The 115,343-nt window shown below is 50.8% G+C and carries 88 protein-coding genes, 2 tRNA genes, 1 rRNA gene and 1 pseudogene (1 of these 92 running past the window's edge); 49 read left to right on the forward strand and 43 right to left on the reverse strand.

Translation table 11 applies throughout. From position 1 onward, the window contains the following. Positions 1-138: ribosomal RNA gene (locus tag BLU47_RS06695) — 16S ribosomal RNA — on the reverse strand; the annotation flags it as partial. A 447-nt stretch (positions 139-585) separates the two neighbouring features. On the opposite strand from BLU47_RS06695, the gene BLU47_RS06700 reads away from it, so the two are divergent. The 13 genes and pseudogenes from BLU47_RS06700 (at position 586) to BLU47_RS06760 (ending at position 13,123) form a co-directional block, all read left to right on the forward strand. Then, positions 586-975: a GtrA family protein gene (locus BLU47_RS06700; RefSeq protein ID WP_091960197.1), complete on the forward strand. Its 390-nt coding sequence runs from the start codon at positions 586-588 to the stop codon at positions 973-975. A gap of 86 nt (positions 976-1,061) precedes the next feature. Continuing rightward, a complete protein-coding gene (gene argR / locus BLU47_RS06705) occupies positions 1,062-1,538 on the forward strand; it encodes an arginine repressor (RefSeq protein WP_091960200.1) in 477 nt (158 codons plus the stop codon). 49 nt (positions 1,539-1,587) lie between these two features. Then, on the forward strand, positions 1,588-2,190 hold the full coding sequence (locus BLU47_RS06710; protein WP_091960201.1) for a GNAT family N-acetyltransferase: 603 nt from the start codon (positions 1,588-1,590) through the stop codon (positions 2,188-2,190). Positions 2,191-2,202: 12 nt separating this feature from the next. Beyond that, positions 2,203-3,408, forward strand: coding sequence for an argininosuccinate synthase (locus tag BLU47_RS06715; protein ID WP_091960204.1), 1,206 nt, complete (start codon positions 2,203-2,205; stop codon positions 3,406-3,408). A 133-nt stretch (positions 3,409-3,541) separates the two neighbouring features. Next, entirely contained in the window at positions 3,542-4,504 is a 963-nt protein-coding gene (gene argC / locus BLU47_RS06720) for an N-acetyl-gamma-glutamyl-phosphate reductase (protein WP_091960584.1), read from the forward strand. Positions 4,505-4,527: 23 nt separating this feature from the next. Continuing rightward, positions 4,528-5,664, forward strand: a complete 1,137-nt coding sequence (locus BLU47_RS06725; RefSeq protein ID WP_091960206.1) for an aspartate aminotransferase family protein — start codon at positions 4,528-4,530, stop codon at positions 5,662-5,664. Next, positions 5,661-6,449, forward strand: a complete 789-nt coding sequence (locus tag BLU47_RS06730; protein ID WP_091960209.1) for a pyrroline-5-carboxylate reductase family protein — start codon at positions 5,661-5,663, stop codon at positions 6,447-6,449. Before BLU47_RS06725 ends, BLU47_RS06730 begins: the two co-directional genes overlap by 4 nt. 3 nt (positions 6,450-6,452) lie before the next feature. Further along, positions 6,453-7,010 (forward strand): helix-turn-helix domain-containing protein, encoded by a 558-nt coding sequence (locus tag BLU47_RS06735; protein WP_091960212.1) that lies wholly within the window; start codon positions 6,453-6,455, stop codon positions 7,008-7,010. A gap of 65 nt (positions 7,011-7,075) precedes the next feature. After that, positions 7,076-8,830 carry an AMP-binding protein gene (locus tag BLU47_RS06740; protein ID WP_255402110.1) on the forward strand — a complete coding sequence of 585 codons (1,755 nt, stop codon included), beginning with the start codon at positions 7,076-7,078 and terminating at the stop codon, positions 8,828-8,830. A gap of 39 nt (positions 8,831-8,869) precedes the next feature. Then, positions 8,870-9,697 (forward strand): annotated as a pseudogene (proB, locus tag BLU47_RS06745) (glutamate 5-kinase); the annotation flags it as partial. Positions 9,698-9,764: 67 nt separating this feature from the next. Beyond that, positions 9,765-11,006: a glutamate-5-semialdehyde dehydrogenase gene (locus tag BLU47_RS06750; RefSeq protein ID WP_091960216.1), complete on the forward strand. Its 1,242-nt coding sequence runs from the start codon at positions 9,765-9,767 to the stop codon at positions 11,004-11,006. Between the two features lie 129 nt (positions 11,007-11,135). After that, on the forward strand, positions 11,136-12,101 hold the full coding sequence (locus BLU47_RS06755; RefSeq protein WP_091960218.1) for a Rossmann-fold NAD(P)-binding domain-containing protein: 966 nt from the start codon (positions 11,136-11,138) through the stop codon (positions 12,099-12,101). Further along, positions 12,098-13,123, forward strand: coding sequence for a threonine aldolase family protein (locus tag BLU47_RS06760; protein ID WP_091960220.1), 1,026 nt, complete (start codon positions 12,098-12,100; stop codon positions 13,121-13,123). The genes BLU47_RS06755 and BLU47_RS06760 overlap by 4 nt, the downstream gene beginning before the upstream one ends. Here BLU47_RS06760 and BLU47_RS06765 read toward each other — a convergent pair. Both BLU47_RS06765 and BLU47_RS06770 read right to left on the reverse strand, forming a co-directional pair. Then, on the reverse strand, positions 13,115-14,203 hold the full coding sequence (locus BLU47_RS06765) for a pectinesterase family protein (RefSeq protein WP_091960222.1): 1,089 nt from the start codon (positions 14,201-14,203) through the stop codon (positions 13,115-13,117). The genes BLU47_RS06760 and BLU47_RS06765 overlap by 9 nt on opposite strands. 1 nt (position 14,204) lies before the next feature. Further along, positions 14,205-15,269 (reverse strand): pectinesterase family protein, encoded by a 1,065-nt coding sequence (locus BLU47_RS06770; protein WP_091960224.1) that lies wholly within the window; start codon positions 15,267-15,269, stop codon positions 14,205-14,207. Positions 15,270-15,392: 123 nt separating this feature from the next. Between BLU47_RS06770 and BLU47_RS06775 the strand changes: the two genes are divergently transcribed. Then, positions 15,393-15,465: transfer RNA gene (locus BLU47_RS06775), tRNA-Pro, on the forward strand. A 254-nt stretch (positions 15,466-15,719) separates the two neighbouring features. After that, the gene (locus tag BLU47_RS06780; protein WP_091960227.1) at positions 15,720-18,086 is read left to right on the forward strand and encodes a C10 family peptidase; all 2,367 of its coding nucleotides are present in this window, start codon (positions 15,720-15,722) and stop codon (positions 18,084-18,086) included. A 1-nt stretch (position 18,087) separates the two neighbouring features. On the opposite strand, the gene BLU47_RS06785 is transcribed toward BLU47_RS06780, so the two are convergent. Further along, the gene (locus BLU47_RS06785) at positions 18,088-18,576 is read right to left on the reverse strand and encodes a C-GCAxxG-C-C family protein (RefSeq protein WP_091960230.1); all 489 of its coding nucleotides are present in this window, start codon (positions 18,574-18,576) and stop codon (positions 18,088-18,090) included. Positions 18,577-18,763: 187 nt separating this feature from the next. On the opposite strand from BLU47_RS06785, the gene BLU47_RS06790 reads away from it, so the two are divergent. Together BLU47_RS06790 and BLU47_RS06795 are read left to right on the forward strand one after the other, a co-directional pair. Next, the gene (locus tag BLU47_RS06790) at positions 18,764-19,465 is read left to right on the forward strand and encodes an iron-sulfur cluster assembly scaffold protein (protein ID WP_091960232.1); all 702 of its coding nucleotides are present in this window, start codon (positions 18,764-18,766) and stop codon (positions 19,463-19,465) included. Between the two features lie 13 nt (positions 19,466-19,478). Next, the gene (locus BLU47_RS06795) at positions 19,479-20,492 is read left to right on the forward strand and encodes a GGGtGRT protein (protein WP_091960234.1); all 1,014 of its coding nucleotides are present in this window, start codon (positions 19,479-19,481) and stop codon (positions 20,490-20,492) included. A gap of 691 nt (positions 20,493-21,183) precedes the next feature. Here BLU47_RS06795 and BLU47_RS06805 read toward each other — a convergent pair. The 5 genes from BLU47_RS06805 to BLU47_RS06825 form a co-directional block, all read right to left on the reverse strand. Continuing rightward, the gene (locus BLU47_RS06805; protein ID WP_143025495.1) at positions 21,184-21,987 is read right to left on the reverse strand and encodes a hypothetical protein; all 804 of its coding nucleotides are present in this window, start codon (positions 21,985-21,987) and stop codon (positions 21,184-21,186) included. Between the two features lie 415 nt (positions 21,988-22,402). Then, complete coding sequence (locus tag BLU47_RS06810; protein ID WP_091960243.1) at positions 22,403-23,968, reverse strand: NAD(P)/FAD-dependent oxidoreductase; 1,566 nt, start codon at positions 23,966-23,968, stop codon at positions 22,403-22,405. Positions 23,969-23,974: 6 nt separating this feature from the next. Beyond that, positions 23,975-24,394 (reverse strand): GtrA family protein, encoded by a 420-nt coding sequence (locus BLU47_RS06815; protein ID WP_091960246.1) that lies wholly within the window; start codon positions 24,392-24,394, stop codon positions 23,975-23,977. An 898-nt stretch (positions 24,395-25,292) separates the two neighbouring features. Further along, a complete protein-coding gene (locus BLU47_RS06820; RefSeq protein WP_091960249.1) occupies positions 25,293-25,598 on the reverse strand; it encodes a Dabb family protein in 306 nt (101 codons plus the stop codon). Positions 25,599-25,622: 24 nt separating this feature from the next. Beyond that, positions 25,623-27,032, reverse strand: coding sequence for an RluA family pseudouridine synthase (locus tag BLU47_RS06825; protein ID WP_091960252.1), 1,410 nt, complete (start codon positions 27,030-27,032; stop codon positions 25,623-25,625). 120 nt (positions 27,033-27,152) lie between these two features. On the opposite strand from BLU47_RS06825, the gene BLU47_RS06830 reads away from it, so the two are divergent. Together BLU47_RS06830 and BLU47_RS06835 are read left to right on the forward strand one after the other, a co-directional pair. Further along, the gene (locus BLU47_RS06830; RefSeq protein WP_091960255.1) at positions 27,153-27,791 is read left to right on the forward strand and encodes a cytidylate kinase-like family protein; all 639 of its coding nucleotides are present in this window, start codon (positions 27,153-27,155) and stop codon (positions 27,789-27,791) included. Between the two features lie 3 nt (positions 27,792-27,794). Beyond that, on the forward strand, positions 27,795-29,696 hold the full coding sequence (locus BLU47_RS06835; RefSeq protein WP_091960258.1) for an AAA domain-containing protein: 1,902 nt from the start codon (positions 27,795-27,797) through the stop codon (positions 29,694-29,696). Here the strand turns inward: BLU47_RS06835 and BLU47_RS06840 are convergent. From BLU47_RS06840 to BLU47_RS06850, 3 genes are read right to left on the reverse strand one after another with little or no spacing between them, the layout of a single operon-like run. Next, complete coding sequence (locus BLU47_RS06840) at positions 29,679-30,605, reverse strand: DMT family transporter (RefSeq protein WP_091960261.1); 927 nt, start codon at positions 30,603-30,605, stop codon at positions 29,679-29,681. The two genes, BLU47_RS06835 and BLU47_RS06840, sit on opposite strands and share 18 nt — an antisense overlap. Continuing rightward, positions 30,605-32,200 (reverse strand): pectate lyase, encoded by a 1,596-nt coding sequence (locus tag BLU47_RS06845; RefSeq protein ID WP_091960264.1) that lies wholly within the window; start codon positions 32,198-32,200, stop codon positions 30,605-30,607. The genes BLU47_RS06840 and BLU47_RS06845 overlap by 1 nt, the downstream gene beginning before the upstream one ends. 17 nt (positions 32,201-32,217) lie before the next feature. Next, on the reverse strand, positions 32,218-32,598 hold the full coding sequence (locus tag BLU47_RS06850; protein WP_091960590.1) for a cupin domain-containing protein: 381 nt from the start codon (positions 32,596-32,598) through the stop codon (positions 32,218-32,220). Positions 32,599-32,870: 272 nt separating this feature from the next. Between BLU47_RS06850 and BLU47_RS06855 the strand changes: the two genes are divergently transcribed. Beyond that, complete coding sequence (locus tag BLU47_RS06855) at positions 32,871-34,007, forward strand: GNAT family protein (RefSeq protein ID WP_091960266.1); 1,137 nt, start codon at positions 32,871-32,873, stop codon at positions 34,005-34,007. A 22-nt stretch (positions 34,008-34,029) separates the two neighbouring features. Here the strand turns inward: BLU47_RS06855 and ispG are convergent, their stop codons facing one another. From ispG to BLU47_RS06880, 5 genes are all read right to left on the reverse strand, one after another. Next, positions 34,030-35,445: a (E)-4-hydroxy-3-methylbut-2-enyl-diphosphate synthase gene (gene ispG, locus BLU47_RS06860; protein WP_091960269.1), complete on the reverse strand. Its 1,416-nt coding sequence runs from the start codon at positions 35,443-35,445 to the stop codon at positions 34,030-34,032. Between the two features lie 4 nt (positions 35,446-35,449). Next, on the reverse strand, positions 35,450-35,956 hold the full coding sequence (gene purE / locus BLU47_RS06865) for a 5-(carboxyamino)imidazole ribonucleotide mutase (protein ID WP_091960272.1): 507 nt from the start codon (positions 35,954-35,956) through the stop codon (positions 35,450-35,452). Between the two features lie 27 nt (positions 35,957-35,983). Further along, complete coding sequence (locus BLU47_RS06870; RefSeq protein ID WP_091960592.1) at positions 35,984-36,604, reverse strand: phosphatase PAP2 family protein; 621 nt, start codon at positions 36,602-36,604, stop codon at positions 35,984-35,986. A 20-nt stretch (positions 36,605-36,624) separates the two neighbouring features. After that, positions 36,625-38,112 carry an RNA polymerase factor sigma-54 gene (gene rpoN / locus BLU47_RS06875; protein ID WP_091960275.1) on the reverse strand — a complete coding sequence of 496 codons (1,488 nt, stop codon included), beginning with the start codon at positions 38,110-38,112 and terminating at the stop codon, positions 36,625-36,627. Positions 38,113-38,179: 67 nt separating this feature from the next. Further along, the gene (locus BLU47_RS06880) at positions 38,180-38,827 is read right to left on the reverse strand and encodes a hypothetical protein (protein WP_091960277.1); all 648 of its coding nucleotides are present in this window, start codon (positions 38,825-38,827) and stop codon (positions 38,180-38,182) included. An 80-nt stretch (positions 38,828-38,907) separates the two neighbouring features. Between BLU47_RS06880 and BLU47_RS06885 the strand changes: the two genes are divergently transcribed. Together BLU47_RS06885 and BLU47_RS06890 are read left to right on the forward strand one after the other, a co-directional pair. Continuing rightward, positions 38,908-39,633: a hypothetical protein gene (locus BLU47_RS06885; RefSeq protein WP_091960280.1), complete on the forward strand. Its 726-nt coding sequence runs from the start codon at positions 38,908-38,910 to the stop codon at positions 39,631-39,633. Further along, positions 39,630-40,934: a histidine-type phosphatase gene (locus BLU47_RS06890; RefSeq protein ID WP_091960283.1), complete on the forward strand. Its 1,305-nt coding sequence runs from the start codon at positions 39,630-39,632 to the stop codon at positions 40,932-40,934. Before BLU47_RS06885 ends, BLU47_RS06890 begins: the two co-directional genes overlap by 4 nt. On the opposite strand, the gene BLU47_RS06895 is transcribed toward BLU47_RS06890, so the two are convergent. After that, entirely contained in the window at positions 40,931-41,356 is a 426-nt protein-coding gene (locus BLU47_RS06895; protein ID WP_091960285.1) for a SufE family protein, read from the reverse strand. The genes BLU47_RS06890 and BLU47_RS06895 overlap by 4 nt on opposite strands. Before the next feature lie 27 nt (positions 41,357-41,383). Continuing rightward, positions 41,384-42,625: a U32 family peptidase gene (locus BLU47_RS06900; protein ID WP_091960288.1), complete on the reverse strand. Its 1,242-nt coding sequence runs from the start codon at positions 42,623-42,625 to the stop codon at positions 41,384-41,386. 96 nt (positions 42,626-42,721) lie between these two features. Here BLU47_RS06900 and BLU47_RS06905 point away from each other — a divergent pair, with 96 nt between their 5' ends. Genes BLU47_RS06905 through BLU47_RS06920 form a run of 4 tightly spaced genes read left to right on the forward strand, consistent with a single transcriptional unit; the run spans position 42,722 to position 46,502 of the window. Next, the gene (locus tag BLU47_RS06905) at positions 42,722-43,075 is read left to right on the forward strand and encodes a hypothetical protein (RefSeq protein ID WP_091960291.1); all 354 of its coding nucleotides are present in this window, start codon (positions 42,722-42,724) and stop codon (positions 43,073-43,075) included. Positions 43,076-43,090: 15 nt separating this feature from the next. After that, positions 43,091-45,331, forward strand: a complete 2,241-nt coding sequence (locus BLU47_RS06910; RefSeq protein WP_091960293.1) for a pectate lyase family protein — start codon at positions 43,091-43,093, stop codon at positions 45,329-45,331. Continuing rightward, entirely contained in the window at positions 45,328-46,125 is a 798-nt protein-coding gene (locus tag BLU47_RS06915; RefSeq protein ID WP_091960296.1) for a C1 family peptidase, read from the forward strand. Before BLU47_RS06910 ends, BLU47_RS06915 begins: the two co-directional genes overlap by 4 nt. Continuing rightward, positions 46,122-46,502: an L-rhamnose mutarotase gene (locus BLU47_RS06920; protein WP_091960298.1), complete on the forward strand. Its 381-nt coding sequence runs from the start codon at positions 46,122-46,124 to the stop codon at positions 46,500-46,502. The genes BLU47_RS06915 and BLU47_RS06920 overlap by 4 nt, the downstream gene beginning before the upstream one ends. A gap of 3 nt (positions 46,503-46,505) precedes the next feature. On the opposite strand, the gene cysS is transcribed toward BLU47_RS06920, so the two are convergent. From cysS to BLU47_RS06960, 8 genes are all read right to left on the reverse strand, one after another. Further along, positions 46,506-47,996, reverse strand: a complete 1,491-nt coding sequence (gene cysS, locus BLU47_RS06925; RefSeq protein WP_091960301.1) for a cysteine--tRNA ligase — start codon at positions 47,994-47,996, stop codon at positions 46,506-46,508. Positions 47,997-48,053: 57 nt separating this feature from the next. Further along, entirely contained in the window at positions 48,054-49,559 is a 1,506-nt protein-coding gene (locus BLU47_RS06930) for a succinate CoA transferase (protein WP_091960303.1), read from the reverse strand. A 101-nt stretch (positions 49,560-49,660) separates the two neighbouring features. Continuing rightward, positions 49,661-50,953: a pectate lyase family protein gene (locus BLU47_RS06935; protein ID WP_091960305.1), complete on the reverse strand. Its 1,293-nt coding sequence runs from the start codon at positions 50,951-50,953 to the stop codon at positions 49,661-49,663. A gap of 49 nt (positions 50,954-51,002) precedes the next feature. After that, positions 51,003-53,012: a RagB/SusD family nutrient uptake outer membrane protein gene (locus BLU47_RS06940; protein WP_091960308.1), complete on the reverse strand. Its 2,010-nt coding sequence runs from the start codon at positions 53,010-53,012 to the stop codon at positions 51,003-51,005. 21 nt (positions 53,013-53,033) lie between these two features. Next, positions 53,034-56,306 carry a SusC/RagA family TonB-linked outer membrane protein gene (locus tag BLU47_RS06945; protein ID WP_091960310.1) on the reverse strand — a complete coding sequence of 1,091 codons (3,273 nt, stop codon included), beginning with the start codon at positions 56,304-56,306 and terminating at the stop codon, positions 53,034-53,036. A gap of 113 nt (positions 56,307-56,419) precedes the next feature. Beyond that, positions 56,420-57,070, reverse strand: a complete 651-nt coding sequence (locus BLU47_RS06950; protein ID WP_091960313.1) for a PAQR family membrane homeostasis protein TrhA — start codon at positions 57,068-57,070, stop codon at positions 56,420-56,422. Positions 57,071-57,160: 90 nt separating this feature from the next. Then, a complete protein-coding gene (pnp, locus tag BLU47_RS06955; protein ID WP_091960314.1) occupies positions 57,161-59,491 on the reverse strand; it encodes a polyribonucleotide nucleotidyltransferase in 2,331 nt (776 codons plus the stop codon). A 191-nt stretch (positions 59,492-59,682) separates the two neighbouring features. Further along, on the reverse strand, positions 59,683-60,498 hold the full coding sequence (locus BLU47_RS06960; protein ID WP_091960317.1) for an ion transporter: 816 nt from the start codon (positions 60,496-60,498) through the stop codon (positions 59,683-59,685). Between the two features lie 160 nt (positions 60,499-60,658). Between BLU47_RS06960 and BLU47_RS06965 the strand changes: the two genes are divergently transcribed. Genes BLU47_RS06965 through BLU47_RS06975 form a run of 3 tightly spaced genes read left to right on the forward strand, consistent with a single transcriptional unit; the run spans position 60,659 to position 62,787 of the window. Next, the gene (locus BLU47_RS06965) at positions 60,659-60,979 is read left to right on the forward strand and encodes a metal-sulfur cluster assembly factor (RefSeq protein ID WP_091960320.1); all 321 of its coding nucleotides are present in this window, start codon (positions 60,659-60,661) and stop codon (positions 60,977-60,979) included. 1 nt (position 60,980) lies between these two features. Then, entirely contained in the window at positions 60,981-61,745 is a 765-nt protein-coding gene (locus BLU47_RS06970) for a UDP-2,3-diacylglucosamine diphosphatase (RefSeq protein ID WP_091960322.1), read from the forward strand. A 22-nt stretch (positions 61,746-61,767) separates the two neighbouring features. Beyond that, entirely contained in the window at positions 61,768-62,787 is a 1,020-nt protein-coding gene (locus BLU47_RS06975; protein ID WP_091960325.1) for a sugar kinase, read from the forward strand. Positions 62,788-62,869: 82 nt separating this feature from the next. On the opposite strand, the gene BLU47_RS06980 is transcribed toward BLU47_RS06975, so the two are convergent. From BLU47_RS06980 to folP, 4 genes are all read right to left on the reverse strand, one after another. After that, positions 62,870-64,060 carry an acetate kinase gene (locus BLU47_RS06980; RefSeq protein WP_091960327.1) on the reverse strand — a complete coding sequence of 397 codons (1,191 nt, stop codon included), beginning with the start codon at positions 64,058-64,060 and terminating at the stop codon, positions 62,870-62,872. Between the two features lie 30 nt (positions 64,061-64,090). Beyond that, complete coding sequence (gene pta / locus BLU47_RS06985; RefSeq protein WP_091960330.1) at positions 64,091-65,101, reverse strand: phosphate acetyltransferase; 1,011 nt, start codon at positions 65,099-65,101, stop codon at positions 64,091-64,093. Between the two features lie 121 nt (positions 65,102-65,222). Next, positions 65,223-65,999 carry a diadenylate cyclase CdaA gene (cdaA, locus tag BLU47_RS06990; RefSeq protein WP_091960333.1) on the reverse strand — a complete coding sequence of 259 codons (777 nt, stop codon included), beginning with the start codon at positions 65,997-65,999 and terminating at the stop codon, positions 65,223-65,225. A 27-nt stretch (positions 66,000-66,026) separates the two neighbouring features. Then, positions 66,027-66,830 (reverse strand): dihydropteroate synthase, encoded by an 804-nt coding sequence (gene folP, locus BLU47_RS06995; RefSeq protein ID WP_091960336.1) that lies wholly within the window; start codon positions 66,828-66,830, stop codon positions 66,027-66,029. Positions 66,831-66,917: 87 nt separating this feature from the next. Between folP and murF the strand changes: the two genes are divergently transcribed. After that, entirely contained in the window at positions 66,918-68,240 is a 1,323-nt protein-coding gene (gene murF, locus BLU47_RS07000) for a UDP-N-acetylmuramoyl-tripeptide--D-alanyl-D-alanine ligase (RefSeq protein ID WP_091960339.1), read from the forward strand. Positions 68,241-68,419: 179 nt separating this feature from the next. Here the strand turns inward: murF and BLU47_RS07005 are convergent, their stop codons facing one another. Together BLU47_RS07005 and recO are read right to left on the reverse strand one after the other, a co-directional pair. Further along, positions 68,420-69,046, reverse strand: coding sequence for an HU family DNA-binding protein (locus BLU47_RS07005; RefSeq protein WP_091960342.1), 627 nt, complete (start codon positions 69,044-69,046; stop codon positions 68,420-68,422). A gap of 40 nt (positions 69,047-69,086) precedes the next feature. After that, a complete protein-coding gene (gene recO / locus BLU47_RS07010; protein ID WP_091960344.1) occupies positions 69,087-69,845 on the reverse strand; it encodes a DNA repair protein RecO in 759 nt (252 codons plus the stop codon). 105 nt (positions 69,846-69,950) lie between these two features. On the opposite strand from recO, the gene BLU47_RS14745 reads away from it, so the two are divergent. From BLU47_RS14745 to BLU47_RS07025, 4 genes are all read left to right on the forward strand, one after another. Beyond that, positions 69,951-70,022, forward strand: a tRNA-Glu gene (locus tag BLU47_RS14745). 139 nt (positions 70,023-70,161) lie between these two features. Continuing rightward, a complete protein-coding gene (gene rpsT / locus BLU47_RS07015; RefSeq protein WP_091960347.1) occupies positions 70,162-70,413 on the forward strand; it encodes a 30S ribosomal protein S20 in 252 nt (83 codons plus the stop codon). Between the two features lie 126 nt (positions 70,414-70,539). After that, positions 70,540-72,510: a DNA topoisomerase (ATP-hydrolyzing) subunit B gene (gene gyrB, locus BLU47_RS07020; RefSeq protein ID WP_091960364.1), complete on the forward strand. Its 1,971-nt coding sequence runs from the start codon at positions 70,540-70,542 to the stop codon at positions 72,508-72,510. Next, on the forward strand, positions 72,503-73,366 hold the full coding sequence (locus BLU47_RS07025; protein ID WP_091960367.1) for an AraC family transcriptional regulator: 864 nt from the start codon (positions 72,503-72,505) through the stop codon (positions 73,364-73,366). The genes gyrB and BLU47_RS07025 overlap by 8 nt, the downstream gene beginning before the upstream one ends. 15 nt (positions 73,367-73,381) lie before the next feature. Here the strand turns inward: BLU47_RS07025 and BLU47_RS07030 are convergent, their stop codons facing one another. Both BLU47_RS07030 and BLU47_RS07035 read right to left on the reverse strand, forming a co-directional pair. Next, on the reverse strand, positions 73,382-73,981 hold the full coding sequence (locus BLU47_RS07030; RefSeq protein ID WP_091960370.1) for a DUF3109 family protein: 600 nt from the start codon (positions 73,979-73,981) through the stop codon (positions 73,382-73,384). Then, on the reverse strand, positions 73,975-74,640 hold the full coding sequence (locus BLU47_RS07035) for a uracil-DNA glycosylase (RefSeq protein ID WP_091960372.1): 666 nt from the start codon (positions 74,638-74,640) through the stop codon (positions 73,975-73,977). The genes BLU47_RS07030 and BLU47_RS07035 overlap by 7 nt, the downstream gene beginning before the upstream one ends. 67 nt (positions 74,641-74,707) lie before the next feature. Here BLU47_RS07035 and BLU47_RS07040 point away from each other — a divergent pair, with 67 nt between their 5' ends. Continuing rightward, a complete protein-coding gene (locus BLU47_RS07040; protein ID WP_176780485.1) occupies positions 74,708-76,729 on the forward strand; it encodes a SpoIIE family protein phosphatase in 2,022 nt (673 codons plus the stop codon). A 41-nt stretch (positions 76,730-76,770) separates the two neighbouring features. Here BLU47_RS07040 and gpmI read toward each other — a convergent pair whose 3' ends face one another. Continuing rightward, complete coding sequence (gene gpmI, locus BLU47_RS07045) at positions 76,771-78,291, reverse strand: 2,3-bisphosphoglycerate-independent phosphoglycerate mutase (RefSeq protein ID WP_091960378.1); 1,521 nt, start codon at positions 78,289-78,291, stop codon at positions 76,771-76,773. Between the two features lie 204 nt (positions 78,292-78,495). On the opposite strand from gpmI, the gene BLU47_RS07050 reads away from it, so the two are divergent. Further along, positions 78,496-80,271, forward strand: coding sequence for an MATE family efflux transporter (locus BLU47_RS07050; protein ID WP_091960380.1), 1,776 nt, complete (start codon positions 78,496-78,498; stop codon positions 80,269-80,271). 7 nt (positions 80,272-80,278) lie between these two features. Here BLU47_RS07050 and BLU47_RS07055 read toward each other — a convergent pair whose 3' ends face one another. Both BLU47_RS07055 and BLU47_RS07060 read right to left on the reverse strand, forming a co-directional pair. Next, the gene (locus BLU47_RS07055; protein ID WP_091960384.1) at positions 80,279-80,881 is read right to left on the reverse strand and encodes a ribonuclease HII; all 603 of its coding nucleotides are present in this window, start codon (positions 80,879-80,881) and stop codon (positions 80,279-80,281) included. A gap of 10 nt (positions 80,882-80,891) precedes the next feature. Then, the gene (locus BLU47_RS07060; protein ID WP_255402113.1) at positions 80,892-82,946 is read right to left on the reverse strand and encodes a SpoIIE family protein phosphatase; all 2,055 of its coding nucleotides are present in this window, start codon (positions 82,944-82,946) and stop codon (positions 80,892-80,894) included. Positions 82,947-83,064: 118 nt separating this feature from the next. Between BLU47_RS07060 and BLU47_RS07065 the strand changes: the two genes are divergently transcribed. Genes BLU47_RS07065 through BLU47_RS07080 form a run of 4 tightly spaced genes read left to right on the forward strand, consistent with a single transcriptional unit; the run spans position 83,065 to position 87,772 of the window. Next, entirely contained in the window at positions 83,065-83,898 is an 834-nt protein-coding gene (locus BLU47_RS07065) for a transketolase (RefSeq protein WP_091960387.1), read from the forward strand. 5 nt (positions 83,899-83,903) lie between these two features. Continuing rightward, entirely contained in the window at positions 83,904-84,827 is a 924-nt protein-coding gene (locus BLU47_RS07070; protein ID WP_091960389.1) for a transketolase family protein, read from the forward strand. 12 nt (positions 84,828-84,839) lie between these two features. Beyond that, on the forward strand, positions 84,840-86,330 hold the full coding sequence (locus BLU47_RS07075) for an FGGY family carbohydrate kinase (RefSeq protein ID WP_091960598.1): 1,491 nt from the start codon (positions 84,840-84,842) through the stop codon (positions 86,328-86,330). Between the two features lie 17 nt (positions 86,331-86,347). Beyond that, the gene (locus BLU47_RS07080; RefSeq protein WP_091960391.1) at positions 86,348-87,772 is read left to right on the forward strand and encodes an L-fucose/L-arabinose isomerase family protein; all 1,425 of its coding nucleotides are present in this window, start codon (positions 86,348-86,350) and stop codon (positions 87,770-87,772) included. Positions 87,773-87,883: 111 nt separating this feature from the next. On the opposite strand, the gene BLU47_RS07085 is transcribed toward BLU47_RS07080, so the two are convergent. Beyond that, a complete protein-coding gene (locus tag BLU47_RS07085; RefSeq protein ID WP_091960393.1) occupies positions 87,884-88,240 on the reverse strand; it encodes a helix-turn-helix domain-containing protein in 357 nt (118 codons plus the stop codon). Between the two features lie 165 nt (positions 88,241-88,405). On the opposite strand from BLU47_RS07085, the gene BLU47_RS07090 reads away from it, so the two are divergent. From BLU47_RS07090 to BLU47_RS07130, 9 genes are all read left to right on the forward strand, one after another. Beyond that, the gene (locus BLU47_RS07090) at positions 88,406-89,494 is read left to right on the forward strand and encodes a helix-turn-helix domain-containing protein (protein WP_176780486.1); all 1,089 of its coding nucleotides are present in this window, start codon (positions 88,406-88,408) and stop codon (positions 89,492-89,494) included. A gap of 247 nt (positions 89,495-89,741) precedes the next feature. Beyond that, positions 89,742-92,078, forward strand: coding sequence for a beta-glucosidase (locus BLU47_RS07095; RefSeq protein WP_091960399.1), 2,337 nt, complete (start codon positions 89,742-89,744; stop codon positions 92,076-92,078). A gap of 12 nt (positions 92,079-92,090) precedes the next feature. Further along, entirely contained in the window at positions 92,091-93,941 is a 1,851-nt protein-coding gene (locus tag BLU47_RS07100) for an alpha-glucuronidase (protein WP_091960402.1), read from the forward strand. Positions 93,942-93,968: 27 nt separating this feature from the next. Continuing rightward, complete coding sequence (gene pepD / locus BLU47_RS07105) at positions 93,969-95,420, forward strand: beta-Ala-His dipeptidase (RefSeq protein WP_091960405.1); 1,452 nt, start codon at positions 93,969-93,971, stop codon at positions 95,418-95,420. 75 nt (positions 95,421-95,495) lie between these two features. Further along, positions 95,496-98,318: a glycoside hydrolase family 2 TIM barrel-domain containing protein gene (locus BLU47_RS07110; RefSeq protein ID WP_091960601.1), complete on the forward strand. Its 2,823-nt coding sequence runs from the start codon at positions 95,496-95,498 to the stop codon at positions 98,316-98,318. Between the two features lies 1 nt (position 98,319). Next, the gene (locus BLU47_RS07115) at positions 98,320-101,418 is read left to right on the forward strand and encodes a glycosyl hydrolase (protein WP_091960408.1); all 3,099 of its coding nucleotides are present in this window, start codon (positions 98,320-98,322) and stop codon (positions 101,416-101,418) included. Positions 101,419-101,427: 9 nt separating this feature from the next. Beyond that, a complete protein-coding gene (locus BLU47_RS07120; RefSeq protein ID WP_091960412.1) occupies positions 101,428-102,882 on the forward strand; it encodes a sialate O-acetylesterase in 1,455 nt (484 codons plus the stop codon). A gap of 11 nt (positions 102,883-102,893) precedes the next feature. Beyond that, positions 102,894-105,470 (forward strand): glycoside hydrolase family 2 protein, encoded by a 2,577-nt coding sequence (locus BLU47_RS07125; RefSeq protein ID WP_091960415.1) that lies wholly within the window; start codon positions 102,894-102,896, stop codon positions 105,468-105,470. A gap of 45 nt (positions 105,471-105,515) precedes the next feature. Next, positions 105,516-108,182: a two-component regulator propeller domain-containing protein gene (locus BLU47_RS07130; protein ID WP_091960418.1), complete on the forward strand. Its 2,667-nt coding sequence runs from the start codon at positions 105,516-105,518 to the stop codon at positions 108,180-108,182. A gap of 64 nt (positions 108,183-108,246) precedes the next feature. Here BLU47_RS07130 and BLU47_RS07135 read toward each other — a convergent pair whose 3' ends face one another. The 4 genes in view from BLU47_RS07135 to BLU47_RS07150 are tightly spaced (at most 37 nt apart) and all read right to left on the reverse strand, a layout consistent with a single transcriptional unit that may run on beyond the window. Then, complete coding sequence (locus BLU47_RS07135; protein ID WP_091960603.1) at positions 108,247-109,857, reverse strand: glycoside hydrolase family 32 protein; 1,611 nt, start codon at positions 109,855-109,857, stop codon at positions 108,247-108,249. A 37-nt stretch (positions 109,858-109,894) separates the two neighbouring features. Further along, positions 109,895-111,277, reverse strand: coding sequence for a DUF4960 domain-containing protein (locus BLU47_RS07140; RefSeq protein ID WP_176780487.1), 1,383 nt, complete (start codon positions 111,275-111,277; stop codon positions 109,895-109,897). A gap of 30 nt (positions 111,278-111,307) precedes the next feature. Continuing rightward, a complete protein-coding gene (locus BLU47_RS07145; RefSeq protein WP_091960424.1) occupies positions 111,308-113,041 on the reverse strand; it encodes a RagB/SusD family nutrient uptake outer membrane protein in 1,734 nt (577 codons plus the stop codon). A 13-nt stretch (positions 113,042-113,054) separates the two neighbouring features. Beyond that, positions 113,055-115,343: the 3' portion of a SusC/RagA family TonB-linked outer membrane protein gene (locus BLU47_RS07150; RefSeq protein ID WP_091960606.1), read on the reverse strand. The gene runs 840 nt beyond the window's last position; only the last 2,289 of its 3,129 coding nucleotides appear in the window; the start codon falls outside the window, past its right edge; its stop codon occupies positions 113,055-113,057.

The following is a 115,343-nucleotide window of genomic DNA, read 5'->3' on the forward strand; positions in this document are numbered from 1 at the left end:
GAAGGTTGGATACGCGTTACTCACCCGTGCGCCGGTCGCCGACAAAGAAAGCAAGCTTTCTTCTCGCTGCCCCTCGACTTGCATGTGTTAAGCCTGTAGCTAGCGTTCATCCTGAGCCAGGATCAAACTCTTCACTGTAAAAATATCTTTTTCAACTATAAGTTGATGCTCTGTCACAGAACGCTCTCATATCCGGTAGTATCTATTGAAGTCAAGTTATTGACGGTTCGTTCAATTACCCAAGAGGCGTCAGCCTCTCGCTTCTTGTACTACTACTTCTTCTGTTTTATGTAAATCTTTCAAAGAACTCTTTTCTTCGCTTGCTCGCAGGTCATTTCCTGAAAGCGGATGCAAAGGTACGACTTTTTTTCGAACCTGCAAACTTTTTCCAAGAAAAATTTTAATTTTATGCGAAAAAAAAATTCTGCGACTTGACGAATATCAATTCTTAGACCGTTTACACCTTATTATATATTACGTGCGCGCCCACAACTTTTACTATTGTAGACGAAGAGCCCATTAAACATTTCAGAAAAAACTGGGCAAGAGATTGGCGGGTTTAAGACTTTTTCTTATCTTTGCAGAATGAAACAGAAACTCACTATCAAAAAAGAAGCCATCGGAGAGATGATTCGTTTTTCCATTGTAGGCGTGCTGGTGACGGCTATCCACTATGGAGTGTACTGGTTGCTGCAACTGGTGATGGACGTGAATATTGCATGGACAGCCGGATATATTGCAGGATTCATCGTGAACTATTACTTAAGCGCCTACTATATCTTCCGCAAGAAAGCCTCAACGAAGAACGGAGCCGGTTTCGGTGTGGCTCACATTGTAAACTACCTATTGCAGATGGTATTGCTGAATTTCTTCTTGTGGATTGGAATGAGTGCCGAAATGGCGCCAGTGGGTATCTATGCAGTTTCAATACCCGTGAATTTCCTGTTGGTAAGATTCGTTTTCAAAAAACTTTGAACGGCAGTAAAAAAATCAGGTGAAAAATTTGCTTGTATGCAAGATTTTGTATAATTTTGCACCGCCATTTGAATAAATATACCATCATGAAGATTAAGAATGACAGACTTGAAGCCCTGCGAATGATTATTTCCAGTCAAGAACTGGGAAGTCAGGACGAATTGCTGACTGCCCTTAAAAAAGAGGGGTTCCAGTTGACACAAGCCACCCTGAGTCGCGACTTAAAACAGCTGAAAGTAGCCAAGGCTGCATCCATGCGAGGCAACTATGTATATGTATTGCCTAACGACACCATGTACAAGCGCGTTTCGACACCACACACCGTAAAGGAGATGATGCAGGTGCCTGGATTTCTGAGTATTAATTTCTCGGGCAACATGGGTGTCATTAAGACTCGTCCAGGCTATGCAAGTTCAATTGCATACAACATAGACAACAGTCATATCAACCAGATATTAGGGACTATAGCCGGCGACGACACCATCTTCATCGTCATCAAACAAGGGGTGACGAAAGACGAAGTAATTGATGCGCTGAGCGAAGTGGTTCCAAACATGAAGTGATTTTATAGTTAAGAGTTAAGGGTTAAGAGATAAGAGTTCATAGTTAATAATGGAACAAGAAACAAAAATACAAGTATTGGTGGCCGGAGCTGAGCATGAAGTTTATGTGGACACCATTCTTCAGACCATAGCCGATGCTGCCAAGGTGCGCGGAACGGGTATTGCGAAGCGTACGCACGAATACCTTGCCACGAAGATGAAGGAGGCCAAGGCTGTGATTGCCCTAAGTGGCGACCGCTTTGCCGGTTTCAGCTACATCGAGACATGGGGCAACAAGCAATATGTAACGACCTCCGGCCTTATAGTACACCCCGACTTCCGCGGTCTGGGCGTGGCCAAGAAGATTAAGGACATGACCTTCTCACTGGCTCGTACCCGATGGCCCCATGCCAAAATATTCTCACTGACCAGTGGTGCTGCCGTCATGAAGATGAACACCGAACTGGGCTACCAACCCGTAACCTTTGCCGACCTGACGGACGACGAGGCTTTCTGGCGCGGTTGTGAGGGATGCGTGAATGTCGACGTGCTCCACCGTACCGGTCGGAAGTACTGCATCTGTACCGCCATGCTCTACGATCCCGAAGAGCATCTGCCCGCGAAAATTCCCGAGGAGGTAATAGAGAGAATCAAACAATTAGACGAGAAATAAAAAAGCAAATATATGAGCAAGAAAAAAGTAGTAGTAGCATTCAGTGGTGGATTGGACACCAGCTACAATGTAATGTATCTGACCAAGGAATTAGGTTATGAAGTATATGCCGCTTGTGCCAACACGGGAGGATTCTCAGCAGAGCAGCTGAAAAGGAACGAAGAGAACGCCTATAAGTTGGGCGCCGTGAAATATGTGACGCTGGACGTCACCCAGGAATATTACGAGAAATCGCTGAAGTACATGATCTTCGGCAACGTCCTGCGTAACAACTGCTATCCTATCAGCGTATCGTCAGAGCGTATTTTCCAGGCTATCGCTATTGCACGCTATGCCAAGGAAATTGGTGCAGATGCCATCGCCCACGGTTCGACGGGTGCCGGCAACGACCAGATACGTTTTGACATGACCTTCCTGGTGATGGCTCCCGGTGTAGAGATTATCACCCTGACACGCGACCGCAACCTCACACGTAAGGAAGAAGTAGACTATCTGAACGCCAATGGCTACTTTGCCGACTTCACCAAGCTGAAGTACTCTTACAATGTCGGTATCTGGGGTACCAGCATCTGTGGTGGCGAACTGCTTGACCCCACACAGGGTCTGCCCGAGGAAGCCTACCTGAAGCACGTTACTGCCAAGGAGCAGGAGTCGTTGCTGAAAATCCAATTTGAAAAAGGTGAAATTGTGGGTGTGAACGGCGAGAAATTCGACGACCGCATCAAGGCTATCCAGAAAATTGAGGAGATTGGCGCCAGCTACGCTATCGGACGTGATGCCAACGTCGGTGACACCATTATTGGTATCAAAGGCCGTGTAGGTTTCGAGGCTGCTGCTCCCAAACTGATTATTGAAGCACATCGTCTACTGGAGAAGTCGACGCTGAGCAAATGGCAGCAATATTGGAAAGATCAGGTAGCCAACTGGTACGGCATGTTCTTACACGAGAGCCAGTACTTGGAGCCAGTGATGCCAGACATAGAGGCCATGCTGACCAGCAGCCAGCGCAACGTAACAGGAACAGCCATCCTGAAGCTCCGCCCCTACGGTTTCGAGACTGTAGGCATTGATTCTGTCAACGACCTGACGAAATCGAAACTCGGCGAGTATGGCGAGACACAGACCGGATGGACTGCCGACGAGGCCAAGGGCTTCATCAAGGTCAGCTCTACCCCGCTCCGTGTTTACTACGGAATACACAAGGACGAGAAGAGATAAAAGAGACCCTCCCCCAACCCCTCCCTGTATGGAGGGGAGTAATTACCTCTAAACGTATCATAAAATGGAGAATCATATTGCAAAAGTATCTACTCCCCTCTCTCCTAGGGAGGGGCAGGGGGGTGGGTCTGCTATCAAGGTAGGGATATTAGGTGCTGCAGGCTATACAGGCGGTGAACTCATCCGTCTGTTGCTGAATCACCCAGAGGCAGAGATTGTCTTTGCCAATTCGGAGTCGAACGCAGGCAATCCTGTCAGCGATGTCCACGAAGGACTCATTGGCGATACAGACCTCATGTTCACCAGCGAGATGCCTTTCGACCAAGTAGATGTCGTATTCTTCTGCTTCGGTCACGGAAAGAGCGAGGCGTTTCTCAAAGAGCATACCATCCCTGAGAACGTGAAGATTATCGACCTGGCACAAGACTTCCGCATCAAGGGTGACCACGACTATGTCTATGGACTCCCGGAGATTAACAAGGCTGAGATACAGCAAGCCCAGCACCTTGCCAACCCAGGTTGCTTTGCTACTTGCATCCAGGTGGCGCTGTTGCCTGCAGCTCATCTGAACCTGCTGAAGGAGGACGTGGCCGTCAATGCCATCACCGGTTCGACGGGTGCCGGACAGAAGCCCGGTGCCACCACCCATTTCTCGTGGCGCAACAACAACCTCAGCATCTATAAGGCATTCACCCATCAGCATCTTGCCGAGATACGCCAGTCACTGACGCAGGTGCAGGGTTATCTGGATGCTGCTATCGACTTCATCCCCTATCGCGGTGACTTCGCCCGCGGCATCTTCTGTACGGCGGTCATCAAGACCAAGGCTCCCGAGGAAGACATCATCGAGGCCTACAAGGAGTTCTATCGCGATGCTGCCTTCACCCACTACAGCGACAAGGCTATTGACTTGAAACAGGTGGTCAACACCAACAAAGCCTTGGTTCACGTCGACTGCTTCGACGGGAAAATACTCGTCACTTCCGCTATCGACAACCTACTGAAAGGTGCCGTAGGTCAGGCCGTCCAAAACATGAATATCATGTTCGGTCTCGATGAAACGGCAGGACTTCGCCTCAAGGCATCTGCTTTTTAAACATATTGAAAAAGAACACATATATGAAGCTATTCGACGTATATCCCCTCTTCGACGTGAACATCGTGAAGGGTAAAGGTTGCAAAGTCTGGGACGAGAATGGTCAGGAATATCTTGACCTGTATGGCGGTCATGCCGTCATCAGTATCGGGCACGCTCATCCTCATTATATTGAAAAGGTGACCGAACAGCTGAACAAGCTAGGTTTCTATTCCAACTCTGTCATCAACAAGTTGCAAGTGGAATTGGCAGAGCGGTTGGGACGCATCAGCGGTTATGACGACTACCAGTTGTTCCTTATTAACAGTGGTGCCGAGGCCAATGAGAACGCACTGAAACTGGCGTCGTTCACCAACGGACGTACCCGTGTATTGTCTGCCGAGAAGGCTTTCCATGGACGCACGTCACTCGCTGTCGAGGTGACTAATAATCCGAAAATCATCGCACCCATCAACGATAACGGTCATGTGACCTACCTGCCGTTGAATGACCTGCAGGCCTGGGAACAGGAACTGCAGAAAGGCGACGTATGTGCCGTCATTCTGGAATGCATTCAGGGTGTGGGTGGCATCAAGATGGTCACCAAGGAGTTTGCCCAGGGACTGCAACGTCTTTGCAAGCAGTATGGTACAGTGCTCATCTGCGACGAGATACAGTGCGGCTACGGACGCAGTGGTAAGTTCTTTGCTCACCAGTGGCTGGATATCCGTCCTGACATCATTACCGTAGCCAAGGGCATTGCCAACGGATTCCCGATGGCTGGCGTGCTGATCAGCCCGGCATTCAAACCCGTCTATGGCCAGCTGGGCACCACGTTCGGCGGCAACCACTTGGCCTGTGCAGCAGCGCTGGCCGTGCTCGATGTCTTTGAGGAAGAGCACCTGGTGGAAAACGCCAACGAGGTAGGTTCCTACCTGATGGAAAAACTTAAGGCTATTGACAGCCCACACATCCAAGACGTGCGTGGTCGCGGTCTCATGATAGGCATCGACCTGGATTGTCCGCATGCCGATGTCCGCAAGCCACTTATCTATGATCAGCACTGCTTCACGGGTTGTGCTGGCCAGAATATCCTGCGACTGCTGCCGCCGCTGTGCCTGACCAAGCAGGATGCCGACTTATTCATCGAAAAACTAAACAAGATACTGAATACTTTATGAAGATTTCAATCATTGGCGCTGGAGCCATGGGAGGCGCCACCGTGGAAGGACTGCTTAAAGGCAACTACGTACAAGCTGCCGACATCTGTGTGAGCGATGCCTTGCAAAAGGCCGTCGAGCGCTTTGCCGACAGCGGTGCCATCATAACGACAGACAACAACGCTGCCGCCAAATGGGGCGACATGGTGCTGGTATTTGTGAAGCCCTGGCTTGTAGAGCAGGTGCTGACCGGCATCAAGGACGTGCTCGACTACGACAGGCAGACCCTCGTCGTCGTTGCTGCCGGCGTCAAGTCGGAGAGCATCAAGGAGTGGATGAGCAAGGACGGCAAGATGATACCCCTGTTCCTCGTCATCCCCAACATCGCCATTGCACAGCTGCAGTCGATGACGTTCATTGTACCGAGCGTTGCTTCTGAGTCGCAACATACGGAACAGGTGGTGGCGCTGTTCGACTCGATGGGACAGACCATCATCACCGACGAGCAGCACCTGGCAGCCGGCACTACCCTCGCCTCCTGCGGCATTGCCTATGCCATGCGATATGTGCGTGCAGCCAGTGAGGGCGGCGTGGAGCTGGGCTTTAAGGCCGACGATGCCAAGCAGATTGTGATGCAGACCATGCGTGGTGCCGTAGAACTGCTGCAGGCCACCGGACTGCACCCCGAGGCAGCCATCGACCTGGTGACGACGCCTGGCGGTGTGACCATCAAGGGACTGAACGAGATGGAGCACAACGGATTTACATCAAGTGTTATTAAAGGATTAAAAGCGGGAGCGAAATAAATTATGGACGAACAACTGAAACAAATTGGCGAGCGTCTGCGCGGACTGCGCGACGTGCTCGACATCCCCGTCAGCGAGATGGCCGAGACCATCGGCATCAGTGCTGACAAGTATGAGAAGATAGAGCAGGGTGAGATGGACATCACCATCTCGAACCTGATGAAGATAGCCCACAAATATGGCGTATCGACGGAAGAGCTGATCTTTGCCGAGGCACCTCACATGAAGTCATACTACGTGACACGTAAGGGACAGGGCCTGTCCATTGAGCGTACCAAAGCATACAAATATCAGTCACTGGTAGGCGGCTTCGTCAACCACAAGGCCGACGTGTTCATCGTGACCGTAGAACCGAAGCCAGGAGCCAGGACCATCTACAAGAACACCCATGCCGGCCAGGAGTTCAACATGGTGCTGGAGGGTAAGATGGAACTGTACATCGGTGGTAAGACCATCATCCTGGAAGAAGGCGACAGCATCTACTTCGACTCCACCAAGCCTCATGGCATGCTGGCTGTAGGCGACAAAGCTGTCAAGTTTTTGGCATTTACAGTAGAATAAAAGACCCACCCCCATCCCCTCCCAGAATGGAGGGGAGTAATTACCAATCAAAACAGATTATATTCATGGAAGATAATAAAAGAATAGAAGGAGTATCTACTCCCCTCACTCACAGGGAGGGGCAGGGGGAGGGTCTCCTGAAAAGATTTTTGAAACAGACTTCCTTCACAAGCGTGGAGGACTACAATAAGAACCTGGAGTTCATCATCCCCGAACACTTCAACTTTGCCTACGACGTGATGGACGCATGGGCCGAGGAGAAGCCCGACGGACTGGCACTGCTCTGGACCAACGACCAGGGCGAGGAGATACGTGCCACCTACGCACAACTGAAAGAGCAGAGCGACCAGGCTGCCGCCTATCTGCAGTCGCTGGGCATCGGCAAGGGCGACCCCGTGATGCTGATTCTGAAGCGCCGCTATGAGTGGTGGATTGTGATGCTCGCCCTGTGCAAGATTGGCGCCATCGTGATTCCCGCCACCCACATGCTCACCAAGCACGACATCGTTTACCGCAACACACGCGCCTCGGTCAAGGCCATCATCTGCGTGGACGACGCTTACGTCTGCGAACAGATTCGCCTGGCGATGCCCGAGAGTCCTACGGTGAAGCAATACATCACCATTACCGACCACGGCAAACCCATCCCCGAAGGTTTCCGCGACTATCAGTCGGAAGTGGTGCAGGCGCCGCAGTTCCAGCGCCCCGCCTTCGTCAACAACAACGAAGACACGATGATTATGTACTTCACCAGCGGCACCAGCGGCGAGCCGAAGATGGTGGCGCACGACTACCTCTATGCCATGGGCCACCTGACCACCGGCGTCTTCTGGCACAACCTGCACGAGGGGTCGCTGCACCTCACCGTGGCCGACACCGGTTGGGGCAAGGCCGTCTGGGGCAAGTTCTACGGACAGTGGTTTGCCGGTGCTACGGTGTTCGTCTTCGACCACGAGAAGTTCAATGCCGACACGCTGTTGCGCCAGATGGAGAAATACAAGGTGACAAGCTTCTGCGCACCGCCCACCATCTACCGCTTCATGATTCGCGAGGACCTGTCGAAGTACGACCTCAGCTCACTGCAATACTGCTGCACCGCCGGCGAGGCGCTGAACCCCGCCGTGTTCGACAAGTTCTACGAGAAGACGGGCATCAAGATGATGGAAGGCTTCGGACAGACCGAGACCACGATGACGCTGGGCACCTTCCCGTGGATGACGCCGAAGCCCGGCTCGATGGGCATTCCCAACGCGCAGTACGACATCGACCTGCTGCGTGCCGACGGTACCCCGTGCGAAGACGGTGAGAAGGGCGAGATTGTGGTGCGCGTGGGCGACAAGAAGCCCGTGGGCCTGTTCAAGGGCTACTACCGCGACGAGGAGAAGACCCGCGAGGCGTGGCACGACGGCATCTACCACACCGGCGACATGGCCTGGCGCGACGAGGACGGCTACTACTGGTTCGAGGGCCGCATCGACGACGTCATCAAGTCCTCGGGCTACCGCATCGGTCCGTTCGAGGTAGAGTCGGCGCTGATGACCCACCCCGCCGTCGTGGAGTGCGCCATCACCGGTGTGCCCGACGACATCCGCGGCATGGTGGTCAAGGCCACCGTCGTGCTGGGCAAGGAGTGGAAGGACAAGGCCGGCGACGACCTCGTCAAGGAACTGCAGCAGCACGTCAAGAAGGAGACCGCTCCCTACAAATACCCCCGCATCGTGGAGTTTGTCGATGAGCTGCCCAAGACCATCAGCGGCAAGATCAGGAGAGTGGAAATACGAGAAAAAGACAAGAGACCCTCCCCCAACCCCTCCCTGTGATGGAGGGGAGTAATTACCAAACGGAACAGATAATTATATATGGAAGAGAATAAAACTGCAAAAGGAGTATCTACTCCCCTCCATCATAGGGAGGGGCAGGGAGGTAGGTCTCGCATTGTTGTTAAGGTTGGTTCCAACGCACTGACGCGCCCCGACGGACGGCTCGACGTGACGCGCATGTCGGCACTGGTCGACCAGATAGCGTGGCTGCGCTCCAAAGGGTGCGAGGTCATACTGGTGTCGTCGGGTGCCGTGGCCTGCGGACGCCGCGAACTGGACATAGCGCACGAGCTGGACTCCGTGGAGCAGCGCCAGCTGTTCTCCGCCATGGGCCAGGCCAAGCTCATCGGACTCTACTACGACCTGTTCCGCGAGTACCACATCCACGTAGGCCAGGTGCTGACGATGAAGGAGAACTTCGAACCCGGCGAGCAGTACCGCAACCAGCAGGCCTGCATGCGGGTGATGCTGGAGAACGGCGTGCTGCCCATCGTCAACGAGAACGACACCGTCTCAGTCACCGAGCTGATGTTCACCGACAACGACGAGCTCTCGGGGCTCATCGCCCAGATGATGCAGGCCGACACGCTCATCCTCCTCTCGAACATCGACGGCATCTTCACCGGCAACCCCGCCGACCCGCAGTCGCAGCTCGTCAAGGAGGTGCTGCCCGGCACCGACCTCTCCGACTACATCCAGACCGAGAAGAGCTCGGCCGGACGCGGCGGCATGCAGTCGAAGTACGCCACCGCCGTCCGCGTCCAGCAGGCAGGCATCCGCGTCATCATTGCCAACGGCAAGCGCGACAACATCCTCATCGACCTGACGGAACACCCGGAAACCACTCCCCATACGGAGTTTGCACCCCTGCAATGAGGTCGCAGGTTATCAGAAAATAAGCACTTTTGCACGCAGTATATACAAAGAGAAGACTATGCTATTAGAGGAGACATTCAAGAAAGTGAAGCGCGCCAGCAAAAGCCTGGCACTGCTCAGCGACCAGCAGCGTAACGAGATGCTGCTGGCTGTGGCCGACGCCATCATCGACCAGCAGGACCGCATCCTGGCCGCCAACGCCGCAGACTTGGCCAAGATGGACCAGAAGAACCCGCTCTACGACCGTCTGCAGCTGACTGAGAAGCGACTGGCAGACATCGCCGGCGACATGCGCAACGTGGCAAGCCTGCCATCGCCGTTAGGACACGTCACCAAGGAGAAGACGCTGCCCAACGGACTGCGCCTGCACCGTGTCAGCGTGCCCTTCGGTGTCATCGGCATGATTTACGAGGCGCGTCCCAACGTGACCTACGACGTCTTCTCGCTCTGCTTCAAGAGCGGCAACGCCTGTGTGCTGAAGGGCGGAAGCGATGCCGACCAGTCCAACCAGGCATCGGTAGCGCTGATCCATGAGGTGCTGCAGCGCTTCGGTGTCAACCCCGACGTGGTCACGCTGCTGCCTGCCACCCACGAGGCGACCGGTGAGATGCTGAACGCCGTAGGCTACATAGACCTGTGCATACCCCGTGGCGGTCGCCGCCTCATCGACTTCGTCCGCGACACCGCCCGCATCCCCGTCATCGAGACAGGAGCCGGCGTGGTACACACGTACTTCGACAAAGACGGCGACCTGGAGATGGGCCAGAAGATTATCCTGAATGCCAAGACCCGTCGCGTCAGCGTCTGCAACGCCCTCGATAGTCTTCTAGTCCATCTAGATCGTCTAGAAATTCTAGGAAATCTAGTTATGCCCCTCGCCAGCAAGCATGTCATCATCTATGCGGACGACCAGGCTTTTGCCGCCCTTGACGGCAAATATCCCTACCTGCAGCACGCCGCTGCCGACAGCTACGACACGGAGTTCATGGACTACAAGATGAATGTCGTCACCGTCTCGTCGCTCGACGAGGCACTGGCCCACATCGACCAGCACGGCAGCGGACACAGCGAGGCCATCATCACGCAGAACGAGCAGACCGCCCGCCAGTTCCAAGCGCATGTCGATGCCGCCTGCGTCTATTGGAATGCGCCCACCTCGTTTACCGACGGTGCCCAGTTCGGACTGGGAGCGGAGATTGGCATCAGCACGCAGAAGCTGGGTCCGCGCGGTCCGATGGCCCTGGAGGAGATCACCACCTACAAGTGGATTATAGAAGGCGAAGGACAGGTCCGCCCGTGACATAGGCCCCCTAAGTTAGGGGGCTACAGGGGTCTGAACAAGTGCAGGCTCCAAATAAAATAACAATAACTGGTCTGATAAACGCTTGTTCAGACCCCCATCCCCCCTAACTTAGGGGGACCAAAAATTATGCATACTTTTATAAACGTAGAAGACCTGGGGCCGTTGGATAAGGCCATGGCCGAGGCATTTGAGATTAAGAACGACCGTTTCAAGTATCAGCATCTGGGCAAGAACAAGACCTTGATGATGATATTCTTTAATAATAGTCTGCGCACCCGCCTGTCTACGCAGAAGGCTGCCATGAATCTGGGCATGAACGTCATCGTGCTCGACGTGAATGCCGGTGCTTGGAAACTGGAGACCGAGCGCGGCGTCATCATGGACGGCGACAAGAGCGAGCACCTGCTGGAGGCCATCCCCGTGATGGGCTGCTACTGCGACATGATTGGCGTACGAAGCTTTGCCGGTCTGACCGACCGCGAGTACGACTATGCCGAGACGGTGCTAAACCAGTTTATCAAGTATAGCGGCAAGCCCGTCTTCGCCATGGAGACCGCCACCGTACACCCCCTGCAGGCCTTTGCCGACCTCATCACCATTGAGGAGTACAAGACAGTGAAAAAGCCAAAGGTGGTACTCACTTGGGCCCCTCATTGCCGCGCCCTGCCACAGGCCGTGCCCAACTCGTTTGCCCAATGGATGAATGCTGCCGAGGATGTGGACCTCGTCATCACGCACCCCGAAGGTTACGAGCTCGACCCGAAGTTTGTGGGCAATGCCCGCGTGGAGTACGACCAGAAGAAAGCCTTCGAGGGTGCCGACTTCATCTATGCCAAGAACTGGTCGAACCCCGGCGTCACCAATCCTGCCGACTATGGTAAGATAACCTGCGAGGACCGTTCGTGGACGGTAGACACAGAGCACATGTCGTGGACCAACAACGGTAAGTTCATGCACTGTCTGCCCGTACGCCGCAACCTCATCGTGACCGACGACGTCATCGAGTCAAAGAACTCTATTGTCATTCCCGAGGCTGCCAACCGCGAGATATCTTGTTCGGTAGTCATCAAACGCATGCTGGAAGCACTATGATATCCTTTGAATGCGACTATAACAACGGGGCTCATCCGAAAGTGTTGGAGAGCCTCATCAAGCATAACGACGCCAAACCAACGCCCTATGGCTTCGACGAGTTCAGCGAACGCGCCAAAGGTCGTATCCGCGAGGCTATCGGTATGCCCGACGCCCAGATATTCTTCCTGACAGGCGGCACGCAGACCAACGCTACTACCATCGACTCCATGCTCTATCAGTACGAGGGTGTCATCTGCGTGGGCAGTGGACATATCAACGTACACGAAGCTGGTGCCGTGGAGTTTACCGAGCACAAGATTATCACCATTGCCGACACGAACGGCAAGATGGAAGCCAAGATGCTCGACAAGTATCTGGACGACTTCATGCACGACGGCAACCGCGACCATGCCGTGCACCCCGGACTGGTGTACATCACCTTCCCCACGGAACTGGGCACACTCTATACCGCCCGTGAACTGGACGACATCTATCAGGTATGCCAGCATTATGACATACCACTTTATATTGATGGAGCCCGACTGGGCTACGGACTGATGGCTGAAGGCAACGACGTTAGCCTGCCTTATCTGGCTCGCCACTGCGACGTGTTCTACATCGGTGGCACCAAGATTGGAGCGCTCTGCGGTGAAGCGGTCGTCTTCACCAACCGACAGGCCCACAAGCATTTCTTCTCCATTCAGAAGCAGCATGGTGCCGTCATTGCCAAAGGGGCGCTCATCGGTCTGCAGTTTGAGGCTTTGTTCACTGACGACCTGTATTTCAAGTTGTCGCGTCACGCCATCGATATGGCGATGCAGATGAAACAGATTTTCCAGGAGAAGGGTTACCAGTTCTATGTTGACTCACCTACCAACCAACAGTTCATCGTGTTGCCCGATGCGGAGGTTGAAAGGTTGTCGCAACACATGGAGTTTACCCATTTCGGACAAGCTGAAAAGCACCACACCATCTGTCGTTTCGTCACCTCGTGGGCAACGACAGAGGAGGAGATAAACGAATTAAAGCGCCTACTTTAGGCGCTTTTTTAATTGCTGGGCTTTCTTTTCCACCTGCCGGATGACTTCGTCTGGGTGCCAGTCGCCAAAGACGTTTGCTACGCTGTATTGGGCTGCTTCGTCGTCCGTCAGGATCGTTTCGGTGGTATGCTCTCTTTCAATGATGACATCTTGACCATTCTCCACCTTCTTACGTTGCATGGAAAAAGTCAGCACATTCGTCTTAGGGGTGATGTCCTGTCCCTGCGCATTCATGGTGTGATACTCCCTGAAGATGCTGGTCACCGTATTCATGCCACGCGTATCAAAGCGGTTAGCATTCAATTTCTCAGGAGTGAGCAGGGTGGTATACAACCAGATGCAACGGGGTGTGGAGTGCCAACCTCGGGCATACTCAAAGGGCGAGATTATATTCTCGATGGTACAACGGTTGAACACGTAGCCCCAAGCGGTTTTGGAAGTCTTTGGAGCAGCAATCACATCGCGTCCGGAGCCGTTAGCGGAACGTTTCTCCGTCACAATACGGCACCGCTCGAACCACACGTCGCCATCGCCACAGATGAAGTCGACCGTACCATGAATCTCAGAATCCTGGAAATAATGCTGACACAGGTCGTTATCGGAATAATAAGTATCTTGATACGACAACAAGGCGACACGGTTACAGATGGTATGCGTCCCTTTGTCCTGCAACGTCACAGCACGACCTGCGGAACCGGCAGCATAATAGTCGAGCGCATTTTTCAGCGTCAAGTCCTGGAAATAGTTGTTCGAGCCGCGATTCACGAAGATTGCCGTCTTGCTGATACCTTCCTGTTTGATGTCAGGCTTATTCTGGATGATGGTTCCTTCCATGCTCTGTCCAATCAATGCGATGTGATGACCGGTAATCTGGGTCAGCACCGTTCCGCCTAAGTCGTAGAATCCATCTGGAATCATAATATAGAAAGGTTTCGAGTCTTTCTCTGCATTCTTCTTGTTGGCCACCTCAATCGCCACCAGCAAAGCCTTCACATCGTTTTTCGGAATATACATCACCTCTTGGGCTTTCACCGTCATCATAGCTCCCAGGCAAACGATCAATAACAGGATTCTTTTCATCTTAGTTCAGTTTATATTGTTTCTTTAGTTTCTTGCTTGTCTTCTCCAACTTCTTCAGCAGCTTAACGGGGTTCCACTCACCAAAGACATTCTTGAGGGTATACTGCTTCAGTTCGTCGCGCGTCATGATGGTCTCTGCCACAAAAGGTTGGGTATGGTCTCTCAGCGTGAAACGCACCACATTCGTCTTCGGCGTGATATCATGTCCGTGAGCATCCATCGTCCCATACTCCTTGAAATAGTTGCTTGATATCTTCATGCCCTCGGGGTCGAAGCGCGTTGGCAACAGTTTCTCGGGAGTCATCAGCTTGGTATAGAGCCATACACAGCGCGGATTAGTATGCCACCCGCGACCATAGTAGAACGCCGACTCGTCATTCTTGATGGTACAGCGGTTGAACACATATCCCCATTTCGTTTCCGATGTCCTGGGAGCCATGATGATATTGTGCCCGGATCCGTCACGACGACGCTTCTCTGTTACAATCATACAGCGTTCGAACCAAACGTCACCCGCTCCACAGATAAAATCGATGGTACCATGAATCTCCGAGTTCTGGAAATAGTTGTGACTCTTCTCATAGTCCGAATAGTAAGTGTCCTGATACGACAGCATGCGCACACGGTTACAAATGGTACGGTCGCCTTTGTCCTGCAGACAGACGGCACGTCCGTCGGGCTCTACGTTGTAGTAGTCCAAGTCATTCTTCAGCGTCAGGTCCTGGTAATAGTTCCCCTTCCCACGGTTCTGCAGCACAGCCGTCTTGCTGATACTCTCCATCTTGATACTGGGAGCATTGCGGATAATGGTGCCTTCCATGCTCTGGCCTATCAGTGCGATATTGTTTCCTGCCACTCGCGTCAGCGTCTTCTCGCCAAGGTCATAATAACCGTCGGGAATAAGGATAAAGATTCGCTCGGAATCACGGTCACGATTACGGTCACTTGCTGTTTTGATAGCATCCAGGAGGCTTTGCACATCACCTTTCCTGACCAATATAACATCCTGTCCATAGCCAGCAAGAGCCATGAACACAACGACAAAAAGAAGGAGATATCGTCTCATTAGTAGGTTAGTTTTGACCGCAAAGTTAGTATATTTTTAACACAATAACAAATTTTTCTTTCTAAAAGTGCTCTTAATCAAAAAAAATACTGTACCTTTGCAGTCGCTTTCCAAAAAAGCCATCGGGATGTAGCGCAGTTGGTAGCGCACTACGTTCGGGACGTAGGGGTCGGGCGTTCGAGTCGCCTCATCCCGACAGGAAAAGAGCCTGGCTAATGATTCAGCCAGGCTCTTTTTGGGTAATTTCGTTCACCCATATGGAAGTGAAAATGATGTTTCAGATGTCAGATTTCAGTTTTTATAAAATGTTTTTAGGCCTGACAACAATGTCGGTCCCTTTTATGTCGAATTTACATAAAATATACTTTTTATTTTGGAATTACCAGAATAATTCGTAAATTTGCAGCAATTCATTACAGACTGATTTACCTACACATAACCGATGAAACAATGAAAAGGATTGTAACATTACTCTTTATTCTCGCTACGGGGATAACCATGTTCGCAGCGGAAGTGAGCCAGCAAGAGGCCATGGAGAAGGCTCGTGCCTTCATGCAACAACGCCAAGGTTTATCATCAGCGATGCATCGCGCACAGCTTTCCCTCAATATGCAGCAAACCGATGCCGGTACACAGCTGCTCTATGCTTTTAATATAGAGGGTGGGGGATATGTCATAGCCTCTGGCGACGACCGTACCATACCCATCCTGGGCTATAGCCTGACGGGAAGTATTGACACCGACGACATGCCCGACAATATGCGCTCGTGGCTTCAGAGCTATGCCGACGATATTTGCCGTCTCAGCAAAAGCTACACAGCCTTTCAGCAGACCGAAGACACCGGTTTGGCGCCCATTACCCCGATGCTCCAGACAACGTGGTATCAGATAGAGCCATACGACCTGATGACACCCGTCTATGAAGGCACGGAGAAGAGCAGCTGGAAAGGCAAGCACAGTGCCACGGGATGTGTGGCTACGGCAATGGCTCAGGTCATGTACTACCACCGATGGCCGCAGGATGCCACGACCACGATACCGTCCTACACCTTCATGTACAATGAAAAAGAGCCGTGTACGCTGCCAGAACTGCCTGCCACCACGTTCAAGTGGGACCAGATGCTGCCCAACTATACCACAGAACAGCCTGGTACTGAGGCTCAGCGTATGGCTGTTGCCGAACTGATGCGCTACTGCGGACAGGCCGTCAAGATGACCTATACGCCAGAAGCGTCGGGTACGCAACATGAGTTCATTGTCAATGCCTTGCGACGCTATTTTGGCTATTCACAAGCCACCCATAACGTCAACCGTTCCGGATATACCATCGAGGGATGGAAGCAGGTGATATGGAACGAGCTGAACCACAAGCGCCCTGTGTGTTTCAGCGGACAGAGCTCCAGCGGTGGTCATGAGTTTGTCATTGACGGCTATGACGGCAATGGCATGTTCCACGTCAATTGGGGATGGGCAGGGATGAACGACGGCTATTTCGCCATTAACGTGCTGAACCCCAAAGATAACACCAGCGTGGGGTCAGCCTCCAGCACAGACCTTGGCTTTGCTACCAACCAGCAGATTATCCTCGGTATGGAGAAAAGCACAGGACAGGAGACGGAAGTGCCGGAAGTCGTCAAGAAACTGACTCTTTACAACGAACTGATCACAGTCGATACTGTCATGGTTTATCAGGCGGCATACACCGATTTCAATTTAGAGAATACGGCCTATTATATGGGCTTAGGCATCAGGAATGATGACGGCACTTTCGTTCCCGTATTGAAGAACGATACGACCACCAAGTACATCAATGGAATGATTGCCGGTCAGTTTTACAAGACTAAGCAGCTGTCGCTGGCCGACGGTAGCTATGCACTCTGGCCGATAGCCCGCGAGGCCGACGATGCCACAGCAACATGGCAGACATTTTGTGAGCAGGGACAGTGCTTCTATGTGGATGTAAAGGATGCGAAGGCTACGCTCCGTCGTTCCATGAAACTGAAAATCGTAGATGCCCACTTTGAAACAACACCGACACCGCTGGAGGAGAACACCCTGGTAGTTGTCGTTGAGAACCAGGACGAGCAAGAGGTCAGCACAGTCACCAGACTCAACGTTTCCGGCAAGTCAAAACAAGGAAAGTCCTTGTCGGCACTGGACCCCAAGACAACCTTGCGTCCTACCGAAATCTATCCCGGTGAGCGCATCACTTTGACCTATCCCATGACCATACCCTGTCAAGGAGACATAAATGTCGAGTTAGAGTATTTCTTAGGGTTGGTAACTCACGACAAAGCCAAAGTCACCGTGGAGAACAGTCCGCACTTCTACGACCTTCAGATGGTGGACTACACGATAGATTATAAGGATAACAGGACCCTAGAGGCCGAGTTCTACATCAAGAACAACGACACACGCACATGGCAGAGGCCCTACAGCATTATCATGCTGGCGGACATGGAAGGGGCAGAGACGCCTATGAAGGGCATATCGTATGACCCCATACCAACGGGGCAGATTCTCCAACTGCTCCCACTGGCCTTGGATGGTATCTTAGACAAAGTGGATGTGCAGAAAGACGCACACATCATGGTATATCCCGATTATGCCGGATTCTTTTTAGGCGATTTCCTGTTGGATGTCACCGTCAAGATGGGCACAAAGGTGACCCCTCAGGGTGTAACGGCTATCGACGGCATCCGCACGGTGGACAGCAACCTGGATGCTCCCTACTACGACCTTCAGGGGCGCCGTCTCAACGGCAAGCCAAAGCAAGGACTCTATATTAAAAATGGCAAGAAGGTCGTGATTAAGTAAGTTACCTATCCGACTTCGATTTCAGATAGTCCGCGAAGATGCGAGCGGCACTCTCCACCTTGGCAGCACAAGGGCGCGTCTTGTAATATTCCGCCGTACGAGGTGATGCCACATAGCTGCATTGTGCTTTCTCGTGACCTTTCAGTCCCAATATCTCGGCACAGATCAGGCTGCCGTTCTCAGACTGCGACTGGGCAAGCAGTTCTTGCACAACCTTGTAGCAGGCCGACTTGCCCTCGCGGTCACTACCCTCAGTCTGTCCACAGTCAAGACCAACAAGCATAACGATGCCAGAAACGGCACCACACATCATGCGCATCCGCCCTACGCCACCTCCAAAACCGGCAGCTATGCGCTTGGCCATCATCTCGTCCAGTCCATACAAGTCGCTAAAGGCAGCAACAACACTCTGACAGCACCCATATCCCGCCATAAAATTCTCGACAGCACGCTCTACACGTTCGTCAAGATTCAATTCTTCAATTTTCATTTCTCGTTTTGTAATATGCACTTGGCAAAGTTACGAAGAATTTGGCAATACAGCAAACAAGTGGCAAAATACCTTGTTAATTGTTCTTAAATATAGGAAAGTTGATTTGGAAAGTTGGAATTTACTGAGTAATTTTGTAGGTCTAAACGAATACATATTTTATTATTCATTTTATATTCATACAAAAATGATTTATTCAAAGGAAGTTGAAAACATGTGTAGCGTCTGCAAAGGTGCCTACCATGGACCTGCACCCATTCCCGAGGAGGGCAAATGGATTCAGGCAAAAGAGATTAAGGACATTTCGGGTTATACCCACGGTATTGGTTGGTGTGCTCCTCAGCAGGGTGCCTGCAAGCTGAGCCTCAACGTGAAGGATGGTATCATCCAGGAGGCTTTGGTTGAGACCATCGGTTGCACCGGTATGACTCACTCAGCAGCTATGGCCAGTGAGATTCTTCCTGGCAAGACCTTGCTGGAGGCTCTGAACACCGACTTGGTTTGCGACGCTATCAACACCGCTATGCGCGAACTGTTCCTGCAGATTGTCTATGGTCGTACTCAGAGTGCTTTCTCTGAGGGCGGTCTGGCTATCGGCGCTGGTCTGGAGGACCTGGGTAAGGGTCTCCGCTCACAGACCGGTACACTCTATGGCACCGTTGCCAAGGGTACCCGTTACCTGGAGCTCACCGAGGGTTACATCACCAAGATGTATCTCGACGCCAACAACGAGGTTTGTGGTTACGAGTATGTACACCTGGGCAAGATGATGGAAGCCATCAAGAACGGTATGGACGCCAATGAGGCTATGAAGAAGAACACCGGTTCTTACGGTCGCACGACTGAGGAGCAGGGTGCAGTAAAGGCTATTGACCCACGTAAAGAATAAGGAGGATACGACAATGATTAGAAAAGTACAGTTTGAGAGTCAGGAGCGCCGTATCAACCAGGTTCTTGCTGCTCTGAAGGAGAATGGCATCAACTCTATCGAGGAAGCCAACGAGATTTGTGAAAAGGCTGGTGTAGACCCCTACCAGATGTGTGAGGACACCCAGCGTATCTGCTTCGAGAACGCTAAGTGGGCCTACGTTTGTGGTGCCGCTATCGCTATCAAGAAGGGCGTAAAGACCGCTGCTGACGCTGCCGAGGCTATCGGTATCGGTCTGCAGAGCTTCTGCATCCCTGGTTCTGTAGCTGACGACCGTAAGGTTGGTATCGGTCACGGTAACCTGGCTGCCCGTCTGCTCCGCGAGGAGACTGAGTGCTTCGCCTTCCTGGCTGGTCACGAGTCTTTCGCTGCTGCCGAGGGTGCCATCAAGATTGCCGAGATGGCCAACAAGGTTCGTAAGAAGCCCCTCCGCGTTATCCTGAACGGTCTTGGCAAGGACGCTGCCCAGATCATCAGCCGTATCAACGGTTTCACCTACGTACAGACTCAGTTCGACTACTTCACCTCTGAGCTGAAGGTTGTCAAGGAGGTTCCCTATGGCAACAACCCCAGCCGTCTGAAGGTAAAGTGCTATGGTGCTGACGATGTTCGCGAGGGTGTCGCTATCCTGTGGAAGGAGAACGTTGACGTATCTATCACGGGTAACTCTACCAACCCCACCCGCTTCCAGCACCCCGTTGCAGGTACCTATAAGAAGGAGCGCACACTGGCTGGCAAGCCCTACTTCTCAGTAGCTTCCGGTGGTGGTACGGGTCGTACCCTGCACCCCGACAACATGGCTGCTGGTCCTGCTTCTTACGGTATGACCGACACCATGGGTCGTATGCACTCTGACGCTCAGTTCGCAGGTTCTTCTTCTGTTCCTGCTCACGTTGAGATGATGGGCTTCCTGGGTATTGGTAACAACCCAATGGTAGGTGCCACCGTAGCTATCGCCGTTGCTATCGACCTCGCCCTGAACAAGTAATCGACGATTACACCATAAAAAGAAGCCTCGCTCAGTAATTGAAGCGAGGCTTTTTTATTGTTAAAGCTACAATAAAAAAAAAGAGGGAGAGCGTTATAATCAACATGACAACACAAATTACTAAAAGAATCATGTTTGTTAGCCTGGCTTTATTTCAGTGCATGATAGCTTTGGCACAGTTAGGCGACCCAAGAGAAAAACTGAGTATCACGGCATCGGTAGACGGAGCCACTTCTCACAATACGACTACGAGAAAGCGGATACAACAGGACCTACATGCGCATGTATGATCATGTAAAACCCTTCTTGAAACTGCAGATGAAATACAGCATTAAATAAGAAAGATTCGGCTATTGAACGAGCCTCTTCCAATTCCTGCGTCTTAGAATCAATCAGGTGGGAGTACCTTTTTTCACGCAATAAACCCAGCCTTATTTTTGCGTAAGGCAGGGTTATTTTGCGGAGTTCTCAAACGAATCAGAATAATTGACGAAGTCGCTTGCCTAAGCAAGAACCGTTCCGTGGTCTATCACTTACGGAGAAACTCAGGAAATGATTAGCAGAGCTGGCATAATGTTTTTGAGGCTATATGTTCCTCTGATTTTTTTAGATGAGAAACAGGTACCAATCCCAGCGTTCTTAATGGTCTTTCCATAGGAATTTGTAGCAAATTCTCCAAAAGGAATTTTCTTTATTTTAATTCTAGTTGCTTGACGGATTTGACACTAAACAGAGTACATAATTGTCCAAACAATAATAAATATAAGGGAAGTGAAGGTAGAACTAATCTTTCCCACTCTTCTTGAGCTCCAATAATAGCAACAATTATGTTACTTACACCTAACATATATATAAAAGATGTAGTCCATGGTAATGAACGTTTCATATAAATCCAACGTAAAAGGATGATAGTGTAGATAATTATAAAAAGATAAAGCGTATTGAGATTGAATCCGATCATATCAAAAACTGTTGCGAATCCTGGTGCTAAAGTTAGGAATAAAGATTTTGATTTAGATCGATACAAACGACCAAAACAACTTTTTATTACTTTATTAGGATGGCTTTTATATGAATCCATAATTACATTGTGAACATCTTTAAGACCATAAGATTTAATCAGCGTCATTATACTTACCTCTCTGGACTTGTTTTCGATATCTTCTTTTAATTGTCCATTTTCAATGACATCAGGATTAATCAGGTTGTATTGATAAGCAATAACCATTTGGTTGATGGTGCCAACACATGAAGAAGATAATATTCCATACTTATTTTCAAATACTTTCATATATGAAAAGAGTGAGACAGTAGCAAAAAGAGTTCCTATTATTCCAAGGGTTGCAATCATTTTCTGCTTTTTTACAAAGAAATAACTCCATCCAATAAAGAAAACAGGAAGCATATAAACTAATGCTGGTCTTAGAAGCATTAACATAGATAACAAAATAGCAATTATTATCGTACAATAGATTTTATGTTCCTGATGTGTCATCTTTATTATAAGATATATCAAAAAAATGGTTCCAGAAAAAGCAAAAGACTCTGTAAGAATAAAATTGTTCCAGGTAGTTATACACGGGAAGATTGAATAAAATAAAGTGATCCAGAAGCTAATGTTGAAGGAAGAACATAACTCTTGTGTTATTATATAGAAGAATCGAATTGAGATAAGAAATACTATATGTTGTACACAAATGGCTGCTGTAAGGAAATAAGTTCCAAAAGCCAGTTTCATTAAGCCCAAGAAAATAGGATATATGGGGGTTCGAAATATGTCTATTTCACCATTTGAAATATGATCCCATGCTTCGACATACGTAGGACTATCAGGCGTTTTTAGAACTCCCCATCCCAAAATAAGTATAAGTGAACTTGCTATTGCTAACAAATAAATAATCTTCAAATCTTTACTTAGTTTCATGATAATCTTCCTCCGTATTTACTGCCCAAATAGCTTGTTTGTTATTATTCCCATTACAAATAGCATCTACAGCCTCCATTGCTGTAAGCATTGAGTGATCCATATTGTTATAGCGATGTTGACCATTACGTCCAACACAATACAAATTGTCTATCTGGTTCAAGAAATGTTTCACCTTGTCCAATTCATAGTATGAGCCAAAATAAGAAGGATAAGCCTTTCGGATCTTAACCTGAGTGCTATCAAGCACATCACTGGCCTCAATGAATCCTATGGAAACGAGTTCCTTGATGGCCATATTAATAAAATCCTCCTTGGACATCTGCCATAATTCATCACCTTCTGAGCAGAAGTATTCAAGTCCTATCCACATCGTTTCCTTAAAGTCCTTGATCAGATAGGGTGACCAGTTGTTGAAAACCTGAAGTCTTCCAATCTTGACGTCGCGTTCTTGAATATAAATCCATGTGTCTGGTATTCTGTTTTTGTAGGTTTTAATGCTTGTTTGGTTGTGCATGTTTAGCTTCTTAACCAGCAGACCTACAGTTATGAAATCTCTATATGGAAGTTCCGAAGCAATCCTGCGTACATCTTCAGGAATTTCTATCCCCTTGATACATGCGATAAGATCTTTAATAGGCATGCTACTGAATAGGTATTTACAGTCCATTTGCTGTTTGCTTCCATCTGGCATTAATACTTCAACAGAAACCACATGTCCATCGGTAATTTGAATGCCTGTCACTTTGCTTTGCATGTATATTTCGCCACCACGTTTCTTGACATCCTCTGCAGCAGCTTCCCATAACTGGCCTGGTCCCAATTTGGGATATACAAACGATTCAATTAGAGATGTCTCAACCTTACCTTTACCTTTTATGCCAAGGGCTTTACTAAGCATGTCTTTAATGATGGTCAATATTGATAATCCCTTTACTCGCTGTGATCCCCAGTCTGCACCAAGTTTAGAAGGATGAATACCCCATACCTTTTCAGTATAGTCTTCAAAAAACATACTGTATAGCTGGCGTCCAAAACGATTAATATAAAAGTTCTCAAGTGATGTCTCCGGAAGTTTGACTATTGTAGCCTTAAGATACCCGAATCCGGCACGAACAGTTCTCCACAATCCCATACCGCTAAATGTACTCCATTTGAGTGATATCGGATAATCAAAAAAATGGCGCAAGTAGAAAATACGGGAGACCCTTTCACGCTCCAACATAACCCTGTCTTCTTTTTCAGGATCAGGACCATTGGGTGATAGATTCTTCTTTTTCCCAATGATTATGTCATCTTGTGAAGGTGCGCCTTGCAAGGGCATTATTTTCTGCCAGAAATCTGTTACTCTCTTGCTCTTACTGAAAAACCTGTGGCCACCGATATCCATTCTGTTACCCTTGTAGTTCACTGTCTGTGATATACCGCCAATAGCTTCCGTTTCTTCAAGAATAACGGGATGAATATCGGTTCTTTCCTGCAGTTCATAAGCTGCTGTTATACCAGCAGGTCCTGCACCTACAATAATTGCTTTTTTATTCTCTTCTTTCATTGCTTTTTATGATTTGAATAATATGATTTTACGTCCTATAAAGTTCCATGCCATAACGATAGCTGCGGTTATTGGTTTTGATAGCATATAATGTATATGAATACAATCTGTCAGTAGATAAAGCATTGCGTTATTGACTAAAAGACCAATGACGCCTATAAGACTATAAATAATAAATTCCATCATGCGATTATCAAGCTTAGAATTTCTGAATATCCAGCGAGTGCTGATGGCATAATTGACGATGAGTCCTGCTATAAAGGAAATGGTAGCAGAAAGCAGATAGTGAAAATGGAAATATTCGGTTAGTAAGAAAAGTAGTCCATAGTCAACAAGAAAAGCAATTCCACCGACGATTATATAACGAAACAGCTGTGCAAGCCAGTTGTTGGTGTCATTTACGAATAATTTTACTATAAGCCCCATACTCAGATAATTCTATCTCAGTGCCTATAGTCTCCCGGATTTGGCTAAATACATAAAATAAAGAAACGTGGGTGCTCTACTTCTGCCTATCCCACTTGCAGGCTCTCGCATTGCCCTTTCACCAGGATAAGCAACTCGAGATAGCCCACGTTGAGATATATTGACACACCCCACCTAAGGTAGGGCTAGTTACAATACACCAACGTGAACGCTTCGGTTGCGTATCTTCGGTGAAATGCGTAATTTGCGAGATTAGCAAGTGAAGATAACGTCCGTAAACGTCCTTTTATACCACAAAAATGATGATTCTCAACCCTTTCAGGCTATTCGAATCGTCTGCAAAGATAAAGATTAATTCTGAATCCACAAAGTTTTTCCGGAAGTAATTACCATTACTCCGAATAGAAAATTAATTTCTCCGAAAGTAACGAAAATTACTTTCGGAGAAATAGGAATTGCGATTTTACCCTCCCTTCCTCCCGTCACCCCTCTCAAATGCCGATGTACAGGGCGTTTGAGGCACGGGAGGGAGAATGATTGTCCCTCCCGTTACCCTCCCTTTTTTTGGTTCGCTCCCTCCCATTTTGAAAACAAGGGACCCTAGACGGGAGGGAAACGGGAGGGATGTTTGTTTTCCCTCCCGTCCGTGAACCCCAGTAAATAAAGGGATTCCGAGCGAAAAAGGGAGGAAGGGAGGGTAAAATCGAAAAACTTTTTTTTGCGTCGAATAAGGAACGCTTATTGATGAATAAGGGACGCTTATTGCGAAATAACCCAAGGTTATGGGGGAACAACCTTGGGTATTAATAGTAGCCGCGAGTCCGTAGGTTCGGACTCGCAGTCCGTCGGGACGGACTAAAAACAAAGCCTGGAGGCGATTCCTAACCTTGAGAGAGCCTTAGATTTCGAAGTCGAGGCAAGAGCGCTGAACGGTATAGGGGCGAACCTTTCCGTTGGCTACTGCGACGTGCTCAGGATGAACGGCATAGCCCTTCAGCGCCTCTTCGCTCTCCAAGGTGCTGTCTAACATCACATCGGCATTCGAGGATGCCAGGCGTCCGTCAATGTGTACCTTTACGTCGATGAGTCCGGGGACCTTTCCTACAAGTCCTTCCAAACCAGCTTTAATACCTGCCTTAACGGCTTTCTTCTCTTCTTCTGAGAGTTCTGGATTCAATGTCCAGAGGATAATGTGCTTAACCATACTTTTTATATTAAAAATTAAAGATTAAATTTCAGAATCAACGAAGGGGGGAGAGGATGCGAGGTGCATCTCCTGACCTGTAATGGGGTGACGAAACCATATCTCCGAGGCGTGGAGCATCAATCTGTCGCCCTTCGTGCCATAGAGCTCGTCGCCCACAATAGGACGACCTAACCCGTCGGGATGGGCACAATGGATGCGGAGCTGGTGGGTGCGACCCGTTTGCGGATAGAGTGCTACAAGATCGTAGCTCAGAAACTCGTAGTCCGTCACCGCCGGCTTGCCGTGTTCCAAGTCGACGACCTGGCGCGGACGATTCATCGGGTCAGGACGGAGCGGAAGGGAAATGCGGCAAAGCCTACCCAAGCCCTCCCCAAGGGAGGGATGTTGGTTAGTTGATTGCTGGTATTTAACACCCCACCCCTGGGGAGGGTTTGGGTGGGCTTCCAACATCGCCACATATTTCTTCCTGACTTGATGTTTGATGAACTGCTCCTGCAAGAGGCGATACACCGCTAACGTCTTTGCGACAATCAGCAGTCCTGACGTCCCCATATCCAGCCGATGAGCAACCATACAGCCAGGATAGCGTTGCTGCATGACGGTCTCGACACTATAATCCTCAATGCGTCCGGGCACAGACAACATCCCGCTGGGCTTGTCGACCACCACCATAGCATCGTCTTCATAGATGGTCTTCACCTCCAATCGGGCAAAGCCCTGAAGCTCAGGGTCAGGATCTACCTCCAACCCTTGCAACATCCACGTGAGGACGGGCTTGCACTTACCCCGACAAGCCGGATAGTAGTTCAGATGCTGACGCAGTTCGGTCTTTGTCGTAGCACCCCACCAGAACTCCGCCATACATACAGGATGCAACCCCTGTTGATAAGCATATTGCAAGAGCTTTGGCGCACAACAGTCACCCGTCCCACCTGGAGGCAACGGATACTTCTCACGCAATTTTGGTCGGGCATAATAATCTTGCCAGATGTCCACCAAATCCCTTACCTCACCACGAGCATTGAGCAACTGGTACTGATGGAAGAGCCACATCTGCAGGTCCTGCGACATCTTTTTAGAAGTAAGTGGAGAGAGGTGAGCGGTGAGAGATATCTCGCGCTCCGTCGTCTTGAAATGTCCGTCGGGCTGTTGCGCATCATAGACGGGAGGCACGAAGAAATCCCAATCGTTTCTGCCTGCCAACAACCCGCTATAAGCCGCCAGATAAGCCAAGCTACCCTGATGCTCCACCACCAACACGCCAAACATCTTGCCTCGGTCAGCATCCTCCCTGATTTCCACATGACTGCCGATAAAGGTCTGCACCTCACGAGCCGCCAACTGGCATAGCGGATGCGGCTCATAGCAGAAAGGATAGGTAAAACGCTGGGGCTTCTGCAGGTCGGTATGTAGCGGATGTAAGTGTTCCATCGTTGCAAAGGTATATAAAATTTTCAAATAATCATCCATCTTTTTGGTTTTGTGCTTACTTAATTGTATCTTTGCAACCACTAAGACATACTAACACTAACACTTTTTAAATTAATCAGCATGAAGAAGAACGAGAAATTTGTCATTACGATTAATCGTGAGTTGGGTTCCGGTGGCAGAACCATTGGTGAGAAACTAGGCGTGAAGTTGATGGTTCCTTTCTATGACAAGGTACTCATCCAACAGTTGAAAGACCAGTACCACCTCACCGTTGAAGAGATTGAGCGTCTGAAAGGACAGAAGCACAACTGGTTGGCAGACTTCAAGCGTAGCATGATGGTGATGCCTAACTACGTGGCCCCTCAGTACATAGGAACCCCCAACAGTATTCCCGATTTCCTGTTAACAGACGATATCTTCCAGACAGAGACGGAGATACTGAAGAGTATGGCAGACGACGGCTCATGTGTCATTGCCGGACGTAGCGGATTCTATATCTTCCGCGATCATCCCAACCACCTGAGCATTCTGATTCAAGCCTCCATGCAACACCGTATAGACCGTCTGATTAGGAAACGCAGAATCTCCGCTGAGGAAGCGCGCGAGATTATCACCAAGGTGGACGAGATGCGCGAGAACTATGTCAAGAAATACACGGGTACTTCAAGATACGACACGCGCAACTACGACCTGGTCATCAACATGGACGACCATACGGAGGATGAAGCCGTGGAAATCATCATGAAATACATCCACTAAGAGATGGCTCCACAAACATCGCCCATACAACTACTCCAACAGCAACGCCTCTTGTTGCAGTTGGAGTATAATACTGAAAAGGAGGCCTTCCGTCAGCAGACCGAACAGATCGGGATAGAACGGAAGGTGAAACGCGGCGATGCATGGTGGCCTGTCAAAGTCATCCGCAGCTATTACAACTCACTCAACCAACTGGCTGTCGAGGTGATGCGCCAGACCGATACGGATATTGAGCACAGTTTTGAGTTCGGTCGACCAGTCCAGTTCTTTTCCGTCGACACAGACCATTCCAAGATTTCGTATTTCCGCTATACAGCCACCGTCAGCTATGCCGATGGCGACCGTATGGTCATCACCATACCTGACGGCACAAGCGTCCTTGACTTGCAGAATGCCGAGAACCTGGGTGTCCAACTGTCGTTCGACGAGACATCCTATCGAACCATGATGGACGCCCTGGACCGTGCCATCAAGGGGAAAGGACGGCTGGGATACCTGCGCGACCTGTTCTATTCACACCAGAAACCTGAGACCTTTGTCTTCCCTTCCTTGCACTTCCCCTACCTGAACCCCACACAAGAGGAAGCCGTCAACCAAGTGCTGAGGGCAAAGGATGTGGCTATCGTACACGGACCGCCAGGAACAGGCAAGACGACAACGCTCGTAGAAGCTATCCGTGAGGCGCTGATGCGCGAGAACCAGGTGCTGGTCTGCGCACAGAGCAACATGGCCGTCGACTGGATTTCCGAGAAACTGGTTGACCGAGGCATCAACGTGTTACGCATCGGCAACCCCACCCGAGTGAACGACAAGATGCTGTCGTTTACCTATGAGCGTCGCTTCGAAGCCCATCCCGACTATACCCAGCTATGGGCTATACGCAAGGCTATTCGTGAACTGCGTAGCCATCGGAAACGCGCTGATGAGCATTTCCACCAGAAACTGGAAAGCCTGAAGAGCAGGGCTACCGAACTGGAAATCCGCATCAACAGCGGTCTCTTCGGCGAGGCTCGCGTCATCGCCTCCACGTTGGTAGGCAGCAGCAATCGCCTATTGGACGGTCAGAAGTTTGGCACCTTGTTTATCGACGAGGCAGCCCAAGCCCTGGAAGCAGCCTGCTGGATTCCCATGCGCCGTGTCAGTCGCGTCATCCTGGCTGGCGACCATTGTCAGCTTCCTCCCACCGTCAAGAGCATCGCAGCCCTCAAAGCCGGACTAGGCAAGACACTCATGGAGCGCATCGTGGAAATGCATCCGGAGGCCGTCACCTTGCTGAAGATACAATACCGCATGAACGACGACATCATGCGGTTCAGCAGCAACTATTTCTATGAGGGAAAGGTGGAGAGCGCACCAGAGGTAAAATACCGCAGCATCCTCGACCTGGATATCCCAATAGAATGGATTAGTCCCAATCATCTAGACAATCTAGAAAAGCCCGATTACCACGAACAATTCGTCGGAGAATCCTTCGGGCGAATCAACAAGGCAGAGGCAGAACTCACGCTGAACACCCTGCAACACTATTTCGAGCGCATCGGCAAGCAACGCATCTTGGACGAGCGTATCGACGTCGGCATCATCTCACCCTATCGGGCCCAGGTGCAACACTTACGGCGCCTACTGATGAAACGGGAGTTTTTCAAACCCTTCCGACGACTCATCAGCGTCAACACCGTCGACGGTTTCCAGGGACAGGAGCGCGACGTCATCATCATCTCTATGGTACGAGCCAACGACGACGGACAAATCGGATTCCTACGCGACCTGCGACGCATGAATGTAGCCATCACACGAGCCCGCATGAAACTGATTATCCTGGGCGACAAGAACACATTGACTCGCCACCCTTTCTATCGCCAGCTATGGCAATACATCCAACAATTGTCAGGAAAGGAAGAATAAAGACACGCCCACCACACTAATCAGTGCTCCCAACACGCCTTTAAAGGTGATTGGCTGACGGAACAGCCAATAGGATGGCAGGATGATGATAATAGGCGTCAGCGCCATCAGTGTACTGGCTATTCCTGCACCCGTGTACTGGACAGCCATCAGCGAGAAGCCCACTCCCACAAACGGACCAAAGATGGTCGTGGTGGTTGCTGCCGTCATGTCTACCTTGTCACACAAGGCTTCACGCAGGGGTTTCAGTCCTTCCTTGAAATACAATAATAAGGTGAAACCCAACAGACCTGCAATACAACGGAAGAAATTGGCAGAGAACGGCAAGAGCCATGCTGCCTGCTGTCCATCCATAGAAGCTTCGTAATAGTTCATGCCTATCTTGCTCAGCACCAGTCCTACGCCTTGGCATACAGCTGCTCCGATGGCGAAAAGCACCCCGTTAAGGGGCAGTTTCAATGACACCCGATGGTGCTCTCCACGGCCTAAGACCGAGATGGCAATACCAGAGAGGGTGACCAGCATTGCCACCATACTCATGAAGGTCATTTGTTCGCCTAAGGAAAGCCAGGCAGTAAATGCTGCAGCAAGGGGAGCCAATGTCATAAACAGCTGTCCGAAACGCGAACCGATAATGATATAGCACTGGAAGAGACAATAGTCGCCTATGACATAGCCTACCAGTCCTGACAACAGCATCCAACCATAGGCTTGCATGGAACCACTCAGCGGTAGCGGACTGCCTGTTGTCAGCCAAAACATCAACGAGCCGAACAGTAAGGCAAGCATCATGCGCAACACATTGAGCACCAAGTTGCCCATACGCTTGCTGCCAAACTCTGAAAGAAGGGCGGTGGCAGTCCAGGAGAAAGCCACGCCAATAGAAATCAATTCACCTAAATACTGCATTATTTCCGGTTGCGCAGATAGTTCATCAACATCACCATGTTCCAGATATAGGTTCGCGTGGAGATACCTTTCACGCTTCGGTTCTCGTAAGGCGAGGTATCATACTCATCACCTACCATCTTCTGCGCATAAGAACGGTCCTCACTACTGGCAGGCATGGTGGACGGAATCGGTTGATAAGGGTTGGAAATCTGGTTGAAAACGGTTAGCCATCGGCCTTGCTCATCCAACGAGGAGATGACGGCATCAACACTTGGCATGCCAAACTGCCGGCGCGCACCCATCGGACGACGATAGTAACATTCTTGCGGACCGCTGGTAGCAGCCTGCTTCAAGGGAGAATTCTCCTGCAACTGCTTGGCATCCAATGCCTCCGTCTCACGTAGCAGTTGGCGGAGCGCTTCGGGATTGGCTGAATAGAAAGAACTGTAATGGGCTATCGTTCCCTGAGGAATACTGTCGGTATAGTACTCACCATTCACGACGTTGGAACCCTTCCGGTGTACGTACATCGGTTTACCATTGTCGGGGTTGATGAATCTGGGCAGGAAGATATCACCCTCACCCAACGGACGACGACCTAGCATCGACACCCATTCATCAGGCAACTGCTGACGCTCCAAAAAGCGGATAGCATTGGGAATTCCTTGTAAGAAACTCTTGTCACCCGTCATCTTGTAGAACTCCACCATCTGGCGAATCATGGCAACAGTCGTTCCTGTGTTCACCGCGCGTGGCTCATAACTACGGGCATGTGCCGGCTTACGGTCTTTGACACTATACTGGTCAGCCCACCCTGCCAAGGGCAGTGGTTGTTGTAAGTCACGCATACAGTACATCGCTCTCAGGATAGGTTCCCTCAGTTCTTCCATTCCCAACGAGGTATAGCATTGGATGAGGAAGTCGATGTTACGAGGCATCACGTCGTCATTAATCGTGATGAACGACGAATAATCTGCCTGACCACGGAACGGGTGATCATACATCAACGGATAGCGTTGAGGCCACCCGCCATTCTCGTACTGGCTCTTCAAGAAGAAACCGATAGCACGTTGTAAGGCGGCATGGAACTCTGGATCTTTTTTCTCCAGGTAGATGCGGAGCAGGAACTCAGCACTGTGCATCGTTGCTTCGTCGTCGAAAGTAGCATTGCCATAGTAATGCTGGAACTCCTCCAATCGCCAGGCCTGACGACCGATAGTGGCATACCAGCGTTTTGTGGTCTCCTCTGACTCATAGTCGAACATATAGTTCCAGCCTCCTGAGGGTTGCTGACCATGTATGATGCAACGTGCCACCTTGCAGGCACTGTCGTAATAATATTCGTCGCCCGTCACATGATAGGCATCCAGCAACACCTGTCCGATGTCTGGCGTACCTGGTGATTGAAGCCACACCATCGTACGCCAAGCCTCCAGCTCACCCCACTGTCGCGAATAATCAGGCAGATAGTTCCATACGAATCCACCTTTGTAAGATGCCACGTCCATCATGTATTGCGTGGCGCGGCGCATGGTCTGCTCTACCTCCTTGTCGCCAGCCTTTGCGGACAAGGCGACAAGGAAGATTGCAACATATAAGGTCAGCCGTTTCATGGTTGTACTGTTTTATCTTATTTCTTGCCCAAGAAATCAGCACGCATGGGGCTGAACGTGTCAATCAGCACACCGGCTTCCAGACATACGGCACCGTGAAGCACATCAGGAGCCACATAATAGCCGTCGCCAGCACTTAGGATTTTCTTCTCACCGTCAATGGTCAGTTCGAACTTACCACTGGCAACATAGGTGGCCTGAGTGTGATAATGTCTGTGGGGCTTGCCGATGGCACCCTTCTCAAACTTAACCTTCACAACCATCAGCTGACCGTCGTAGCCCATGATCTGGCGCTGTACACCCGGCTCTGCATCTTCCCACTTCAAATCCTTCTCATAGAGGAAACTGGCACTGCGCGTCTTCTGGCAGCATTCCTTTTCGCATTTTTTCTCGTTCATATCACATTTCTTTTTACAATCTCCTTGGTTCTGTGCACTTACCGTTAGTGCGGCCATCATTGTCACGGCCATCAAAATCATTTTTTTCATTGTTACTATACTTTATTTGTTCTAATAAATTTTTATTAAGACGTTCGTAATTCGTTTTCGTTTAACTTTTATGCCAAAAATTCCACTTTCTCATGATACATTTTCATTTTATTTTGTATCTTTGCACATTGAAAAGAAAAATGAGAACTCGACCTTTGGTCGATTTTAACTCAACATAAAGAATGAGCACGATTGAAATCAAACAAGTGACTAACCATAAAGAACTGGTACAGTTCGTCCAGTTCTACTACGATTTGTATCGCGGCAACAACTGTGCTGTGCCTTATCTATACAGGGATGAGATAATGACACTGCGACAAGATAAAAACCCCTCCTTTGAATGTTGTGAAGCCTGTTATTTCATGGCTTTCCGAGACGGCAAGATGGTGGGCCGTGTGGCAGCTATCATCAACCGACGTGCCAATGAACGATGGAACTGCCATCAGGTACGTTTCGGATGGTTCGACTTTATCGACGACATCGCTGTCAGTTCTGCCTTGTTACAGGCTGTTGAGAAATGGGGACAGAGCAAGGGCATGACGGAGATAGCCGGACCCTTGGGCTTCATTGACACCGACCGCGAAGGCATGCTTGTTGACGGTTTCGACCAGCTATCCACCATGTACGTCAACTATAACTACCCCTACTATCCACAACACATGGAACAGATGCAGGGTTTCAAGAAAGACAATGACTACGTGGAGATGAAGGTGAAAGTGCCAGAGGTCGTGCCGGAGAAGTTCTCAAAAATCACCGAAATGGTGCGTAAACGCTATGGTCTGCGTGTTCATAAGTTTACGCGCAAGGAACTGATTGATGAGGGATGGGGATATAAGATCTTTGATTTGCTTAATGCCACCTATAAAGATCTCTATGGTTTCAGCCAGTTGTCCGATCACCAAATTAACAAACTGGTAAACGACTACATTAAGATAGCCGACCTGAACTTAGTGACGGGAATCATGGATGGTGACAAACTAGTCGGTTTCGGCATCACCTTCCCCTCGTTCTCTGAGGCTATGCAGAAGACACATGACGGTCGTTTCCTGCCCTTCGGATGGTGGCACATGCTGAAAGTCCTCAAATGGCACAAGACGCCACTCGTCGACTTGCTGCTTATCGGTGTATTGCCCGAATATCGCTCCAAGGGTGCTAATGCGCTCATCTTCGACGATCTCATCCGCTGGTTCCAACGCTACCATTTCGAGTGGGCTATCACAGGTCCGCAGATGGAGAGCAACGAAGGTGTGCTGTCGCAATGGCAATACTTGGAAGCCACTCCGTATCGTCGTCATCGTTGCTACCGCAAGATGCTATAAGACGACACGGAATGGCTTCAGCTCACTTAATAGATTCATTCTCTGCGATAAGCTGCAAGAGTCGGTCGACAGCTTCATCCTCGGGAATGTTCTTCGCTACACAGACTTTCTGCTTATAGAGGGATATCTTGCCGCGTCCTGCACCAACATATCCATAGTCGGCATCAGCCATCTCACCAGGACCATTGACAATACAGCCCATAATACCGATCTTCAAGCCTACCAGATGACTTGTTGCTGCCTTGATGCGGGCAATGGTGTCCTGCAAGTTATACAAGGTACGTCCACATCCAGGACAGGAGATGTATTCCGTCTTGGTGAACTTGATGCGGGCAGCTTGCAGGATAGCGTCCGCAAGTTCGACAAGATTCTTGGAACCAACAGGGCTCATGGACTTTATGACCAGTTTCGTGGCCTTGCGGTCGATCAGCAGAGCACCAACAGCCATCGCAGCTTTGAGTTGGAAAGTCTCCCAGTCGGGAGCATCCATGGTCAGCGTGATGGTATCATCCTTGATGCTGGCCTCAGCCTCTGCACGCAGTTGGGCACATTCAGGAATCATATCTACCAGTTTACGGGCTACCGGAATCTCACACTCGGGTTCTTCCGATAATGATACACGAATCGTGTCTCCAATGCCTTCAGTGAGCAAGGCACCGATACCGAGAGCTGATTTGATACGTCCATCCTCACCCTCACCGGCTTCCGTCACACCCAGGTGCAAGGGATAGTGCATGTCTTCCTGATCCATTGTCTGAACCAACAGGCGGACGGTTGTCACCATGACAACGGTGTTAGAAGCCTTGATGCTAATGACCACATCGTCGAAATGCTCGCGTTTGAAGATGCGCAGGAACTCCATACAACTCTCGACGATGCCCGCCGGAGTATCCCCATAACGCGACATAATACGGTCGGAGAGCGAACCGTGGTTCACACCGATACGCACGGCGGTATGGTGCTCTTTGCAGATGTTCAGGAAAGGAACGAGCTTTGCTTCAATCTTCTTCAGTTCCTCGGCATACTCCTCGTCAGTGTACTCCAGGTGTTTGAACGTGCGTCCTGGGTCAACATAGTTGCCAGGATTGATACGTACCTTCTCGCAATATTGTGCAGCCACATCAGCTACGTGAGCCGTAAAGTGGACGTCAGCCACCAGTGGTGTCATGTAGCCATCAGCCTTCAGACGGGCCGAGATGTTCTTCATATTCTCTGCCTCACGGGTACCCTGAGTGGTGAAACGAACCAGTTCGCCACCAGCGTCAATGATGCGTTTGGCCTGAGCCACACAACCTTCTGTATCATTGGTATCCTTCGTAGCCATCGACTGGATACGAATAGGGTTGTCACCACCAATGGTTATCTGTCCCACATGGGCGACAGTGGTGGGTCTTCGATGTATAGGGCTTATGGGGCTAATAGGGCTAATGGGACTCATGGGACTAATTGGTCTTAAATTCATATTTCACATCCGCCAAATCCTTGTTGGCCTTCTCTATCTTCTCTTTCAGCCCACTCTTGTAGTCAGCAAGGCGCTGGGCAATAGCCTCATCGCTCAGAGCAAGCATCTCGACTGCCAGGATAGCAGCGTTCTGTGCACCGTTGACACCTACCGTTGCCACAGGAATGCCCGGGGGCATCTGAATGATGCTAAGCATGGCATCCAATCCGTCTAACATGCCCTTGATAGGTACACCAATGACAGGCAGCGTCGTTGAGGCAGCTATCACACCAGGCAAGGCAGCAGCCATACCCGCTGCTGCAATAATCACTTTCAAACCGCGTCCCTTAGCTTCCTTAGCAAAAGTTTCCACTGCTTCAGGGGTTCGATGGGCAGACAGCGCATTGACCTCAAAAGGTACCTGCATCTCGTTGAGCAACTTGCAGGCTTTCTCCATAACGGGCAGGTCGCTCGTACTGCCCATGATAATGCTTACGATAGGATTCATTCTATTAATTATTTACGGTTTTGCATTCTATATCATAAGAACCACGATGGCGGCACACAGGAAACCAACCCAGAAACCGACAACTACCTGTGCCAGACTATGCTGTCGCAGAATCATTCTACTGGTACCTAACAAACCTGCTACGAGGAATATCAGGCAAAGCCACCACACAGGATTGAAGTTCAGGTATTCAGCGAAGGCGAACAGTGCTCCTCCCACCCCGCCGATGGCAGCGGTATGGGTGGAAACTTTCCACCAGAGGTTAATCAGTGCACACACGATTTGCACCAATAGGGCAGCAATGACGATTGCACTCATAAAATGAGGCATATGGAGCCATTCCATCACATAGATGCATACGAAATAACACACGATGGAAATCATGTAGGGCACCATACGCCGCTCGCGGTGACCCAGTTCTATCAAGTTCCATCCCTGATATCTCCGATACATATGTATCAGTACCGTGGGCAGAAGAATCGTAAACAGATAGGACAAGGTGAGCACTTCCAACTTATAGAAAAAGGGGAAGATGCTGAGATAGCTGAACAAGAAAAGCACTATCAGTCCAAGCATCGGCAGATAGAACGGTGTAAAAACCATGCTAATGATGCGCGCAGCAAGAATCATCTGTTTCTCTCTTCTCATATCCTTCTCATTCAAAATCATTACGAACGCCGCAAACGTGCGACAGGTATACCAAGCTGCTCACGATATTTTCCGACGGTGCGACGGGCTATGGGATAGCCTTTCTTGGCCAATTCCTTAGTCAGCATATCGTCACTCATTGGCGAACACTTATCCTCAGCAGCTATGAGGTCGCGCAAGGCAGCCTTGATTTCCCGCGTGGAGAGTTCTTCGCCTTCAGCGGAAACATATCCACTGAAAAAATAGCGAAGAGGGAACGTGCCCCAACGGGTCTGGGCATATTTGGAATTGCTGACACGTGAGACGGTGCTCAGGTCGAGTCCGGTCTTCTCAGCAATATCTTTCAGTATCATAGGACGTAATAAGGCCTCGTCGCCTTCTTCAAAGAAACGGTGTTGCCACTGGATGATTGCCTGCATGGTGACAATCAGTGTATGGCGACGTACCTGTATAGCCTCTATAAAACTCTGGGCGGCATCCACCTTCTTCTTCGTATAAAGCAATGCCTCCTTCATCTGACGACTCATATTATCCTTGTTCGTCTGGTATTCCTTCAATGTATCGGTGAACGACTGTGACACGTGGAGTTCGGGAATGTCGCCGCCATTGAGTGTAAATGTCACCGTACCGTCGTCCTGTGTGTCGATAATGAAGTCGGGGGTTATCTGTTGTACGGAGCGCCCTACCACCTCTCCCAAGGAAGTGCCCGGTTTAGGGTTGAGTTTACGTAACTCACGAATCAACACCTCGGCTTGTAGGTCGGTCAGTCGGAGTTGCTGCTGTAACTTATCCCAATGCTTTCTGGTGAACAGTTCGAAATAGTCTTCGATAGTCTGAAGCATCAGTGCTTTCAGGTTTGAAGGTTTACGGCGCTGTATCTGTAGCAACAGGCACTCCTGCAGCGAACGGGCTCCAATGCCGGCAGGGTCAAACTCCTGCAACTTGCGCAACACGCGTTCTATCTGCTGTTCAGGCACATCCACGTTATGGTAGATAGCCAGTTCGTCGGCAATGCTATGAAGCGGCTTGCGCAAGAGTCCGTCGTCGTCAAGCGAACCGATAAGGTATTCCATCACACGTTCCTCCTGCTCAGTGAGTTCTGCCATACCCATCTGGTTCTTCAGCTGGTCATAGAAAGACTCGGTCTGTCCATAGACCACTTCCTCGCGCTCCTCTTGGTTTGACATTCCTCCATGATAGACAGGCAGATCCTCGTCATCGCGCCCTATCGACTCCAAGGCGGCATCAAGCGCCGACTGGCGTTCTTCTTGTTCGAAAGTCTCTGGGGTTTCTATGGTATCAGGTGTCTCGGAGTAAGCAGCATCGTCAGCAGGCTCTGTTGATATCTCCAAAGCGGGATTGTCATCCATCTCCGCATTGACCCTTTCCTGCAGTTGCGTAATAGGCAGTTCAGTCAATTGCGCCTGCAACAACTGTTGCTTCGTAATCGTCTGTGTCAGCTTTTGTTGCTGCGCCAAATCCTGTACCTGAACTTGCTCTTGTGCCATAATCGTGTGCAAAGGTACTAATTATTAAGAGCAGGACAAAATAAAATCAACATTTTTTATACTGAGATTACAGATAGTAGGCCCGCAACTGGACTGCATAGGAAGCCAACTGCCGGATATCCATATTCCCATAGCGGTCCCAGATTTGCTGACAGGCAGTCATCAGCGGATGAACGATAACATCACGACGATGCAGATAAGGGTCACAGTGCTGAAAGATGTTCAGCACGTCGACAACCACGGACACTGGCACTTTCAACAGGCTGGCCATATTGCGGACCTCGGGAGTCTCAGCCACCATCGTAATAGGTGTCAACCGGAAATACAGGTCGAGAATCAAGACCAAGGAGATGGGCATCAGGCGCTCCTCTCCCTCTAACGGGTGGAAGTCACGTTCAAAGGTCTCTTCCACCTCGACACCATCATAAAAGTCTCCACTGCTATTGAATCCTATCATGTTGCGCAACAAGCTCACGGCACGTGTCAAGCGCTTGGGATTACGTCCATACTCCTGCCAGATACGTTCTATGCGCGGTGTTTCCAAATTGGCTATCTCACACTGTCGTGCAAAGAGCTGTTCTGGTGCTAAATGCAACTCCAAGCACAGGAAGATAGCATCACGACTATACATGGGTTTCACACCAACGGGTTTACGCAGGTATAGCTGCATAACAAGCAGCCAATAATCGTCCTGCCAGTTCTGATTCTTTGCCATGATAGTTACTTTTTTATAGTTTTATGTTGCAAATATACGACTTTTTTCTTATATTTGCACTCCAAAGAGAAAAATCTTTTATGAAAAAGGCACTATTGTCAATGCTATTCACTTTTGCGGCCTGTCTGATGGCTTGGGCTCAAAAGTCCTTGACGCCAGCTCCTGTTGGTATGAAGCCTTTTTATATCAGTCATTACGGACGACACGAATTGCAACACCACGGCCAAGTCAACGAGTATGTGCTCACTGATTCTGCGGCTCACAAGGAAAGAACCGTTATCTGCCAAATGGTGGAACGCTTCCCCGAGGTGTTTGTCGACAAGATGCCCGTAGATGCTCGCAGCATGACCAATGCCTGCTGCATCCTTGCCATGGAAAACGCGATGGTACAACTGTCCACATTCTATCCGAACCTGAACATCCACCACAATGCCACGCGTCGCGACTTAGGTTATCTGGACCAACAGCACAACCAACCACAGACCTGGCACCGACTGTTGCGGAAAATCATTGACGAGGCAGACAGCTGTATCAGTCAGCCAAAGCCTGGCATCAGCCTGCGCTATGGTCATGAGACGTCCACGACACCATTGGTGGGACTGTTTCCCGAAGGCAATCACATCCAGCTGGTATTCTATCGTCGCCATTTGGACGACCAGGACGTGCTGGTAAAGGTGCTGGTGGACGGCAAGGCAATCACACTGCCACTGCCGACCAAACAGTTGCCCTATTACAAGTGGAGCACTTTCCGCACCTATTGCCTCAAGAGACTGGAACTGCTGAATGAAAGGAGGGAAAAGCCATGAAACGGTTGCTCTTTTTACTGATAACCATCATCAGCCTGTCATGTGCTGCACAAAACGCGTTCGATTTCATTACGAAGAACCGTAACTTCTCTGCCAGCAACTACTGCATCTATCCTGACAGCATACAACCCCAGATGACACCGCCTCCGGCTGGCAAACAGCCTTTCTATATCAGCCACTACGGGCGACATGGTTCGCGATACCTCAGCAACCGCAAAGGCTACGACATTCCCTATAACATGCTGTGCAAAGCGGACAGCATGAACCAGCTGACTCCCATCGGAAAGGATGTGCTGCACGACCTGCGCTGGATTATCCAGGACTCCGAAGGTCGCTGGGGCGACCTGACCGGACTTGGCAAGCGACAGCACCGCCATATAGCACGACGCATGTCGGAACGATTCCCCGAGGTGTTCCGCGACAGTGCATTCATCGATGCCCGCAGCACAACAGCCAACCGCTGCATCCTGTCCATGGGGGCTGCCGTGGCACAACTTGCCGCACTGCATCCAAGGCTTGCCATCAGCCTGCATGCCTCCGAACAAGACGCCTGGTATCTGAACTACCAAGACCAGCAACTGCGCGACAGTATGAAAAGCCGTCGAGGCAACCAGGTGTACGCTCATTTCCGTCAGTCCAGAGAGCAGAATCCCCGACTGATGAACCTGCTCTTCATCAACCCCGACACCGTCAGCCAGATGATTAGCAAGCAATGGCTGAACTACTATCTGCTAAAAACGGCACTCATCCAGCAGAACACCCGTATGAACGAACGGACAAGCCTCATAGACCTCTTCACTTACGAGGAGATACACCGTTTCTGGCAACACGAGAATGCCTGGTGGTACATCATGCATGGTCCTTCTCCGTTCACTTCAGGACACCAACATTATACGCAACGCAAACTGTTGCGCAAGATGATTGAAGACGCCGACAGCATCATCCACACCGACCGTCGCGGTGCCCATCTTCGCTTCGGGCACGAAACGGTTATCCTGCCGCTCGTCTGCCTTCTTGGACTCAACGGATTTGATTTCGTGACCGACGACCTTGAGCAATTGGAGCCCAACGGGTGGTGGGCCTGTCTGGTGTTCCCCATGGCCAGCAATGTCCAGTTTGTTTTCTACCGTCAAGACGCGCAAGACGAAGACGTCATCTTTAAGGTGCTGCTGAACGAACAAGAGGCGAAGCTGCCCATTCCGACAGACATCGCCCCTTATTACCATTGGCGTGACTTCCGCCAACACTATCTCCAGAAAATCGAAGACTATGAGTTGCTGCGAGCCGCTTCAGCCCGTTAACCCTCCTTCGTCTTAAACGCCAAGGCGTACATTCTCATCTGCTTGACCATCGCCAACAGGCCATTCGAACGCGTGGGCGACAGGTGTTCCTTCAATCCAATCTTCTCGATGAAGTACAGGTCTGCGTCCAGGATTTCCTGGGGGGTATGACCTGACAACACGCGGATGAGCAGTGCCACGATGCCCTTTACGATCAGCGCGTCGCTCTCGGCAGTAAAGCGGATGACGCCATCTTCATAGTCGGCCTGCAGCCACACACGACTCTGGCAGCCGTCTATCAAGTTCTGCTCTACCTTATATTGCTCATCGAGCGGCTCTTGGTCGTTGCCTAAGTCTATGAGCAGTTGATACTTGTCCATCCAGTCGTCGAAACCGGTGAACTCTTCTATGATTTCGTCTTGTATTTCGTTAATTGTTGCCATGATTTTTTTCGATGTTTCGAGATTTCGTTATTTCGATGGGATGATTTTGAATAATTTGTCGCTGGGTCTTACCTTCTCGGGCACCTTGATGCTGACGCGCGTGCCTTGCTGGGCGGTCTGTATGCTGCTGTCGTCGTCGTGGATTTCGTCGACGGTGACGTACAGTGCTCCCGTGGTGGGACCGGTGATGAGCATCTTGTCGCCCACGGAGAAGGTGTCGGCCTCGACGGTGAACTCCGCCACGCCGAGCTTGGAGAAGTATTTCACACCCTTGCCGATGTATTGCTTGCGCTCGGTGGCGCACGAGCCGTAGTGCTTGTTCCACTCGCCCAGCGTCTGTCCCTGGTAGTAGCCGTCCCAGAAGCCGCGGTTGAAGACGGTGGCGAGTCGCTCGTCCCAAGCATCCTTTTTATCCTCTGTGAAGGTGCCGTCCAGCACGCTTTGGATGGCCTCGCGGTAGCATTGTACTACGGTCAAGACATATTCGGGACCGCGGGCGCGGCCTTCAATCTTGAACACCCGCACACCTGATTTCATCATGCGGTCGATGAAGCGGATGGTCTTCAGGTCCTTGGGCGACATGATGTACTTGTTGTCGATCTCCAGCTCGGTGCCCGTCTCGCGGTCGGTGACGATGTAGCTGCGGCGGCATATCTGCATGCAGGCGCCGCGGTTGGCTGAGCGCCCCGTGTTGTCGAGGCTCATGTAGCACTTGCCACTGACAGCCATGCAGAGGGCGCCGTGACAGAACATCTCGATGCGCACCAGTTCGCCGCTGGGTCCGGTGACGTGCTGCTCCTCTATCTGGCGATAAATCTCGGCCACCTGGTCGAGGTTCAGCTCGCGCGCCAGCACGACGACATCGGCAAACTGGGCGTAGAACTTCAGCGCCTCGATGTTCGATATGTTCAGCTGCGTGGACAGGTGCACCTCCATGCCCTTCTGGCGGCAGTAGGTCATCACGGCGATGTCGCAGGCGATGACAGCCGTTATCTCGGCCTCCACGGCGGCATCGATAATCTGGTGCATCAGCGCGATGTCCTCGCCGTAGATGATGGTGTTCACCGTCAGGTACGACTTCACGCCCGCCTCGCGGCACGTGGCGGCAATGTCGCGCAGGTCGTCGATGGTGAAGTGGTTGGCGGAGTGCGAACGCATGTTCAACTGCTCGACGCCGAAATACACGCTGCCGGCACCAGCCTTGAGCGCTGCAGCCAGCGAGTCGCGGCTGCCTACGGGTGCCATGATTTCAAAGTCATTCAGATTCATGGGTGCAAAGATACAAAATAATTGATGATTGACAACTGACAATTGATAATTATTTCGTAATTTTGCAAGCAAAAGATACTTACTGGACAAGAGAATATGAAGAAGATTCTATGGACTGGCAGCCTCCTGCTGCTCTGCACCGCCGTCATGGCAGACGATGGCGACAAGACCACTATCGACGGCATGAAAATACAGAAGATTACCTTCGACGGCGACAAGATGACCGTCAAGTATAATGACGGGACTGCCGACGCCACGTTCGACATGGCGGAGGTGGTCATCAGTTTCGAGGGTGCCACGAGCATCGAGGAGCGCATCACCATCGCCCGACAGGCGGGACTGGAAGGCAAGGCGATATACACGCTGAAAGGGGTGTACGCGGGAAAGAGCATGGCCGGTCTCAAGCCCGGGCTCTACGTGATAGACGGCAAGAAAGTTCTGATAAAATAAGGGAGGAAACCAACAATGAAGCATATCACATCACTCTTCACCCTGCTCGCCATGATGATGGCCACGGGCACACAGGCACAGAACGACGTCAAGCAGGACGCCACCAAGAACCAGGTACAGCTGAAGCTCGCTGACGGCACCTCGAAATACTATAACACGGCAGACATCCACGAGATGACTTTCGACAACGGCAAGGTCATGGCGGGTCAGGACCGATACGACAACACGGTGGCTGCCATCTCCTTTGCCAAGGCGATTACCGACCGGGTCAGCATCCTGGAGGCTAAGGGATGGCTGGAGGCTGCCTACGTCAAGTTCAGCGTGTATGGCAACATCCGCAATTACAACGTCTATGTGAAAGGCGGACAGTATGCCGACTACACCAAGATAGACCGTGAACTGGTGCGCAACTACGGCACCTACGGGCGCGCCGACGTGATTGGCCTGCAGGCTGCCGCCAACTATCAGCTGAAGGTAGTGCCCGTGAATGGCGACGGCACGGAACTGACCGCATTTGCCAGCGAGACGGGACTGCTGGAGGTGAAGGGCTACAGTCGGCAGGGCTTTGCCTTCAAGGACGGTTATGAGCCGGGCGCCTACAAGGCTGACGGTACGCTGAAGGCTAACGCCAAGGTGCTGTATGTGACGAAGCATAACTTCAACACCATCCAACTGGAGATGGTCAAGGACAACAAGGGAAACACCGAGACCTATACCGGACTGGGCGAGATTTTCAAGGCCAAGCAGAAAGGCTATGACACCACGCCGATGGCAGTCCGCATCATCGGCGAGATTACCACCAACGATGCCGATGCAGCCCAATTGATGAGTGATGAAGACGGACTGCAGCTGAAAGGAAATGGGGATGACACGGAAATGAACGTAACGCTGGAGGGCATTGGCGATGATGCCACCTTCAATGGCTTTGGCATGACGTTTTACAATGGCACAAAGGTGGAGATGCGCAACATCGGACTCGTGAACTTCAACGATGACGGCATACAACTGAAAGGTACCCAGCACGCATGGATTCACCATATCGACTTCTTCTACGGCAATGCAGGCAGTGCTGCCGACCAGAAGAAGGGTGACGGCTCACTGGACGTGAAGGACGACTCGCGCTACTGCACGTTCTCGTATAATCACTTCTGGGATAGCGGAAAGACTTCTCTCTGTGGCATGAAGAGCGAGAGCGGTCCCAACTATATCAGCTATGACCACAACTGGTTCGACCATTCCGACTCGCGCCATCCGCGTGTCCGCACCATGACTGTACACGTCTGGAATAACTACTATGATGGCGTGTCGAAGATTGGCGTCGGGGCCGTAAAGGGCGCTGACATCTTTGTGGAGTCCAACTATTTCCGCAACAGCAAGAACCCGATGCTGATTTCCGAGCAGGGCACCGATGGACGTGGCGGCTTTGCCGATGACCACGACGGAGGAATGATCAAGGCCTACGGTAATGTGCTGACAGGCAAGTCGGCCACCACCTTCAGGTCGCACAAGCAATACCCTGTCGAGTTCGATGCTTACGAGGCTGACACCCGCGAAGAAAAAGTGCCTGAAACGTATAAGTCGGTGGTAGGAGAATATACCTATAACAATTTCGACACGGACGCCAGTCTGATGTACGAATACGCGCCTGTCGCAGCCAATGACGTTCCCGCTGTCGTGACGGGCTTCTATGGTGCCGGTCGTATGAACCACGGCGACCTGCAGTGGACATTCAACAACACCACGGACGATACGAGCGATGCTATCAACGACGCGCTGAAAGCTGCCGTCATGGGCTATCACACAACGCTCATCGGCATCATGGGTGAGGAAGAGGAAACCTCTGGCGGTGGCGAACAAGGCGGTGGCGATGAACCTGCACCGGAGGGCATTATCCTTGCTTCTTTCGACGGTTCTCCCTCCAGCAGCATGTTCACGGTTGGCGGGAGCTATGGCGATGGAAAGATCACCTATAACAGCATTGGTTACAAGAAGGGTGTCAAACTGGACAGCAAAGGAAGCATCACCTTTACCCCTGCCAGCAACTACCTCATGACACTTGTTCTTGCAACTGCAAAGGATGGTCGCGACGTAAAGATAAACAACGAGACGACTACCGTGTCAGGTACCGAGAATTCGGAAGGTAAGTATTATGAACTGCAGCCCATTGCCATTACCAAAGGAACGCAGTATGTGCTGACCAAAGGTTCTAAGGAGAGTATTGTGATGCTCATCAAACTGGAGCCCGTCGCCGAATGAAAATACGGTCTGCTGTCTTCATGGTGGTGGCATTGCTGCTCACGGGATGCAGCAACCGCCCGCCAAAGGTGTTTGTCCACGATGTGCTGTTGCCCATGACGCCCGTCAAGAACCAGGGCAAGTCGGAAATCTGTTGGGCGTATGCCATGTTGGCTACCATCGAGACGGAACACATCCTGCGGGGCGACTCGGTAAACCTGTCACCCGTCTATGTCGGGCGCATGCTGGAAGATTACAAAAATCTCACCTCTCACCGCTCGCCTCTCACCGCTAATGACCGCGCCATGTGTCAGACGACGCTCAACATGATAGGCCGCCATGGCATCGTGGGCTACGACGTGATGCCCGACGACGCCACGCCCGACTTGCCCCTGCCGAAATGGGTCTTCATGCTCGGCGCGAAATACACGCCACTGGAGTTTGCCCACTCGGTTTGTGCACCCGACGAGTACCTGTCGTTGACGTGCTGGCCGGACTCGCCGTATTATCAGAAGGTGGACGTGCCGGTGCCCGACAATTGGGAGCACAACCGCTTGCTGAATGTCCCGCTGGACACGCTGAAGGCGCACGTAGACCGGGCTCTGCACCATCGACACCCCGTCTGCTGGGAGAGCCGCGGACATGCCATGGAGGTGGTCGGAATGGCTCATGACGAGCAGCAGCGGCACTACTATGTGATGAAGAACTCGTGGGGTTCTGACGACCCGTACAAAGGCTTGGTGTACATGCCCGTGAGCAAGATGTGGGAGGATATGATTGCCATTTACATGACTAAAACAGCATACGAACAATGAAAACTGAAGGCTACAAGGTACAGGAATACCATGGTCCCGTGAAGCGCTATTGCCAGACCATGGACCTGCGCGACAACGCGGAGTTAATCAGGAAATACAAGGAGGCGCACGACCGTGACCACTTCTGGGACGAGATCAAGCAGGGCATCCGCAGTGTCGGCATTCTCGAAATGGAAATCTACATCCTCGGGACGCGCCTGTTCATGATCGTGGAGACACCTCTCGACTTCGACTGGGACACGGCGATGGCTCGACTCGCCACCCTACCCCGTCAGGCTGAATGGGAGGCGTATGTCGCTCAGTTCCAGCAATGCAGCAAAAACGCCACCTCTGATGAGAAGTGGCGTATGATGGACAGGATTTTCTACCTGTATTAACCCTTACTTGTTCAGTTTCCAGGTGACACCGTCCTTGGTGTCCTTGACCTCAAAACCGGCGGCAGCCAGCTCGTCGCGAATCTTGTCTGACGTAGCCCAGTCTTTGTCGGCCTTGGCCTTGGCACGCAGTTCCAGCACCATGTCCATGACTTTGCCGAAGGCGGCCTCACGCTCGTCGTTGGTACCGCTCTTCTCGGCCTTGAGTCCCAAGATGTCCTCGGCGAAGAGGTGCATGGTGTCCTTCAGTTCCTGCAGGCAGTCGGCACAGATGGTTGCCTTGTGGTCTACCAACTTGTTGATGACGGTACATGCCTCGAAAAGGTTGCTGATAACCTGCGGAGTGGCAAGGTCGTCGTTCATGGCGTCGTAGCACTTCTGGCGCAGTGCCTTCACCACCTTCTCCGTCTCGGCATCACACTTGTCGGCGGGCTGGATGCGGTCCATGTCGGCAATGGCATTCATCAACTTCTCCAGTCCGCGCTCAGCTGCCACCAGTGCCTCGTTCGAGAAGTCTACCGTGCCACGATAATGGGCTGACAGGATGAAGAAGCGGATGGTCATCGGTGAATAGGCCTTCTCCAGCAACGGATGATTGCCGGTAAAGAACTGCTCCAGCGTGATGAAGTTGTTGTACGACTTGCCCATCTTCTTGCCGTTGATGGTCAGCATGTTGTTGTGCATCCAGTACTTCACGGCGGGATGACCCATCGAGGCTTGGGCCTGAGCTATCTCGCACTCGTGGTGGGGGAACACCAGGTCCATGCCGCCGCCGTGGATGTCGAACTCCTCGCCCAGATATTTGCGACCCATCGCTGTACACTCGCAGTGCCAGCCGGGGAATCCGTCGCTCCAGGGTGACGGCCAGCGCATGATGTGCTCGGGCTGGGCTTTCTTCCACAGGGCAAAGTCGGCCTGGTTCTTCTTCTCACCGACACCGGCCAGTTCGCGACTCTCGTCCTTGATGTTTTCCAGCGAACGGCCACTCAGAATGCCGTACTTGTACTTCTTGTTATAAGCCTCGATGTCGAAGTAGACGGAGCCGTTCGACTCGTAGGCAAAACCATTGTCCAGAATCTGCTGCACCAGCTGCTGCTGTTCGATGATATGACCGGTGGCATGGGGCTCGATACTTGGGCGCAGCACGTTCAGCGCATCCATATACTGATGGTAGCGGTTGGTATAGTACTGGGCAATCTCCATCGGTTCCAACTGTTCCAGACGGGCCTTCTTGGCTATCTTGTCCTCACCCTCGTCGGCATCGTGTTCCAGATGACCTACATCCGTGATGTTACGGACGTAGCGAACCTTATAGCCTAAATGCTTCAGGTAGCGGAACAACAAATCGAAGGTAATGGCAGGACGCGCATGTCCCAGATGGGGATCGCCATAGACGGTCGGACCGCACACATACATGCCCACGTTGGGGGCATGCAGCGGCTCGAAGCGCTCCATCTGGCGCGTCAGCGTATTATATATAACTAATCTTGATTCCATTATTTAAATCCTGAACCGCGAAGCGGTGAATTTAATTTTTAATTTTTAATCTTTAATCTACTTCACGTATTCAGCAAAGTCCGTCAACTTCATGTCACCCTTGCGAGCCAGCGTATCGTGCATGGCGAAGGCTGCAGGCAGGTTGTGACGCGTCTGACCCATCTTGGCAATCTTCAGGTAGTCCCACAAGAGCTGCTTGTAGTCGGGGTGTGCACAGTTCTCGATGATGCACTCAGCACGCTGGATGGGACCCTTGCCGCGCAAGTCGGCAACACCCTGCTCGGTCACGATGATGTTCACGTCGTGCTCCGAGCTGTCCTGATGGCTGACGAAAGGTACGATAGAACTGATCACGCCACCCTTGGCCACTGAAGGACAGGTAAAGATAGAGAGGTAGGCGTTGCGGATGAAGTCACCCGAACCACCGATACCGTTCATCATCTTCACACCGCTGATGTGGGTAGAGTTCACGTTACCATAGAGGTCGGCCTCAATAGCGGTATTGATAGCAATAACACCTAAGCGGCGGATAATCTCGGGCGAGTTCGAAATCTCGCTCTGGCGCAATGTCAGGTGGTTCTTGAAGTAGTCCATATTATCATAGACCTGCAGCAGGCACTCGTTCGACACGGTCAGCGAGCAGGCTGAGGCATCTTTCACACGGCCGTTCAGCATCATGGCTACCACGCTGTCCTGCAGCACCTCGGTATAGATGTTGAAGTCGGGAACGTGCTTGTCCTGACCCAGTGCACCGAGGATGGCATTGGCTGTTGAGCCCACACCACTCTGCAAGGGAAGGAACTCCTTGGGGATGCGTTCCTTGTGCATCTCTTCAACCAAGAATTCGGCTGTCAAGAAACCAATCTTATCGGTTACAGGGTCTGAATCCTTAAAGGCACGGGCCTCATCGGGAATGTTGCACTCAACAACACCCACCACCTTGTCCTTGGGGATAGAGACGAAGGACTGACCGATGCGGTCGCCGACATGCTCAATGGGGATAGCCTTGCGGTAAGGGGGATCCAGCGGCTCATAGACGTCGTGGATGAACTTGGCATTGGGGTTATGGAAGGAGTTAAGTTCCAGAATCACGTGTTTCGCCAAACGAGCAGCCGTAGGCGAGATTCCACCGGCAGCAGTCAGATAGACATGATAGTCATTGCCCACCTCTTCGATGTCGCACACTTCAAGGATGGCCCAGTCAAGCGGACCGTAGAAGCCATAGCGCAACTCCTGTGCCATGTGGCTCAGGTGCAAATCATTGTAGGGAATCTCGCCGGCATTCACATGCTTACGGAAGTCAGGGTTCGTGGTGTAAGGGGCACGGTAGAGAATTGCCTGTGCGTTTGCCAGGTCACCGTCGGTGCTCTGACCTGTAGAGGCACCAGTGAAGATAGCCACCTTGAACTCGCGACCAGCCTCATGCTCTGCAATAGCATACTTAGCCAGTTCCTTTGTTGTTGCCTTGGCTACACCGGCGGGTGTAAAGCCACTCATGGCGATGTGCTCACCATTCTTAATCATTGCTGCAGCCTCTGCAGCTGTCAAACGTGTATAAGCCATAATTTCGTTAAATTTGCAAATTTGCGTGCAAATTTACTACTTTTCGACCAAACCACCAAACAAACCGTCACTTTTCACGAAAGAGATGAACAGGAAGCATCTTATTTAACAATACCATTCATATAGACCTCCAGATTGGTGTAGTCCCTATCCAAGGAATACTGTTTAGCATCATTTGCATTATCAGGACTCAATCCATGCCTACGCTCCCATTTGTCTGGCATACCATCCTGATCGGTATCTTGAGGTGGGGTCTTCGATCTTAACAGAGGCCATCCTCCAGCCTGCTCCGGGGTGTCAATAATACCTTTGTTACCATACCAAGCCTCGCTCTTCTTGACTTGTTTGACTACGTCGGAGTCATAAGAATCACGATGCAAACTGCATCCAACTTTCTCCAACACCAACAGATAGGCTTTCTCAGGACGTTGCTCCTGGATGGGGACAAAGGGATAGGGCTCATCCACCTTACATGCCATAGGGTCGTTCTTGCCCCCTACACCTGTCCAGTTGTCCTTGGTCACACCATCATCACCCACCATCACGTTACCATTTATATAATAGCGTCCTGTTCCGTCATCGGCAACGTCCAACAATCGATGATGTTCTGAGGCAGGACCAGGCTTGTAGTAGTTGGCAACCATATTTATCTCGCCATGACGACCGCCACCATAAGCCGACTTGAAGCCCCAGTTGTAGACCACATTGTTGCGCATATCTACTTGTTTGGTACCTTCTACCGACGAGAAACGAGGATTACGACTGGAATGGTTTGCCAACAGGTTATGATGGAATGTGGCACCATAGCCTCCCCAAATGCCACCGAACCCATGAGCACCCTTAGTATGGCGCGAATGGGCCAGCGAGTGGCTGACCAAACACCATTGTACAGTCAGATTCTTGGTTTTGTAGATAGAGAGGCACTCATCAATTGAGTAGCTCACTGACAAATGATCCAGTATGACATCATGCTGGCCATAGCGACCTCCACTAACTGCATCGTTATCGTGTGTATACTTATCTCCTAACCGCACACGCAAATACCTTATTATCACATGACTGCCGTTCACCACCAACGGCTGGTCTTTCAGACAAATGCCGTCGCCAGGAGCCATTTGGCCTGCTATCGTGATGCTGTCGTTGTTGACACGCAAAGGAGTCTTCAGCTCAATGGTGCCGCTAACAGCAAATACAACTGTCCGAGGTCCCTGCTGTTCCACAGCATCACGCAAGCTTCCTGGCCCATCATCATTCAGGTTGGTCACGATGAAGGTCTTTCCACCTCGTCCACCAACGGCATGCTTCCCGAATCCTTCTGCTCCAGGAAAAGCCAACGGCTGTGCTGTCACTTGCAGGCCTAACGCCACGCTCAATAAAAAAAGAAATCGTCTCATAAGTTTAATTTCCCATAAGACGATTTCTTGAATAATTAGTAATCAACGATTAATAACAAGGATGCTGCTGACCAGCCAATCCGGGATTAACATCGATGATATTTGTGGTGTTGAACGGCAGTATTTCCACCATGTTCTTCTTCAGACCGTAGTAGATGCCTGACGTTCCAGTAATCCATGAGTTATTTGAAGCGATGGTAGTCTCACCCTCTTTCACGTCTTTCACACTTAGGTTTCCTTTTTGCTTCAAGGAGTTGATACTCCACATGTTCAAGATGTTGTATTGAGCAGACTTTACAGTAACACCTGCAGGCACGTCAGCCGCAGCAAAATATACCTTGCCGTCGCTGCCTTCCAACAGGGTTGCTTTGACAAGACCCTTGCTGCCATTGTTCAAGACATGCAGTGTCAGCAGATCGGCATCAGGCAGTCCTATCTTAGCAATATCTGCTTCTGTAGCATCCTGGTAAGGCAATGCGATGTTCGGATCCTGCAACATAGGAATCTGATCAAGTTTATAGACACGGTACTGAGGTATGCCAGCATACTTTCCTTCGTGGTTACAGAGCTGTACGAGCTTGGCCTTTTCTGCTGTCAGAAGTTCATAAAGTACACCCCAACGCGTCAGATCACTCTTGCGCAGGCCTTCGTTGCTCAACTCCAGCTTACGTTCTTGGATGATAAAGTCCTTGAAGGCTTGATAGTCGGTAGGAATGACACCCACCTTGCTGGCATCATTCTTAAAGGCACGCATGCGCACCTGCTTGACGGCATTCACAGCTTCAGCATTTGCGCCATGGTGCACCTCGTTCAATGCCTCAGCATACATCAGCAACACATCGGCATAGCGCAGCAACGGCCAGTTGATATCACGCTTTGAATCACTTGAGCCACGCTCTTTCTTCCAGTTGCAACGATACTTACCAACACCCATTCCGGCATAAGTTTCCATCTGATAGGTTGAACCTTTTTCTTTGTTGACACCAACGATGCCATAGTTACAAACAGACACGTCACGACGCTGGTCGCCCTCTTCAAACTCGAAATAGAAGGTTGGCATAGCCATCATCTGGGCAGCAACCTTGCCGACCTCAAAGCTAGTACCACTAGCGGGGATACCATTGGTATAACCCGTACGCACATCAGCAGCATTGGTGCCGTGCATTCCGAACTCCAGCATCGTTTCATTGTTATATTTCTCCAATGCCAGGTCACGGAACAACTGGTCGTAATTAGCCACCAGCGAGTTCTCGCCCTTGGTGATGACAGCCTTACAAGCATCTGCTGCTATCTGGAACAATTCGCTGACACGAGCCTGATCGTCACGCTGTGCAATGCGGCAGGTGCTGGCATTGTAAGGAACGGTATTCAGGTCCCAGCGCAGGGAATAACCGGCAGCATACAGAGCAACACGTGCCAGAATACCATAAGCAGCATTCTTGGTGAAGCGCTCGGGAGTCTGCACCATACCTTCACTCTTCCAGGGCAACTTTTTCACTGCTTCCTGCAGATCGGCAACACACTGGTCCCAGATGATGTCACGACTGGTACGTGACGAAGAGAAAGAAGAAGCCTTGCTAGTAGGTGTCGTTGTAAATGGCACATCACCATAGAAACGTACGAGGTTCCAATAGGCATATGCACGGATGGCAAGAGCCTCACCCAGCAACATATCACGCTTGGCAACCTCTCCTTCACCCACTGACATACCGGGGAGAGCATCAATACATACATTGGCATACTCTATAGCCTTATACATATTAGTATAGGTATTACTCAGCATACCCGACGTATTGGTATAGTCGTAGTTGGACACATTATATTTAGAGTTGCTCTCAGTAGAGACGCTCTCGTCTGTTCCCTCCAGCAACTGATAGCCCAGTTCCTGGGTATGCAGCCAAGCATAACAGCCCATCACCGTCATTTCGGCACGGCTTATGCTTTCGAATGCGCTTTGGCTGTCCATCTTCGACTCAGATGGCAATTCCAACCAATCCTCACAGGAAGTAAAGCCCACCATGAGAGCAGGGATTGCCAGAAATTTGATAATCTTATTCATAATCAGATACTTTTTGATTGGTTAGAATGATAAGTTGACACCAAGAACCCAGCTCTTTGCACGAGGATAAGCAGAGTTATCAATACCCGGTGTAAGGGCACTGGCAGTAGCAGAAACCTCTGGATCATAGCCGGAATATTTAGTGATAGTCCACATGTTGTTCAATGTGCAGTAGATGCGGGCACGGCTGCAGTGGAACTTCTGCGTCAGAGTCTTAGGCAACGTGTAACCCAAGGTGATAGTGCTGAAGCGCAGGTAAGAACCATTCTCAATATAGTAGCTGCTGTGATCTGAGATAGCAGTCTTGTTATTCGTAGAGATGTTCCAAATCATGTCACCACCGAACTGGCCAGGGTTCAGAGCGGCCAGACGAGCAAGGTCTGTGCTCTCCTTACCCGTATTCGGGTCGATAAGACGGAAGCGGTTATTCATTTCAGTCACCGTATTCTCGTTGGCCAGATACGGACCAATGAAACGCTGGGTACTCATGTTGAACACGTCACCACCTACGGCAAAGTTGACGAATACCGTCAAGTCGAAACCCTTGTAGTTGAAGGTATTGTTCCAACCACCGATGAAGTCGGGCTGTGCATTACCAATCACAGTACGGTCGTTGACACTCCATACAGGATGTCCTTGGGCGTCATACTCAATATCCATCGTACCATCCTCCTTCAAGACATGTGGCTGTGGCTTATACTTGGCATCACCTGGCTTGACAGCATCACGGTTGAAGCCCTTCAAGGAAGGCACGTTGTCCTTCAGCGTATAGGTTCCGTCTGCATTCTGCGTAAAGTCGTCGGTAGTATAGATTCCATCATACACCAGTCCATAGAACTGTCCGAGGGGTTGTCCTTTCTCTATCTTGAAGCCCATACGGCTCTCGTAGTCCTGTATGAAAGACTCATTCTCGCTGTTGCCATAGATGTCAAGCACCTTCGAACGGTTGAAGGCAATATTGAAGTCGGAGCTCCACGTGAAGTCTTTCGTACGAACAGGAATGGCATTGATGACAATCTCGATACCACGATTGCGGATAGCTCCGATATTTTGAATCTGTGTAGTATAACCGGTTGACGAAGGAATCTTGTTGCTTATTAACAAGTTCGATGACTTGTTGTTATACCAGTCGATGCTGGCGTTCAGTCGACTACCAAGAATCGAGAAGTCAAGACCGATGTTGGTCGTGGTGGTCTTCTCCCACTTCAGATCAGCATTACCCAGTGTAGTGCCTGGAATGAGCGTGATATAGTCCTGACCATTGTAGCCGTAGTGACCTGAACCGTAATCGGTAGCATACATATTGTTAGCGATGTTGTTGTTACCAGATGTACCAATACCGACACGAATCTTCAGGTTATCGAAAAAGTCGAGGTTCTTCATGAAAGACTCTTCCGAAATACGCCATGCGGCAGAAGCTGAAGGGAACCAACCCCATTGATTACCACGGGCGAACTTAGAGCTACCATCTGCACGGAGCGTTCCGGTGAACAGGTAGCGGTCAGCGTAGTTGTAGGTCAGACGTCCGAAGAAAGAAACCAAACGTACACGGCTCGAACCTGACTTATGTTCATAGTCCTCACCCATCGATACGTCGTTCAATCCGAAGTTACCGTCAGAGAATTTATAATAGGTGTTGTTCAGATTCGTGTTCTCCTGCGACCATGTCTCCTGACCCAGCAACACACCAAAGCGATGATCTTTCTGAATGTCGAAATTATAGTTCAAGGTGTTGGTCCACTGCCACGAAGCCTTTTCAGAGTTGTTGCGATAACCATAGCCGTAAGGACTTTGATAAGTAGCTTGAGCGGCACGGGTACCACCATTGTCCCAATAGTCCTGACGTATCTGCTGCCACATATAACTGCCTGAGGTACGGAAAGTCAAGTTCTTCAGGATGTCGACCTCCAAGCCGGCATTCACCGTAACCAGACGGGTGTACTTCGTATTGTCAATGGAGTTATTATTGATGATGGGGTTATTGGCATCGTAGTTGTCGCCACCATACATCGTAGAGAACAGGTCGGCAAGGTCACTTCCCAATAGTTGTTCGTTGGTCCAACGTGTACCACCAGTCACAGGCTGCAAGATGGTCTGCTTCAGTGTACCACCCAGTGAGCCGCCACCATCGACAGTAGTTTTCTGCAGACTAGTAGAGAAGTCGAAACGTACACCTTTCCACAGTTCGTGATTCAACTTCAGGCGAATAGAGTTCTTCTCATAGTCGTGCTTCTTCATGATACCATTTTCACCAGTGTAGTTATAGCTCAACAGATATCTGGTTTTATCGGAGCCGCCACTGATGTTCAGGTTGTGGTTCTGTGTCACACCTGTCTTGCCAAACACTTCGTCCTGCCAATCGATACCACCACGATTACCATAAGTCTGGGCAATATATTCGCTGGCACCTGTATAGAACGTAGGCGAGTTGATGTCACCACCGAAGATACTGGCCCAGTTGCTGTCGTTACCACGTAATGTCTGGAACTCATACTGGTATCGCACGTAGTCTTCTACGCCAAGCAGGTCAAGTTTCTTACCTAAGTAATTGAAGCTGACAAAGCCGTTGTACGAAACCTCCGTCTTACCCTGACGACCTGACTTGGTAGTAATCAGTACAACACCGTTAGAACCGCGGGCACCATAGATAGCAGTGGCAGATGCATCCTTCATCACATCGATAGACTCAATATCGTTGATGTCCACCTGCTGAAGGGCATTCTCCATCTGGAATCCATCCACAATGTATAGGGGCTCTGTGCCCTGAGTGATTGACGTACCACCACGCACGGTAATATTGATGTCAGCACCAGGGGCACCACTCTGCTGGATAATCTGCACACCAGCAGCCTTACCGGCAAGGGCTTGGGCAGCAGTGGTCACCGGCGACATGGCCAGTTCCTTGGCACCTACGGATACTGACGAGCCCGTCAAGTCCTTACGTTTCACCTTGGCGTAACCAATGGCAACAACCTCGTTCAAGAGGGTGTTCTGTGCCACCAGCTTCACGTCAATGTTCTTCCGACCGTTAATCTGTACAGTCTGTGTCTCGTAACCGACATACGAGAAAGTCAGAGTTTTCGCACCAGCTGGTACGGATAGCTTGTAGGCGCCGTTAATGTCTGTAACGGTTCCCACGTTTCCCCCACCATCGGCTTTAACGGATGCTCCAATAATAACGTCCTCTTCATCGGAAACCGTACCTTGAATCATCACGCTCTGAGCCAATACTTGAATAGGGAGGCCTACCAGTATTCCTACTAGCAAGCACAACTTCATGATTGATTTTTTCATAAGCGTTAATAAATAAACCTTTGTTTTAGTTATATAGTTTTAAAAGACATGCAAAGGTAACACTTATTTATTAATTGGCAATGAATTTATTTAAAAAAAATGCAGAAAAGTTTTTACAGGTATTCCATCAATACATCCCACACAGCTATGATGTGACAAAGAGATCCTAACAAAACGAAGAAATGGAATACGGAGTGCATATACCTTTTATTATTTAGGGAGTAGAAAACGGCACCGGTGATATAGGCTACTCCCTCGGCAATAATCCATACAACGGCAGCTGTGGACACTGAGTCAATCAAAGGTTTAAAGGCTACCAATACGGAGAGTCCCATGCCAATGAAACAGAACGTTTCCAGATTGGAATGCTCCTTCAGCCGGATGAAACTTACAATGGTGCCAGCAACAGCACAAGTCCACACGAATAGGAAGAGTGCCCACCCCCAATAACCTTGCTCCCGCAATGCCACCAGCGTCAATGGGGAATAAGAACCTGCGATATGCCAATAAATGGCAGCATGGTCCCATCGCCGTAGTCGCTCTTTCCACTTCGAGCGACGGGGCAATGCGTGATAGATGGTTGAGGTTACATACGAGCCTAGCATGCCAAAGAGGTAGAGGCATACACCTAACCTCGCCCAAGGGTTGTCTCCCTTGAACGACATCCAGAGGAACACCACACCGAACACGGCGCCCATCACAATGCCTCCGGCATGTGACCATGAATTCCACAGTTCTTCCTTATGAGTATATCTGATTGCCATATAATATACTGGGCACCGATGCGATTCACGACATCAGTGCCCAGTTTTAATATAGACCTCGGTTAACCATTAACCGTTAATCTTTAATCATTAAAAGTCCATCTTGTCGAGCTCGTCGCAGAAGTCCTTGGGCTCGTTGTTCTCACCCTCATGGAACTCCTCGTTACGCTCACGACGCTCACCACGTTCTGGACGAGGACGGCGCTCACCACGCTCTGGACGAGGACGACGTTCACCACGCTCAGGGCGCTCACCACGCTCACGACGGGCAGGACGCTCCACATAGCCCTCAGGCTTCTCTACAAGCACACGGTGTGAAAGCTTGAACTTACCTGTCTTCGGATCAATCTCGAGCAACTTGACGGTAATCTTGTCACCCTCCTTGATACCAGCCTCTTCGACAGTCTCCAAACGCTTCCAGTCAATCTCTGAAATATGCAGCAGACCATCCTTACCAGGCATAAACTCTACAAAGCAACCATAAGGCATGATGCTACGGACAGTACCCTCGTAAACCTCACCAACCTCAGGGATGGCTACGATAGCGCGAATCTTGGCAATAGCAGCATCAATAGCTTCCTTGTTAGGACCACTAACCTGAATCTTGCCTACGCCGTCTTCTTCGTCAATGGTAATAGTAGCACCTGTATCCTCCTGCATCTGCTGGATAATCTTTCCGCCCGGGCCAATAACGGCACCAATGAACTCCTTCGGAATCTCGAAGGCCTCAATACGGGGTACGTGGGGCTTCAGTTCAGCACGAGGCTCAGCGATGGTATCGGTGATGCACTTCAGGATATGCTCACGACCAGCCTTTGCCTGCATCAAAGCCTTCTCCAGAATATCGAACGACAGACCGTCGCACTTGATATCCATCTGGGTAGCTGTCAGACCATCCTTCGTACCGGTGGTCTTGAAGTCCATATCGCCCAAGTGGTCCTCATCGCCGAGGATATCGCTCAGTACGGCATACTTGTCCTCACCGGGATTCTTGATAAGTCCCATAGCGATACCGCTGACAGGCTTCTTCATGGGGACACCTGCATCCATCAAGGCCAGTGTACCTGCGCAGACGGTAGCCATTGACGAAGAACCGTTAGACTCCAAGATCTGCGATACGACACGTACGGTATAGGGGAAGTCGGCAGGAATCATATCCTTCAAACCGCGCCATGCCAAGTGTCCGTGACCAATCTCACGACGGCCTACACCACGCTGAGCCTTTGCCTCACCCGTACAGAACGGGGGGAAGTTATAGTGCAGCAGGAAGCGCTGATAGCTCTTGTCGAGCACGTCGTCAACGAGCTTCTCATCGAGTTTTGTACCCAAAGTTACCGTTGTCAGTGACTGGGTCTCGCCACGGGTAAAGATAGAACTTCCGTGAGGCATGGGCAGGGGTGAAACCTCGCACCAGATAGGACGAATCTCGTCGGTCTTACGACCATCGAGGCGGATACCCTCGTCAAGGATGCAACGGCGCATGGCGTCGCGCTCAACGTCGTGGTAGTAGCGGTCCATCATGGCATATTTCTCTTCCAGCTCGTCCTCGGTCATGTCGGCATGCTCTGCAGCATACTTCTCTTTGAAGTCAGCGAGAATCTTCTCGAAGGCCTCGGCACGAGCGTGCTTCTCGAGAGCCTGCTTAGTTACATCGTAAGCGGGCTGATACAGTTCTTTGTTCATACGCTCACGCAGTTCCTCATCGTTCACCTCGTGATCGTACTCACGCTTAACATCCTTACCAAGCTCCTTGCTCAGTTCAGCCTGCAGCTCACACATAGGCTTGATGGCAGCCATAGCAGCCTTCAAGGCACCGAGCAGATCCTGCTCTGATACTTCCTTCATCTCACCCTCTACCATCATGATGTTCTCTGCTGAGGCACCTACCATGATATCCATATCAGCTTCCTTCATCTGCTCGAAAGTAGGATCAATGACATACTCGCCATTGATACGGGCTACACGCACCTCAGAGATGGGGCACTCGAAAGGAATATCTGAACATGCCAGCGCTGCGGATGCTGCAAAACCTGCCAAAGCATCAGGCTGGTCAACACCATCGGCGCTGAACAGCATTACGTTGACATAAACTTCTGCGTGATAGTTGGAGGGGAACAGCGGACGGAGCACACGGTCTACCAGACGACTAGTCAGGATTTCGTTGTCCGAGGCTTTACCCTCGCGCTTGGTGAAGCCACCGGGGAAACGGCCTGCGGCGGCGTACTGCTCTCTGTAGTCTACCTGCAGAGGCATGAAATCTGTTCCGGGAACTGCATCTTTTGCGGCACAAACAGTAGCCAGCAGTACAGTGTTGTTCATGCGAAGCATCACACTGCCATCGGCCTGCTTTGCCACTTTCCCGGTCTCAATTGTGATGGTTCTTCCATCAGGCAATTGAATACTTTTCGTAATTACGTTCATCTTGAAATTAAAACATCTAAAAATAAAAAATGTGCGACTTTGCGCAAAATCGGGCACAAAGTTACACATTATTATATTATAAAACAAATAAACCTGCTTATTTTTTCTTTTTTTATGAATTAAGAGGGTTTATGATAGACAACTCTTACCATTTTTCAGTGAAATAGAATTTGAGAATCTTGTAGAGCTCATTACAACTTCTCACCACATTGTGAACAATAGCGATCCTTGAGACGCACCTTGCCTCCGCATCGAGGGCAACGACCATCTTTCGGTTTTTCTTTCGTTTCATCAATGATGGTAGCCGTTACAATGCCGGTTGGTACTGCAATGATGGTGTAACCCAACAACATGACGAATGCTGAGAGCAGTCTACCTATAGCCGTGACGGGAGTAATGTCACCATAGCCCACAGTAGTCATCGTGACAATAGCCCAATAGACCGAAGTACCCAAATCGGTGAACTGCGTGTCAGGTTGTCCATTCTCTACCATGAACATCAGCGTTCCCAAACAGGTGACCAGTATCAGTACGAACAGGAAATAAACAGAAATTTTGTTAAGACTTTTCTTCAACGAATGCATCAACAAATAGCCCTCGTTGATAAAACTAAACAATTTGAAGATACGGAAGATACGAATGAAACGGAACGAACGCAACAACATCATGTATCGTGCGTGGGGAAGGAAGTAGGACAGGTAAGGCGGCAAGATTGACAACAGGTCGATGACACCGAAGAAACTCTGCATATACTCACGCGGACGAGGTGAGCAGTAGACGCGAGCCGCATACTCCAATGTAAAGAAGAATGTGAGCAGATACTCCAATATCATCAACACAAGTTGGAACGTACGAGCCAATGAGGGCACCGTCTCGACAAACGAGATAATAATGCTCAGCGAGATAGCTACTATGACAACGATGTCGAAGATACGCCCAGCGCGAGTATCGGACTCAAACATGATGTTATAAAGTGCTTCTTTTTCAAGCCAATGAGGTCTTTTCATATAAAAGGATGTTTGTTTTGAAGGCAAAGATACGTATATTTTTTGAAGTTTCTACTTTTTAGTATAAAAAGAAACATGTTTCTTTTGTTCTTCGCCCATTTTTTCGTAATTTTGCCATCAATAAGAAAGAACTCTTAATGATATTAAGGACCTATTTGACATGACGCAAGAAGAAAAGACCCAATTGGAAGAACGCATCGTAGACGTGCTGAAAACTGTCTACGACCCAGAGATACCAGTGAACATCTACGACCTGGGCATGATTTATAAGATAGACGTGCAAGAAGATGGTAGCGTGGATATGGACATGACGTTCACGGCACCTAACTGTCCGGCAGCGGACTTCATCTTGGAGGATGTTCGCACAAAGGTGGAGAGTGTGGATGGCATCACGACAGCTAACGTCAATCTGGTATTTGAACCGGCGTGGGACCAAAGCATGATGAGCGAAGAAGCAAGAGTTGAACTAGGACTGGACTGATATGAAAAACGTCTATTTCTTATCCGATGCGCACTTGGGGTCGTTGGCTATTCCGCATCAAAGAATGCAGGAGAGACGACTGGTAAGATTTCTGGACTCCATCAAGGAGAAGGCTGCTGCTATCTATTTGTTGGGGGACATGTTCGACTTCTGGTACGAATATAAGTATGTGGTGCCGAAGGGCTACACACGATTCTTGGGCAAGTTGTCGGAACTGACGGATATGGGAGTGGAGGTGCATTACTTCACAGGCAATCACGACATCTGGGCATACGAGTATCTGGAAAAGGAGTGTGGCATCATCCTGCATAAGAAGCCAGAAACAACGGAAATCTACGGACAAGAGTTCTTCCTGGCACATGGCGACGGGATGGGCGATCCGAATAAATCATTCAAACTGATACGCGCCATTTTCCATAACCGTTTCTGTCAATGGGCTTTCTCGAATATCCATCCGCGATGGGGGGTAAGTTTCGGACTGACATGGGCGAAACACAGCTATATCAAGCACAAGCAGACTGACGAACCAAACTACATGGGTGAGGACAAGGAGCATCTCGTGCTCTACGCCAAAGACTACTTGAAGAGTCACCCGAACATCAACTACTTCATCTTCGGACACCGTCATATTGAACTTGACATCAAGCTAGGACGATTCACACGCATGATGATACTGGGCGACTGGATTAGCCAGTTCACCTATGCCGTCTATGACGGAGAGCACATGTTCCTCGAGGAGTACGTTGAGGGAGAGAGTCAGCCATGAAGAGGGTTAAAGGTTAAAGACTATGAGGAAGAAGATTGTTACATTTGGCGAACTGTTACTGAGGTTCTCGAAACCAGGACAACTACGACTCACTCAGGGTGACCTGTTTACCAGCAAATATGGTGGCAGCGAGGCTAACGTTGCTGTATCATTGGCTAATCAAGGGGAAGACGTTACATACATCACCCGACTGCCAGACACACCAGTAGGGCATGCGGGTGCCATGAGTCTGGCTCAGTATGGAGTGGACACCAGTCAGATACTATATGGAGGAAAACGCATTGGCACCTATTACTTTGAACATGCAGCCGGTATGCGAGCTGCCAAGGTTATATACGACCGCGACGGTTCGGCCTATTACGACTTACAGCCTGGCATGATTCCCTGGCGCGAGATACTGAAAGACTGTGCCTACTTCCATGTGTCAGGCATTACGGCTGCGATATCTCCCAAGGCTGCAGAAGCTACTTTCGAAGCATTGGACATCGCCGACGAGTTGGGTGTCACCATCTGTTTTGACATCAACTATCGCAAGAACCTATGGAAATATGATGGTGCTGAACCTCGCAAGACGTTGAGCAAAATGCTGTCACGATGTGACATGATGTTTGGTGATGCCGTGGAGTTCGACTGGTTGTCACAACATCCACAGCCCCCCTTCACGGCATTGGATTCAACTTTCCAGATGCAGATGAAAGAGTATGGTGAATGGTTTGACGAGCTTCATGCCACGTATCCTCGTATCAAACACTGGATGATGGGAATGCGCAACGAGATATCATCGAAACATCATACGCTTACCGCCTTGCTTTGGTCTGACAACCAACTGCTACAGGCTCCTATCGCTGATATTCCCAATGTCATAGACCCTGTAGGTGTGGGTGATGCTTTCGTAGGCGGATGGTTGCATGCCATCAGTCTCTTCCATGATGATCTGCAGAAACAACTAAACTACTCGCTTGCAGCAGCAGCATTAAAGAGCACCATACCAGGCGATTTTAACCTGTCGACGGAGGAGGAAATAACAGAAACGATGCAATAGAATTTTTGCGCTACAGGAATAGATAAAAAATGGTCTGTGCCGAGAGTCGGTACAGACCAATTTTATGATAAGGCGTATCTGATTACAACAGATTCATCGTATCGGTAGCAATCATCAGTTCCTCGTCGGTGGGAATGACAACAACCTTTACCTTAGAATCGTCGGCAGAGATGATGGCTTCCTCACCACGGATGTTGTTCTTCTGCTCGTCGAACTTAACACCCAGGAACTCCAGACCCTTGCAGACCTCAGAACGCATGCTGATTTGGTTCTCACCGACACCTGCGGTGAAGACAATCACGTCGACACCACCCATAGCGGCTGCATAGGCACCGATATACTTCTTAATGCGATAGAAATACATATCCTGAGCCAGCTTGGCACGAGGCTCGCCTGCCTTGGCAGCACTTTCTACATCACGCATATCAGAAGAACCACCAGTAATACCGGCAACACCACTCTTCTTGTTCAGGAGGTTAGACATACCATCGGCATCGAGACCGAGTTTCTTCTCGAGGAACGTAACGGCACCACCGTCGATATCGCCCGAACGAGTACCCATAACGAGACCTTCCAGTGGGGTGAGACCCATTGAGGTGTCAACACACTTGCCATCAAGGACAGCAGCCACAGAGCCACCGTTTCCAATGTGACAGGTAATCATCTTGGTGCCCTCAGCCTTCATGCCCAGGAATTCCAAAGCACGGGCAGAGACATAGCGGTGACTGGTTCCGTGGAAACCATAACGGCGTACTCCGTACTTCTCATACAGCTCGTAGGGAATGGCATACATATAAGCCTTTGCAGGCATTGTCTGATGGAAAGCGGTATCAAACACACCAACCTGGGGAAGACCAGGCATCAGTTCCTTCACGGCGTTTACACCTTTCAGGTTAGCAGGGTTGTGCAGGGGGGCAAGGTCAGAGCACTCCTCAAAAGCTTTCAGCACCTCATCGGTCAGGACTACTGACTGATTGAACTTCTCACCACCATGCACCATACGGTGACCTACGGCATCAATCTCATTGAGCGACTTGATAACACCAATCTCGGGATCGGTCAGCAGCGAGAAGATGAACTTCACACCCTCTGTGTGCTCGGGGATGTCGTGCATAATCTGCTTCTTCTCACCATTAGCCAACTTCACCTTAACAAAGGCACCGTCCAAGCCTACTCGCTCGGCACCACCACTGGTCATCACGCTCTTGTCGTCCATATTGTACAAAGCGTACTTGATAGAGGACGAACCACAGTTCAATACTAATATCTTCATTTTAATGTTTAATCTTTAATGTTTAATGTATTACTTCTTTGCATCCATAGCCTGACAAGCCGTGATAGCCACCATGTAGTAAATATCCTCTACGGAGCAACCACGAGAGAGGTCGTTGACAGGACGAGCAATACCCTGCAAGATAGGACCGATAGCTACGGCATCACCCAGACGCTGAACGAGCTTATAGCCAATATTACCAACCTCCAAGTTGGGGAATACGAGGACATTAGCTTTACCGGCGATGTCAGAGCCAGGAGCCTTCTTAGCACCTACTGAAGGAACAAGGGCAGCATCAGCCTGCAACTCACCGTCAATTTTCAACGACGGATCGAGCTCCTTAGCCAGCTTGGTAGCCTCAACCACCTTGTCGACAACCTCGTGCTTGGCAGAGCCCTTGGTTGAGAAGCTCAGCATAGCCACGCGGGGATCAGCAAAGCCTGCTACCGACTTAGCGGTCTGAGCAGTGCAGACGGCAATCTGCGAGAGCTGTGCAGCATCGGGCATCGGGGTTACGGCAACGTCACCTACTACGAGAACACCATCCTCGCCATATTGTTTCTCCTTAGAGATGAGCAGCATACCACCACTGACACAGGTAATGCCGGGAGCACACTTGATAATCTGGAGGGCCGGACGCAGGGTATCTCCCGTTGTTGAGAGAGCACCAGAGATTTGTCCGTCAGCACCTTCTGTCTTGATAATCATACAGCCTAGGTAGAGGGGGTTCTTCATCAACTTGCGGGCTTCCTCGATGGTCATACCCTTTGTCTTGCGGAGTTCAGCCAGTTTTGCTGCCATTTCCTCGCTACGCTCGTAGTTCTCGGGGTCAATCAGTGTAGCCTTACCGATATGGGTAAGTCCTTTCTCCTTAGCCAGAGCGTTAACCTTAGCGGGGTTACCAATCAGAATGATGTCAGCAATGTCGTCAGCCAATACACGATCAGCTGCTGTCAGTGTGCGCTCCTCTTCTGCTTCCGGGAGCACGATGCGCTGCTTGTTAGCCTTAGCACGCGCTACGATTTGACTTAATAAATCCATAGTTTGTTTTACTTATTAAATTAGATTTAAATATACAATGTGTGCAAAGGTAGTAATTTTAATGAAGAGTGAAGAACGATGCGTTAAGAATTTGCTATCGCCTTAATTATTTTTCACTTTTTCAAGCCAGTTCCTGTGTCAGGATGCTCTCCAATTTCTCTGCCGACAGGCGAAGTTGGAAACTGCTGCGGATGGCTACGGAGATGCCGCCAGTCTCTTCAGAGACGACAATGGCTACACAATCGCTCTCATGGGTGATACCCAATGCTGCTCGGTGTCGCAAGCCTAACTCCTTGGGGATATTCAAGTCGTGGGATACGGGCAAGATACACCCGGCGGCTCTCAGACGCTGATGTGAGATAATCATGGCACCATCGTGCAAGGGGGAGTTCTTGAAGAAGATGTTCTCAATCAACTGCTGGTTAACACGGGCATCGATAATCTCACCCGTTGCCACGATATCGTCAAGGGGGGTTGCTCGTTGGATGACAATGAGGGCACCTACTCGCTTCTTACTCATAGCCATACATGCCATCACGATAGGCATGATGACCCGCTTTAGCTGTTCCTTATCACCCTTCTTCTCGCCGATAGAGAACAAACGGCGAAGTCCTCTCATACTCTGATGAGCGCCGACATTATAAAGGAACTTCCGGATGTCCTCCTGAAACAGGATAACGACGCCGATGACTCCTACGGAAAGCACCTTATCCATAATGCTTCCCAGCAGCTTCATCTCCAACACCTGCGATACTATCAGCCACAACACGACGAATAACAGGATGCCCATAAAGACATTCAGCGAACGGGACTCCTTCATTAGCCGGTAGGCATAGAACAACATCAGTGCCACCAGGACGATGTCTATAATATCCTTTATTCCGAATTCAAAAAACATCTTTGGTATTTACTATTTGACTATTTACTATTTTAACTTGTTGAGTTGGGCTACCAGTTTCACGCATTCCATTGCCTCACGGACATCGTGGACACGGAGTATCGAAGCACCCTTTTGGAGCGAAATGGTGTTGAGCACCGTCGTCCCGTTCAAAGCCTCATCAGGTGTACAGCACAACTGTTTCCATATCATAGACTTGCGCGAAATGCCCACCAGGACAGGCAGTCGCAATGCCTGCATACGTTCCAGTTCGCCCATTATCTGGTAGTTTTCCGCTACCGTCTTGCCAAAGCCGAAACCGGGGTCAAGGATAATATCCTTCTGTCCCATGGAACGAAGTTTGTCAACCGCTTCGGCACAATCAAGCATCACCTCTTTCATCGTGCTTTTGCGTGACATATATATATAAGGTACGCGTAAGTTGCTCACCATACGAAACATGGCATGTTGGCTCTCGTCAGACACTCCGACGTCGTTGATGAGGTCGACACCATATTCCTCAACAACCATCCGGGCAACATTGGGACGGAAGGTGTCGACACTGACAACAGCGTGAGGGGCTTCACGGCGTACGATAGGCAATGCGAAGCGCAGACGCGCCATCTCTTCTTCCTCGCCGACGGATTCACTGTCCGGACGCGTAGAGCAGGCACCTACGTCGATGATAGCAGCGCCTTCGTTCAGTATCTGATGTGTGCGCCCTGCAATAGACTCTTCTGTCTGCTTGCGACTGGCAGCATAGAACGAGTCGGGTGTGGCATTGAGAATTCCCATCACCTGTGGCTCGCTCAGATCAAGCAAATGTCCGTTGCAATTCAGTGTATATTCCATAACTGCTGCAAAGATACAAAAAAAAGTGAAGAGTGAATAGCGAAGAGTGAAGAATATTTTATACCTTTGCACAAAATTATATTTTCAATGGATATCAAAGAATTATACAAGCTGTATCAACAGCATCCGTGTATCACGACTGATTCGCGCAACTGTCCTGAGGGCAGCATCTTCCTGGCACTGAGAGGCGAATCGTTTGATGGCAATAAGTATGCTCTTCAGGCATTGGAGAAGGGTTGCAGCTATGCGATAGTGGACGAAGATATTGATGAGCCATCCTCTCGCCTCTTAAAGGTGGACGATTGCCTGCAAACCTTCAAGGACCTGGCTCGTGAGCACCGTCGTCAGTTCAACATCCCCGTCGTCGGCATCACCGGCACCAATGGCAAGACAACCACGAAGGAGTTGATTCGTGCCGTACTCTCCGAATGCTACAACGTGATGGCTACGGAGGGCAACTTCAACAACGATGTGGGTGTGCCCAAGACCCTGTTCAGACTGACTGACGAGCACGATATCGCCGTAGTGGAAATGGGTGCCTCGCACCCTGGCGACATCAAGACGCTGGTGGAGACTGCCGAACCAAACTGTGGACTCATTACCAACGTGGGGCGCGCTCATCTGCAAGGTTTCGGCTCGTTCGAGGGTGTTTGCAAGACGAAGGGTGAACTCTACGACTTCCTCGTCAGCCACGACTGTCCCATCTTCATCAATCGTGACAACGAGCACCTGATGCAGATGATTCAGGAGAGAGGCCAGCAGCCCGACTTGTATTTCTACGGACAGAGCGACAACCAGGACATCCTGATTCGTGGCGAAGTGGTTTCTTGCGCCCCTTTCTTGAAGTTCCGCTGGCGTGAGCAAGACGCAGAGGCGGGCTTTGTCTCTGAGTGGATGGAGGTGCAGACCCATCTGATTGGCGCCTACAACCTGGACAATATGCTGGCAGCCATCACCGTAGGCTACGTGAACAATATCCCCTTCGAGCAAATCAATCACGCTCTGGAAAACTATGTACCCACCAACAACCGTTCGCAACTGACGGAGACGGAGAAGAACCACCTCATCGTGGATGCCTACAATGCCAATCCCACGTCGATGAAAGCCGCCCTCGACAACTTCCGACTGATGGAGGTGTCACCCAAGATGGCTATCCTGGGCAAGATGGGCGAGCTGGGCGATGTGTCTGACGAGGAGCACCAGAAGATTATCAAGCTGTTGGAGGAAGCCCGTTTCGACGAGGTATGGCTCGTGGGTGAGGAGTTCCAGAAAGTCAATAGTTCTTTCCGCACCTTCGCCAATGTCGACGAGGTGAAAGCCGCCATCGCCCAAGAACAACCACAAGGGCGCTACATCCTCATCAAGGGTTCCAACAGTACCCACCTCTATGAGTTGCCGGCTTTGCTATAAGAGGTAACTGGTACAATCCCCCGATATAGCAAGGAAAAGCAGGGGATGTAGCAGGAAAAAGCAAGTGAGGAAACCTGAATGGGGCACAAGCCCCAACATATTCGGCCTCCCGCCCATATATCTTGGAGCGAGAGGCCGAATATTTGCGACCTAAGGGTCATTCCCGTTTTTTCTACCTTCTACCCTTTTTTCTTAGGGAAGTAGAGGAAACGTCTGCTCTCCTTCACCCTCCATAAACGTGGATGGTCTCCTTCGCAAAGGCTGTCGAGATAACTCTTGGCTGAGTCGCGCTTCAGTCCACTATATATCATAAACTCAGGAATGGTGGCATAGCCCAAAGTCATACAGCGCTTCAAAGCGGCATCCATTGCCTGCTGATTGTACATCTGACTATTGCCCACAACTCCCTGACTCTTCCGATAGCCCTCGCGATTACGACTGGCCTTCTTGAAGAAGTCTTTGTTGGGAATGAAGTCAATGCCCGTATAGGTTATGTCGCGCCCCGTAATAGTCTGTGGGTCCGTATGATCACCCAACAACTTCAGCTTAGGAGCAAACGATCCGAGAGGCGTTTCCACACGATAACCCTCTGACAGCCAATTGCTTGCTATCTCCATCAACACATCGAACACCTGTCCTATCTCGCCAGTCCGCAACCCGCGATACTTGGTACAGAACTCTTCCAATTCCTTGAAAGTCTTTTTATGACCTTTCGCCGGACGAACGTAAAGCAACGGTTTCCCATCCTCGCCCTTCTTAGGACCAGGATGAATCTCAATTTCTATTCCATCAGTTTTGCGTGGCATAACATTTATAAATTAAGGTAGTTAAAATAGCTTATAATCATCACTCTGCCCACAACTCCTGTAAGACAGGAAGGCTCTTCAACTCCGGAAACTGGGGGATATGCAGACGATAGTAGTGCAAGAGCACTTCCGTGATGCGATTGCGGTCTATGCGACTTAACCGATAGAGGTGCATTGTAGGGAAATCCATACGCATCATCAAGTGAATAAGACGCGCTTCACCTGGTTGTAGGAAGTCGCTATGTGTAGGAGCCGTCAAACAAAAATGCCCCTCACGCAAATCGAAGAATAAATCGCCCTGAGACACATCTCTCACCTCTCCCCTCTCTTCTCTCACCTCCAAATTCGGATAGAAGCCCAGAAAACGACTCATGTGCATCAAGAAAGTGAGGTGGAAATTAGCAAAACCCGTAGTCGACATATCGAGCCACTGCATGGAATTGCAGATATAGGAGAACAACGGGATATCCTGTTGCTCAGAGCGAAGGGCATGATACAAGAACTCCGCCGTAAATAGCGATAAAGCCAGTTTCTCAGGGGAAAAGGGAATAGTGGTATAGGCCGACAACAGACGGGCATCCTTCAATTTCTGCAACTGAACCCGCTGGCGCACATCGCACTCCACTTCCAACAAGGTCATTGGTTGGAAATACTGCTTCTTCAGACGCGACTTGGAGGTCTTGGGAACAGGCACGATAAAAGCCAGTCGACCCGCCTCGCGAGTGAACATATCGACGATGATTTTCGATTCACCGTACTTCAAAGTATGTAGCACTACGGCTTCCGTTTTCACTAACACGAGGGCGAAATTACATAAAATTCACCGAAAAACAGCATTTTTCCTCAAGAAAATTTTGTCGAATGGAAAATTTAACGTACCTTTGCACCCGCTAAAAATGACGATGGTCCCTTCGTCTATCGGTTAGGACGAGAGATTTTCATTCTCTAAAGAGGAGTTCGACTCTCCTAGGGACTACCCATTAAATCTGTCATCTGCACAGCCAAGTGCTACTCGCAAGGGGAATGGTGGCAGGGGGTGTAAAAACCCGCCCAGGGCAGTCGTAAGACATAAGACCCATAAGCTTTAAGTTCAAAACATTAAATTAAAATTAAAAATGGCAAATCACAAGTCATCCCTGAAGAGAATTCGTCAGGACAAGAAAAAGGCACTGCACAACCGCTACTACGCAAAGACTATGCGTAACGCTGTACGCAAGCTCCGTGCAATGACCAACAAGGAAGAGGCTGCTGCTCTCTATCCCAAAGTTCAGAAGATGCTGGACAAGCTGGCTAAGACCAACATCATCCACAAGAACAAGGCCGCTAACTTGAAGTCGAGCCTCTGCCAGCACATCAACAAGCTGTAAGAAACATTCACATACAGCACAAAAGACTGCAATTCTTAACAGATTGCAGTCTTTTTTTGGATTAAAAATTCTTGCATATCGATTTTTTTTTGTAACTTTGCAACCTATTAAGGACTATTAAATAAAATGGCAGAAGAACTGAACAACCCAAGTAACTATTCCGCGAGCAATATCCAAGTGCTCGAAGGTCTGGAAGCCGTGCGCAAGCGTCCGGCTATGTATATCGGAGACATCAGCGAGAAGGGTCTCCACCACCTCGTAAACGAGACCGTCGACAACTCTATCGACGAAGCAATGGCAGGCTATTGCACCCACATCGAGGTAACCATCAACGAAGACAATTCAATTACCGTACAGGATAACGGTCGTGGTATTCCCGTAGACGAACACGAGAAGATGCACAAGTCTGCATTGGAAGTCGTCATGACGGTGCTTCATGCCGGTGGTAAGTTTGACAAAGGCTCCTACAAGGTTTCCGGTGGTCTGCACGGCGTAGGTGTCAGTTGCGTAAACGCTCTGTCTACCCACATGATGTCGCAGGTGTTCCGCAACGGTCACATCTATCAGCAGGAATACGAGAAGGGTAAGCCCCTCTACGACGTGAAGATTGTTGGCGACACCGATATCACGGGTACCCGTCAGCAGTTCTGGCCAGACGGATCTATCTTCACCACAACAGAATACAAATACGATATCATTGCCAAGCGCATGCGTGAGTTGGCTTATCTGAATGCCGGCATCACCATTACGCTGAAAGATATGCGTCCCGACGAGGAGGGCAACTTGAAAGAAGAGGTATTCCACGCCAAGGAGGGACTGAAAGAGTTCGTGCGCTACGTAGACCGTCACCGCACCCACCTCTTCGACGACGTCATCTATTTGAAGACTGAGAAACAGGGCGTTCCCATTGAGGTAGCCGTCATGTACAACACAGACTACTCCGAGAACATCCACTCATACGTCAACAACATCAACACCATTGAAGGTGGTACCCACCTGCAAGGCTTCCGTATGGCGCTGACACGCACACTGAAAAAATATGCCGACGAAGACCCCAATATCTCCAAGCAGATTGAGAAGGCTAAGATAGAGCTGGCTGGTGATGACTTCCGCGAAGGTCTTACTGCCGTCATCTCCATCAAGGTGGCCGAACCTCAGTTTGAAGGTCAGACAAAGACCAAACTGGGCAACTCAGAGGTTGCTGGTGCCGTCCAGCAAGCTGTCGGTGAGGCGCTCACCAACTATCTGGAGGAGCACCCGAAGGAGGCCAAGCAGATTTGCGAGAAGGTAGTGTTGGCAGCAACAGCCCGTATTGCCGCACGTAAAGCTCGTGAGAGCGTACAACGCAAGAACCCGATGACGGGTGGTGGACTGCCGGGTAAGTTGGCAGACTGCTCAGAGAAAGATCCTAAGGTTTGTGAGATATTCCTCGTCGAGGGTGACTCGGCCGGCGGTAGCGCCAAGCAAGGTCGCGACCGTCATTTCCAGGCGATTCTTCCCTTACGTGGTAAAATTCTGAACGTTGAGAAGGTTCAGTGGCACCGCGTCTTCGAGGCTGAGTCTGTCATGAACATCATCCAGTCTATCGGCGTACGCTTCGGTGTAGATGGCGAGGGCGACCGCGAGGCCAATATCGACAAGCTGCGTTATGACAAGATTATCATCATGACCGATGCCGACGTCGATGGTTCACACATCGACACTCTCATCATGACGCTCTTCTACCGTTTCATGCCACAGGTTATCCAAGGCGGACACCTCTATATTGCCACACCACCACTGTACAAATGCACATACAAGAAGTTCTCTGAGTACTGCTATACCGACCAGCAGCGTCAGGCCTTCATTGACAAGTATGTGGATGGTGATGAGAATGCTACAGCACTGCACACCCAACGCTACAAAGGTCTTGGTGAGATGAACCCAGAACAGTTGTGGGAGACCACCATGAACCCGGAGAATCGCCTACTGAAACAGGTTACCATCGAGAATGCCGCAGAAGCCGACGAGATTTTCTCCATGCTGATGGGTGACGATGTAGAGCCACGCAGACAGTTTATTGAGAAGAACGCCACTTACGCTAATATCGATGCGTGATATCTTTTTAGAAGAGGCGAAGAATTGGGGCAACGCAGATGCTTTGAGCAACTGCCTCGCACTGACAGACCAGATCAGTGACGCCCATACCACGCAAGAGCCTACACGTCTGAATTTCATCTTGATGGCACTATGCCTTAAAGGGCAAGCGAAATACAACATCGACACCAAGGAACAGACGGTAAAGGCGGGCGACTTGTTGTTTGTCTCAGAACGCCACATCGTAGATAATTACTCGGCATCAGCAGACTTTGAATGCCTGTGCATCATGGTCAGCACCGAGTTTTATCACGGTTTCGTTCAGAGCGTACAGAACGTCTCATCGCTTCTTCTCTTCTCTATGAACAACCCTGTTGTAGCTTTGACACCAAGCGAAGTACAAGTGTTCAGCAATTATTTCCATACCATCCGCGAGAAAATAACCAATACAGGACATCACTACCGTGAGAATCTGGTAAAAGCCTTGCTGTTAGCCATGTTCTACGACATGAGCAATGTCATCTACCGTGTAGAGCAACAAGGAAAGAAACCTCAGATGCGTGCTGACGCCTTGTTCTCCCAGTTCATCCGCTTGTTGGAACAGAACTTCCGTTCCATCAGACGCGTTAGTTGGTATGCAGAGCAATTATTCATCACCCCTAAATACCTGTCGGAAGTAGTTAAGCAGACAAGCAAACGCACGCCCAACGAATGGATTGACAGTTACGTCATTCTGGAAGCACGCGTACTGCTGAAAACCACAACCATGAGTATTAAGGAGATTGCCGACGAACTTCACTTCCCTAGTCAGTCATTTCTAGGAAAGTACTTTAAGGAGCATGTAGGCGTCAGTCCCTCTGAATTCCGTAAGCAATAGTTAGTCGGGGGGGAGCTATTGACCAGTAACCATTAGTTGTTCGGCAACATCACATAATTCCTGATACCATGCCTCACCAAAGCGACGAGTCAGGGGTTCTTTCAGAAACTGATAAACGGGAAGGTTCAATGCCTTCCCTTTTTCAATGGCATCTTTGCAAACTGACCACCGATTATAATTCAACCCTACAAGTCCGTTCCCGAAATTCTTCTCACGAATGGGATAGAGAGCACAACTGATAGGCTTGCAGAACTGAGTCCTACCCTCACGATAGGCCTTCTCCAACGCACACAGACAATTATCACCATCATAACAAGTAAACACACAATCCTTGCCTCTGACAATACTTGTAACCAAATCACCATCCTTGTCTGTATAAGCCACACCTTGTTTGTCAATGACACTCTGTGCTGAAGCCGACAGTTGAGGCCACACAATATCCAATGCATCCTCTATGCCTGCTATCTCATCCATTGTCACTGGTGCTCCTGCATCTCCTTCTACACAGCAGATGCCCTTGCACTTCTCATAGTCACAACAGAACTTCTCTGTCAGGATCTCCGAAGAAATCAGCACCCCACCGACTTCCAGGATTGGCGGTATCTCGTTTACCATACAATAGGTTTTATGCCGTTTTGTGTCAAATATTCATTGCAACGTGAGAACTGATGTTGTCCAAACCATCCACCTCTGTTTGCACTCAGTGGTGAAGGATGCACTGATTCCAATACCAGATTCCTGGTCTTGTCTATCATATATGCCTTCCCACGTGCATAGCCTCCCCATAGCATATAAACCAAATGCTCCCGATGAGTAGCTAACGCTTTGATGGCAGCATCCGTAAAAGTCTGCCAACCTAAGGAGGAATGGCTATTGGCCTGATGAGCCCTTACCGTCAGCGTGGCATTGAGTAGCAACACGCCTTGTTCTGCCCATCGCGTCAGGTTGCCAGACTGTGGAATCGGAGTGCCTATATCGTCACGTATCTCCTTGAAGATGTTTTGCAAAGATGGCGGAAACTGAACACCATCCTGTACAGAGAAGCTCAACCCGTGCGCCTGTCCTGGTTCATGATAAGGGTCTTGTCCGATGATAACCACCTTTACCTGTTCAAAAGGACAGAGATTAAAGGCATTGAAAATCAACTTGCCTGGAGGATAACACGTTCCAGAACCATATTCCCTTCGCACAGCATCTGTCAATTGTGCAAAATAAGCCTTTTCAAACTCTGCCTGCAGATGTTCTTTCCACGTGGATTCTATCTTTACACTCATTATCTTTGCAGTTTTGCTTGCAAAGATAGAAAAAAAAATGTATCTTTGCAAGCAAACTATAAAGGTTATGCTTTCTATCTTCAAGAAAAAACAAAAAAGCGCCTATCCGCGCTCCTTTGCCAAGCGGCTCACATGGCGCATTATGCTCCGTATGTTGATATTCATGGGTATTCCCACCGCCTTGGTGTTCTGGGGTTGTTACGTTTTAGTCTATGTGGGCGCCGTCGGCATCTGTAACCGTCTGGTGAGTGGTGAGCACGAGGAGATTCGTCGTATCACGTCTGACCTCTACGTAGCCTCCATCAATACCGCCCCCGTGATAGAGGACAATTTGGAGAATCCCGAGAAGATACAGGGTCTCATCGAACGCATGCTGAGGAAGAATCCCTACATGCGCAGCTGTGGCATCAGCTTTGTTGATAACTACTATCCCAAGAGGGGACGTCGGTTCTACCCCTTTGCCGTGCGTGTGGACACCACCAAGATCGAGACTTATGTGATGGACGACGCCAAGCATGACTACCTGACAGCAGCTTGGTTCAAGGAGGCGCTCAGCCGGAACGAGGGCTACTGGGGCAAGTCCTTCATAGACAGTGTCAACCAAGGGAGGCCGCTGGTGTCGTACTATCTGCCCATCCACGACAAGCGTGACAGCACGGTGGCGATACTGCGTGCCGACCTGTCGCTCGACTGGCTGAACGACAAGATACAGTTCTATCGGTCTAAAAAGGACACATCCAGCACGAAAGGTGTAAGCGTCGAAATAGAACAAGAGAAGAAAGAAGCCTGGGACCCTGGATATGCTGCCTACTACTTCATCGTCGATACGACGGGTACGCTGCTGGTACACCCCGACCAGACGCGAGTACTCAAGCACAACATCAAGGAGTATGTAACTAAAGACCCCAATGACGCGGTTGAAAGCCTGCTGGACCGCAATTCCGATGAGGATGAAGACCTGATGCTTGACGGTGAGCATATGCTGGTGACCTTCCAGCCAGTGAAGTACACCGACTGGTGTCTTGGTTTGGTGATTCCCGAAATCCTTGTTGAAATCATTGCCTACTTTTTCGGCGGCATCATGACGCTGATTATCCTGATAGGCATGCTGGCCGTGTACTTCTTCGGGCGTAGAGCCATCAAGAAATCCACTCTGCCGCTGAAGCAGTTAGCGGAGTCAGCCAACGAGGTGGCTAAGGGAAACTTCGCCACACCGTTACCCACGCTGACAAGCCGCGATGAGATACATATGTTACGTGACTCGTTCGAGCAGATGGAACACTCGCTGTCCAAATATGTGGAGGAACTCAAGAACACAACGGCACAGAAAGCGTCCTTTGAGAGTGAGCTGAAGATAGCACACAACATCCAGATGTCGATGCTGCCCAAAACATTCCCACCCTACCCCGACCGCGACGACATCGACATCTTCGGAACACTGAAGCCTGCCAAGGCTGTGGGTGGTGACCTATTCGACTTCCACATCCACAACGAGCAGCTTGTCTTCTGCATCGGCGACGTTAGCGGCAAAGGAGTTCCCGCCTCACTGTTCATGGCGGTAACGCGCTCGCTGTTCCGCAACATCACAGCACATGAGCTAAAGCCCCACCACGTTGTGAAGGCCCTCAACGAGTCGCTCTCTGAGAACAACGACCTCTACATGTTCGTTACGCTGTTCGTGGGTGTGCTTGACCTGCAGACCGGCCTGTTGCGCTACTGCAATGCCGGTCATGACGCACCCCTGCTCATCGGGAACAGTGTCGGCACTTTGCCCTGCGATCCGAACCTGCCCATCGGCATACAGCCCGACTGGGAGTTCACGGAACAGGAAACCCTCATTAACCAGCATACCACCATTTTCTTGTTTACCGACGGACTGAACGAGGCCGAGAACATCAGCCACGACCAGTTTGGCGACCAGCGCATCCTGAACGTTGCCGAGAGTCTGCTGGCTACGGGCAACCACCGTCCCACCACCGTGGTGAACAAGATGAACGAGGCCGTTCACGCTTTTGTAGGCAATGCCGAGCAAAGTGACGACCTCACGATGTTGGCTATACAATATAAAAAAGAAACAACCTCTGAGTAATCATCCCAGAGGCTGTTTTTACATTAATAATCTTTAGAACTTTAATCCTGAATCAGGTTCTCGCCCGTCATATCTGAAGGTTGCTCCAGTCCCATGATATGTAGAATAGAAGGAGCAACATCGGCAAGACGACCGTCCTTAACAGTAGCTGAATTGTTGTTAGTTACATAGATGAAAGGCACGGGATTCAGCGAGTGAGCCGTGTTGGGAGTTCCATCTGGATTGATGGCATTATCGGCATTACCGTGGTCTGCAATGATGATAGCCTCATAGTCGTTAGCCTTAGCAGCCTCGATGACCTCCTTTACGCAATTGTCTACAGCCCATACAGCCTTTGCTATGGCATTGTATACACCCGTGTGCCCTACCATGTCACCATTGGCGAAGTTAACCACGATGAAGTCATACTCCTGAGTCTTGATGGCACCTACCAGTTTATCCTTTACCTCAAAGGCGCTCATCTCGGGTTTCAGATCGTAGGTAGCAACCTTCGGAGAGGGAACCAGAATACGATCCTCACCCTCGTATGGAGCCTCACGACCACCGTTGAAGAAGAAGGTGACGTGCGCATATTTTTCCGTCTCTGCAGTATGCAACTGTTTCTTACCTTGCTGCGACAGATACTCACCAAGCGTATTCTCTACGTTCTCCTTGGGGAACAGGATGTTCACACCTGTGAAACTGGCATCATATGGTGTCATGCAATAGTATTGCAGTCCAGGTATTGTCTTCATACCCTGCTCCGGCATATCCTGCTGAGTGAGCACAATGGTAAGTTCCTTGGCGCGATCATTACGGAAGTTGATAAAGATAACCACATCGCCCTCCTCAATGCAACCATTCACGCTACTATTATGAATAGGTTTAATGAACTCATCGGTAACACCCTCAGCATAGCTCTCCTCTACTGCCTTTGCCATATCGGTTGCCTGCTTACCAGTGCCGTTCACGATAAGGTCGTAACCCTCCTTAACACGCTCCCAACGCTTGTCGCGGTCCATAGCATAGAAACGGCCAACGATAGAAGCTATGGCAGCATCATTCTCGGCACACACCTTGGTGACTTGCTCAATGAATCCCTTTCCACTCTTAGGGTCGGTATCACGACCGTCCATAAAACAGTGAACAAACGTCTGGTTTTTCAAACCATAGTGCTTGCCCACCTCTATCAGTTTGAAGAGATGGTCAAGTGATGAATGCACACCTCCGTCAGAACAAAGGCCCATCAGATGCAGTTTCTTACCTTTCTCCTTGGCATAGGTATAAGCAGCCTTTACCTGTGGGTTCTCAACGATAGAACCGTCCTTACAAGCACGGTTAATCTTGACAAGGTCCTGATAAACGATACGACCAGCACCAATATTAAGGTGTCCTACCTCTGAGTTACCCATCTGTCCGTCGGGAAGACCGACATCCTCACCAGAGGCCTGAAGCTGAGAGTGAGCAGATGTAGCTGTTAACAAATCAAGGTAAGGCGTTGGGGTATTGAAAATAACATCACCCTTACCATGCTTACCGATTCCCCATCCGTCGAGAATCATCAATAATGCTTTCTTTGCCATAATTCTATTACCTATTTTATATACATTCTTTATAAATATAATTGCGGGTGCAAAGGTACAATTTTTTTCCTACACAACGGCACTGCAACACATAGTTTATGATAATTTTATTAAAAAAAAGATGCAATTTGCTGTTGGGTTGTATTTTTTTCGTACCTTCGTGCGCAAAATTGGAATACAATACAGCAACTAAGAGAATAAGTTATGGCGATAAATAACAAGAAGAGAAACTCTTTTATCGTATCAAAGGCGCTGAAAACATTTGTGATGGCTGCCGTACTTACAGCAGCTGCGTCTCAGCTAGCCCATACCGCTGACTCCATGATAGTCGGCCATGTAGTAGGTCAGGACGCCGTTTCCGCTATCAACCTCGTACTCCCACTAGTGGAAGTACTCAACTGCATTGGGTTCCTACTTTGTTTTGGAGCCAACGCCCTATGCGCACAAACCATCGGTAGCAACGACATGGAAAAGACGGCCCGCATCTTCACCTCCACCATTCTGACGGTCTTAACGGTGGGAGTTGCCGTTTCACTGGGCATCAGCCTGTTCAGCAGGCAGATAGTAGAACTCGTTTCCGAAGAACCCCACTTGAACAATATGGCTTATGACTACATCCACACTTATGCCTTAGGCGGTTGGCTGCAGATGATGTCATATGGCCTCTGTCTTTTCGTCGCCACTGACGGTCGTCCGCGTATGGTAACCATTGCCGTGATAGCGGGTGCACTCACCAACGGTCTCGTCGACATCCTGACTATCTCTGTGATTGGCATGGGGGTTGAGGGTGCAGCCCTGGGCTCACTTTCTATGTTCACCGTCAACATCATCGTTTTGCTCACCTACCTTCGCAAGCCTACTAGCTCATATCGTCTAAAGTGGCCCGGCAAGAGCCTTTTCAATATCTTCCTGTCTAATGTCAAGGAGGGTGCCCCCATCACGCTGAGCAACTCACTGATGGCCGTTACCATCATGCTCATCAATGACATTGTGCTACGGTACCTTGGCTGCGACGGTTTGTTCATCTGGTCTGTCTGCTTGCAGATGCTACTGCTCTCCTATGTGTTCATCGATGGCGTCATCGAGTCGATGTTTGCCATTGGAGGTGTATTGATGGGGGAGCGCGACTTGCGTGGTCTTGAGATTCTTGTCAAGCAGGCCTTAGTGGTCATTGCCATGTTGGTAACCATTGTTATCATCATGATGTACATGCCCAACGCAGTAGGCATGCTCTTCGGTGTGACAAGTGGCAGCGAACTATCTATTGAGCTAAACCGTGTGCTACGCATCTTCGCTCTGATGTTAATTCCCTTCTCTATCACGCAGATTCTGTTGAGCACCTACCAAATTCTTGGCCACGAAAAGACCAGCGTTATCACCGCAACCGCACAAACCGCCATGCTTGTTGTTGGTGTATGGTTCGTTGCCAACCTCGAAGGTATTGAACTATGGTGGGGCTTCGTAGGTGCGTGTGCCCTCGTACTTCTTTTCCAGCTAGGCTATACCTATGCTAGGAGTCATATGTACCATGCCCCCATCTCCCCACTGACCATGATTCCTCAGACATCAACAGGATTGACATATGACCGTTCCGTCTACTATAAACTCGACGATGTCTACGACACACTGAACGATATTGATACCTTCCTCAAGGATGCGAAAGTCTCCTCCTCGACTCTGTTTGACCTCAACATTTGTTGTGAGGAGTTAATGACCAATATCGCCCAGCACTCGAAAGGACGCATCATTCAGCAGACATTCGACGTACACCTCCACGTCAACAATGACGGTGTCTTCGTCACGTTGAAAGATGCCGGACGTCCCTTCGACCCTGTCAAGGCTGGCAAGATGGCAGACAAGAACATAGGCACCGAGGGGCATGAGCACATGGGTCTGCGACTCATCACACAAATCATTCCCGACATTAACTATAAGTTTATGTACGGTCAGAACACAGTGTTTATCTGGAAGAAGCCATAGCAGGCGATCAGAAATCAAAACTGAGCTGACCGTCACCTAATAGGTTATACGACCGGCGGTGATAAGGTGTGATGCCATTCTGACGGATGGCATCACGATGTTTTTTGGTGGGATATCCTTTGTTTGACAACCAGTCATATTGTGGATATTCCAAAGCCAACTGGTTCATGTAGTCATCACGATAGGTCTTGGCAAGGATACTGGCTGCGGCGATGGAGAGGTATTTCCCGTCGCCCTTAACGATAGTGGTTGCTGGAATCTGCTGATAGGGCTTGAAGCGGTTACCGTCAACGATGATAGCCTCTGGACGCACCTTCAATTGGTCTAAGGCTCTGTGCATAGCCAGGATAGAAGCATTCAGAATATTGATGCGGTCTATCTCCTGAGGGGTAACAATGCCTACCGCCCATGCCACAGCATCTTGCTCTATGATGTCACGAAGCTGGTATCGTTTCTTTTCCGTGAGTTGCTTCGAATCGTTCAGTAACTCGTTCTGATAATCGGGTGGCAATATGACGGCAGCCGCATAGACACTGCCTGCCAGACAGCCACGGCCTGCCTCATCGCATCCGGCTTCAATCTTTCCTTCGTAATAATGACTTGCTAACATATCTTTTGCCTCACTCTCCTTTAACCAACAGGCACATGATGGTCAAGTCGTCATTGGGCTCTGCCCCGTTGCGATGTTGTTCCACCTCTTTAACCAGTGTCTCGATGACCTGACGTGAACTGGTAAAATGATTGTTATTCAGTATATCTAACAGATGGTCGTCACCAAACTGCTCCTGTTGTATGTTCTCTGCTTCATTAAGTCCGTCAGTATAGATAAGCAACGGACACCCTTTGATGTTATCCATAGCCTCGCCAACAAAGTCAAGATCAGGCCACAGACCGATAGGCGCATTTGTTTCCATCTCCAGATAGGCCGCGGGAACTCCCCATATAGGCGGGTTATGTCCCGCATTACAAAAGTCCATATGTCCGCTATTCAGATTGATGAGCCCGATGAACATAGTGACAAACATTCCCTGCTCGTTGTTCTCCGTCAGTGCTGCATTCATATAGGTGGCAATGTCGGCAGGTTTCATATGTTGTGTGGCAAAGGTGCGGAACAATCGGGTAGCCTGTGCCATGAACAAGCTGGCAGGAACACCCTTTCCCGACACGTCGCCGACACAGAAATAAAACTCGTCGTCCAGCAATAGATATCCGTACAGGTCACCACCAACCTCCTTGGCAGGAGTCATGGCAGCGTAGACATCAATATTCTTCTCATCAGGGAATATGTTAGGAACCATCGACATCTGGATGTCCCGGGCAATGCGAAGTTCACTCTCTATACGCTCCTTCGCCTTCGTGGTCGTCTCTAGCTGGTCGTATGCCACCTGCAGCTGCGTATGGGCAGCAGCCAACCGATGCGCAGCCTTGCGTTTATGCAAGGTATAAGTCAAGAAGAAGATGATGAGCAACACCAGCGCAACACCCGTACTGATGAGTCGTTGCTGCGACAGTTCCGCTTGATGTCGGGCAATCTCCGCCTCCTTACCCTGAGTGTCATAGATGGTAGCCAACTCAGCAGTACGGCTATTTTTCTGCGTTGTAATGGCTGAATCGAGGATGGCCAGAATGTGCATACCTGCCACTATGGCTGAGTCACGTTGTCTAATCTCTGCGTTTGCCTTGTACTTGGGCAACATATATAGTTGTATGTTGTCCAGTGACTGTTCCTTTCCTGTCTTAGCAAGCATTTCATCCAGCCAATGGTAGTTATTGGCCGCCTCACGATAGCGATGTGCAACCATCAGATAATCGTTGGCATTGATACGCCCTTCTGCCGTTTGCGAATAGTCGGTCAGCAGGAATTTGCGATAAGCTTCGGCAGCATCATGCGGTTTGTTCAGACTCTGCAATGCTACCGCCCGCATAATCTCGATTCGTCCCTTGTACTCGTCGAAATACTCCGTACGGGCATCCGGTTTTTGGCTATACTTGCCTAATAACATCTCCGTTCGGTCTATCCAATAGATAGCATCGGCATAGCGACGGGTGTTGATATATGCCATACTAGTATATACGGTTCCAATGACAGCTTCTTGGAATCCACGTCCCGTACTGTCTGATTGCCACCGGTTGGCATAGTGTTCACGAGCAATAAGGAAACTCTCGTTGGCCTCCGATACCTGTCCCAGATTTAACTGGCAACATCCGATGTTGTTTAACAGGATGGCATAGTCTATGTCTGATCCGATGCCAGACTGTTCCATCTTCTTCACAGCAGGCATCGCCACACGCAGTGAACCCTCGAAGTCACCTTTAATCAGCAATAATTCTGATAGTCGTCTCGCCGACTTGTTATAGCTCAGCTGGTCTTGACTTGTCTTTACTTCACAGTCAAGGGCCTTCCGATAACACACCTCTGCCATCCGGTAATGGCCCTGTCGGTAATAGTACACGCCACGCCACCGATTGGCATCGAGCGGAGAGAGGTCACCTACCATCTCCAAGCTGTCGGTCAGTTCCTTCATCCGGGCATAATTCTTTACAGCACCAGCGCTGAAAATCAGACTGTCAGCTCGGCTGGCGCGCAGTTCCTTGTGCTTGGCTTCACCACACGATAGCATAGTGGCAATAACAGCGATGAAGATTATGACTACCGAAAAACTTCTCTTATTCATATCGAACGATTGCTATTCGCTGGCAAAGATACGATTTTTCCCGAAAAAAATGTCAGCAGTGATGACATTTTTTCCAATTATTCATCATATTACTAAAAGTATATACTTATAAAAACTTATGAACGCAAAACAGTTAGAATTAATCGCCGAGCAGAATCGCAAACGGCTCGTCGAAGTAGTGTATGCCGCCAAGGCTGGTCACATTGGTGGTGATCTGTCATGCCTGAACGTGATGACAGCTCTGTATTTTGAAGTAATGAAAAACATTGACCCCGCCCAGCCGAAGAACCCTGAGCGTGACCGTTTCGTACTGTCAAAGGGGCATTGCGTGGAGGCCCTCTATGTGACACTCGAGGCCAAGGGATTCCTGAAGCCGGAAGTGCTCGACACATTGGGTAAGTTCGGTTCCATCTTGAGTGGTCACCCAACTATTGAGGTGCCAGGCATAGAGGTTAACAGTGGCGCTTTGGGTCACGGTCTAAGCATCGGTGTAGGCATGGCCATTGCTGCCAAGATGGACAAAAAACCCTACCGCACCTATGTCATGATGGGCGACGGCGAACAAGGCGAAGGCTCTATCTACGAAGCAGCCATGGCTGGCCACCGCTATCAGTTGGACAATCTGGTGGCTATCATCGACCGTAATCATTTGCAAATCAGCGGTAACACAGAAGATGTGATGCCTCTCGACTCTATCAAGGAGCGCTGGAGCGCTTTCGGATGGGACGTTATCGAACTCAACGGCGACTCTATGGACGATATCCTGCGTGCCTTCAACAGCATCGACTACACCAACCAGAAACCTCATCTGCTGGTCAGCAACACAACGAAGGGTCGCGGTGTCTCCTTCATGGAAGGTATCGCCAAATGGCATCATGGTGTGCTGAATGAGGAGCAGTGCCAAGATGCCGTGAAGGAAATAGAAAAAAGGATTGAAGAACTGAAGAATTGAAGATTATGATAGCTTGTAGAAAACAATTTACCGACACGTTGCTGGAACTGGCGCGTGAGGACAAAGATATTATCGCAGTAACTACCGATGCTCGCGGTTCAGTAACGCTTGGCGACTATGCCAACGCGCTGCCTGACCAGTTCGTTGAATGTGGTATTGCCGAGCAGGATGCAGTAGGAATCTCCGCCGGTTTGGCTCACTCAGGAAAGAAAGTGTTCTGTTGCGGCCCCGCCTGCTTCTATGTAGCACGCTCCCTAGAACAAGTGAAGGTTGACCTTGCCTATTCAGAGAACCCCGTCACCATTCTCGGTGTTTCGGGCGGTGTGGCCTATGGTGCCCTTGGTGCCACCCATCATTCGCTTCACGACATTGCCGTACTACGCACCTTCCCGGGGATGACCGTTTGTCTGCCTTCCGACTGGCGCGTCACTAAGAAACTGGTAAAGTTCCTCGTCAACTATGACAAGCCATGCTACGTCCGTGTCGGTCGTGCTGCCGTTCCTGATGTCTATGCCGACGACAACTTCCAGTTTGAGGTGGGTAAGGCTATCCAAGTACTCGATGGTAAAGATGTCACCATCGTGGCTACGGGTGAAACGGTCTACCATGCCTGGCAGGCAGGTCTGAGGTTAAAGGAACAAGGCGTCTCTGCCCGCGTACTCGACATGTCATGGATTAAGCCCTTCGACATGGAGGCCATCTTGAAGGCCGCTCGTGAAACCGGTCGCTTTGTAACCGTTGAGGAGCACTCGCAGTTCGGCGGTCTGGGTGCTATGGTGTGCGAGACCGTCGCAGAGCATCCCGTACCTGTTCGTATTCTCGGCATCCCCGACGAGAATGTCGTCCACGGTACCAATGCTGAGATTTTCCATCACTATGGACTGGATGCCGATGGCATCGTAAAGGCGACGCTCGATTTCATCAAATAGCCCCTTATGCCCATGACACAACGATTTATTGCAATAGACCAAAGTACCTCGTCGACGAAGGCATTGCTTTTTGACGAGCAATGTAAAGTCCTGGCCCGCACCAATGTAGACCATAAGCAGTACTATCCCCAGACAGGATGGGTGGAGCATGATGCCGAAGAGATTTACACCAACATGGTGGAAGCCATCCGTAAGCTCATGGAAAATGTGGATCTGCACTATTCTTTGATTCCACACACATTTTCCCTAGCCCTCACCAACCAGCGCGAGACAGCAGTGGTATGGAACAAGCTGACGGGCAAGCCCATTGCCAATGCCGTGGTTTGGCAAGACACCCGTGGTGCTGAGCTCTGCCGCACGCTACGCTCTTCGGGAATGGCAAAGATGGTGTTCGAAAAAAGCGGACTGCTCATCGACCCGAACTTCTCTGCAACAGGTGTAAAATGGTTGCTTGATAACATAGAGGGAGCGCGTGACGCAGCGAACCGCGGTGAACTGCTAATGGGTACCATCGAGACATGGCTCATCTGGAAACTGACAGGCGGCAAGACCTTTGCTACCGACTATACCAATGCATCGCGCACCATGTTATTCAACATCCATACGATGCAGTGGGACGACGAACTGCTAGCCCTCTTCGACATTCCACGTTCGATGATGCCAGACGTACTGCCGTGCGATGCCATCTATGGTGAGACGACCGTCGAGGGAATATTCACCAAACCCATACAGATTGCTGGCGTACTCGGCGACTCTCATGGTGCCCTTGTAGGACAGATGTGCTTCACACCCGGTTCAGGCAAAGTCACCTATGGCACAGGCTCGAGCGTGATGGTGAATATCGGTGAAGAGCCCAAGATGGCGCCCGAAGGACTCGTTACCAGCGTTGGATTCTCAGCTTTCGGCAAGGTTTACTACGGTTTTGAAGGCAACATCTACAGCACAGGAGCCACGCTGAAATGGATTGCCGACCAGTTGCAGCTAGTAGGCCATCCGTCAGAGATGGAGGCGCTAGCCACCAGCATTCCCGACAATGGCGGTGTCTATATCGTGCCCGCCTTCTCCGGACTTGGTGCCCCCTGGTGGCAGTCTAACGTCAAAGGTGCTGTCTTCGGACTGACCTTTGCTACAACGAAAGCCCATTTCTTGCGCGCTGCCCTCGAGAGCATTGCCTATCAAATCAAAGACCTTATCGACGTGATGGCTCGCGCCACAGGAGGCCGGCTGAAGGAAATCGCTGCCGACGGCGGTCCCACCAAGAACAAGTTCCTCATGCAGTTCCAAGCCGACATGCTTGACACGCCAGTGGTATGCACTGAGGTTGACGACGCCTCAGCCTTAGGTGCCGTCATCATGAACGGCTTTGCGCGAGGCATCTGGAAGAGTTTCGACGAGGTGGCTCCGCTGCGCAAGGTAACAGAGGTCATCAAGCCTCAGCAGAACCCGCAGAAGCAAACCCTCTATCAGGGATGGCGTGATGCGGTGAATCAATTAATCAAATAACTTAAAACTAAACAAATATGAAGAACGGAAAGACATGTTTTGGCGTGATTATCGGAACCCGCGCCTATTTTAATTCAGAGTTGGCCAAAGACGTTCGCAAGCAGTTGCTCAAGACGCTTGACGACGGTGGCTACGAATACATCATCCTGCCCGAGAATGCTACGCCTACCGGCAGTTCGAGCATTGAGACCCGCGAGGACGGACTGAAAGTATCGAAGCAGTTCCGCGCTCACCGCGACGAGATTGATGGTATCATCGTCTCATTGCCTAACTTCGGCTTCGAGATTGGTATCATCAATGCCATCAGTGATGCCGACCTGAACGTGCCCGTCATGGTACAGGCGTGCGACGACGAGAACGACAAGGTAGACCTCGACTCACGCCGTGATGCCTTCTGCGGTAAGATCAGCGTATGCAACAACCTCTATCAGTATGGCATTCCCTTTACCGACACTACGCTGCACACCTACTCCATCTACGACCCGCTGCTCCGCAAGGACATCGACCGCTTTGCAGCCATCTGTCGCGTGGTCAACGGACTTCGCCACTGCCGTCTGGGACAAATCGGTACACGTCCGTTGGGCTTCAACACCTGTCGTGCCTCTGAGAAGTTGCTGCAGCGCTCAGGCATCACCGTCGTACCTGCCGACCTCAGCGAGATCCTCTTCGCCGCACAGAAGATTACGGACGACGACCCGAAGTTCATCGAGATGTGCAATCGCACCTGCAACTATGCCAAGGTACCCGACGCCTATAAAGAGAAGCTCGCCATCCAGGCTAAGTTCAGCGTGGCTGTCGAGAACTGGATTGAAGCCAACGACGTGCAGGCAGTAGCCATCCAGTGCTGGGACTCTCTGGAGCAGAACTACGGCTGCGCTCCCTGCGTCACCATGTCGATGCTCTCTGATAAGCTCATCCCTGCAGCCTGCGAGACCGACCTCGCCGGAGCCGTCTCCATGTATGCCCTGACACTGGCTTCCGGAAAGGCGTCTGCCCTGCTCGACTGGAACAACAACTTTGCAGAGGACCGCAACAAGTGCGTTTGCACACACTGCGGCAACTATGCCAAGTCGTTCGTCGGCAACGACGACCTGAAGCTCGGTCCACTCGGTGTTCTGGGACGTACACTCGGCAAGATTAACACCTTTGGCGCCGTCTACGCAAAAGTCAGCGAAGGCCCCTTCACCTTCTTCCGCATCTCCACCGACGACCCCAAAGGTTGCATTAAGGCTTATCTGGGCAAGGGCCAACTCACCAACGACCCCTACGGCATGGACGGGTGTATCGCCGTCACACAGGTGGACAACCTGCAACAACTGATGAAGTATATCTGCAAGAATGGCTTCGAGCACCATGTAGCCATGTGTCGAACCGATGTCGTTGATATCGTACAAGAGGCCATCGAGACCTACCTCGGCTGGAACCTCTACGTTCACGACTAGACTCCGTCAGAACATATTCACCAAATGAGAGAGCCAGGGCATGCCGCCTTGGCTCTTTCATTTGCATCTTGTCCCTATTAGAGGTGATGACGAGCAAAGGAAATACTATCATCAGGGCCGACTAGACATCTTTTTCCGCCATTCAGAGTAATTTTGTCCTTTTATGGCTTTAAAGGCTTCCGAGAAAGTGACATAAGACCGAAAACCACAAGTACAAGAAAGTTGTTTGGCGGAGATTGGCTGATAATTGGCAACAGCCTTGTTGTAAAGTCGTTCGAAATGCTGGATACGTAATCGGTTAATATAGATATTGAAGGTTATGCCTTTTTGGGCAAAATATGCGCTCAGATAGGTGCGGTTGGTGCCTATGGCTTCAGCAAGTTGCGTCAGCGTAAGGTCATGATTCAGATATAGTCGCGAACCCTCACAATGCTTACGGAGCAAGGATGAAAAATAGAGTCTATTCATATTGGTTTGGTTTTGTGATACAAAAATAACAAGTAAGGACGAAATGAGCAATAGTAAACTATCATTTTTGACAATTCAGCAACAATTTTTGTGATTTTTGCCATTTGTTTGATGTTTCTTCTCATTTATTTGTCGTACCTTTGCACCGACATCCTATTTTTATTTATGTACGAACAAGAAGGACTACAGAACTCCATCTACTTGTTGCTCTATGGTGCAACAGCCATGTTGGCCGTGGTATCTTGTCTCTATCTGCTGATGCGACGGTATAATATGTTTTCCATTAGTGAACCACCAGTAAGGCTGCGACGATGGGCAGCCGCCTTTCTGGCAGCCGATGCTTTGAGCCACATATGGTGGATAGTTATAGGCACTGTTGTGATAGTTGACGACCGCTTAGTGCGCAACGCGGTGAACATCGGACTGGACAGCGTGACGTTGGTACCACTGATGATGGTAACGCTAATCTGCATGTTACAGGACAAACGACGTAAACTATGGCCCATCGGTGTGGCAACAATACCTGTAGTGGTGGCTGTCGCGTGGGGCATCGCAGGTCACCATACCGTCTACGAGGACTTCGTACGGAACTACCTGATAGCCATTTCCATATTCTTCATCGCATATATGGTGTTCTGCGTGCTCCAGTATGGCAAGTGGCTCCGCGACAACTATGCCGACTTGGAGCACAAGGAGGTATGGCAGAGCTTAGTGCTGTTGGTGGCCATCCTGCTGACGTTCGTTTGTTACAAGACCAATTTTGGAGGCTTTATGTCAGAATATGCCGTCCAACTGATGACGATAGTGCTCATCAGTTTTCTGCTATGGCGCGTGGAGACGCTCCAACTATTGGAGCCTGCCGACGACCACAATAACGAAAACACCCCCGATGAAGAAGGACAGTCGGTCTGCGTACCCTCCTATATTAATACACTTCTGGCTGAGCACTGCGAGGCCAACGAACTATACTTACAGCACGACCTAACCATTGGCACACTGTGTGCCGCCACTGGCACCAACCGGACCTACCTAAGCGGATTGTTCTCGCAGCAGGGCATTAACTACAACACGTACATCAACCAGCTACGTATTCAACATTTCATGCGACTCTACAGAGAAACTATCGCCAACGAAAGTCCCTACACTACCCAGGAACTGGCACTGAAGAGCGGATTCCGTAGCTATCGTACGTTCAGTACCTCGTTTAAACAACTCATGGGCATGACGCCCACTGAGTGGATGAAGAAGCAATAGAACGTGGCGCTGTTTGTGTAAGCCGGAAGCCGGGGAAGGCTATCTGGCGTCAGACGGTTAACGCCTATTAACGGTCGACGTTCATCTGGTTCCAGATGGTTAACGCCTATTAACAGGTGATGTTCATCTGGCTCCAAGTTACTAATAAATATTAATATTCGATATGCAGTCGATATAAGTACGTAGTCGAATAAGTAACTTTGCAACGACTATTCAAGAGACAGAAGATATTAACATATAAATAAGCATGAAAAAACAATTTATCACAGGCCTTGCGGCCATGCTAACAATGACAACGATGACAGCACAAGTGAAACTGAAGGCTGACAACATCGACGAGGTGTTGAACGCCATGACGCTCGAGGAGAAAGCCCAACTGCTTGTTGGTGGCGGCAACGATTCCTTCGTAGGTTCTGGTGCCATGCTGGGACACCAGAAGAAACTCGTGGCAGGAGCAGCTGGCACGACGGTAGCCATACCCCGACTGGGCATCCCTGCCACGGTAGTGGCTGACGGTCCTGCCGGCGTACATATCGACGCCCATCGAGACAATACCGACCATACGTTCTTTGCCACGGGATTCCCCATCGGCACCTGTCTCGCCTCAACATGGAACACCGACTTGGTTGAACAGGTCGGACGCGCCATCGGCAACGAGACACTGGAATATGGCATCGACGTCATACTCGGTCCGGGCATGAACCTGCACCGCAACCCGCTGTGCGGCCGTAACTTTGAATACTACTCGGAAGACCCCATCGTGACAGGACTCATCGGAGCCGCCGTCATCAAGGGCATACAGAGCCAAGGGGTTGGCGTCTCAGCCAAACACTTTGCCGTCAACTCCCAGGAGACGGCTCGCACGAAGGTGGACGAGCGCGTAAGCCAGCGTGCCATCCGCGAACTTTACCTGAAAGGATTCGAGATGGCTGTGCGCCAGTCGGAGCCGTGGACCCTCATGTCGTCGTATAACATCATCAACGGTGTCTACGCCCAGGGCAACAAGGACCTGCTGACCACCATCCTGCGCGATGAGTGGGGCTACAAGGGTATCGTGATGACCGACTGGATTGGCAAGCGCGACAAGTTGCCCACCGAGCAGGAGGTTACAGCCGGCAACGACCTGATGATGCCGGGCTATCCTGCCCAGGCTGACGACATCATACAGGCCGTAAAGGCTGGCCGACTTGACATCAAGGATGTAGACCGCAACGTGCGCAACATGCTGGAGTATATCGTCAAGACGCCACGCTTCAAGGGCTACCAGTTCTCCAACAAGCCTGACCTGAAGGCGCATGCTGCCGTCACCCGCCAGTCGTCAACAGAAGGCATGGTACTGCTGAAGAACACCGGCGTGCTGCCCATCCGCAACCTCAAGACAGTGGCACTGTTCGGTGTCAACTCGTATGACTTCCTGTCTGGCGGACTGGGATCAGGCTGTGTCAACGTACCCTATGTAGTGGATATGGTGACCGGCCTAAAAAACATTGGAGTCACCACCACTCCACTACTGACAGAGATATACCAGAACTACGTGAAGTATGCCAAGGTCAAGCTGAAGGCAGACAAGAACCCCATCATGTGGTTCCTTGACCAAGGACAGCCCAAACTGGACGAGATAGAGATTTCCGACCGCTGCGTACAACATGAGGTGCAGGAGGCCGATGCCGCCGTCATCACCATCGGGCGTCAGGCTGGCGAGGGCATGGACCGCAAGATTGACGGAGAGTTCAACCTCACCCGCGAGGAACAGGACATGATATTCCACGTCAGTGACCAGTTCCACGCCCAGGGCAAGCCCGTCATCGTCATCATCAACTCAGGGTCGGTCATGGAAACCGTTTCGTGGCGCGACCGCGCAGATGCCATCCTGTGTGCTTGGCAACCCGGCGAGGAGGGTGGCAACAGCGTTGCCGACGTGCTGACAGGCAAGGCTAACCCCTCAGGCAAGCTAACCATGACATGGCCCATTGCCGCTACTGACCATCCCTCTACACGCAACTTCCCGCAAGACCCCGACATGTACACTTACCGCGAGATGCAGGGCTGGGAAACCGGCATTCCAAACGAAAGCTTTACCAACCACGAGGAAGACATCTACGTGGGATACCGATACTTTGACACCTTCGACAAACAGGTGGCTTACCCCTTCGGCTTCGGGCTATCGTACACCACGTTTGATTTCAGCCAGCCTAAGGTGAAGGTGGGCAGCGACAAGGTGACGGTCACTGTCAACGTCAAGAACACAGGCAGCGTGAGCGGCAAGGAAGTGGCGCAGGTCTATGTGACCGCTCCGAAAGGCACCCTCGAGAAACCCGTCCATGAGCTGAAGGCTTTTGCCAAGACGCGCGAGTTGCAGCCCGGCGAGAGCCAGACACTGACCATGACTATCCCGCAGCGCGACCTGGCTTCGTTCGACGAGGCACACTCCCAATGGCTCGCCGAGGCTGGCACCTATACCTTCCGTATCGGGTCGTCCAGTCGCGACATCAAGGTCACTGCCACTACCAAGGTAAGCGAATACACCGAAAAGGTGAACAACGCCATGGCTCCCCAACAGGCACTTAATCTTTTGAAACAATAAACATCCAACGACATGAAACGACACTTGTTATCACTATTCATTCTCACCTCTTCGCTTTTCACCCTTCAGTCTTCAGCCGAGGATGGTCATCAGCTGTGGCTGCGCTACCAACCCGTCAACAGAACCAAGGTAGTGTGCAACCAGCAGTCGCCTACCATCGACATTGCCCGACAGGAACTGGAGACCTACTACAAGGACGGCACCATCACCCTGCGCATCGACCCCACCATGTCCGACGACGAAGGCTACCGCATCAACAGCAGTACCATCAGTGCCCGTCACGACAGCGGACTGCTCTATGGCACCTATGCCCTGCTGCGCGGTGAGACGGGCGAGACACATCCCGCCTTCAACCTGCGACTGCTGAACCACTGGGACAACACCGACGGCAGCATCGAACGCGGCTATGCCGGTGAGAGCATCTTCGAGTGGTTCCACCTGGACGAACAGCTCATCCGCGACTATGCCCGCGCCAATGCGTCCATCGGCATCAACGGCTCCGTATTGAACAATGTCAATGCCTCGCCCAAGATGCTGACGACGCCCTATCTGAAAGAAGTCAAGAAGATTGCAGACATCCTGCGCCCCTACGGCATCAAGGTGTACCTGAGCATCAACTTCGCCACGCCCATGGCATTGGGCGACACCAAGACGGCAGACCCGCTGAACAAGTCGGTAGCCCGTTGGTGGCAGCGCAAGGCAAAGGAAATCTATCAACTAATCCCTGACTTCGGCGGTTTTCTGGTCAAGGCCAACAGCGAGGGACAGCCCGGTCCTGGCGACTACCACCGCAGCCATGCCGACGGAGCCAATATGCTGGCGGATGCGCTGAAGCCCTTCAGAGGCATCGTGATGTGGCGCTGCTTTGTATATGGTGCCAACCACAAGGGCGAGGACCGCGTAAAGCAAGCAGTATCGGAATTCAAACCTTTGGACGGACTATTCCACGACAATGTCATTCTGCAGACCAAGAACGGACCGCTGGACTTCCAACCCCGCGAACCGTACAGTCCCATCTTTGACCAAATCAAGCAGACACCTAACATGGTGGAACTGCAGATAACCCAAGAGTATCTGGGACAATCACGTCATCTGGTGTACCTCGCTCCGATGTGGAAGGAGTTCTTCTCCTTCGTACCAGTCCGACAGCTAAGAGGCATTGCCGGTGTCGCCAACATCGGTAAGGACCGCAACTGGTGCGGTCACCACTTCTCACAAGCCAACTGGTATGCTTTCGGTCGACTGGCCTGGAATCCCGAGCTGACATCTGAAGATATTGCTAATGAATGGCTGAAGCTGACCTTCTCCAGTGATCCCAAATTCGTGCGCTGCATGAGTCAGGTGATGACAGAGAGCCGTGAGGCTTGCGTGGACTATATGATGCCACTGGGCCTGCACCACATCTTCAAGTTCGATCACCACTATGGTCCCGAACCCGACGGTTTCATCGCCTCCTATCCGCTGGAGTGGTGTCCTGTCTACTACCACAAGGCTACGAAGGACAGCATCGGTTTCGACCGATCGAGCACCGGCACGAATGCCACCAGCCAGTACCGTCCGGAGATGGCCCGGCTCTACGACAACATCGAGACCTGTCCCGAGAATCTGCTGCTGTGGTTCCACCGCGTGCCTTGGACCTACCGTATGAAGGACGGCTCCACGCTGTGGGAGTCGCTGCAATACCACTATAACGAAGGAGTACTGTGGACGGAACATGTTCACAACTTGTGGCACAACAAGATGGGCCACTTCGTTGACGAGCAGCGCTGGCGCGAAGTGGACGAACGGTTAGAACATCAAGTGGAGAATGCCCGTGAGTGGCGTGACACTTGTCTTGGCTACTTCCGCCACTTTGCCGAATAATGAACGCATTCTAAACACTATACGTATATGACAAACCATCTAGTCCAATACCCAAGCACCAAACGGGTGTTCCAAATTTTCGAGGAACTGAATCAGATACCACGTCCGTCACACCACGAAGAACGCGTGGCAGACTATCTCTGCCAGTTTGCCAAGCGGCTGCAGTTGCCGTACAAGCGGGATGCAGAGAACTGTGTCGTCATCAGCAAGCCTGCCACTCCGGGACATGAAGGGGCTGAGCCCATTGTGCTGCTGAACCACATGGACATGGTCTGCGTGGGCATGAACGACCCTCTGCACTCACCCATTGATGCTTATGTGGAGAATGGGTGGATGAAGGCGAGAGGCACTTCGCTTGGTGCTGACAACGGTATCGGACTTTCCATGGCACTAGCTGTGCTGGAAAGCCAAGATATCGTACATGGACCGATGGAGGTCATCACGACTACCAACGAGGAAGACGGCATGTCTGGAGCATCGCAACTGAGTAAGGACTTCCTAAAAGGCAGGAAGGTGATTAACCTTGACTCGGAGGACTACGATACCATCACGACGGGAGCCGCAGGTGCCTGTCTGCAATTCCATCGCATCCCCGTAGAGCGCATACCTGCACCCGGAGGCAAGCGTCGCTGGTATAGCATCCGCTTTGAGGGCGGACTAGGCGGCCATTCCGGTGTCGACATCAACAAGGGACGCTGCAGTGCGGTTGTTCCCGCATGGGCGGTCTTGGCTGCTATCTACAATGAATACGATTTCGATGTGGCTTCTATCAACATCGGTGAAGCTAATGCCTCCATTGCCTCCTCCGCAGAGATTGTGCTGTGCATCCCTTCGGGCGAGGGTGCTGAATTCGTCAAGCAGCAAGAGGACATGATGAACGAATGGCTGCGCGAGGAGTATGGCAACAATGACCCTGACATACACTGCGTCATCAGCAAGTGCGAACGACAAGAAACGGTCATCAACCGCGAGGCTTTTGAGAATATGATGTCCTGTCTGGAACAGATTCCACAAGGGGTGGTGAAGATGAGCGACACCATGAAAGGAACGGTGGAGACCTCTAACAACGTAGGGCGTATCGTAACCGAGGACGACTGCATCTTCATCTCTACCCATACACGCAGTTTCATTGACAGCGACATGGAGGAACTTAGTAAGCAGATAGCCAACGTATTTGCCTCATATGGAGGAAAGAGTGAAACCGTCATGTCGGCACCTGCCTGGCAGGAAGACCAGCAGTCACCGTTCCTACAATTAACTTCCGACACCTTCCAAGACGTACTGGGCTGGCGTCCCCGTATGGTAGCTATGCACTTTGTGCTGGAGGCAGGCTTCTTCGTACAGCACTACCCCGGCATCCAGATAGCGAGCATCGGTCCACGCATCGTGGAGCCCCACTCCACCAGTGAGCGTGTAGAACTGTCAACCGTCGACGACATCTGGCGCGTACTCGTCGAATTACTCAAACGCCTCGCATAAGTCACCTGACGCGACGCCATGATGACATAAGCCACAGGTGAACGTCTTTAAAATAAATAAATGTATAGCTATACGATGAGACGGATTTTTCTTTTGGCTGCGTTGACGAGCTCGTTGACGCTGTGTGCTCAGTCGTCAGTAGAGACGGAGCGTCAGTATCTAAGTGGTCACGGCTGTGACGACATGGTAGAGTGGGATTTCCTGTGTTCGGATGGACGTAACAGTGGCAAGTGGACTAAGATCGGGGTGCCCTCATGCTGGGAGCTTCAGGGCTTTGGCACTTATCAATATGGTATGCGTTTCTATGGCAAGGCTACTCCGGAGGGTATTGCCAATGAGGTGGGCAAGTACAAACACGAATTTACTTTGCCCAAGGAGTGGGAGGGCCGGCAAATCATGTTGGTCTTCGAAGCTGCCTTTACAGAGCTGCGCGCCACCATCAACGGTCGCAAGGCTGGTAACGGCACCTATCAAGGAGGCTTTACCCGTCATACTATCGACGTGTCAGACCGTATCTTCTTCGGTCAGAAGAAGAACCGCTTAGAGGTGGAGGTGCTGAAAGAAAGTACCAATCCACAGGTGAACTTGGCTGAACGCCGTGCCGACTACTGGAATTTCGGAGGCATCTGGCGCCCGGTGTTCATCATCAGCAAACCGGCACAGAACATAGCACGCGTAGCCATCAATGCCAAGGCCGACGGACGCTTTATGGCAGACGTGTACCTGAACCGTGCACTATCAGGGGGATCGGTGAGCGTTGAGATTATCGACGCGAAAGGCAAGGTGGTAGCCAAGAGTGCTGCCTTCACCACTGCGAGCGACCTGGGCAAGATAGACTTCAACGCGAAGGGCATCAAGACATGGAACGCAGAACAGCCGAACCTGTATACAGCAGTGTTCACCTTAAAAAACGCTGAGGGGCGCACCCTCCACGTGGAAAGGCAGAAATTCGGATTCCGCACCATAGAATACCGGCATACGTACAACGGCGACAAGGAGGACGGCGTGTTCATCAACGGACAGAAGGTCATCTTCAAGGGTGCCAACCGCCACTCATTCCGTCCCGAGACGGGGCGCACATTGTCGAAACAGAAGAACATCGAGGACGTACTGCTCATCAAGTCGATGAACATGAATGCCGTGCGACTGTCTCACTATCCTGCCGACCCAGAGTTTCTGGATGCGTGTGACTCGCTGGGCCTCTACGTGGAGTGTGAACAACCGGGCTGGCACTGGGCACACGAAACGATTACGGGTTCGCAGATTGTCGAGGAGATGGTGACGCGCGATGTCAACCATCCGTCCATTATCTTTTGGTCAAACGGCAACGAGGGCGGCTTCAACTACGAATTGGAACCGGTGTTCACCCGACTGGACCCGCAGCAGCGTGTGGTGCTCTACCCCTGGGCTAACCGCAATGGTTTTGAGACCAAACACTACCGCTCATGGGGCGAGACGGCGGAGTATATGCGCCAGAAGGAAATCTTCATGCCCACCGAGTTCCTCCACGGTCTATACGATGGTGGTCACGGTGCCGGACTGAAGGACTATTGGAAAATGATGATGGCGAATCCACGCTGTGCCGGCGGTTTCCTCTGGGACCTGATGGACCAGGGTGTGGTGCGCACAGATATGAACAACATTGTGGACTGCATGGGAAACTTCGGTGCCGACGGCATCGTAGGACCACACATGGAGAAAGAAGGCTCGTTCTATACCATCCGCGAGGTGTGGAGCCCTATTCAGGTGAAGTATTGGGAGCAGGGCAACATCCGAATTCAGAACTGCTACGACTTCACGAACCTGAAAGATTGTCAGTTCAGCTATAAGCTGTTGCAGATGCCGGCATACGGCGAGACGCAGATGAAAGTCATCAAGGAGGGCAAGCTCACATCGCCCGATATCGCTCCTCACCAACTGGGCAAGCTGAAAATAGAGAAGACCGATGCCGAAGTGATACAGCTAACGGCTACTGACCCCCAGGGACAGGAGGTGTTCACATGGACGCACAAGCATAGAATCAAGGAAGGCAACCTGGGTTGGAAGAGTCTGCATGAGAACACGCAGAAGTATACATATACGGAGAATGACAACCAGTTGTCGGTTACGAATGGTACGCGTGAATTTACCTTCTGTAAGAAGACAGGTCGTCTGATGCAGGTGACGGTCAACGGCAAGAAACTGTCGTTCGGTAACGGACCTCGCTTTGTCGCTGCCAAACGAGCCGACCGTTCGGAGGACGGTTTTTATAACCACGACGACAAGGAGGCCTTCAAGAAAAAGACCGAGTATACAGAATATGCCGATCAAGGTGCTTTCGCAGGCTTTGCCTTTCGTGACAGCACACTCATAGCCAACTACCAGCACGGCTCATTGCAGCAGGTGACTTATCGCTTCCTCAACGACGGCGGTATGTATATGAATGCTGATTACTACTTCAACGGCGTTGTCGACCTAATGGGTATCTGCTTTGACTATCCCGAGCAGCTGGTCAAGAGCAAGCAGTGGGTAGGAAAGGGTCCGTACCGCGTCTGGAAGAACCGCATGGAAGGTCCACAGCTGGGTTATTGGCAGAACAACTATAACGACCCCATTCCTGGCGAGTCGTTCGAATATCCGGAGTTCAAGGGCTACTTTGCCGGTGTCAGATGGATGCAGCTGACGACAACGGAAGGCAAGGTGGGCATTGAGACCCTTGACGGGAAGATAGGCATCTATACTCCACGTGACGGACGAGACCACATCCTTTATACGTTGCCCGAGACAGGCATCAGTATTCTCAAAGTCATTCCTGCCGTACGCAACAAGGTGAACACGACCGACCTGAACGGTCCCTCAGCACAACCCTTCTGGAGCAAAGGAAAAGGACATATTAACACTATAATAAGATTCGATTAACATGAAGAAATTGATTATTTCGCTATTCACACTACTCTTTACAACAGGTTCCAGCATGGCTGAAACGGTAAAACCCTGGACCTTCTGGTACTGGATGTATGGGGCTGTTTCAGAACAAGGTATCAAAGCCGACCTGCAAGCTATGAAGAACGTAGGCCTGGGAGGTTGTTACCTGATGCCCATCCGCGGGGCAGCAGAGAACCCGGAATACCAAGGTCAGGCTAACGCCATGAGTGAAAACTTCTGGAAGATGACAGACTGCGCCTTCGAAGAGGCCGACCGTCTTGGACTGGGCATGGGCATTCATATCTGCGACGGCTTTGCATTGGCTGGTGGTCCTTGGATCAAACCTGAGGAGTCTATGCAGAAGATTGTGTTCTGCGATACCATCGTCCGCGGAGGCTATCATAAGTTTAAAATGCCAAAGCCTCAGCATTATAAGAACTACTACAAGGACATTGCCGTCTACGTCATCCCCGTTTCCGACCTCAATCAAGAAACCTTTGCCTTCCGCTATGCCGACTTGAAGACCAAGTACTCTTTCAAAAAAGGGAAGACAAAATGTTCGCCAGAGGTAAAGAAGAACGATAAAGGTGTCTACTGTGCCGACAAGGCTTGTTGGCTGCAGTACGAGTTCGCCAAGCCCACACTGATATTCAATATTGAGATAGAGTCATCGGGCAATAACATACAATGCCAACGCTTACTGGTGAAAGCTTCTGACGACGGTGTCAGATTCCATACTGTAAAACAACTGGTGCCACCCAGACAAGGATGGCAGAACACCGATTACAATACGACATTCAGCATACCGCCTACGAAGGCCCGCTTCTTCCGCTTCGAGTGGACACCTGCCGGCACAGAGCCTGGTGCAGAGGACCTGGATGCCGCCAAGTGGAAACCCGTGTTCCGCATGAAGGACCTCAAGCTAGGAACACTCCCAGCGATTGACAACTGGGAAGGGAAGAGCGGTCTGGTTTACCGCATCGCACCCGATACGCCTGAAAAGGATGTACGCCGTAAGGATATGACCTTCTTCAACCAAGTTGTAACAACCAAGATGCAGGGTGACGTCTGTGAGCTGAACCTGATTGGTGGTACCTACCGCGTACTGCGTATGGGCTATACATCAACAGGACATACCAATGCAACTGCCGGCGGTGGTCAGGGTCTAGAGTGCGACAAGTTCTCACGTGAGGCTGTTGCCAAACAGGTTGACAACTGGTTCGGTCAATTTATGAAACGTCCCCATCATGAGGTGGTCAAATTCTTGCATGTTGACTCTTGGGAGTGTGGTAGCCAGAACTGGAGTCCTCGTTTTGCTGAGGAATTCACCCGCCGTCGCGGCTATGACATCCTACAGGTGTTGCCCGTCATGGCTGGTGTACCCTATGCTCACGCAGACATCATTCTACGTGATGTACGCAAGACCATCGAAGAGTTGAAGAATGAGGCTTTCTTTGCCACCGTTGCTGAGAAAGCACGTCAGTATGGTGTGGAGGTGTCTTTCGAAAATGTGGCTCCTACGATGGTTTCTGACGGTATGAGCCACTTCCGGTATGCCGATGCTCCCATGGGCGAGTTTTGGCTTAACTCACCAACTCACGACAAGCCCAACGACATGTTGGATGCCATCAGTGCCGCTCACGTCTATGGAAAGAACATCATACAGGCAGAGGGATTCACAGAGGTTCGTGGTGTCTGGGACGAGACACCGGCTATGGTAAAGCCTCTGTTGGATCGTAACTTCGCATTGGGTATGAATAGGCTCTTCTTCCATGTGAACACACATAACCCATGGCTTGACAGAAAACCGGGTATGACGCTCGATGGTATAGGACTCTTCTTCCAGCGCGACCAGACATGGTTCCCTGAGGCGAAAGGTTTCGTAGACTATATCACACGCTGCCAGACACTGCTGCAAGAGGGTAAACCCGTTGTCGACATCGCTGTCTACACAGGCGAAGAGATTCCTTGTCGGGCTTTTACACCTGACAAGTTGGTGAACGTACTGCCTGGTTTGTTTGGGCCTGAGCGCATAGCCGCTGAACAAAAACGGCTTGCCAACGACGGACAACCTATGATAGAATCTCCTGTTGGCGTACGCCACGCGGCAGGTATCCTTGATTTGAAAGACTGGGTGAATCCGCTGCACGGCTATCAATACGACTCCATGAACAAGGACGCCCTGCTTACCCGTCCCTTTAGTTACAAGATGCTGGTCATCCCCATAGGTGTTTCGGTTTCAGAGGAAGTGAGCAAGAGAATCAACGAACTGCGCCAACAGGGTGTTCAGATTGTTGAGCGTCCTTATCAGTCGACAATGCTCAACGGCATTACACCTGACGTAGTGCTGCCTGAGGGTATTGCATTCTGTCACCGTCAGAGCAATGACAAGGAGATCTACTTCCTGTCTAACCAGCAGGATAAGGCGATGACGTTCAAGCCGACCTTCCGCAGCAAGTTGTCCGTAGCTACCATCTACCGCGCCCAGACCGACGAGTACGAGTCGCTGGGTGATGGCACTATCACGCTGGCTCCCTACGAGTCCTGCTTCGTACTATTCGCACAGACAAAGGCTGCTTTTGGTGCCCAATACCAAGGTGTCGAGGACAAGGCTCCAGTATGGACGGAGCAGGCTATCAACTGCAGCGGATGGGACATCAAGTTCAGCGAGAACGGAGTCAGTCAAAAGGCTGACCAGCTCTTTGACTGGAGCAAGAGCAGCAACGACAAGGTCAAGTTCTTCAGTGGCCATGCCCGCTATACTACGAGCTTTGACTTTAGTGGCAAAGTCAAGAGTAATGTACACATGGCACTGCCTAACGTTAAGGACGTTGCCCATGTCTGGGTAAATGGTGTCGACTGTGGCTATGCCTGGGCAAGTCCCTACGAGGTAGATATTACCAAAGCACTGAAAAAAGGTAACAACAAACTGGAGATAGAAGTGGTCAACACCTGGCATAACGCCCTACGTGGTGCCGATCAAGGCAAGGCTCCCTATCAGGGTATCTGGACAAATGCCAAATACCGCACCAACGGCAATGGTCTGTTGCCTGCCGGCCTGCTGACCCAGCCTATATTAAAGATTAAGAAATAAGCGAGTTTTATGAGAAGACTTTTCTGCGCCCTCGCCGCGCTCATCAGTGTCACAGCCAGTGCCAAGGTCACGCTTCCGAAGTTCTTTGCCGACAACATGGTGCTGCAACAACAGTCGGAATGCAAATTGTGGGGCTGGGCAGAACCAGGAAAGAAGATTCTGGTTGTCACCCCTTGGGACAAGAAGTCCTATCCTGCAACGGCGCGCAAGGACGGCTATTTCCAAGTGACCGTAAAAACCCCTGAGGCTGGTGGCCCCTACACCATCTCTTTTAAAGATGGCGATGTCGTCACGCTGAACAACGTCATGATTGGCGAAGTCTGGATATGCTCAGGCCAGTCCAACATGGAGATGCAGATGAAAGGCTTCAAACAGCAGCCCGTGGAGGGTACTACGGAGGAGTTGCTTCGCTGCAAAGACAACCAACTGCGCCTGTTCACAGTCAAGCGCCATGCCTCGCTAACCCCAGAAAAGGATGTCACGGGACAATGGAGCGAGGCTACTACAGCAAGTGTCCGCGACTTTTCCGCCACAGCCTATTATTTCGGACGTGCCTTGCGTCAGGCTCTTGGCGTACCCGTCGGACTCATCTGTACCTCATGGGGCGGATCGGCCTGCGAGGCTTGGATGAATGCTGACTGGCTGAAAGCCTTCCCGAAGGTAAAGCAGACCATTACCGACGAGGATGTGAAGAAGTTGCAACAACGCTGTCCTACAGCACTCTATAACGGCCAGCTGAAGCCGCTCATCGGTTATGGCATGCGTGGTGCCATCTGGTATCAGGGTGAGGATAATGTGCCGCGTTATGATTTCTATGCCCCACTGCTCAAGGCGATGGTTGAAGGATGGCGCAGCGACTGGAAACAAGGCGAATTCCCCTTCTACTACTGTCAGATAGCGCCTTACGACTATTCCCTCATCCAATGGGAGGGCAGTCAGTATCTGCGTGAACAACAGGCAAAGGCAGAATCAATGATTGCCAATGCCCGCATGGCGGTCTTGATGGATGCCGGACTGGAATATGGCATACATCCTCGCAAGAAGCGTCAGGCAGGTGAACGCCTGGCACTACTGGCACTGGCAAACACCTACGACGTGAAAGGCCTTCCCGACTTTGCCGTATACAAGGAGGTCGTGTTCCAGAACGATACGGCTGTTGTTTCCTTTGACCGTTCTAAGGAGTGGGTATATTTTGAGCACGGCACCACCAGCAACAACTTTGAAGTGGCAGGTGCCGACCGCGTGTTCCACCCCGCAAGCAAGGTATGGGTGAGCCGCAACCGTGTCTACATCACATGCGACCAGGTGAAGAAACCTGTTGCAGTACGCTATGCGTTCAAGGATTGGGCCGATGGCGACTTGATGCACGACGGACTTCCCGTTTCCTCCTTCCGGTCTGATGACTGGGAGAAGCTCCCGGCGGCACCCTCTACCAGCAAGGAGGACTATAACAACCCTAAATGATTTCATAGCTTATGCGACGACTTATTTCCCTTCTCCCTTTATTTCTCCTGACGCTTTTACCCTTAAAGGCGCAAACCTCTGTTGCCGGACTTTTCCCCTTGGAGAACAGTGGCCGGCTAGTGTGGAACTTCAATGCGGGGTGGCGTTTCCATCTGGGTGACGTGGCACAAGCTGCACAAAAGGACTTTGACGATAAGGCCTGGGAGGTGGTCTCTACGCCTCATACCGTACAATTAATGCCCGCCGAGGCCAGTGGATGTCGCAACTACCAGGGTATTGCCTGGTATCGAAAACACTTTATACTACCTGATGAATGTGCTGGGCGCGATGCAATCCTTCACTTTGAGGCCATCATGGGCAAGCAGACTATCTATGTCAACGGACAGAAGGTAAAGGAGCATGAAGGTGGCTATCTGCCCATTAACGTCAACCTCACCTCCCTGGGCTGCTCGGCAGGCGAAGAGTGTGTCGTGGCTATCTGTGCAGACAATAGCGATGACAAGACCTACCCTCCTGGCAAGAAGCAGATGACACTCGATTTTGCCTATCATGGTGGTATCTACCGTGACGTGTGGCTCATTGCCAAGTCAAAGGTAGCTATCACCGATGCTGTCGAAGAGCAGCAGGTGGCTGGCGGTGGCATCTTCGTTCACTATGCCAACATCAGCGAGCGCAGCGCAGAGGTCTATGTCAACACAGAGGTACGCAACAGCGATGACCATTCGCGAACGGTTACCATAGAACAAACCCTTAGCCCTTCTGGTGCAACAGTGTCGAAGCGCGTCTCTCTGAAGGCTGGCGAGGCCAAGACGATAGTCCTGCGTTTCATGGTGAAGAAACCACGACTCTGGAGTCCCGAAACCCCCTATCTCTATCAGATAGCTACCCGCATCAAGGATGGACGCCAGTCATTGGATGGTGGCATCACCCGCATCGGCATCCGCTCGTTCGAGTTCCGCGGCAAGGACGGATTCTGGCTCAACGGCAAGCGCTATCACCAGTTGGTAGGTGCTAATCGTCATCAGGACTTTGTCTATGTGGGCAATGCGCTGCCAAACTCACAGCAATGGCGCGATGCCAAGCGATTGCGCGAAGCCGGCTTCACCATCATCCGCACAGCTCACTATCCACAAGACCCGTCGTTCATGGATGCCTGCGACGAGTTAGGACTTTTCATCATCGTAGCCACCCCGGGATGGCAGTATTGGAACAAGGATAAGGGATGGGACGAGAAGGTACACCAGAACACGCGCAGCATCATCCGCCGCGACCGCAACCATCCTTGTGTACTCATGTGGGAACCCATCTTGAATGAGACACGTTATCCGGAGGCGTTTGCTTTGCAGGCCCTACAGATTACCAGAGACGAGTATCCCTATCCCTATCGTCCCGTAGCTGCTGCCGACGTTCACTCTGCAGGTGTTGCCGACCACTATGACGTGGTATACGGATGGCCTGGCGACGACTTCAAGGCCGACAAGCCCCAACAGTGCATCTTCACCCGTGAGTTCGGCGAACTGGTAGACGACTGGTATGCCCATAACAACCTCAACCGTGCTTCCCGTTCGTGGGGTGAGCGCCCCATGCTGGTTCAGGCCATGAGCCTCTTCCGTTCCACTGACGAACTATACAAGACTACAGGACAGTTTATCGGAGGTTGCCAGTGGCATCCTTTCGACCATCAGCGCGGCTATCATCCCGACCCATACTGGGGAGGTATCTACGACGCCTTCCGTCAGAAAAAGACCGCATTTAATATGTTTGCTGCCGTGCTACAGCAATCCACGGAACAGCCCATCGTATCCATTGCCCATGAGATGACGCAATTCTCGGAGCGCGACGTCACCGTCTTCTCCAACTGCGACAGTGTCCGCCTGACCATGTTCGACGGTGAACACTGCTGGACACTACCCGTCCCTCACGAGGCAGGTCATGCACCTTCACAACCGGTAGTCTTCCGCGATGCCTGGGATTTCTTCGAGGCACGCGATTGGAGCTACACCAAACGCAACTGGCAGAACGTAAAGATGGTAGCCGAAGGCATCATTGGCGGCAAGGTAGTTTGCTGCGAGGAGAAGATGCCTTCACGCAGAAGTACAAAGCTGCGCCTTTACGTTGACGAGATGGGTAAGAAGCTGGTTGCTGACGGTTCTGACTTCGTAGTCGTTGTCTGTGAGGTTACTGATGACCTCGGACATGTTCGCCGCTTGGCCAAGGAGAACATCCGTTTCACCATTGAGGGCGAAGGCGAAATTATTGGCGATGCCGCCATCAATGCCAATCCGCGTGCCGTCGAATGGGGCTCTGCTCCCGTTTTGATTCGTTCTACCCGCCAGGCAGGAAAAATCAAGATCAAGGCGGAGGTACAGTTCCCTGGAACGCATGCCCCCACCCCTGCAGAACTGGAAATCGAGAGTGTGGCATACGACCTGCCGATGTGCTTCACCGAAACCCATAAGTCCAATAAGCCCCATGAGGCCCATAAGCCCCATGAGGCCAATAAGCCCAACACCCTCTCCGAGAAAGAAAAAGCCAAGCTGCTCCAGGAGGTAGAGGCCCAACAGGCCGACTTCGGAATACAGAAATAGCCGATTTATTTTGCCGATTCAAAAAATCTTCGTACTTTTGTCGCCATGACAAGGGTACGAAGATTCTTTTTAGGCCTTCTTCCGGGGCTGATATTGGTAACTGCTGGCTGGGCGCAGCCGGTACCCTCCGTCATTTCTGAACATTATACGACAGCCCATGGACTGCCCTCCAACAACGTGATGTGCGCTCTTCGCAGTCACGATGGTTTCCTGTGGCTTGGCACGTGGTACGGACTCTCCCGCTTCGACGGCGGCAAGTTTATCGCTTACAACCAACCCGTCAACAAAGCCTCCGACAATCCGCCACGCAAGATAGAAAGCATCGCCGAGGACGCTCAGGGATGGCTTTGGCTGAAGACCGTCGACTGGAAACTTTATCGATTTAATCCGCAGACAGAACAGTTTCATGCCGTATACAACGAACTGAAACAGTTTGCCAGAAATCTCCAGGTTATCAAGATTCAGTGTACTGACGAAGGACGCATCCTGCTGCTCACCAAAGACAAGACACTACTGATGGCTACAACTGACCAGAAGGGGCATTTCTCTATCCGTAAACTGGTTGACGCACAAGGCAAGACAGACCCTCAGTCTTTTCAGTTACGCGAAGATATTACTGCCTCCACAAACGACTATTGGGCTTACGTGGGACGTGACTATCGCATCTTTACCTGGCCTAAGAAGAAAGGTGGTTTGCAAGAGGCTATGGCTAAGGACGACAGTCGCCAGCAACAGCAGTATGAACGAGCCTTACAGATGGCCACAGAAGCAGGCATCGAGAAATATCAGCAACTCTATCAGGACCATGACAGTCTGCTTTGGGTGACTACCGTATCCGATGGCATCTACTGCATCAGTAAGCCTCGTCACGCCTTTAACGTTATGCCTTTGCCTGACAACAACATAACAGGGGTGCGCTGCATCTATCAGACGCGCCAAGGTAACATCATTGTGGGCACGCGCAGCCGTGACGTCTATGTATATCATCCAGATGGACAATTGCTTAAGAGCCTACCCTATGCCCAGTACGGCATCGGTTCCATCTACCACGCCATGGAGGACAGTCAGGGACGGCTGTGGCTCTCCACCAAAGGCGACGGATTGGTGGTGGGCATCCCCGACGCTTCCCAGCCGCTGGGTTATCAGTTGACACACTATCGCCATCAAGCCGGTCTGGCGTCCAGCATCAGTGGCAACAACGTATACTGTACTTTTATTGACTCGAAAAAACGCATCTGGATAGGTACGCTTGACGGAGGTCTCAACCTTGTCGTGCAACAAGCCGACGGACAGTTGGCCTTCTATAACAAGCGACATGGGTTCAAGCACTACCCTGCCTACGGACTCTACACCGAGGTGCGCAACATCACCGAAGACCAGAACGGGCGCATCTGGGTGGGTACCATCGACGGACTGATGAGCCTCAACGGTGACTTCAAGCGCCCTGAGGACATCCGTTTCACCACGTATCAGAACACCGCTGAAACGGCCTTTGCCAACAATGACATCTACACCCTGCACCGCGACCATACCGGACAGATATGGGTAGGAGCCTTTGGAGGCGGACTGCAACGCCTCATCTACGACAAGCAGCCTATCCGCTTCGAACCCCTCGGCATTCGCGAGGGCTTGCGCAACGATGTCATCTACTCCATCACCGAAGACCTGCACGGACGTCTATGGTTTGCCACCGAGGGAGGTTTGTCATGCTACAACCAGCAGACAGGGCGTATCCGTAACTTCGACCGCTACGATGGCATCCCCAACGTAACGATGGAAGAGACCTCTGCCTGCTGCTGTGCCAACGGTCACCTTTGGATAGGTACCAGACAGGGACTTTTGATCTTCAACCCCGAACAGTTGCAGACCAGCAAGACCGACTACCGTACGTTCATCGTCAACATCACCGCCGACAACCAGCCCTGGTCAGGCACGACGGCTATCCCCTACACCCACGAAATCGAATTGGAGCACAATCAGAATTCGGTTACTTTCGAGTATGCTGCACTCAAGTTCCAAGACAACAGCCAACTCAGCTACCGTTACCGACTCGAAGGTTACGACCGCGACTGGCACTATGCCGGTGCTCATCGATTGGCCTCCTATAACGAGGTTCCTCCTGGCAACTACACCTTCGTCGTAGAAACCATCGACGAGACACGCTCCGACCTGTCCGATGCGTCACGGTCAGCCGTTCTTCCGTCTACTGCCCGCCTTACCCTGCGCATTCTGCCTCCTTGGTGGGCCACCTGGTGGGCATACCTCATCTACCTTGGTATTGCAGCCGTTGTGACATGGCTCATCGTGCGCACCATTCTTCAGATGAACCGCATGCGCAACGAGGTATACATCAGTCAGCGACTGGCTAAGCTAACCACCAAGCCCAACGATGGTGACGAATTCATTGACCGCTTGCATCGCATCATCCGCCAGAACATTGCCAACAGCGATTTCAACATTGACGATATGGCCAACGAGATGGGACTGTCGCGCTCTGCGTTCTACAAGAAGGTAAAAGGCGTGACCGGCTTTGCTCCTGTCGACCTTATCAAGGAGTTCCGTCTCAGCCACGCTTCCGAGCTGTTGCAGACCACCAACCTTAACATCACCGAGATAGCCTACCGTTCCGGTTTCAAGGATCCCAGCTACTTCGGCAAGTGTTTCCGCAAGCGCTACGGTATGTCGCCCCGCGAGTTCATCAATCAGCAATAAAGAATAAGAAAAACTGGAACACTACCAAGTAATGTTCCAGTTTCGTTTTTAGTTCAATGACCAACTATTGCTGGCTAACCTTCACGTCACTGACAGTAATGCTGCCACCGTAGCTGTTGATGCTCCAGCAATTCTTCTGGATGCCATAGATACGCTGTGTGCTGCATACATTGTCATTGATGTACATCACAACCACCGAGTTGTCGGTATAGATGTCTACCTTATAAGTGTTGTCTGCCGGGCGATAGAAGCCATAGCCGTCAGCACCGTCAATATATCCCTTACCCTCTGGACCTTCCTGCTCGAAGTTCACCTTACGTGCAGTACCATTCTCCTCGGGATTAACCATCATGGTGTAATACTTCTTGGCATCAGTATCACGGACAAATGATACACCAAACTTATCCGCGTCACCGGCAGTCTTCACGGTGAACGTGATGTGGTTGCAAGTGCCCAGACGGTTGTAGAGCACATAGGCACCCTCACCGCTCAGCGTGCCGTTGTTATACCCATTGCTGGCCATCACGTTGACAGGCTGCTGCTTCGTATACTTTGCTGCTATGGCAGGCACGGCGCCCAGCGTCAGCATTCCGTCTTCATGCTGGATAATCTTGTGGCAAACCAGTGCACCACTCCAGTTGGGCTCACCATCGGCACCTACACTGATGTTCTTTTCGTGGATGTCCTTTCCCGAACGATACGGACTCCATCCCCAGATATAACGGTCTGTACCGTTGGAAGCCGTCTTGGCAGCATAGAACGCACGTGTGTCAAGTGTTCCCTCACGCCATAGAGGACCGTCGGCAGGCCACTTAGGACCGCTGTTGAAGCAGTCTTTCAGCCCTTCCCATGACGTAGCCACCATGTACTTCACCTTACGGCTCCATGAAGCTCTGTTGCTCTGGCTGAACACGAGATACCAGTAGTTGCCCATCTTGAAGATGTCAGGACACTCCAGCATACGGTCCCAAATCATATTGAACATACCCACATGCTCCCATGTCTTCATGTCGTTAGACTTGAACTCAGCAAACTTGGGATCACCGCCCCATGAGGGATAGGTAGAGATGACCATGTGGTAGACACCGTCATCGGTGGTGAAGATCTGCGGGTCACGGAAATCATTGCCCGAATAGCCATACTCTACTCCCTTGATCGACCACGCCACATCCTTGGTCCATGTCTTGAAGTCAGGCGACGTAGCGCGCAGCACGACCTCACGGCTGCTGCAATTGCCGTTATGTCCCGTATAATAGATATAGTACAGGCCTTCCTTCTCGTTATACACGGCGCAGCCAGTACCCAGAGCGGCATCCTGCGCATAGTCGTTGGTAGCCGTAGGCAACACCTCACCCATCGACTGGTAGTTGGCACCGTCTGTAGTCCTCAAGCCCCAGATGGGGTGGAAGCGGAACGGGGGGTTGTTGTCAAACTCCTGCAGATAGAGCACCTTGAACTCGCCGGCCTTTTTATCATAGAAAGGCATCGGATCACCCACACGGCCAATTGCAGGCATGAAATAAGTATTGAATCCTGCATCATCAGTAGGTGCAAAGAAGGTGGTCGTTTCTGCCCAGTTCTTAGCAGGGTCTGGTCCGAAATCGTCGTCGCTGCATGCCATCAGCCCAGAGGCTGACAGCATGATTGCGAATACAGAATATATCGTTGTTTTCATAACTTTATTCATTGATAAAAATGTTAAACGCCATTATTTACTTTCCCGAAAGGTATTTGAAAGCATTACCTGTCATAATGCCTACATTCTCGTGGTAATATGACTCGTAAGGATTCGGAGAATACCAGTCATAGCAGCCCGAACCGAAGCAGATGATACCACCCTTTCCGAACGTTCCGTTGTAGGCAGGAGCCTCCCAGACGACGACGGCACCGTCACCGCCATGTCCCAGGGCCTTGCATCCTGTCTTTGCCTCCCAATCGGCAAAGCCGTTGAAGCTCCAGGCACCCCACTGAGATACGCAGTTGGATATCTTGTATCCTCCATCGGTAGTAATAATCTTGTCGTTACCACCTACGAGGTTCTGCCAGATGGGGTGAGAAGCGTCGTTGGGCAGGAAGCTCCACTCGCCACCGGGATTGATGATATCACCACCGTCGTCATTGGCACCCCAGCAGTTGTTTGCACAGAGCTTATCCTTGACAGCACCCAGCGATGCAGCGAAGTTGACAGCCGCACGGCCCAGGATGAAGGCACCGCCGTTCTTATAGTAGTCAAGCAACTTGTTGCGGTAAGCCATTGCTGTCGAAGTGGCACCGGTCTCAAAGTCTGTCAGGTTCTCTGACGGCTGGTGCTGCCAGTGCCAGAAGATGACTTCACACTTCGAGAGGTCCATATTGGCCATATCGCCCCATGATACGAAGACAGACTGTTCAACGTTAGCAAGCATCCACTTACAAGCCTCCTGTTCCTCACCGACGAGGTCTTCTATCTTGGTAGCCTTGGCGCTGCCCAGGAAGATGGCCTTCGGAGCACTTACGGTCTGAATTGTAACCGTGTAGGTTGCTGTTGCCGTATTGTCCTTTACAGTATAGGTAACAGGATTGGTGAAGTCGGTTACCACGCCGCCCATAGGTGTGATGGTAGCATCTTCACTCAGTGTAATGGTAGGTATAATCTTGCTGACGTCAACAGTTGAAGGCAGGAATGCCGTAATCGTGTGGTCTTCGTCGTTGATGGTAGCCTTGTAGGTGTCGTTGATGATAAACGAGGTAATACGAGCCTCGTCGTTCTTCACGTTCACCGTCCAGTCCAGGAAGAGGTCTCCGTTAGTGACATGTAATGACTGGGCAGCCGAGAAGTCAGCCACCATACCGACAGCCATATTAGCCTGTGCGCCATTCGAGATGCCGAGCTTGGTAATCTTCATCTGCGACTTACCATTGAAGTCAACAGGAACTTTCACCTTGATGGTACGTTTTGACAGGTCTATAACACCTGTATAGGTGCCGTCGAGTTCAAACGATTCTACCATGCAATCGCCTGACAAAGCCAATCCGCTGACATTGTCACTTGAGCATGCTGTCAGTGCCATGACAGACATCAGAAATGCAAATGCAGAATATATTATTGTCTTCATAATGTTCTTTTTTCTGGTTTTCATTGATTTTTACTTTCCCCAGTTGATGTTCTGGACATAATGGCCATTCGATGAGGATATCTGCTCATGAGGAATGGGAAGATACTCGTCGCGGTTCTGGGTGAATTGTGCTTCCCCGAGGTAAGACACGCGTTCTTTCTCCTTGGTGACATAACTGGTAATGACAGCAGGCGCGTCACCCCAGCGAACGAGGTCGAAGAAGCGTTCGCTCTCCAGAGCCATCTCCAGGCGGCGCTCCGTCTTTACAATCTTAATAGCCTCATCCTTTGAATAAGAACCGGTATAGGGCTTACAGTAAGGATGCACGCCGTAGCGGCTCTCATAGTCTGCTATCATCTGGGTGCTCTTGGCAGCACGCTCGCGCAGCTGGTTAACCAGCGGAATGGCCTGATCGCCCTGTCCGAGCTGTGCCAAAGCCTCGGCACGCATCAGCAGCACGTCAGCATAGCGGAAGACGATACGGTTCATCGGAGATGCCCAGTAGGAACCACGAATCAGGTATGAACCGATCAGGTCGGGGTCTACGTTGTGCTTCAAGGTGACGTAGTAGCCATAGATACCACCCGAACGGCTCCATGCCGGTGTTCTGTCCATGATATATTTCTTGTTGAACATATAAGGCAGACCGGTGATTCCTACGGTGAGGAACAGGCGTGGGTCGGCATTGTCAACGGTCATTTCGTAATTGGCATCGTTATAGTTGGCCATAGGCAGACCATCGGCATTGGTCTTGAATGAGTTGACCAGGTTCTGCGTAGGCTTGTAGAAGTCGCAGCCGCCATCGGTCACGTCAGGAATATTCGGTACGATCAGTCCGTAGCTCCAGTTCAGGTTACCGTATGTAGAACCGTCGTTGATGGAGTACTGGATGGCCCAGATGCTCTCTATGCCGTTCTCATACTGGGTCTCAGGACGGAAGTTGTTATGGAAGTCGTTCTCCAGACCATAGCCTCCTGCCTCATAGATAGCGGGAGCTGTGTATTCTACCACTTTCTTCAGATCGTCCTGGTTGATGCTGGTCACCTGGTTGGTGTTGGCATCATCCTGGCGATAAGCCTTGTAGAGATAGATCTTTGCCAGGAAGGCAGCAGCGGCAGCCTTGGTGGGACGGCCCTTGTCGGCTTGCTTCACAGGCAGATTGGCATAGGCTTCTTCCACTTCCTTGGCAATGAGAGCCCAACCCTCGTCGTTGTTATATTCGCGGTTCGACAGCGTGTTGTACTGCTCCTCTGACATGTTGGCATCCATCACGAAGGGGATGTTCTTGTAGAGTCGCTTCAGCAGGAAATGACCATAGGCACGCAGGAACTTCATCTCTGCCATGCGCTGAGCCTTCAGCTGATAGCTGTCATCGCACTTCTCAATCACGGCAATGGCAGTGTTCACACGTGAGAGTGTCTTGTACAGACGCACCCACATATCGTTGATGTTCCAGTTAGTGGTCAGCACACCCTTCTCCACCTCCAGCTGGTGGAACACGTCACCGTCGTTGGTTGACGAACCGCCTTTGTAGGCATCGTCACTGCGCACGTCGAAGTTCCACATGGAGAACGAAGAGTTGATATCCTCGGCAGTGGTGAAGATAGCATAGGCTGAGATTACCAGGTTGTCTACCTTTTCAGGGGTATTGACCTCGTTTTCCGAGAGCGTACCCTGCGGCTTCTGATCTTCCAGGAAGTCAGAGCAAGCGGTCAGTCCGCAAACCACGCAGGCGGTACAGATGATATTCAATATCTTTTTCATATAGCTTTCGTTTTTAGAATGATACATTAAAACCAAATGTCACGTTAAGAGGGATAGGATAGCCGAAGAGCGGATTCTCAGGGTCTACACCTGTAAACTTCTTGCTCTTGATGGTCAGCAGGTTCTGGGCAGAGACATAGGTGCGAATCTTGGTGATGTGCAGTTTCTCTGTCAGCGACTTCGGCAGGTTGTAACCCAGCTGTATGGTGCGCAACTTCAGGTATGAACCATTTTCTACATAGTATGACGAGAAGCGTTTCTCGTTATTATTATCGTAAAGTGACAGGGCGGGAATGTTGGAACCGTAGTTCGCGGGCGTCCAAGCGTCCAGCACGCGGTCTCCCTTGTTCAGATAGGCCACGTTCACACCGGCCCAGAGGTCTGTCTGTACTTTGTATCCGCCATTCGTGTCGTCACCGGGTTTTACGGTGGTCAGTGCGTCAACACCCTGAACACCCTGCCAGAACATGGTGAAGTCGAAGTTCTTGTACTGCAGGTAGATGTTCAGACCGTAGGTGAAGTCGGGTGTCGGATCGTATATCCAGTCCTGGTCGGCCTCGTTGATGATACCGTTGCCGTCAATATCCTTGAAGCGCATACGACCAATGGCAGCACCTTCCTGGGTGGCGTGGTTGTCAACCTCTTCCTGGCTCTTGAAGATACCGTCATAGATATAGCCCACATACGAGTTGATGGGGTGACCTACGACACTCTTCACGCCGCTACCGCCGAAGGTTCCCTTCGAAGCGATGGTCTCGGGCAGCTTGGTAACCTTGTTGCGGTTAGTGCTGATGTTACCGGCAATGTCGTAGCTGAAGTGGCCCTTCGAACCACGATAGCCCACATTGAATTCAAAACCTTTGTTCTCTACCTCGCCGGCATTGATCCACTTGTCACCGCCTTCACCCATGATACCGATACCGGGCATGAACACCAGGATGTCCTTGGTCTTCTTGTAGTACCACTCGAACGATCCGTAGAGTGAGTTGTGGAACAGTCCGAAATCAAAACCGAGGTTGGTCTGCGTGGTGGTCTCCCACTTGATGTCGTCGTTGCCTAACTGGTCGCGCTTGAAACCTGAGTCAAGGGTGTGACCGCCGTTCGTTCCCTGGATATCGTAGCTCGTACCGTAGCTCTGTCCACCGAACTGGGCTTCACCGTAGTTGGCTTTATAGATGGTGTAGCGGGCAATGTTGGAAATCTCCTGGTTACCGGTCTGACCCCATGAGGCACGCAGCTTCAGGTTGTCAAGCCATTTCTTGGTAGGCTCCATGAACTTCTCCTCAGAGATGCGCCAACCGGCACTGACTGACGGGAAGGTACCATACTGGTTGTTCTTACCGAAACGGCTGGAACCGTCACGGCGTACCGTTACGCTGGCCAGGTATTTGTCGTTGTAGGTGTAGTTAATCTTACCGAAGAACGACACGAGTGAGAAGCCGTCGCCCGAACCGAAGGCCTGCTGACGGCCTGAACCTGCATCCGGCCACATATAGTCGGGAGTCAGTACGGCATACTCGTAGCGCTTGCCTGAGAAGTATTCGTTGTCCTGACGGTTCAGCTCCATACCCACCAGTGCGTCGGCACGGTGCTTACCGATTTCCAGGTTATAGGTGGCAATGGCGTTCCACATCCACTTCATCCAGTGCTCTTGCTTGGCCTCGACGGCATTGTCGCTGTTGGCCACGTTACCGTTCTTGACAGGATAGGTGAAGAAACGCTGCTTCTTCTGTGCATAGTCAATACCGAAGGTGGTCTTCAGCGTCAGGTTCTTGATAGGCTGCAAGCTGATGAACACGTCGCCGAAGGTACGCCAGTAGGTGTATCGGTTGTCCTTGATGCGGTCGAGCACTTCTACCGGATTCTCACGGTCAGAATAGCTGCCGGTCAGGTTGGCAAACTCGCCTTTCGTATTATAGATAGGGAACGAGGGGTTGTACTGCAGCACATTGCCGAGGAAACCGCCAGGGGCCGAAACCTCGCTGGTACGGTTCAGCGTGAAGTGCTCACCGATGGTCAGTATGTCGCCAAACAGCTTGTAGTCGGCATTCATACGTGCTGAGAAGCGTTCGAAGTCGGTATTCTTGATGACACCCAGGTTCTTGTAATAGCCCAGTGAGAAGAAACTTGAACCGCGCTCCGAGCCGTTGCTCACGCTGACGTTGTAGTTCTGAATGACACCGGTGCGGGTGGTCTCCTTGACCCAGTCCGTGTCTGATGCGGGAATCGTGTTGGCGTCGTCCAGGTATTTCTGCATGGTCACCTTGTTCAACTGCGGGTTGCCGTTCTGGTCGTACTGCCA

The organism is Prevotella sp. tc2-28 (genome assembly GCF_900107705.1).
GTDB lineage: Bacteria > Bacteroidota > Bacteroidia > Bacteroidales > Bacteroidaceae > Prevotella.

Coding starts and splice junctions, on each gene's coding strand:
- BLU47_RS06755 (WP_091960218.1), top strand. CDS start 11,136: ATGCATACTTTTATAAACGTAGAAGACCTGGGGCCGTTGGATAAGGCC.
- cdaA (WP_091960333.1), bottom strand. CDS start 65,999: ATGTTTTTTGAATTCGGAATAAAGGATATTATAGACATCGTCCTGGTG.
- BLU47_RS06850 (WP_091960590.1), bottom strand. CDS start 32,598: ATGAACGAGAAAAAATGCGAAAAGGAATGCTGCCAGAAGACGCGCAGT.
- BLU47_RS07120 (WP_091960412.1), top strand. CDS start 101,428: ATGAGAAGACTTTTCTGCGCCCTCGCCGCGCTCATCAGTGTCACAGCC.
- BLU47_RS07065 (WP_091960387.1), top strand. CDS start 83,065: ATGAACGCAAAACAGTTAGAATTAATCGCCGAGCAGAATCGCAAACGG.
- BLU47_RS07025 (WP_091960367.1), top strand. CDS start 72,503: ATGCGTGATATCTTTTTAGAAGAGGCGAAGAATTGGGGCAACGCAGAT.
- BLU47_RS06760 (WP_091960220.1), top strand. CDS start 12,098: ATGATATCCTTTGAATGCGACTATAACAACGGGGCTCATCCGAAAGTG.
- BLU47_RS06820 (WP_091960249.1), bottom strand. CDS start 25,598: ATGGTTAAGCACATTATCCTCTGGACATTGAATCCAGAACTCTCAGAA.
- BLU47_RS06975 (WP_091960325.1), top strand. CDS start 61,768: ATGAGGAAGAAGATTGTTACATTTGGCGAACTGTTACTGAGGTTCTCG.
- BLU47_RS06765 (WP_091960222.1), bottom strand. CDS start 14,203: ATGAAAAGAATCCTGTTATTGATCGTTTGCCTGGGAGCTATGATGACG.
- BLU47_RS07125 (WP_091960415.1), top strand. CDS start 102,894: ATGCGACGACTTATTTCCCTTCTCCCTTTATTTCTCCTGACGCTTTTA.
- BLU47_RS07040 (WP_176780485.1), top strand. CDS start 74,708: ATGCTTTCTATCTTCAAGAAAAAACAAAAAAGCGCCTATCCGCGCTCC.
- BLU47_RS06790 (WP_091960232.1), top strand. CDS start 18,764: ATGATTTATTCAAAGGAAGTTGAAAACATGTGTAGCGTCTGCAAAGGT.
- murF (WP_091960339.1), top strand. CDS start 66,918: ATGGATATCAAAGAATTATACAAGCTGTATCAACAGCATCCGTGTATC.
- BLU47_RS06750 (WP_091960216.1), top strand. CDS start 9,765: ATGCTATTAGAGGAGACATTCAAGAAAGTGAAGCGCGCCAGCAAAAGC.
- BLU47_RS06735 (WP_091960212.1), top strand. CDS start 6,453: ATGGACGAACAACTGAAACAAATTGGCGAGCGTCTGCGCGGACTGCGC.
- BLU47_RS07145 (WP_091960424.1), bottom strand. CDS start 113,041: ATGAAAAAGATATTGAATATCATCTGTACCGCCTGCGTGGTTTGCGGA.
- BLU47_RS06870 (WP_091960592.1), bottom strand. CDS start 36,604: ATGAGAAGAGAGAAACAGATGATTCTTGCTGCGCGCATCATTAGCATG.
- BLU47_RS06950 (WP_091960313.1), bottom strand. CDS start 57,070: ATGGCAATCAGATATACTCATAAGGAAGAACTGTGGAATTCATGGTCA.
- BLU47_RS06740 (WP_255402110.1), top strand. CDS start 7,076: ATGGAAGATAATAAAAGAATAGAAGGAGTATCTACTCCCCTCACTCAC.
- BLU47_RS06930 (WP_091960303.1), bottom strand. CDS start 49,559: ATGGCTTATACACGTTTGACAGCTGCAGAGGCTGCAGCAATGATTAAG.
- BLU47_RS06910 (WP_091960293.1), top strand. CDS start 43,091: ATGAAGCATATCACATCACTCTTCACCCTGCTCGCCATGATGATGGCC.
- BLU47_RS07095 (WP_091960399.1), top strand. CDS start 89,742: ATGAAAAAACAATTTATCACAGGCCTTGCGGCCATGCTAACAATGACA.
- BLU47_RS06845 (WP_091960264.1), bottom strand. CDS start 32,200: ATGAAACGGCTGACCTTATATGTTGCAATCTTCCTTGTCGCCTTGTCC.
- BLU47_RS07050 (WP_091960380.1), top strand. CDS start 78,496: ATGGCGATAAATAACAAGAAGAGAAACTCTTTTATCGTATCAAAGGCG.
- BLU47_RS07030 (WP_091960370.1), bottom strand. CDS start 73,981: ATGGTAAACGAGATACCGCCAATCCTGGAAGTCGGTGGGGTGCTGATT.
- BLU47_RS06980 (WP_091960327.1), bottom strand. CDS start 64,060: ATGAAGATATTAGTATTGAACTGTGGTTCGTCCTCTATCAAGTACGCT.
- BLU47_RS07130 (WP_091960418.1), top strand. CDS start 105,516: ATGACAAGGGTACGAAGATTCTTTTTAGGCCTTCTTCCGGGGCTGATA.
- purE (WP_091960272.1), bottom strand. CDS start 35,956: ATGAATCCTATCGTAAGCATTATCATGGGCAGTACGAGCGACCTGCCC.
- BLU47_RS07085 (WP_091960393.1), bottom strand. CDS start 88,240: ATGAATAGACTCTATTTTTCATCCTTGCTCCGTAAGCATTGTGAGGGT.
- BLU47_RS06785 (WP_091960230.1), bottom strand. CDS start 18,576: ATGAAAATTGAAGAATTGAATCTTGACGAACGTGTAGAGCGTGCTGTC.
- BLU47_RS06970 (WP_091960322.1), top strand. CDS start 60,981: ATGAAAAACGTCTATTTCTTATCCGATGCGCACTTGGGGTCGTTGGCT.
- BLU47_RS06855 (WP_091960266.1), top strand. CDS start 32,871: ATGAGCACGATTGAAATCAAACAAGTGACTAACCATAAAGAACTGGTA.
- cysS (WP_091960301.1), bottom strand. CDS start 47,996: ATGGAATCAAGATTAGTTATATATAATACGCTGACGCGCCAGATGGAG.
- ispG (WP_091960269.1), bottom strand. CDS start 35,445: ATGAGTCCCATTAGCCCTATTAGCCCCATAAGCCCTATACATCGAAGA.
- BLU47_RS07090 (WP_176780486.1), top strand. CDS start 88,406: ATGTACGAACAAGAAGGACTACAGAACTCCATCTACTTGTTGCTCTAT.
- BLU47_RS07140 (WP_176780487.1), bottom strand. CDS start 111,277: ATGAAGACAATAATATATTCTGCATTTGCATTTCTGATGTCTGTCATG.
- BLU47_RS06885 (WP_091960280.1), top strand. CDS start 38,908: ATGAAAAAGGCACTATTGTCAATGCTATTCACTTTTGCGGCCTGTCTG.
- rpoN (WP_091960275.1), bottom strand. CDS start 38,112: ATGGCACAAGAGCAAGTTCAGGTACAGGATTTGGCGCAGCAACAAAAG.
- BLU47_RS06890 (WP_091960283.1), top strand. CDS start 39,630: ATGAAACGGTTGCTCTTTTTACTGATAACCATCATCAGCCTGTCATGT.
- BLU47_RS06830 (WP_091960255.1), top strand. CDS start 27,153: ATGAAGAAGAACGAGAAATTTGTCATTACGATTAATCGTGAGTTGGGT.
- folP (WP_091960336.1), bottom strand. CDS start 66,830: ATGGAATATACACTGAATTGCAACGGACATTTGCTTGATCTGAGCGAG.
- BLU47_RS07070 (WP_091960389.1), top strand. CDS start 83,904: ATGATAGCTTGTAGAAAACAATTTACCGACACGTTGCTGGAACTGGCG.
- BLU47_RS06825 (WP_091960252.1), bottom strand. CDS start 27,032: ATGGAACACTTACATCCGCTACATACCGACCTGCAGAAGCCCCAGCGT.
- BLU47_RS06815 (WP_091960246.1), bottom strand. CDS start 24,394: ATGGGGCTTATAGTAAAATTATTCGTAAATGACACCAACAACTGGCTT.
- BLU47_RS06880 (WP_091960277.1), bottom strand. CDS start 38,827: ATGGCAAAGAATCAGAACTGGCAGGACGATTATTGGCTGCTTGTTATG.
- BLU47_RS07115 (WP_091960408.1), top strand. CDS start 98,320: ATGAAGAAATTGATTATTTCGCTATTCACACTACTCTTTACAACAGGT.
- pepD (WP_091960405.1), top strand. CDS start 93,969: ATGACAAACCATCTAGTCCAATACCCAAGCACCAAACGGGTGTTCCAA.
- BLU47_RS06710 (WP_091960201.1), top strand. CDS start 1,588: ATGGAACAAGAAACAAAAATACAAGTATTGGTGGCCGGAGCTGAGCAT.
- BLU47_RS07075 (WP_091960598.1), top strand. CDS start 84,840: ATGACACAACGATTTATTGCAATAGACCAAAGTACCTCGTCGACGAAG.
- BLU47_RS07100 (WP_091960402.1), top strand. CDS start 92,091: ATGAAACGACACTTGTTATCACTATTCATTCTCACCTCTTCGCTTTTC.
- BLU47_RS07110 (WP_091960601.1), top strand. CDS start 95,496: ATGAGACGGATTTTTCTTTTGGCTGCGTTGACGAGCTCGTTGACGCTG.
- rpsT (WP_091960347.1), top strand. CDS start 70,162: ATGGCAAATCACAAGTCATCCCTGAAGAGAATTCGTCAGGACAAGAAA.
- BLU47_RS06920 (WP_091960298.1), top strand. CDS start 46,122: ATGAAAACTGAAGGCTACAAGGTACAGGAATACCATGGTCCCGTGAAG.
- BLU47_RS06795 (WP_091960234.1), top strand. CDS start 19,479: ATGATTAGAAAAGTACAGTTTGAGAGTCAGGAGCGCCGTATCAACCAG.
- BLU47_RS06905 (WP_091960291.1), top strand. CDS start 42,722: ATGAAGAAGATTCTATGGACTGGCAGCCTCCTGCTGCTCTGCACCGCC.
- BLU47_RS07035 (WP_091960372.1), bottom strand. CDS start 74,640: ATGAGTGTAAAGATAGAATCCACGTGGAAAGAACATCTGCAGGCAGAG.
- BLU47_RS07055 (WP_091960384.1), bottom strand. CDS start 80,881: ATGTTAGCAAGTCATTATTACGAAGGAAAGATTGAAGCCGGATGCGAT.
- BLU47_RS06805 (WP_143025495.1), bottom strand. CDS start 21,987: ATGACACATCAGGAACATAAAATCTATTGTACGATAATAATTGCTATT.
- BLU47_RS06700 (WP_091960197.1), top strand. CDS start 586: ATGAAACAGAAACTCACTATCAAAAAAGAAGCCATCGGAGAGATGATT.
- BLU47_RS07135 (WP_091960603.1), bottom strand. CDS start 109,857: ATGAAAACAACGATATATTCTGTATTCGCAATCATGCTGTCAGCCTCT.
- pta (WP_091960330.1), bottom strand. CDS start 65,101: ATGGATTTATTAAGTCAAATCGTAGCGCGTGCTAAGGCTAACAAGCAG.
- BLU47_RS07080 (WP_091960391.1), top strand. CDS start 86,348: ATGAAGAACGGAAAGACATGTTTTGGCGTGATTATCGGAACCCGCGCC.
- BLU47_RS06915 (WP_091960296.1), top strand. CDS start 45,328: ATGAAAATACGGTCTGCTGTCTTCATGGTGGTGGCATTGCTGCTCACG.
- gyrB (WP_091960364.1), top strand. CDS start 70,540: ATGGCAGAAGAACTGAACAACCCAAGTAACTATTCCGCGAGCAATATC.
- BLU47_RS07005 (WP_091960342.1), bottom strand. CDS start 69,046: ATGCCACGCAAAACTGATGGAATAGAAATTGAGATTCATCCTGGTCCT.
- argR (WP_091960200.1), top strand. CDS start 1,062: ATGAAGATTAAGAATGACAGACTTGAAGCCCTGCGAATGATTATTTCC.
- BLU47_RS06965 (WP_091960320.1), top strand. CDS start 60,659: ATGACGCAAGAAGAAAAGACCCAATTGGAAGAACGCATCGTAGACGTG.
- BLU47_RS06770 (WP_091960224.1), bottom strand. CDS start 15,269: ATGAGACGATATCTCCTTCTTTTTGTCGTTGTGTTCATGGCTCTTGCT.
- BLU47_RS06715 (WP_091960204.1), top strand. CDS start 2,203: ATGAGCAAGAAAAAAGTAGTAGTAGCATTCAGTGGTGGATTGGACACC.
- BLU47_RS06780 (WP_091960227.1), top strand. CDS start 15,720: ATGAAAAGGATTGTAACATTACTCTTTATTCTCGCTACGGGGATAACC.
- BLU47_RS06900 (WP_091960288.1), bottom strand. CDS start 42,625: ATGAATCTGAATGACTTTGAAATCATGGCACCCGTAGGCAGCCGCGAC.
- BLU47_RS06725 (WP_091960206.1), top strand. CDS start 4,528: ATGAAGCTATTCGACGTATATCCCCTCTTCGACGTGAACATCGTGAAG.
- BLU47_RS06730 (WP_091960209.1), top strand. CDS start 5,661: ATGAAGATTTCAATCATTGGCGCTGGAGCCATGGGAGGCGCCACCGTG.
- BLU47_RS06945 (WP_091960310.1), bottom strand. CDS start 56,306: ATGAAAAAATCAATCATGAAGTTGTGCTTGCTAGTAGGAATACTGGTA.
- BLU47_RS06810 (WP_091960243.1), bottom strand. CDS start 23,968: ATGAAAGAAGAGAATAAAAAAGCAATTATTGTAGGTGCAGGACCTGCT.
- gpmI (WP_091960378.1), bottom strand. CDS start 78,291: ATGGCAAAGAAAGCATTATTGATGATTCTCGACGGATGGGGAATCGGT.
- BLU47_RS06940 (WP_091960308.1), bottom strand. CDS start 53,012: ATGAATAAGATTATCAAATTTCTGGCAATCCCTGCTCTCATGGTGGGC.
- BLU47_RS06895 (WP_091960285.1), bottom strand. CDS start 41,356: ATGGCAACAATTAACGAAATACAAGACGAAATCATAGAAGAGTTCACC.
- BLU47_RS06840 (WP_091960261.1), bottom strand. CDS start 30,605: ATGCAGTATTTAGGTGAATTGATTTCTATTGGCGTGGCTTTCTCCTGG.
- BLU47_RS06935 (WP_091960305.1), bottom strand. CDS start 50,953: ATGAGACGATTTCTTTTTTTATTGAGCGTGGCGTTAGGCCTGCAAGTG.
- BLU47_RS06960 (WP_091960317.1), bottom strand. CDS start 60,498: ATGAAAAGACCTCATTGGCTTGAAAAAGAAGCACTTTATAACATCATG.
- BLU47_RS06835 (WP_091960258.1), top strand. CDS start 27,795: ATGGCTCCACAAACATCGCCCATACAACTACTCCAACAGCAACGCCTC.
- BLU47_RS07060 (WP_255402113.1), bottom strand. CDS start 82,946: ATGAATAAGAGAAGTTTTTCGGTAGTCATAATCTTCATCGCTGTTATT.
- pnp (WP_091960314.1), bottom strand. CDS start 59,491: ATGAACGTAATTACGAAAAGTATTCAATTGCCTGATGGAAGAACCATC.